Origin of the sequence: Amycolatopsis pittospori, from assembly GCF_013870525.1 — a bacterium.
Lineage (GTDB): Bacteria > Actinomycetota > Actinomycetes > Mycobacteriales > Pseudonocardiaceae > Amycolatopsis > Amycolatopsis pittospori.
Genome location: NZ_JACBXD010000021.1, coordinates 1 through 111530, shown reverse-complemented (window position 1 = coordinate 111530; position 111530 = coordinate 1). Strand labels below are relative to the sequence as shown.

110 protein-coding genes are annotated in these 111530 nt (G+C 68.7%); 42 read left to right on the top strand and 68 right to left on the bottom strand.

What is annotated here, in order from left to right; translation table 11 throughout:
• From H5J31_RS14850 to H5J31_RS14840, 3 genes are all read right to left on the bottom strand, one after another.
• The coding region (locus tag H5J31_RS14850; protein ID WP_181773139.1) for an acyl-CoA dehydrogenase family protein at positions 1–787 on the bottom strand (787 nt) is incomplete at its 3' end.
• A gap of 303 nt (positions 788–1090) precedes the next feature.
• Complete coding sequence (locus H5J31_RS14845; RefSeq protein WP_181773138.1) at positions 1091–3016, bottom strand: glycosyltransferase; 1926 nt, start codon at positions 3014–3016, stop codon at positions 1091–1093.
• A 26-nt stretch (positions 3017–3042) separates the two neighbouring features.
• Positions 3043–3513: a GtrA family protein gene (locus tag H5J31_RS14840; protein WP_181773137.1), complete on the bottom strand. Its 471-nt coding sequence runs from the start codon at positions 3511–3513 to the stop codon at positions 3043–3045.
• 101 nt (positions 3514–3614) lie between these two features.
• On the opposite strand from H5J31_RS14840, the gene H5J31_RS14835 reads away from it, so the two are divergent.
• The 7 genes from H5J31_RS14835 to H5J31_RS14805 all read left to right on the top strand — a co-directional run bounded on the left by H5J31_RS14835 (position 3615) and on the right by H5J31_RS14805 (position 9987).
• On the top strand, positions 3615–4985 hold the full coding sequence (locus H5J31_RS14835) for an FAD-binding oxidoreductase (protein WP_328701487.1): 1371 nt from the start codon (positions 3615–3617) through the stop codon (positions 4983–4985).
• Entirely contained in the window at positions 4982–5737 is a 756-nt protein-coding gene (locus H5J31_RS14830; RefSeq protein WP_181773136.1) for a decaprenylphospho-beta-D-erythro-pentofuranosid-2-ulose 2-reductase, read from the top strand. Before H5J31_RS14835 ends, H5J31_RS14830 begins: the two co-directional genes overlap by 4 nt.
• 85 nt (positions 5738–5822) lie before the next feature.
• Positions 5823–6314, top strand: a complete 492-nt coding sequence (locus H5J31_RS14825; protein WP_181773135.1) for a YbaB/EbfC family nucleoid-associated protein — start codon at positions 5823–5825, stop codon at positions 6312–6314.
• Positions 6311–7801, top strand: coding sequence for a WXG100 family type VII secretion target (locus tag H5J31_RS14820; protein WP_181773134.1), 1491 nt, complete (start codon positions 6311–6313; stop codon positions 7799–7801). Before H5J31_RS14825 ends, H5J31_RS14820 begins: the two co-directional genes overlap by 4 nt.
• Complete coding sequence (locus H5J31_RS14815; RefSeq protein ID WP_181773133.1) at positions 7798–8511, top strand: hypothetical protein; 714 nt, start codon at positions 7798–7800, stop codon at positions 8509–8511. Before H5J31_RS14820 ends, H5J31_RS14815 begins: the two co-directional genes overlap by 4 nt.
• Positions 8511–9104: a hypothetical protein gene (locus tag H5J31_RS14810; RefSeq protein ID WP_181773132.1), complete on the top strand. Its 594-nt coding sequence runs from the start codon at positions 8511–8513 to the stop codon at positions 9102–9104. Before H5J31_RS14815 ends, H5J31_RS14810 begins: the two co-directional genes overlap by 1 nt.
• A gap of 85 nt (positions 9105–9189) precedes the next feature.
• Complete coding sequence (locus tag H5J31_RS14805) at positions 9190–9987, top strand: class I SAM-dependent methyltransferase (RefSeq protein WP_181773131.1); 798 nt, start codon at positions 9190–9192, stop codon at positions 9985–9987.
• Here H5J31_RS14805 and H5J31_RS14800 read toward each other — a convergent pair.
• From H5J31_RS14800 to glf, 5 genes are all read right to left on the bottom strand, one after another.
• Positions 9966–11471 (bottom strand): hypothetical protein, encoded by a 1506-nt coding sequence (locus tag H5J31_RS14800; protein WP_181773130.1) that lies wholly within the window; start codon positions 11469–11471, stop codon positions 9966–9968. The genes H5J31_RS14805 and H5J31_RS14800 overlap by 22 nt on opposite strands.
• A gap of 89 nt (positions 11472–11560) precedes the next feature.
• On the bottom strand, positions 11561–12022 hold the full coding sequence (locus tag H5J31_RS14795; protein ID WP_181773129.1) for a hypothetical protein: 462 nt from the start codon (positions 12020–12022) through the stop codon (positions 11561–11563).
• A 97-nt stretch (positions 12023–12119) separates the two neighbouring features.
• The gene (locus tag H5J31_RS14790; protein WP_181773128.1) at positions 12120–13079 is read right to left on the bottom strand and encodes a decaprenyl-phosphate phosphoribosyltransferase; all 960 of its coding nucleotides are present in this window, start codon (positions 13077–13079) and stop codon (positions 12120–12122) included.
• Entirely contained in the window at positions 13076–13591 is a 516-nt protein-coding gene (locus H5J31_RS14785) for a phosphatase PAP2 family protein (RefSeq protein WP_181773127.1), read from the bottom strand. Before H5J31_RS14785 ends, H5J31_RS14790 begins: the two co-directional genes overlap by 4 nt.
• Entirely contained in the window at positions 13584–14810 is a 1227-nt protein-coding gene (gene glf / locus H5J31_RS14780; protein ID WP_181773126.1) for a UDP-galactopyranose mutase, read from the bottom strand. Before glf ends, H5J31_RS14785 begins: the two co-directional genes overlap by 8 nt.
• An 82-nt stretch (positions 14811–14892) precedes the next feature.
• On the opposite strand from glf, the gene H5J31_RS14775 reads away from it, so the two are divergent.
• Positions 14893–16902: a DUF6541 family protein gene (locus tag H5J31_RS14775; protein ID WP_181773125.1), complete on the top strand. Its 2010-nt coding sequence runs from the start codon at positions 14893–14895 to the stop codon at positions 16900–16902.
• Between the two features lie 394 nt (positions 16903–17296).
• Here H5J31_RS14775 and H5J31_RS14770 read toward each other — a convergent pair whose 3' ends face one another.
• Complete coding sequence (locus H5J31_RS14770) at positions 17297–18190, bottom strand: LLM class flavin-dependent oxidoreductase (protein ID WP_181773124.1); 894 nt, start codon at positions 18188–18190, stop codon at positions 17297–17299.
• A gap of 46 nt (positions 18191–18236) precedes the next feature.
• Between H5J31_RS14770 and H5J31_RS14765 the strand changes: the two genes are divergently transcribed.
• A complete protein-coding gene (locus tag H5J31_RS14765) occupies positions 18237–19073 on the top strand; it encodes an HAD family hydrolase (RefSeq protein WP_181773123.1) in 837 nt (278 codons plus the stop codon).
• Positions 19074–19083: 10 nt separating this feature from the next.
• Here the strand turns inward: H5J31_RS14765 and H5J31_RS14760 are convergent, their stop codons facing one another.
• Positions 19084–19818: a lysophospholipid acyltransferase family protein gene (locus tag H5J31_RS14760; RefSeq protein ID WP_181773122.1), complete on the bottom strand. Its 735-nt coding sequence runs from the start codon at positions 19816–19818 to the stop codon at positions 19084–19086.
• A gap of 101 nt (positions 19819–19919) precedes the next feature.
• Between H5J31_RS14760 and H5J31_RS14755 the strand changes: the two genes are divergently transcribed.
• Positions 19920–21170 carry a hypothetical protein gene (locus tag H5J31_RS14755; protein ID WP_181773121.1) on the top strand — a complete coding sequence of 417 codons (1251 nt, stop codon included), beginning with the start codon at positions 19920–19922 and terminating at the stop codon, positions 21168–21170.
• Here the strand turns inward: H5J31_RS14755 and wsfD are convergent.
• The gene (gene wsfD / locus H5J31_RS14750; RefSeq protein WP_181773120.1) at positions 21131–22597 is read right to left on the bottom strand and encodes a glycan biosynthesis hexose transferase WsfD; all 1467 of its coding nucleotides are present in this window, start codon (positions 22595–22597) and stop codon (positions 21131–21133) included. The two genes, H5J31_RS14755 and wsfD, sit on opposite strands and share 40 nt — an antisense overlap.
• A complete protein-coding gene (locus H5J31_RS14745) occupies positions 22594–24207 on the bottom strand; it encodes a hypothetical protein (RefSeq protein WP_181773119.1) in 1614 nt (537 codons plus the stop codon). Before H5J31_RS14745 ends, wsfD begins: the two co-directional genes overlap by 4 nt.
• Before the next feature lie 272 nt (positions 24208–24479).
• On the opposite strand from H5J31_RS14745, the gene H5J31_RS14740 reads away from it, so the two are divergent.
• Positions 24480–26417, top strand: a complete 1938-nt coding sequence (locus H5J31_RS14740) for a DUF6541 family protein (protein WP_181773118.1) — start codon at positions 24480–24482, stop codon at positions 26415–26417.
• A gap of 157 nt (positions 26418–26574) precedes the next feature.
• Here the strand turns inward: H5J31_RS14740 and H5J31_RS14735 are convergent, their stop codons facing one another.
• From H5J31_RS14735 to H5J31_RS14705, 7 genes are all read right to left on the bottom strand, one after another.
• Positions 26575–27540: a lysylphosphatidylglycerol synthase transmembrane domain-containing protein gene (locus tag H5J31_RS14735; protein WP_181773117.1), complete on the bottom strand. Its 966-nt coding sequence runs from the start codon at positions 27538–27540 to the stop codon at positions 26575–26577.
• A gap of 34 nt (positions 27541–27574) precedes the next feature.
• Positions 27575–28816 (bottom strand): acyl-CoA reductase, encoded by a 1242-nt coding sequence (locus H5J31_RS14730; RefSeq protein WP_181773116.1) that lies wholly within the window; start codon positions 28814–28816, stop codon positions 27575–27577.
• Entirely contained in the window at positions 28813–29865 is a 1053-nt protein-coding gene (locus H5J31_RS14725) for a LuxE/PaaK family acyltransferase (RefSeq protein WP_181773115.1), read from the bottom strand. Before H5J31_RS14725 ends, H5J31_RS14730 begins: the two co-directional genes overlap by 4 nt.
• A 157-nt stretch (positions 29866–30022) precedes the next feature.
• Positions 30023–31420, bottom strand: coding sequence for an AMP-binding protein (locus tag H5J31_RS14720; RefSeq protein ID WP_181773114.1), 1398 nt, complete (start codon positions 31418–31420; stop codon positions 30023–30025).
• Positions 31420–32145 carry an SDR family NAD(P)-dependent oxidoreductase gene (locus H5J31_RS14715; RefSeq protein ID WP_181773113.1) on the bottom strand — a complete coding sequence of 242 codons (726 nt, stop codon included), beginning with the start codon at positions 32143–32145 and terminating at the stop codon, positions 31420–31422. The genes H5J31_RS14720 and H5J31_RS14715 overlap by 1 nt, the downstream gene beginning before the upstream one ends.
• The gene (locus H5J31_RS14710; RefSeq protein WP_005149592.1) at positions 32145–32384 is read right to left on the bottom strand and encodes an acyl carrier protein; all 240 of its coding nucleotides are present in this window, start codon (positions 32382–32384) and stop codon (positions 32145–32147) included. Before H5J31_RS14710 ends, H5J31_RS14715 begins: the two co-directional genes overlap by 1 nt.
• A 17-nt stretch (positions 32385–32401) precedes the next feature.
• Positions 32402–33127 carry a UDP-N-acetylglucosamine acyltransferase gene (locus H5J31_RS14705; RefSeq protein WP_181773112.1) on the bottom strand — a complete coding sequence of 242 codons (726 nt, stop codon included), beginning with the start codon at positions 33125–33127 and terminating at the stop codon, positions 32402–32404.
• 158 nt (positions 33128–33285) lie between these two features.
• Between H5J31_RS14705 and H5J31_RS14700 the strand changes: the two genes are divergently transcribed.
• Both H5J31_RS14700 and H5J31_RS14695 read left to right on the top strand, forming a co-directional pair.
• Positions 33286–34392, top strand: a complete 1107-nt coding sequence (locus H5J31_RS14700; protein WP_181773111.1) for a DegT/DnrJ/EryC1/StrS family aminotransferase — start codon at positions 33286–33288, stop codon at positions 34390–34392.
• Positions 34389–35348: a Gfo/Idh/MocA family protein gene (locus tag H5J31_RS14695; RefSeq protein WP_181773110.1), complete on the top strand. Its 960-nt coding sequence runs from the start codon at positions 34389–34391 to the stop codon at positions 35346–35348. Before H5J31_RS14700 ends, H5J31_RS14695 begins: the two co-directional genes overlap by 4 nt.
• Before the next feature lie 69 nt (positions 35349–35417).
• Here the strand turns inward: H5J31_RS14695 and H5J31_RS14690 are convergent, their stop codons facing one another.
• Positions 35418–36167, bottom strand: coding sequence for a hypothetical protein (locus tag H5J31_RS14690; protein ID WP_181773109.1), 750 nt, complete (start codon positions 36165–36167; stop codon positions 35418–35420).
• Complete coding sequence (locus H5J31_RS14685; protein WP_181773108.1) at positions 36164–36673, bottom strand: SigE family RNA polymerase sigma factor; 510 nt, start codon at positions 36671–36673, stop codon at positions 36164–36166. The genes H5J31_RS14690 and H5J31_RS14685 overlap by 4 nt, the downstream gene beginning before the upstream one ends.
• 113 nt (positions 36674–36786) lie before the next feature.
• Here H5J31_RS14685 and H5J31_RS14680 point away from each other — a divergent pair, with 113 nt between their 5' ends.
• Positions 36787–37407 carry a hypothetical protein gene (locus H5J31_RS14680; protein ID WP_181773107.1) on the top strand — a complete coding sequence of 207 codons (621 nt, stop codon included), beginning with the start codon at positions 36787–36789 and terminating at the stop codon, positions 37405–37407.
• 54 nt (positions 37408–37461) lie between these two features.
• Here the strand turns inward: H5J31_RS14680 and H5J31_RS14675 are convergent, their stop codons facing one another.
• The 3 genes from H5J31_RS14675 to H5J31_RS14665 form a co-directional block, all read right to left on the bottom strand.
• On the bottom strand, positions 37462–38061 hold the full coding sequence (locus H5J31_RS14675; RefSeq protein WP_181773106.1) for a copper resistance CopC family protein: 600 nt from the start codon (positions 38059–38061) through the stop codon (positions 37462–37464).
• Between the two features lie 113 nt (positions 38062–38174).
• Positions 38175–39485, bottom strand: a complete 1311-nt coding sequence (locus H5J31_RS14670; RefSeq protein ID WP_181773105.1) for a hypothetical protein — start codon at positions 39483–39485, stop codon at positions 38175–38177.
• Between the two features lie 112 nt (positions 39486–39597).
• Positions 39598–40164, bottom strand: coding sequence for a Uma2 family endonuclease (locus tag H5J31_RS14665; protein ID WP_181773104.1), 567 nt, complete (start codon positions 40162–40164; stop codon positions 39598–39600).
• Positions 40165–40303: 139 nt separating this feature from the next.
• Between H5J31_RS14665 and H5J31_RS14660 the strand changes: the two genes are divergently transcribed.
• Positions 40304–40891, top strand: coding sequence for a hypothetical protein (locus H5J31_RS14660; RefSeq protein ID WP_181773103.1), 588 nt, complete (start codon positions 40304–40306; stop codon positions 40889–40891).
• Here the strand turns inward: H5J31_RS14660 and H5J31_RS14655 are convergent, their stop codons facing one another.
• From H5J31_RS14655 to H5J31_RS14640, 4 genes are read right to left on the bottom strand one after another with little or no spacing between them, the layout of a single operon-like run.
• Entirely contained in the window at positions 40892–41518 is a 627-nt protein-coding gene (locus H5J31_RS14655; RefSeq protein WP_181773102.1) for an acyltransferase, read from the bottom strand.
• The gene (locus H5J31_RS14650; RefSeq protein ID WP_181773101.1) at positions 41505–42701 is read right to left on the bottom strand and encodes a glycosyltransferase family 4 protein; all 1197 of its coding nucleotides are present in this window, start codon (positions 42699–42701) and stop codon (positions 41505–41507) included. The genes H5J31_RS14655 and H5J31_RS14650 overlap by 14 nt, the downstream gene beginning before the upstream one ends.
• 26 nt (positions 42702–42727) lie before the next feature.
• Positions 42728–43660, bottom strand: a complete 933-nt coding sequence (locus H5J31_RS14645) for an NAD-dependent epimerase/dehydratase family protein (RefSeq protein WP_181773100.1) — start codon at positions 43658–43660, stop codon at positions 42728–42730.
• A 7-nt stretch (positions 43661–43667) separates the two neighbouring features.
• Complete coding sequence (locus tag H5J31_RS14640) at positions 43668–44798, bottom strand: DegT/DnrJ/EryC1/StrS family aminotransferase (protein ID WP_181773099.1); 1131 nt, start codon at positions 44796–44798, stop codon at positions 43668–43670.
• A gap of 109 nt (positions 44799–44907) precedes the next feature.
• On the opposite strand from H5J31_RS14640, the gene H5J31_RS14635 reads away from it, so the two are divergent.
• The gene (locus H5J31_RS14635; protein ID WP_181773098.1) at positions 44908–48036 is read left to right on the top strand and encodes a BTAD domain-containing putative transcriptional regulator; all 3129 of its coding nucleotides are present in this window, start codon (positions 44908–44910) and stop codon (positions 48034–48036) included.
• Here the strand turns inward: H5J31_RS14635 and H5J31_RS14630 are convergent.
• Positions 48006–48713: a hypothetical protein gene (locus H5J31_RS14630; RefSeq protein ID WP_181773097.1), complete on the bottom strand. Its 708-nt coding sequence runs from the start codon at positions 48711–48713 to the stop codon at positions 48006–48008. The genes H5J31_RS14635 and H5J31_RS14630 overlap by 31 nt on opposite strands.
• On the bottom strand, positions 48710–48907 hold the full coding sequence (locus H5J31_RS14625; RefSeq protein WP_181773096.1) for a hypothetical protein: 198 nt from the start codon (positions 48905–48907) through the stop codon (positions 48710–48712). The genes H5J31_RS14630 and H5J31_RS14625 overlap by 4 nt, the downstream gene beginning before the upstream one ends.
• A gap of 140 nt (positions 48908–49047) precedes the next feature.
• Here H5J31_RS14625 and H5J31_RS14620 point away from each other — a divergent pair, with 140 nt between their 5' ends.
• A complete protein-coding gene (locus tag H5J31_RS14620; RefSeq protein ID WP_181773095.1) occupies positions 49048–50145 on the top strand; it encodes a C45 family autoproteolytic acyltransferase/hydolase in 1098 nt (365 codons plus the stop codon).
• A complete protein-coding gene (locus tag H5J31_RS14615) occupies positions 50142–51698 on the top strand; it encodes an MFS transporter (RefSeq protein WP_181773094.1) in 1557 nt (518 codons plus the stop codon). The genes H5J31_RS14620 and H5J31_RS14615 overlap by 4 nt, the downstream gene beginning before the upstream one ends.
• Before the next feature lie 57 nt (positions 51699–51755).
• Here the strand turns inward: H5J31_RS14615 and H5J31_RS14610 are convergent, their stop codons facing one another.
• Positions 51756–52247: a nuclear transport factor 2 family protein gene (locus H5J31_RS14610; RefSeq protein WP_181773093.1), complete on the bottom strand. Its 492-nt coding sequence runs from the start codon at positions 52245–52247 to the stop codon at positions 51756–51758.
• On the bottom strand, positions 52244–52855 hold the full coding sequence (locus H5J31_RS14605; RefSeq protein WP_236005072.1) for a TetR/AcrR family transcriptional regulator: 612 nt from the start codon (positions 52853–52855) through the stop codon (positions 52244–52246). Before H5J31_RS14605 ends, H5J31_RS14610 begins: the two co-directional genes overlap by 4 nt.
• 65 nt (positions 52856–52920) lie before the next feature.
• Between H5J31_RS14605 and lhgO the strand changes: the two genes are divergently transcribed.
• The gene (lhgO, locus tag H5J31_RS14600; protein WP_181773092.1) at positions 52921–54105 is read left to right on the top strand and encodes an L-2-hydroxyglutarate oxidase; all 1185 of its coding nucleotides are present in this window, start codon (positions 52921–52923) and stop codon (positions 54103–54105) included.
• On the opposite strand, the gene H5J31_RS14595 is transcribed toward lhgO, so the two are convergent.
• From H5J31_RS14595 to serS, 3 genes are read right to left on the bottom strand one after another with little or no spacing between them, the layout of a single operon-like run.
• Positions 54102–55094, bottom strand: coding sequence for a DUF3558 family protein (locus H5J31_RS14595; RefSeq protein WP_181773091.1), 993 nt, complete (start codon positions 55092–55094; stop codon positions 54102–54104). The genes lhgO and H5J31_RS14595 overlap by 4 nt on opposite strands.
• Positions 55095–55141: 47 nt before the next feature.
• Complete coding sequence (locus H5J31_RS14590) at positions 55142–56152, bottom strand: DUF3558 domain-containing protein (protein WP_181773090.1); 1011 nt, start codon at positions 56150–56152, stop codon at positions 55142–55144.
• A 24-nt stretch (positions 56153–56176) separates the two neighbouring features.
• The gene (gene serS / locus H5J31_RS14585) at positions 56177–57445 is read right to left on the bottom strand and encodes a serine--tRNA ligase (protein ID WP_181773089.1); all 1269 of its coding nucleotides are present in this window, start codon (positions 57443–57445) and stop codon (positions 56177–56179) included.
• A 177-nt stretch (positions 57446–57622) separates the two neighbouring features.
• Between serS and H5J31_RS14580 the strand changes: the two genes are divergently transcribed.
• Complete coding sequence (locus H5J31_RS14580) at positions 57623–58906, top strand: aspartate aminotransferase family protein (protein ID WP_181773088.1); 1284 nt, start codon at positions 57623–57625, stop codon at positions 58904–58906.
• 74 nt (positions 58907–58980) lie between these two features.
• Here H5J31_RS14580 and H5J31_RS14575 read toward each other — a convergent pair whose 3' ends face one another.
• From H5J31_RS14575 to H5J31_RS14560, 4 genes are read right to left on the bottom strand one after another with little or no spacing between them, the layout of a single operon-like run.
• A complete protein-coding gene (locus H5J31_RS14575; RefSeq protein ID WP_181773087.1) occupies positions 58981–59886 on the bottom strand; it encodes a haloalkane dehalogenase in 906 nt (301 codons plus the stop codon).
• A 56-nt stretch (positions 59887–59942) separates the two neighbouring features.
• Positions 59943–60395, bottom strand: a complete 453-nt coding sequence (locus H5J31_RS14570; protein WP_181773086.1) for a DUF350 domain-containing protein — start codon at positions 60393–60395, stop codon at positions 59943–59945.
• A 54-nt stretch (positions 60396–60449) separates the two neighbouring features.
• Positions 60450–61616 (bottom strand): glutathionylspermidine synthase family protein, encoded by a 1167-nt coding sequence (locus H5J31_RS14565; RefSeq protein WP_181773085.1) that lies wholly within the window; start codon positions 61614–61616, stop codon positions 60450–60452.
• Entirely contained in the window at positions 61617–62228 is a 612-nt protein-coding gene (locus tag H5J31_RS14560; RefSeq protein ID WP_236005070.1) for a DUF1190 domain-containing protein, read from the bottom strand.
• 94 nt (positions 62229–62322) lie between these two features.
• Between H5J31_RS14560 and H5J31_RS14555 the strand changes: the two genes are divergently transcribed.
• The 4 genes from H5J31_RS14555 to H5J31_RS14540 all read left to right on the top strand — a co-directional run bounded on the left by H5J31_RS14555 (position 62323) and on the right by H5J31_RS14540 (position 65721).
• Complete coding sequence (locus tag H5J31_RS14555; protein WP_181773084.1) at positions 62323–63321, top strand: septum formation family protein; 999 nt, start codon at positions 62323–62325, stop codon at positions 63319–63321.
• Positions 63322–63325: 4 nt separating this feature from the next.
• Positions 63326–63676: a metallopeptidase family protein gene (locus H5J31_RS14550; protein ID WP_181773083.1), complete on the top strand. Its 351-nt coding sequence runs from the start codon at positions 63326–63328 to the stop codon at positions 63674–63676.
• Between the two features lie 270 nt (positions 63677–63946).
• The gene (locus tag H5J31_RS14545) at positions 63947–65206 is read left to right on the top strand and encodes an MFS transporter (protein WP_181773082.1); all 1260 of its coding nucleotides are present in this window, start codon (positions 63947–63949) and stop codon (positions 65204–65206) included.
• 50 nt (positions 65207–65256) lie between these two features.
• Entirely contained in the window at positions 65257–65721 is a 465-nt protein-coding gene (locus H5J31_RS14540) for a hypothetical protein (RefSeq protein ID WP_181773081.1), read from the top strand.
• Between the two features lie 4 nt (positions 65722–65725).
• On the opposite strand, the gene H5J31_RS14535 is transcribed toward H5J31_RS14540, so the two are convergent.
• The 3 genes from H5J31_RS14535 to pheA all read right to left on the bottom strand — a co-directional run bounded on the left by H5J31_RS14535 (position 65726) and on the right by pheA (position 68048).
• Positions 65726–66379 carry a DUF4232 domain-containing protein gene (locus H5J31_RS14535; RefSeq protein WP_181773080.1) on the bottom strand — a complete coding sequence of 218 codons (654 nt, stop codon included), beginning with the start codon at positions 66377–66379 and terminating at the stop codon, positions 65726–65728.
• A gap of 143 nt (positions 66380–66522) precedes the next feature.
• On the bottom strand, positions 66523–67143 hold the full coding sequence (locus tag H5J31_RS14530; protein ID WP_181773079.1) for a histidine phosphatase family protein: 621 nt from the start codon (positions 67141–67143) through the stop codon (positions 66523–66525).
• Positions 67140–68048: a prephenate dehydratase gene (gene pheA, locus H5J31_RS14525; RefSeq protein ID WP_181773078.1), complete on the bottom strand. Its 909-nt coding sequence runs from the start codon at positions 68046–68048 to the stop codon at positions 67140–67142. Before pheA ends, H5J31_RS14530 begins: the two co-directional genes overlap by 4 nt.
• Positions 68049–68145: 97 nt before the next feature.
• Here pheA and H5J31_RS14520 point away from each other — a divergent pair, with 97 nt between their 5' ends.
• The 3 genes from H5J31_RS14520 to H5J31_RS14510 all read left to right on the top strand — a co-directional run bounded on the left by H5J31_RS14520 (position 68146) and on the right by H5J31_RS14510 (position 70378).
• Positions 68146–68787 (top strand): macro domain-containing protein, encoded by a 642-nt coding sequence (locus H5J31_RS14520; protein WP_181773077.1) that lies wholly within the window; start codon positions 68146–68148, stop codon positions 68785–68787.
• Positions 68788–68945: 158 nt separating this feature from the next.
• Positions 68946–69878, top strand: a complete 933-nt coding sequence (gene coaA, locus H5J31_RS14515) for a type I pantothenate kinase (RefSeq protein WP_181773076.1) — start codon at positions 68946–68948, stop codon at positions 69876–69878.
• A gap of 329 nt (positions 69879–70207) precedes the next feature.
• Positions 70208–70378, top strand: coding sequence for a hypothetical protein (locus tag H5J31_RS14510; protein ID WP_181773075.1), 171 nt, complete (start codon positions 70208–70210; stop codon positions 70376–70378).
• Between the two features lie 89 nt (positions 70379–70467).
• On the opposite strand, the gene H5J31_RS14505 is transcribed toward H5J31_RS14510, so the two are convergent.
• The 5 genes from H5J31_RS14505 to H5J31_RS14485 all read right to left on the bottom strand — a co-directional run bounded on the left by H5J31_RS14505 (position 70468) and on the right by H5J31_RS14485 (position 75229).
• On the bottom strand, positions 70468–70884 hold the full coding sequence (locus H5J31_RS14505) for a type II toxin-antitoxin system VapC family toxin (protein ID WP_181773074.1): 417 nt from the start codon (positions 70882–70884) through the stop codon (positions 70468–70470).
• Positions 70881–71180 (bottom strand): type II toxin-antitoxin system Phd/YefM family antitoxin, encoded by a 300-nt coding sequence (locus H5J31_RS14500; protein WP_207898047.1) that lies wholly within the window; start codon positions 71178–71180, stop codon positions 70881–70883. The genes H5J31_RS14505 and H5J31_RS14500 overlap by 4 nt, the downstream gene beginning before the upstream one ends.
• 71 nt (positions 71181–71251) lie before the next feature.
• On the bottom strand, positions 71252–72808 hold the full coding sequence (locus H5J31_RS14495; RefSeq protein ID WP_181773073.1) for a DUF1841 family protein: 1557 nt from the start codon (positions 72806–72808) through the stop codon (positions 71252–71254).
• Between the two features lie 196 nt (positions 72809–73004).
• Positions 73005–74318 (bottom strand): hypothetical protein, encoded by a 1314-nt coding sequence (locus H5J31_RS14490; RefSeq protein ID WP_181773072.1) that lies wholly within the window; start codon positions 74316–74318, stop codon positions 73005–73007.
• Positions 74319–74341: 23 nt separating this feature from the next.
• The gene (locus H5J31_RS14485; protein WP_181773071.1) at positions 74342–75229 is read right to left on the bottom strand and encodes a nitrate- and nitrite sensing domain-containing protein; all 888 of its coding nucleotides are present in this window, start codon (positions 75227–75229) and stop codon (positions 74342–74344) included.
• Between the two features lie 151 nt (positions 75230–75380).
• On the opposite strand from H5J31_RS14485, the gene H5J31_RS14480 reads away from it, so the two are divergent.
• The 4 genes from H5J31_RS14480 (at position 75381) to H5J31_RS14465 (ending at position 80092) form a co-directional block, all read left to right on the top strand.
• Positions 75381–75698, top strand: a complete 318-nt coding sequence (locus tag H5J31_RS14480; protein WP_181773070.1) for a nucleotide pyrophosphohydrolase — start codon at positions 75381–75383, stop codon at positions 75696–75698.
• Between the two features lie 89 nt (positions 75699–75787).
• Complete coding sequence (locus H5J31_RS14475; protein ID WP_328701484.1) at positions 75788–78295, top strand: M14 family zinc carboxypeptidase; 2508 nt, start codon at positions 75788–75790, stop codon at positions 78293–78295.
• Positions 78296–78319: 24 nt separating this feature from the next.
• Positions 78320–79456: a hypothetical protein gene (locus tag H5J31_RS14470; RefSeq protein WP_181773069.1), complete on the top strand. Its 1137-nt coding sequence runs from the start codon at positions 78320–78322 to the stop codon at positions 79454–79456.
• Between the two features lie 9 nt (positions 79457–79465).
• Positions 79466–80092 carry a response regulator gene (locus H5J31_RS14465; protein ID WP_181773068.1) on the top strand — a complete coding sequence of 209 codons (627 nt, stop codon included), beginning with the start codon at positions 79466–79468 and terminating at the stop codon, positions 80090–80092.
• Between the two features lie 4 nt (positions 80093–80096).
• Here H5J31_RS14465 and H5J31_RS14460 read toward each other — a convergent pair whose 3' ends face one another.
• From H5J31_RS14460 to H5J31_RS14420, 9 genes are all read right to left on the bottom strand, one after another.
• Positions 80097–81362, bottom strand: coding sequence for an HAD family hydrolase (locus H5J31_RS14460; protein WP_181773067.1), 1266 nt, complete (start codon positions 81360–81362; stop codon positions 80097–80099).
• Positions 81363–81404: 42 nt separating this feature from the next.
• Positions 81405–82013 carry a histidine phosphatase family protein gene (locus H5J31_RS14455; protein ID WP_181773066.1) on the bottom strand — a complete coding sequence of 203 codons (609 nt, stop codon included), beginning with the start codon at positions 82011–82013 and terminating at the stop codon, positions 81405–81407.
• A gap of 9 nt (positions 82014–82022) precedes the next feature.
• Positions 82023–82661, bottom strand: a complete 639-nt coding sequence (locus H5J31_RS14450; RefSeq protein WP_181773065.1) for a class F sortase — start codon at positions 82659–82661, stop codon at positions 82023–82025.
• Entirely contained in the window at positions 82658–83302 is a 645-nt protein-coding gene (locus H5J31_RS14445; RefSeq protein WP_181773064.1) for an excalibur calcium-binding domain-containing protein, read from the bottom strand. The genes H5J31_RS14450 and H5J31_RS14445 overlap by 4 nt, the downstream gene beginning before the upstream one ends.
• Before the next feature lie 142 nt (positions 83303–83444).
• Entirely contained in the window at positions 83445–84581 is a 1137-nt protein-coding gene (locus H5J31_RS14440; RefSeq protein ID WP_181773063.1) for a GAF domain-containing sensor histidine kinase, read from the bottom strand.
• Positions 84582–84595: 14 nt separating this feature from the next.
• Positions 84596–87799 carry a thiol reductant ABC exporter subunit CydD gene (cydD, locus tag H5J31_RS14435; protein ID WP_236005069.1) on the bottom strand — a complete coding sequence of 1068 codons (3204 nt, stop codon included), beginning with the start codon at positions 87797–87799 and terminating at the stop codon, positions 84596–84598.
• A gap of 44 nt (positions 87800–87843) precedes the next feature.
• A complete protein-coding gene (gene cydB, locus H5J31_RS14430) occupies positions 87844–88851 on the bottom strand; it encodes a cytochrome d ubiquinol oxidase subunit II (RefSeq protein WP_181773061.1) in 1008 nt (335 codons plus the stop codon).
• Between the two features lie 294 nt (positions 88852–89145).
• Positions 89146–90657, bottom strand: a complete 1512-nt coding sequence (locus H5J31_RS14425; protein ID WP_181773060.1) for a cytochrome ubiquinol oxidase subunit I — start codon at positions 90655–90657, stop codon at positions 89146–89148.
• An 82-nt stretch (positions 90658–90739) separates the two neighbouring features.
• Complete coding sequence (locus H5J31_RS14420) at positions 90740–91693, bottom strand: S41 family peptidase (RefSeq protein WP_181773059.1); 954 nt, start codon at positions 91691–91693, stop codon at positions 90740–90742.
• A gap of 186 nt (positions 91694–91879) precedes the next feature.
• Between H5J31_RS14420 and H5J31_RS14415 the strand changes: the two genes are divergently transcribed.
• Both H5J31_RS14415 and H5J31_RS14410 read left to right on the top strand, forming a co-directional pair.
• Positions 91880–92467 (top strand): TMEM165/GDT1 family protein, encoded by a 588-nt coding sequence (locus H5J31_RS14415; RefSeq protein WP_181773058.1) that lies wholly within the window; start codon positions 91880–91882, stop codon positions 92465–92467.
• Between the two features lie 122 nt (positions 92468–92589).
• A complete protein-coding gene (locus tag H5J31_RS14410) occupies positions 92590–93261 on the top strand; it encodes a DUF998 domain-containing protein (protein WP_181773057.1) in 672 nt (223 codons plus the stop codon).
• Positions 93262–93265: 4 nt separating this feature from the next.
• Here the strand turns inward: H5J31_RS14410 and H5J31_RS14405 are convergent, their stop codons facing one another.
• Together H5J31_RS14405 and H5J31_RS14400 are read right to left on the bottom strand one after the other, a co-directional pair.
• Positions 93266–93904, bottom strand: coding sequence for an IclR family transcriptional regulator (locus H5J31_RS14405; RefSeq protein ID WP_181773056.1), 639 nt, complete (start codon positions 93902–93904; stop codon positions 93266–93268).
• Entirely contained in the window at positions 93901–94755 is an 855-nt protein-coding gene (locus H5J31_RS14400) for a hypothetical protein (RefSeq protein WP_328701488.1), read from the bottom strand. Before H5J31_RS14400 ends, H5J31_RS14405 begins: the two co-directional genes overlap by 4 nt.
• Positions 94756–94840: 85 nt before the next feature.
• Here H5J31_RS14400 and H5J31_RS14395 point away from each other — a divergent pair, with 85 nt between their 5' ends.
• The 3 genes from H5J31_RS14395 to H5J31_RS14385 all read left to right on the top strand — a co-directional run bounded on the left by H5J31_RS14395 (position 94841) and on the right by H5J31_RS14385 (position 98782).
• On the top strand, positions 94841–96013 hold the full coding sequence (locus tag H5J31_RS14395) for a homogentisate 1,2-dioxygenase (protein WP_181773055.1): 1173 nt from the start codon (positions 94841–94843) through the stop codon (positions 96011–96013).
• A gap of 199 nt (positions 96014–96212) precedes the next feature.
• A complete protein-coding gene (locus tag H5J31_RS14390) occupies positions 96213–98030 on the top strand; it encodes a substrate-binding and vWA domain-containing protein (RefSeq protein WP_181773054.1) in 1818 nt (605 codons plus the stop codon).
• A gap of 11 nt (positions 98031–98041) precedes the next feature.
• Complete coding sequence (locus tag H5J31_RS14385; protein WP_181773053.1) at positions 98042–98782, top strand: hypothetical protein; 741 nt, start codon at positions 98042–98044, stop codon at positions 98780–98782.
• Here H5J31_RS14385 and H5J31_RS14380 read toward each other — a convergent pair.
• Positions 98775–99830, bottom strand: coding sequence for a hypothetical protein (locus tag H5J31_RS14380; RefSeq protein WP_181773052.1), 1056 nt, complete (start codon positions 99828–99830; stop codon positions 98775–98777). The two genes, H5J31_RS14385 and H5J31_RS14380, sit on opposite strands and share 8 nt — an antisense overlap.
• A 50-nt stretch (positions 99831–99880) precedes the next feature.
• Positions 99881–100888, bottom strand: a complete 1008-nt coding sequence (locus tag H5J31_RS14375) for a hypothetical protein (RefSeq protein ID WP_181773051.1) — start codon at positions 100886–100888, stop codon at positions 99881–99883.
• Between the two features lie 95 nt (positions 100889–100983).
• Here H5J31_RS14375 and H5J31_RS14370 point away from each other — a divergent pair, with 95 nt between their 5' ends.
• On the top strand, positions 100984–101775 hold the full coding sequence (locus H5J31_RS14370) for a DUF2470 domain-containing protein (protein ID WP_181773050.1): 792 nt from the start codon (positions 100984–100986) through the stop codon (positions 101773–101775).
• On the opposite strand, the gene H5J31_RS14365 is transcribed toward H5J31_RS14370, so the two are convergent.
• Positions 101772–102233, bottom strand: a complete 462-nt coding sequence (locus H5J31_RS14365; protein ID WP_181773049.1) for a PPOX class F420-dependent oxidoreductase — start codon at positions 102231–102233, stop codon at positions 101772–101774. The two genes, H5J31_RS14370 and H5J31_RS14365, sit on opposite strands and share 4 nt — an antisense overlap.
• Positions 102234–102257: 24 nt before the next feature.
• Here H5J31_RS14365 and H5J31_RS14360 point away from each other — a divergent pair, with 24 nt between their 5' ends.
• The 3 genes from H5J31_RS14360 (at position 102258) to H5J31_RS14350 (ending at position 104989) form a co-directional block, all read left to right on the top strand.
• Entirely contained in the window at positions 102258–103055 is a 798-nt protein-coding gene (locus H5J31_RS14360; protein ID WP_181773048.1) for a CPBP family intramembrane glutamic endopeptidase, read from the top strand.
• Between the two features lie 13 nt (positions 103056–103068).
• Positions 103069–104280 (top strand): arginine deiminase, encoded by a 1212-nt coding sequence (locus H5J31_RS14355; RefSeq protein ID WP_181773047.1) that lies wholly within the window; start codon positions 103069–103071, stop codon positions 104278–104280.
• 157 nt (positions 104281–104437) lie between these two features.
• The gene (locus H5J31_RS14350; RefSeq protein ID WP_181773046.1) at positions 104438–104989 is read left to right on the top strand and encodes a ferritin; all 552 of its coding nucleotides are present in this window, start codon (positions 104438–104440) and stop codon (positions 104987–104989) included.
• 81 nt (positions 104990–105070) lie between these two features.
• Here H5J31_RS14350 and H5J31_RS14345 read toward each other — a convergent pair whose 3' ends face one another.
• The 5 genes from H5J31_RS14345 to H5J31_RS14325 all read right to left on the bottom strand — a co-directional run bounded on the left by H5J31_RS14345 (position 105071) and on the right by H5J31_RS14325 (position 108598).
• Complete coding sequence (locus tag H5J31_RS14345) at positions 105071–105910, bottom strand: hypothetical protein (protein ID WP_181773045.1); 840 nt, start codon at positions 105908–105910, stop codon at positions 105071–105073.
• Positions 105911–105915: 5 nt separating this feature from the next.
• Positions 105916–106419, bottom strand: a complete 504-nt coding sequence (locus tag H5J31_RS14340) for a SigE family RNA polymerase sigma factor (RefSeq protein ID WP_181773141.1) — start codon at positions 106417–106419, stop codon at positions 105916–105918.
• Positions 106420–106624: 205 nt separating this feature from the next.
• Positions 106625–106978, bottom strand: a complete 354-nt coding sequence (locus H5J31_RS14335; RefSeq protein WP_181773044.1) for a DUF952 domain-containing protein — start codon at positions 106976–106978, stop codon at positions 106625–106627.
• A gap of 83 nt (positions 106979–107061) precedes the next feature.
• Complete coding sequence (locus H5J31_RS14330; protein ID WP_181773043.1) at positions 107062–107946, bottom strand: DUF5926 family protein; 885 nt, start codon at positions 107944–107946, stop codon at positions 107062–107064.
• An 82-nt stretch (positions 107947–108028) separates the two neighbouring features.
• Entirely contained in the window at positions 108029–108598 is a 570-nt protein-coding gene (locus H5J31_RS14325; RefSeq protein WP_181773042.1) for a hypothetical protein, read from the bottom strand.
• Positions 108599–108958: 360 nt separating this feature from the next.
• Between H5J31_RS14325 and H5J31_RS14320 the strand changes: the two genes are divergently transcribed.
• Positions 108959–109180 (top strand): hypothetical protein, encoded by a 222-nt coding sequence (locus H5J31_RS14320; RefSeq protein WP_181773041.1) that lies wholly within the window; start codon positions 108959–108961, stop codon positions 109178–109180.
• Between the two features lie 51 nt (positions 109181–109231).
• The gene (locus H5J31_RS14315; RefSeq protein WP_181773040.1) at positions 109232–110422 is read left to right on the top strand and encodes a cytochrome P450; all 1191 of its coding nucleotides are present in this window, start codon (positions 109232–109234) and stop codon (positions 110420–110422) included.
• Here H5J31_RS14315 and H5J31_RS14310 read toward each other — a convergent pair.
• A complete protein-coding gene (locus H5J31_RS14310; RefSeq protein WP_181773039.1) occupies positions 110395–110559 on the bottom strand; it encodes a hypothetical protein in 165 nt (54 codons plus the stop codon). The two genes, H5J31_RS14315 and H5J31_RS14310, sit on opposite strands and share 28 nt — an antisense overlap.
• 157 nt (positions 110560–110716) lie before the next feature.
• Positions 110717–111530, bottom strand: an 814-nt coding sequence (locus H5J31_RS14305; protein ID WP_236005068.1) for a DUF4328 domain-containing protein, incomplete at its 5' end; no start/stop codon positions are given.

The following is a 111530-nucleotide window of genomic DNA, read 5'->3' as shown; positions in this document are numbered from 1 at the left end:
TCTCCGCGCGGATCCCGGCGGCGACGTCGGCCCTTCCGAGCTCCTCGATGAGCCGGGCGGCGCGGGCGGCCAGGCCGAGCGGCGCGCAGCCGTTGAGGCGGGAGGGGAAGGTGTTCCCCGCGACGAACTCCGCGTGCGGGGTCTTTCCGTAGACGCGTTCGTCGGCCAGGAAGTAGCGGGTGAAACCAAGGTGCACGGTGGACGTCCCCTGCGCCGCGACGAGGTCGAGTGGCTGGACCTCCAGCTGCTCCCCCGGCACCGGGTCGATGATCGCGCTGACAACAGTGTCGCCGGTGTCGCCGGTGTCGCCGTCTCGGGCGCACAGCTGGAGCAGGTCGATGACGCCCCAGCCGCTGACGAACGGGGCCTCGCCGTCGAGCAGGTAGCCGCCCTCGACGCGCTCCGCACGCAGTCTCGGCGGGGTCGGGATCACCGCGGCGAACGCGGCGCCTGCCTTGAGTTCGCCGCTGAGCAGCGCCGGGAGGTAGCGCTCGCGCAGATCCGCGCGGTCGGTCGTGGCGAGGCCGGCGACCAGGCCGTGATGCTGGACCCAGGTGAACATCGTGCTGAGGCAGCCGCCCGCCAGGATTTCGAGGATCTGGGTGATCGTCGTCAGGTCGAGCCCGGGACCGCCTGCTTCCTTCGGCGCCGCGAGGCCGTAGAAGCCTTCGGCGGCTAACGCGTCGAAGTGGCTCGAAGGGACTTCGCCCTTGAGGTCGACCTCGGCGGCTGCGGGAAAGAGCAAGTCATCGGCGAGGGTGCGGGCTCGGGCGACCAGATCCGTCATGCGAGTAAGGCTACCCTTACTTGACCATCAGGCGACCTAGCGTCGCTAGGAAAGCTAGCGATACTAAAGGTCCCTTGCTCCCCTTTTGCTGCGGCTGAAGTGACCGATGGGGCTGGTGAGGTGACCGGCCGGGGGTCGTGAGTGGCAATTCGGGTTCTAACCCTCATTGCCACTCACGACCCCCTCGCGGCCACTCGCCTCAGTCGGCGAGCACCGGGTCGCCCCATCGAAAACTTCCCCTGAACGCTATGAACGGGTCGTTCCTTGCGAAATTTGCAAGGAACGACCCGTTCATAGCACTGCTCACAGCTCGTAGAGGCGCTTCCAGTTGTCGCGCGACGTGAGCTCGGGCATGGCGCGCTTGTACTGCTCCTGCACCGCCGCGCCCTCCTTGCGAAGCCGCTGGATCGTCTTCGCGCCCTTGCGGGCGAGCTCGAACATCTTCACGCGGTCGTACGAGCGGACCCGCACGCCTTCCTGCGAAGCGTCGGTGACGACGGCGGTGTCGAAGGTCGCGACGTGCCACCAGTGGGCCTCGTCGATCGGGATCGCGCCGAGCGAGTGACGGCTGCGGCCGAGCACCCGGTCGAGGATCCGCTTGATCAGCACCAGCCGCTGCATGCTGGGCCGCGGCGCGCTGTTGATGATGCCGATGTCGTTCGACGCGATGCCCGGGACGTCGGTGGCCTTGTGCCGCTTGGTCTCGGGGTACTCGTCGCGGATCCGGCGGATCTCCTTCATCGCGGCGACGCCGCCGTCACGCAGGACCTCCGGCCCTTCGAGGAAGTCCTCGACGGCCTTGATCAGCGTGGCGGACAGGCCGTACTGCATGCCGAGCAGGTACCGGACCAGCTGCGCGATGAGCACACGCGAGAGCAGGTTCAGGTTGAACGGCGAGTGCAGCGCGGCGGTGATGATCGAGTTCCGCAGGTTGAAGTAGCGGTGCCACTCGTCCCAGTCCTTCCAGTGGAAGTCGGCGTGCCAGACGCCGGCGCCCGGAAGGGTGACCGTGGGGAAGCCGTGCGCGCGGGCGCGGTAGCTGTACTCCGCGTCGTCCCACTGGAAGAAGAACGGCAGCGGGTAGCCCGTGGCCTTGACGACCTCGTAGGGGATCAGGCAGGACCACCAGCCGTTGTACCCGGCGTCGAGGCGGCGTTCCTGACGGTTCGGCTTGAGGGTCTCCTCGTCGACGCCGAGCAGGTCGGCGGTCGAGAGCGAGTGCGTCACCGGCTGGCCGGGCTCCAGCGTGTTCAGCCGGGCGTATTCGGCGCCGACGTGCAGCTGGTTCGGGTGCAGCAGGTTCAGCATCTGCCCGCCGACGATGACCGGGTTGACCGTGCGGTTGGAGAACGCGGTCATCCGGATCACCAGGTCCGGCTCGAGCAGCACGTCGTCGTCCATGAACAGGACGTTCGCGTGCTCGGTCTCGGTGTGCCCGGCGACCTCGAACAGGCCGCGGGTGAAGCCGCCGGCGCCGCCGAGGTTCGGCTGCTTGATGTAGTGCAGCTTGTCGCCGAGGTCCTTCGAGACCTGCTCGAAGCCGTCACGCGACTCGACGAGGTCGGTGCCCTGGTCGGCGACGTAGATCGCGTCGAGCGTCTCCAGCGAGGAGACGTCGGCGGCGAGCGCCTGCAGGTTCGACAGACAGTCGTCGGCGCGGTTCATCGTGCAGATGGTCACCGCGGTCGGGCGGATCTTCTCCGGCGCCTCGACCGTCCAGCGGACGCCCTCGACACGCAGCGACTGGCCACCCTCGGTCTCGAGGTCGAGCCAGAGCGCGCCGCCGTCGTAGAACTTGTCCAGCTTGGCGGTCAGCGTCACCTTTTTCTGCTTCGCGCCCGTGACGACCTCGGCGGCGACGACGCGCGAGTCGCCTTCGATGTCGGAGGCACCGACGGACAGCTGACCGTCACCGGTGACGACGGCCTCGACCGCGACCTCGGTGACGTCGGTCCAGCGCTGCCAGTAGCTCGCGGGGAAGCGCCCGAAATAGGTGTTGCCGGACACCTTCGACGCCGGCTCGATGGCGATGCCCGCGCGCTCGCGCACGGCACTGCCCCACTGGAGCTCGGCGTAGAGGTCCTTGCTGACGATGGGGGCCGGGCCGGCGTAAAGCCCGCGCTGCGCGGTGAGACGGCCCTGCGGGGTGCGTTCCGCGAAGCGGGTGTCGTCGATAGTGCTCACCATGGCGCTCGGGGCCTCTCCGGTGACGGCGGCTTTACCGGGCATGAATCCTCAGTTCTCCTCTGTGCTGGTCAAGACTGGGCGATGGCGCGGGGCTCACGAAAGACGACCCACTTGAGCATGACGAAATTGATCACGGTCGCGGTTGCCTGCGAAACGACCCAGCCGAAGGTCGACTTCCAGGCCGACTCGGGCAGGACGTGCAGCATCGTGCGGTTGACGCCGACGGCGACGAGGAACGTCACGGCGTACAGGAGTACGAAGCTACCGATCTGACGTGCGCCTTCCTGGCGTCCACCGGCGAAGGTGAACTTGCGGTTCAGGAAGAAGGCGGTGGTGGTGCCCACGATGAAACTGAGCGCGCGGGCGATGTCCACCCACGGCGTCGCGTCCATTCCGAGGGCACGGAGCCCCTGGTAGACACCGAAATCGACCAGTGCGCAGAAGCCACCGATGAGGGCGAAGCGGATGAGCTGCCCGAGCAGCCCAGGGGAGGACGGCGCTGCCGCCGTCGAACCGGCTTGCGGGTCGGTCGCCACCACTGCTCTACCTCATAAACTGCTGGGGCTGGTGCCCAAAGTGTAGAAGCGAGCACTTCAGGGTCACGTTCCGGGCAGTGTTCGGCGTGGTTACCCTGGTCGGCGTGACCCAAGCACCCAAGACACAGCGGCAGTCGCTCATGGGCTGGGCAAGGACCTCGCCGAGCATCGCGGACGTCCTGAGCACCCCCGACGTGGAGACCATCGCCCGCGCGGTGACGCAGGCCGGGGAACGCGGGGTCATCGCGCGCGGTCTCGGCCGGTCCTACGGCGACCCCGCGCAGAACGCCGGCGGCCTGGTCGTCGACATGACCGCGCTGGACCGCATCCACTCGATCGACCCGGACTCCGGCATCGTCGACCTCGACGCCGGCGTGAGCCTCGACAAGCTGATGCGCGAGGGCCTCCCCTACGGCCTGTGGGTCCCGGTGCTGCCGGGTACGCGCCAGGTGACGATCGGCGGCGCGATCGCGAACGACATCCACGGCAAGAACCACCACTCGGCGGGCAGCTTCGGCAACCACGTCGTCTCGCTGGACCTGATCACCGCCGACGGGCAGGTGCGCACGATCACCCCGGACGGCCCCGAGTCGGAGCTCTTCTGGGCGACCGTCGCGGGTATCGGCCTGACCGGCATCATCGTCCGCGCCAAGATCCGGATGACGAAGACGGAGACGGCCTACTTCAAGGCCGACATCCAGCGCACGGCGAACCTCGACGAGACCCTGGCGCTGGTCACCGACGGCTCCGAGGACAACTACACCTACTCGTCCGGCTGGTTCGACTCGATCTCCAGGGGCGCGAAACTCGGCCGCGCGGCCTTCCAGCGCGGCTCGCTCGCGAAGCTGGACGAGCTGCCGCCCAAGCTGCGGGCCGACCCGCTCAAGTTCAACCCGGGAACCCTCGCGACCCTGCCGGACGTGTTCCCGAACGGGCTGGCGAACAAGCTGTCGTTCTCCGCGATCGGCGAGCTGTACTACCGCAAGACCGCGAAGAACGCGCGCGACCAGATCCAGAGCCTGACCGCGTTCTACCACCCGCTCGACCTGTTCGGCGAGTGGAACCGCGCCTACGGCTCCAAGGGTTTCCTGCAGTACCAGTTCAGCACTCCGCTGAACGCGCACGAGCCGCTGCGCCGCATCATCCAGAAGGTCGCGGATTCCGGACACGTGTCGTTCCTCAACGTGTTCAAGCAGATGGGCGAGGGCAACGCGGCGCCGCTGTCGTTCCCGCACCCCGGCTGGATGGTCTGCCTCGACTTCCCGATCAAGGACGGCTTGAGCCGGTTCTGCCAGGAACTCGACGAAGACGTGCTCGCCATCGGCGGGCGCCTGTACACGGCGAAGGACTCGCGCACCTCCGCGGAGAACTTCGCGAAGATGTACCCGCGGCTCGAGGAATGGCGCAAGGTCCGCGCTTCCGTTGACCCCGAAGGCGTTTTCGCCTCTGACATGTCCCGAAGGTTGGAACTGTGATCGACGCTGTGGGCAACCCCCAGTCCCTGCTCCTGCTCGGCGGTACCTCCGACATCGCGCTCGCGATCGCGGAGAAGTACCTGGCCGAGCGCCCGCTCCGGGTCGTCCTGGCCGGCCGCCAGTCGCCGCGGCTCGACGCCGCGGCCCAGCGCCTGAAGGACAAGGGCGCCGAGGTGTCCACTGTGGACTTCGACGCGGAGGCCACCGACACCCACCCGGCTGTACTGGACAAGGCCTTCGAGGGTGGCGACATCGACGTCACCGTCGTCGCGTTCGGCCTGCTCGGCGACCAGGAAGAGCTGTGGCAGGACCACGCGAAGGCCGTCGAGGCGGCGACCGTGAACTACACGGCCGCGGTGTCCGTCGGCGTCGCGCTGTCGAACAAGCTCAAGACGCAGGGGCACGGCAAGGTCATCGCGCTGTCGTCGGTGGCCGGTGAGCGCGTCCGCCGCTCGAACTTCGTCTACGGCTCCTCCAAGGCCGGTTTCGACGGCTTCTACCTCGGCCTCGGCGAGGCCCTGGCGGAGTTCGGCGTGCAGATCACCGTCGTCCGCTCGGGCCAGGTCCGGACCAAGATGACCGAAGGCCTCAAGGACGCCCCGCTGACGGTGGACGCCGCACAGGTCGCCGAGACCTCGGTCGCCGCCTCGCGCGCGGGCAAGGAACTGGTGTGGTCGCCCGCGCCGTTCCGCCTGGTCATGTCGGCCCTGCGGCACATCCCCCGGCCGATCTTCCGGAAACTGCCGATCTAGGGAACGGCGTCGCTGCTCCGTTCGTCTCAACCCGTGCACGGACGGGGAGGGGGTCTCCCCTTCGTTCACGGGTTGAGAGGAATCGATGGCTGACCAGGAAGCCAAGCTCGACGCGGCCATCCGGTCGTTTCAAGAGCAGGCCGCCAAGGCCGCGGAGCTGAAGGACAAGATCGCCGGATTGCGCGGATCCGCGCGCAACGCCGACGGTTCGGTGACGGTGACCGTCGCCCCGTCGGGCGCGCTGCTGGGACTCCAGCTGTCTCCCAGGGCGATGAACCGCTCGCACACCGCGCTGCAGCAGGAGATCCTGACCGCGATCAGGGAAGCCACGCAGCAGGCGGCGGCCGCGATGCAGCAGGCCGTCCAGCCGATCCTCGGCGACCGCGCGGAACAGTTCAAAGAGGCGTTCAACGCCCATGTCGAGCCGCTCGGGCCGAGCGCTCCCCCGCCCGCGGAATCCCTCGCCGGGCCGGCCTCTCCTGTTCAGCAGCAGCCCGTCCGCACCCAGCGTCCGGCTCGTCCGGCACCCACCGAGGACGACGACTTCGGCGGCCCGATCCTGCGGAGGGACTCATGACCGGCTTCGGTGTACAGACGGAAGCGCTCACCGCGCACGCGACAGGGTCCAAAGAGGCGTCGGGGAACTTCGGCAGCCTCGCGAGCCTGCTGGAGCAGGCCAGGGTCTCGGACGACTGCTTCGGCCCGCTCGGTGAGCTGATGGCGTTCAAGTACTTCGAAGGTCTGCAGGAATGCCAGGACCTCGCCGAGCAGGCGAAGTCCTTCATGGACCAGATCGCCGACAAGACCACCACCGCGGCGAAGACCTATGTCGACCACAACCAGGGCACCGCCGAGGTCATCACCGGCCTCGGCGCCGGCCTGGACGACGGCGGCAGCGGGCCCGGCAGCCTGAGTGACGTCAACAGCGCGGGCGATTCGAACCGCAAGGGATTCTGGGAGCAGAACGGCGGCTACGGCAGCTCGTGGATCAGCACGTCCTCCGAGGTGTCCAGGGCGAGCAGCCCGCCGGACGTCGCGATCGCGGCCGTGCACGCGCGGATGGAACAGCTGCAGCTCGTGACGAGCCCCGGCCAGTCCTTTTTGGACAACGGACTCGGCTTCCTGATCGGGATCGTGATCAGCCCGCTGGTCGAACTGGTGCTGGAGCCGGCGATCGGCGATCCCGAGCAGATGCGCAGCACCGCCAAGGGCTGGGAGCAGACCGCGAAGTGGCTCGACGGCGTCGCCGAGCACGAGCAGAAGCGGGCGGAAGCGACCAAGGAACCCTGGAAGGGCGACGCCGGTGAGGCGTTCCGCAGCCAGATGACCGAGTTCTCGGGCGGCGCCAAGGCGTTCGCGAACGACGTCCGCGGGCTGCAGCAGATCCTGGAGATCGCCGCCGACCTGTTCGACGCGTTCGTCGAGATCGTCATCGACATCATCGGAGAACTGGTGATGGGCCTGATCATCGAGTGGCTGGCCGCGCTGGCCGCCTCGTGGATCACGGCGGGCGCCTCGGTCGGCGCGGCGGGTGCGGCCACGGCCGGCCAGGTCGCGGTGACCGGCGGACGGCTCGGGATGAAGGTCAAGCAGCTGCTCGGCAAGCTCAAGCCGCTGATCGAGAAGCTCGAAGACATCCTGAAGATGCTCCGTAACGGTCCGCTGAAGAAGGTCGTCGAGCGCGCCGAGGGCCTGCGCGACGGCAACTGGCTCCAGAAGCGGCTCGCCGACCAGATCGACAAGAACCCGCTGGCCAAGATCGTCACGAAGGCCAACCCCACGACCGGGGCCTCCAAGACCGCCAACAGGTTCGCCGACCGGTTCGGCGTCGGCGGCGAGGGCTCGGACGCGCTCACCACGAACCTCACCGAGGCCGGGCTGCGCGCGATGGGCATGAGCGGGACGACCAGCGTCGGCAAGGCCGCCTTCCGCGGCAGTGCCGGTAACCTGGCCGAACTGGGCGTCGAGCAGGGCGTCAAGGCGGGCTACAACGAATCGCAGGATTCGTCGTCCGAGGAAGAGCGCCGTGCGGCGACCGACAGAGGGTTCACGATCGAAGAATGAATCTCGGCTACCCGCTCGGGGCGGCGTCGCAGGCCCTGCCCTCGCTGCACCCGGGCGAACGGTTGCTGTGGGCCGCGTACGGCCGGACGTTGAACTACGACGTACGCGGCCTCGACCCGTGGGGTGTGCCGAAGAAGAGCGTACTGGGCAAACTCGGCTCGGGTGCGGCGAACTTCGCGGGGGACATGGTCGGCGCGGCGCTGGGCGGGGGTGACGACAGCGGCGCGTCGAATCCGCCGTCGCCGCAGGTCATCGTGTTCGGTGAGCAGGGCGGCTTGGCGCATACGACGGTGCGGGACCTGTCCACCAGCGGCTCACTGTCGCGGCTCTGGGCGCTGACCAGCGCGCGGCTGCTGGTGCTGGAGAAGGTCGTCACGCCGGAGCCGGAGAAGGCCGCCGAGAAGTCGTTCATGTCGAAGGCGATCGGCTTCGGCAAGGGCGTGGTCAAGACCGGCAAGGAGATCGCCGCGATCATGACCACGAAGACGTACGGCGAGAACGCCGAGGGCGTCCCGATCGCGCGGCACGAGATGGTCCCCTGCGCCGAGATCCCGCGCGAGCGGATCGGCGGTTTCGCGGTGGCGGAGCGCGGCAAGAAACGGGTTCCCTGCCTTCGCGCGTCCTTTGTGGACGGATCAGGGATGGATTTCCTGTTCGACTGCGACGATCCCCGGCAGTTCGCCTGGCTCTACTCGGTGACGGTGAGCTGATGGAGAACACTCTTCCCATGGCGACGTCCGTCGACGAGATCGTCGAGCGGGAACTGCACCAGTACTGGCTCGCTCCCGGCGAGCGCCTGATCATCGGCTGCCCGCCCGCGCACGGTTACGTGGGCCTGTTGCTGGACGGAAAGCTCTCGCTGTCCTACGAGGCGGCTCGGGAAACCCCTGCGGTGACCGGGAAAACGCGGTGGCCACTCCCCGCTCCGGACGTACTCGAAGCCGACTGGACCGACGACCCGACGATCGCCTACTGGATCATCGCGCGGTCGGCGGAGCAGACCGCGGTGCGGATCGCGGACCACCTGGCCGGTGGTCGCGGCGAGGCACGGCTGACGCTGTCCGACCGGCGGCTGGCCCTCGTGTACCCGGCGCGGATGCTGGAGGGCGAGGATCCCGCCCAGCCGTTCCGGACCTTCGACGAGATGCCGTCGAGCGTGGTGCGTTCGGTGGGCGCGGTCTACCTGGGGCGGAGCTTCCCCGCACGGCCGGTGCTGCAGTTCGTCTTCGCGGATGGCTCCGTGGTCTTCCAACGGGACATGCTGGCCGTCACCAAAGCCGCCCGGGCGGACTCGCGCCGCTGACCCCGGCCGCATTTCGTCCTCTGGTTGCGGTAGTTGCACGCGCAAGGACCGCAACCAGAGGACTAAATGCGGGACACTGGAGGCCATGGGGAGAAAGCGGCTCGACACGCATCAGGGCAGGCACCTCTTCGGCCAGGATCCCGAGTCCTACGACGCCGGGCGCCCCGACTACCCGGACCGCGTCTACGAGATCCTCGCCACCCACTGCGGCCTCGGCCCCGGTGCCCGGGTCGTCGAGATCGGACCGGCGACCGGCCTGGTCACCGCCCGGCTGCTCGCGCACCAGGCCACGGTCACCGCCGTCGAACCCAGCGCTCCCCTGGCCGACTTCCTCCGCGTCGCGCACCCGACGGAAGCCCTCGAAGTCGTCACCGCCCCGTTCGAAGACGCCGAACTCCCCGACGATGCCTACGACCTCGCGGTGGCGGCCACGTCCTTCCACTGGGTCGAGCCCGACGTCGGCGCCGCGAAGCTGCGTCGGATCGTCAAACCGGGCGGGCAGATCGCGCTCTGGTGGATGATGTTCGAGGATCCGGCCCGGCCGCACGAGTTCGACACGGCCGCCGAGGAGATCCTCGGGATGTCACCGGGGACCGTGATGGATCCGGGCGGGCCGCCGTTCCAGCTGGACGTGGACGCCCATCGCGAGTACCTGACCGCCGCGGGGTTCACCGGCTTCGCCAGCGAAGTGATCCGCTCCGAGACACGGATGGACGCCGCCCGGCTGCGCACGTTGTACGCCTCGATGGCGCTCGTGCTCAGTCATCCGCCGGAAGAGCGCGTGCGCCTGCTCGACGCCATCGAGAACCTGGTCCACGACCGCTTCGGCGGTGAGGTCGTCCGCCCGTTCGTGACGGGGTTCTACCGCGCGGGCACCAGGTAGAGCTTCTGCGTGCCCATCCACGGTGAGCTGATCGTCCAGCTGGCCAGCGCGTTCGGCGGTGGTGCCTTCCGGGTGGTGGCCAGCACCAGATCCGGGGTCGCGGGCGGGACGCTGTGGTCGAAGAACCGGAAGTTCGCTTCCAGCAACGCCTTGCCGAGGTCACCGCTGCGGCTCTTCGTCTCGGTGATCGCCGGATCCACCGAGCCGCGGTCGGAGAACTGGTCGACGATGTCGCAATCGCAGGCATAGGCGAGCGCGCCGACCTCACCGGCGCTTTCCACCTTGCGTCCCTTGGTCAGTTCGGCCAGTTGCGAGCCGATCTCGCGGTACTCGTCGGACGCGGCGTGGTTGCTGGTGATCGGCGCGAACCGGCGCGGCAGTTCCGGCGTCGCGTACGAGACGACGCTCGCGAGCAGGAACGCGCCGGCGAGGATCCCCGCCCCGAGGCGGGCCCGGCCGGGCACCGCGCAGGCAGCGGCGGCGAGGAAGATCGTCGCACCGATGATGCTCGGCGCGTAGTACCAGTGATACGGCGGGACGTTCAGCCAGCAATACGCCAGATAGTGCGTCGCACCGGCGATCGCCAGCGTCGCGAACGGCGCCAGCCGCTTCGCGCGGTCCGAGCCGCGCCGGTAGTGGAATGTCCACAGTAGACCAGCGAGGCCGCCGATCACGAGTGGCAGAAACGAAAGTGTCGCCGCCTCGGGGAAATTGCGCCAGTACAGCAGCGGCCCGTTGGTGAAACTGAACGGTCCCCAAGAACGCTGCATGATCTTGATGACCAGGGTGTCCGGCACCGCCGAGCCCAGCACCAGCCAGCTGAACAGGAACCACGGCAGCATCACCGCGAGCGCGGCGAACGTCATCCGCCAGATGCCCACCCAGAACTCGCGGCGCGCGAGGAACAGCACGAACGCGATCAGCAGCAGGTCGATCCGGATCAGCGCGATCAGGCCGATCACCGCACCCGCGGCGGCGGGACGGCGTTCGTGCAGGAACACCATCAGCCAGACGACGGCGGCCGCGCCGAGGGCGACCTCGAGGCCGACCGAGGAGATCAGCAGCGGGTTCACCAGCATCAGGCCGAGGGCGAGCGGGGCGAACCCGGCGGGGAGGCCGGTCGCGGCGCCGATGCGCCGCAGGCCGAGGACGAGGGCCACCTGACTCGCGACGAAGACGATCCCGGCGGCGAAGACGGCGTCTCGGACGATGAACGTGACGAGACCCAGCGCGAGGACGTTCAGCGGCGACGTCGCGGTGTTGGCGGTGCCGTCCTCGATCAGGCCCCAATGGCCGTGGAAGGCGAGGTTCTTCGCATACGACAGCGTGATGTACGTGTCGTCGATCAAATGCCCGCTGACCAGCACGAACACCAGTGCCGACACCACCGCCGCCCCGGCGGGAAGCACCCAGGGGCGGGCGAGGACGGCGGCCACCGGCAGCGCACCGGGGGCCTTGGGCAGTTCAGCGGAGGCGCTTCGCATCACGAATACCGTACACGGTCCCGTGATGATTCCGTTATCTACCGTCCGTGGGACCCGTCACGCCCGGCGGTCCCACGGACGGATGATGCTCAGTTACCGCCGTTACGCGGACCGCGTTCGCCGGGGCCGTCACGGAAGTCGCGATGCGGGCCATGCCCGTCCGGGCCGCGGTACTCGCGGGAGAAACCGGGCCGGTCGCCGTGCCTGCCGCCGTCACGGGACGCGAGTCCGACGGCGGTGCCGATGATCCCGCCGCCGAGGACGAACCCGAGGACGCCGACCGCGACCAGCTGAGTGGCCCTGGCCGCGGCGAACCGGCGGAAACCGCCCTTCCTGGGCGGCTGAACGGCCGCAGGAGGCACGGCCGCGGCCGGAGACGGTCCGGTGGGCGGCGGTGCCGTTGAGGATCGAGGCGGCCCCGCGGGTGCGGCGGCCGGGGTTTCAGCGGTGGTCTCGGCGGGCTTCTCGGTCTTCGCGGCCTCGTCCGCACTCACCGCGGGCTGTTCGACCGTCTTGTCGTCGTCACCGGACGGCCGCTGCGGGTCGCTCATCTTTCGCTCCTAGGTCGATGGGAGCGGGTATGTCACCCGCCCCCATCACCGAGGATGCGTGCGCAACCTGTGGATGCGCTGTGCTGAAGCTGTCTAATCAGAGATAGAACGACAGGAACAACGTGACGACCCAGCTTGCGCCGAGTACCTGGAGCACGCGGTCCTTGAGCGCGATCTCCTCCGGCTCGCCCGCGTTGCCGCCGTCGACGTCGACGGCGTAGCGCAGGACGGCCACCACGAACGGCACCATCGAGACGACCGCCCAGACCGAGTCGTGCTCGACCTGGCGGATCTCGAAGGCCCACAGGCAGTACGACATGATCAGGATCGCCGCGGACGTCGCCCACACGAACCGCAGGTAGCTCGCCGAGTACTTCTTCAGCGAAGACCGGATCTTCGCCCCAGTCCGTTCGAAGAGCATGATCTCGGCGTAGCGCTTACCGGCCACCATGAACAGCGAACCGAACGCCGTGACCAGCAGGAACCACTGCGAAAGTGCGATACCGGCGGCCACACCACCGGCGATCGACCGCATCAGGAAGCCCGAGCCGACGATGGCCAGGTCGACCACCGGCTGGTGCTTGAGCCCGAAGCAGTAGCCGAGCTGGACGGCCTCGTAGACCGCCAGCACGACCGCGAGCTGCCAGCTGGCGAGGAACGAGATGCCGAGGCCGGCGGCGAAGAAGAAGCCCGCCGCGACGAAGGCCACCGGGACCGGCACGATCCCGGCCGCGATCGGCCGGTTCCGCTTGGTCGGGTGGGCCTTGTCCGCCTCGACGTCGATCGCGTCGTTGATGAGATAGACCGAGGAGGCCACCAGCGAGAACGCCGCGAAGGCGATCACCGCGGCGATCAGCAGGCCGGTCCGGTCCGTCGACTTGGAGAAAGCGAAGAACGGTGCGGCGAACACCAGCACGTTCTTCACCCACTGGCGCGGGCGTGCCGTCTTGATGATGCCGCCGACGAGACCGCCGGCGACCTTCTTCGGTTCGGCGGCCTCGGCCACGGGATCTACGTCGTCAGGCTTGGAATCGGCCTTCTCGGTCGTTTCGCTCATCGTCGCTTCAGCTTCCTACGTATCAAGCCGCCGACTATGCCCCCAAGGGCCGCTCCGGCCAGAACGTCGGTCGGGTAGTGGACACCGAGCACGAGCCGGGAGGCCAGCATCGGCGGTACCAGGGCCGGGACCAGGTTACGCCCGGTCAATCCGGAGTAGAGCACCGCCGCCGCCGTAGTGGAGGTCGCGTGCGACGACGGGAAGCTCAGCTTGCTCGGCGTCGAGACCAGGACCTCGACGCTTCCGTGGTCCGGTCGCGGCCGCCTGACCACGCGCTTCACCGCGATCGACGCGGCGTGCGCGCCGACGACGCCGGCCGCCGCGATCAGCCAGTCCTTGCGGCGCTTCTTGTCGACCGCGGCCCCGACGAGGCCCAGCGCGAACCACCCCGCGCTGTGCTCGCCGAAGTGCGAAAGACCCCGTGCCGCCTTGACGGTGACGTCACTCTTCAGGACGCCCTGTGCCTTCGCGAGAACCGCCACCTCGCCCGTGGGTGCGCCCTTCTCAAGCATCGAGGGACCCATCGAGAGGCGCGCCATCGGTCAGGTGCGGCGCGATCTTGTTGTCGAACGCGGACAGCGCCGAGCCGATGGCCATGTGCATGTCGAGGTACTTGTAGGTGCCCAGGCGTCCACCGAAGAGGACGTTGCGCTCCTTGGCCTCTTTCTTGGCCAGCTCGCGGTAGGCCTCGAGCTTCTCGCGGTTGTCCGGGGTGTTGATCGGGTAGTACGGCTCGTCGGTCTCACCGGCGAAGCGGGAGTACTCGCGGAACACGACCGTCTTGTCGTTCGGGTAGTGCTTGCGCTCCGGGTGGAAGTGCCGGAACTCGATGATCCGGGTGTAGGGCACTTCTTCGTCGTTGTAGTTGACGACCGAGGTTCCCTGGAAGTCACCGGTCTCGACGACCTCGGACTCGAAGTCCACCGTGCGCCAGGTGAACCGGCCCTCGGAGTAGCCGAAGTAGCGGTCCAGCGGCCCGGTGTAGACGGTCGGGGTGCCGGCGGGGATGTGCTCGCGGACGTCGAAGTAGTCGACGTTCAGCCGCACCTCGATGTTCTCGTGCTCGGCCATCTTCTCGAGCCACGCGGTGTAGCCGTCGACCGGCAGACCCTCGTAGGTGTCGTTGAAGTACCGGTTGTCGAAGGTGTAGCGGACCGGGAGCCGGGTGATGATGTCGGCGCCGAGGTTCTTCGGGTCGTTCTCCCACTGCTTGGCCGTGTAGCCGCGGATGAACGCCTCGTACAGCGGGCGGCCGACCAGCGAGATCGCCTTCTCTTCGAGGTTCTGCGCGTTCGCGGTCTCGAACTCCGACGACTGCTTGGCGATCAGTTCACGGGCCTCGTCCGGCGTGTGCGACTTCCCGAAGAACTCGTTGATCAGGCCGAGGTTCATCGGGAAGGAGTAGACCTGCTCCTTGACCTTGGCGAAGACCCGGTGCTGGTAGCCGGTGAACTCGGTGAAGCGGTTGACGTACTCCCACACGCGCTTGTTCGAGGTGTGGAACAGGTGCGCACCATAGCGGTGCACCTCGATCCCGGTCTCGGGCTCGGCTTCGGAGTAGGCGTTGCCACCGAGGTGGTGGCGCCGCTCCAGCACGAGGACCTTCTTGCCGAGCTCGGCCGCGGCCCGTTCGGCCACGGTCAGCCCGAAGAAACCGGACCCGACCACGATGAGGTCGTAGCCGGTGAAATCGGCTTCAGTAATCTTGTCGGGGTTCGTGTGCGCGCTCACGGGCATCGAGGGTACGCAGGTCACCTCCGTGCCCTGCACCGAGCACCGGTTTTCACCTTCGACAGACACATTTTAGGAAGCAGTGCCTACTCCGGACACCTTTTGGTCGTACTTCGGTGCGACCGTCACCTACCTGGCAGTGCTGGCGATCCCCGGCGGGCTCGTCGGCCGGGCCTCCGGCCTGCGCGGCTGGGCCCTGGCAGGGCTGGCCCCGCTGCTGTCGTACACGGTAACCGGACTGGCCGGTCCGTGGCTGGCACTCGCCGGTGTGTCGTACAACCCGCTGACCGTGGCAGGCGTCACGGCCGTGCTCGCCGGCATCGGCTTCGGTCTGCGAAAGCTCGGGCAGAGCCGCGGCTGGATCAAGTCGGACGCCGAAGAGCCGCCGACGAAGTGGCACCCTCGCGCGCACTACGCCGTCGCGGCGTGTGTGGCGCTCGCCGTCGGGATCTCGATCCTCGTGGTGCTCTCGGCCCGCGGCGGGACGACGGCGGTGTTCCAGCGCTGGGACACCGTGTTCCACGCGAACGGCATCCGCTACATCGCCGAGAGCGGCGACGGCTCGCTGACCGGCATGGGCACCATCAACTGGTACCCGGACGGCTCGTTCTATCCGAACGCGTATCACCTGGTCGGCTCGCTCGTGTACTCGATTTCGGGTACGACGATCCCGGTCACGCTGAACGCCATCACGATGCCGGTCGCCGGGATCTTCGCGCTGGCGATGGTCGCGCTGATCCGCCAGCTCGGCGGGCGCGCGGTGTTCGCGGGCTGCACGGCCCTGGTGGCCGCCGCGGCGACCACGGGCGCGTACGAGTCGGTGTCCAGCGGGCTGCTGCCGTTCGCGCTGGGGATCGTGCTGACGCCGCTGGCCGTGGTCGCGCTGGCCCGCTTCCTCGCGCGGCCGGGCCTCGACACCGGCTACGTGCTCGCGCTGACCGCCGTCGGACTGCTCGCGGCGCACTCGTCCGCACTGTTCGGCGCGCTGCTGTTCGCCTTCCCGCTGGTCGTGCAGCGCTGGTACCGCGCGCTGCGGCACAAACCGCTCGACGGCGTCCCCGAAGGCCGCGGCGGACTGCGGATCATCGGCGGCGACGTCGTCAAGATGGTGCCGGTGATGCTGGCGAGCGGACTGCTCGCGGCCCCGCACATCCTCGGTGCGCTGAAATTCACTTCGGGTTCATATCCGTACTACGCCTGGGGCTCGGAACTGCCGGTGGTGAAGTCGCTGGGCCTGCTGGTGACCTTCCGGCAGGTGCTGAGCGCGCCGCAGGTGTGGCTGACGGTGCTGCTGGCCATCGGCGTCCTGAGCCTGTTCCGGCTCGGACGGATGCGCTGGATCGGACTCGCCGCGCTCGGCTTCTCGGCACTGTTCGTGCTGGTCGCCTCGTTCGGCGCCGAACCGTGGGTGGTCTCGCTGTCACGGCCGTGGTGGAACGACCGGTACCGGCTGATGGCGCTCGCCGCGATCCCGCTGTGCCTGCTCGCCGGGCACGGGATGGCCGAACTGCAGCGCTGGTTCGCGAAATGGGCGAGCGGCCGCTCCTGGGTGAAGAACCGGCCCGCCCTGCCCGCGCGGCTCGGGCTGGCGACCGCGGTGTTCGTCGTGGCCGCGTCGGCCGTGCTGACCAAGGGCTTCTACACCGAGTCGAACGCGCACGCGGTGTCGTTCCTCTACTACAACGGCCCCGAAGGCGAGGTCACCCCGCCGGTCAGCGCCGACGAACTCGCCGCGATGAACGAACTCACCAAAATGAACATCGGGCCGAACGAGAAGGTGCTCAACGAGCGCTTCGACGGGACGGCCTGGCTGTACGCCATCACCGGCATCCACCCGGTCGCCGGACACTACGACCCGGGCGTACCGCCACCGGACGCGAAATACCTGGCGCTGCACTTCCGCGACTACGACACGGACCCCGAGGTGCAGGCAGCGGTGCAGCGACTGGGCATCAAGCACGTGCTGATCGGGAGTACCCCGATCAAGATCGGCGAACCGCCGGCGCCGGGGCTGCGGGATCTGGACGGGCTGAACTTCCTGCGGAAGGACTTCAGCAACCCGGGCGCGACGATCTACACCCTGACTCGCTAGCGGCGCTGACTGCGCTGACTCGCTTCTCGCGTTCCGCCGCGTGCTATGAACGGCTCGTTACTTGCAAATTTTGCAAGTAACGAGCCGTTCAGGAGGTCGTGAGGCCAGCTGTTTCGCGTGTCCGGAGGGACGGCACGCGTGATCAGACGGACGGCAGGCGTGATCAGACGGACGACACGCGTGATCCGGCGGACGGCACGAGGCCGAAAGATAAAGGCTCGCGTGGTCGCGGACTGCCCCTGCCGCGACCACGCGAGCCTTAGTCCCCCATTCACCCCCGGGGTGACCCATGAGGGGCAGCCGCCTGGCGGCCACACCCACTCGCTGTACTCATCTCTCAGACGACTGTTAGGCGGAACCGGTTTACCCGTCGCCTCAACGTCACCCGATCGGCCTAAGAGTTTCTTCCCTGGAGTACCGGTAGTACGTCGCGGGCGACTTCTTCGAGCGTCGATTCACGGCCGACGTAGTAGTCGCCGGAGCGTGGCCAGTGGGTGACGATGTCGGTGAAGCCGAGTTCACCGGCCCGGCCCGCCGCGTCGGTGAACGCGCCGACGCTGGAGAGTGAGAAGACCGGGGCCGAGTCGAGGCTCAGGAACCGCTGCACGCTCGCCTTGTCGCGGCCGACGGCCTCGACGCGCTCGTCGAAGGTCTTCACGAGTTCCGCGACGCCCTTCCACCATTCGTCCTGGGTCTCGGCCTTGATGCCGGTGGTGGCCCAGCCGGCGCCGAAGCGCGCGGCGAGCGTCATCGTGCGCGGGCCGTTCGCGGCGACCAGGAACGGCAGTCGCGGCCGCTGCACGCAGCCGGGCTGGTTCCGGGCGCCCTTGGCCCGGTAGTACTCGCCCTCGAAATCGAAGCGGTCGGTCATCAGGAGGCCGTCCAGCGCCTCGACGAACTCGGCGAAGCGGTCCGTGCGCTCTTTCGTCGACAGCTCCGGGCCGTCGAGGACGGCGGCGTCGTAGTGGGACTGCGGGACGCCGGCGCCCACGCCGAGGATGAAGCGGCCGTCGGAGATGTCGTCGAGGGTGGTCAGCTCACGTGTGAACGGCACGGGATGCCGCGCGACGGGCGAGGCCACGAAGGTGCCCAGCCTGATTCGCGACGTCACCATGGCGGCGGCCGTCAACGTCGGCATCGCACTGAACCACGGGCCGTCGACGAGAGTCCGCCAGCCGAGGTGGTCGTACGTCCAAGCGTGGTCGAAGCCGTACTCCTCGGCGGCCCGCCATTTCGGCTCGGCCGCCCACCAACGATCTTCCGGAAGGATCACGATGCCTACGCGCACACCCCGGAAGGTAGCGGTGCCCGGCGACACTTCGCCCGATGGGCGGATGTTCGGGGACAATGTCACGGTGGAGAAACCCCTTCTGATCGCGTCCGACGTCGACGGCACCCTGCTCGGCCCGTTGGAGGCCCTGTCCCAGCGCACGATCGACGTCGTCCGGCGCGTCACCGAGGACGGGATCCCCTTCGTGCTGGTCAGCGGCCGTCCGCCGCGCTGGATCGCCCCGATCGCGACCCCGCTGAACCTGACCGGATACGCCGTCTGCGCGAACGGCGCGGTGCTCTACGAGATCGGGACCGACCGGATCGTGGCGGTCCACGGGCTGCTGGAACCCACGCTGCTGCATGACACCGTGAGTGCTCTTGATCACGCCCTTCCCGGCTGCCGGTACGCCGCGGAGCGGGTCGGCGAGACCGCGCGGGACCCGCACACGCGCAACTTCGTGATCGAGCCGGACTACCACAACCCCTGGGGCAACCACGAGGGCGCGGAGGCGCCGAGGGCCGAGGTGCTCGGGCATCCGGCGATCAAACTGCTGATCAGCAGGCGTGGGATGAGCTCCGACGAGATGGCTCGGGCGGCGCGCGAGGTGCTCGACGGCTCCGTCGACATCACCTACTCGACGAACACCGGCCTGATCGAGGTCGCCGCGCACGGCATCACCAAGGCGACCGGGCTGGCCGAGGTCGCCGAGCGGCTCGGAGTCCCGGGCGAGCGGGTGATCGCGTTCGGGGACATGCCCAACGACGTCGAGATGCTCGACTGGGCAGGGCATGGCGTCGCGATGGCGAACGGTCACCGCTACGTCCTGGACGTCGCCGACGAGGTGACCGCGCCGAACTCCGAGGACGGCGTCGCGCAGGTTCTCGAGCGCTGGTTCTAGCCGTCAGGCGTCAGCGGCGCTCGCGGTCGAGCCGGGCGGCCTCTTCCGGCGTCGGCGCGGTGCCGCCGAGGTGCGCGGGCAGCCACCAGCGCTCGTCGTCGGAGGACGGCTTCTCGGGATAGTCCGCCTGGACCCGCTCGACCAACGCGGACATCCGCACGCGAAGGTCCTTCGAGAGGACCTCGGCGTCTTCTTCGGCCTTCGGGTGCATCGGCTCGCCCACGAGGATCGAGATCGGGACGTGGCGTTTGGTGAGGTCCTTCGGGTGGCCCTTGGTCCACAGCCGCTGCGTGCCCCACAGCGCCATGGGCACGACCGGGACGCCCGCTTCGGCGGCCATCCGGACGGCACCGGACTTGATGTCCTTGACGGTGAACGAACGGCTGATCGTGGCTTCGGGAAACACCCCGACGACCTCGCCGGCCTTCAGGCGCTCGACGGCTTCCTGGTACGACGCGAGGCCCGCGCCACGGTCGACGGAGATGTGGTGCATCCCGCGCATGAGCGGACCGGCGATGCGATTGCTGAAGATCTCCTTCTTCGCCATGAACCTGACCAGGCGTTTCGCCGGTTGGGCGCCGAGTCCGCAGAAGATGAAGTCGAGATAACTCACGTGGTTGCAGGCGATGACCGCCCCACCCTCGGCGGGGATGTGCTCGGTGCCCTCCACCCGGATGCGGTTGTCCAGCACCCGGAACATCAGCTTCGCCGCCATGATGACGGGCGGGTAAACGAGCTCAGCCATTCGTTCAGGTTACGCTACCGTAGGGTAACCGACCTACGGTCGCGTAGCTCACATCGAGGTATCCGCGGCATCATCCCAGGTCAGTGCACTAATCTGCGGTGGTGACGCACGAAACCTCCGAAATCGTCCTCATGCCGAGAGGAAGACCCGGCGCTCAGCGCTTCTGGGCCTATCTCGCGCTGGGTACGATTTCCCTGATCAATCTGATCTCCTTCATGCCCAAGTTCCCCAAGCCGCACGAGCAGGCCTGGGGGGACGCGGTGAACTACTACCGCATGTCGGAGCAGACCGGCGCGGCCGTGGAGAACCCGTTCGCGCTGCGGATGTTGAGCCCCTGGATCGTTCACCGGGGCAATCTCTTGACCGGGCTTTCGCTCGATGTCCTCTGGGTCGCCTTCACCTTCGTGGTCACTCTCGCGACGATCCTCGTCTTCTTCGAATTCCTGCGCTCGTACCTGAAGCTGCAGTTGTTCACCTCGATGCTCGCGTCGATCGCACTGGCCTGCACGTTCTGGTACGCGCCGTACGCGTTCAGCAACCCGTACCTGGTGGATCCGCTCAACAACCTGCTCTACCTGCTCGCGATCTGGTTCATCCTCAAGCGCAAGCTGATCCCGTTCGCGATCGTCATCGTCCTCGGCGCGATCAACAAGGAGACCACGCTCCTGCTGGCGCCGCTGTACCCGCTGATCGCGTGGACGCGCGGCCGATCCTTCCGCGATCGCGATGTCCTGGGGGGCATCGGCGTGTTCGTGGTCGCCGTCGGTATCTACATCGGCTACCGGCTCTGGGCGCAGAACCTCATCGGCGGCGACTACGGCTTCGGCGCGGGCCAGTCCAACAGTGGTCTGCTCGACAACATCCGGTTCGCCCTCAACGCGAGCAAGGGCGCCGGCCAGGTCGAACTGTTCAACACCTTCCACTTCTTCTGGCTGATCTTCGGCTACGGCCTCTACCAGCAGTACCGCCGCTATGGCCTGCGCTCGGAACTGCTGATCTCCAGTGTCTGGCTGTTCGCGTGCTGCCTGGCCGGGCGCCTGGTCGCCACGGACACCCCGCGGGTGTTCGTGATGATGGCCCCGCTGATCGTCGCGATCACCGCGTTCGTCCTCGACCAGCAGCGAAGCGAGGGACGGCGGCTCTGGGTCGGCGCGCTGTTCTTCCTCTACGTGGCGATGAACCTGCGGTTCGTCGGCGGCGCGGCGGTGTTCTGGGTCGACGCCGTCGCACTCCTGATCTTCGCGGGGCTGGTGTCGTACCCGACGACACCCCGCTGGTCACGGAACACGGGCTTCACCGGTTTCCGGCCGCATCAGGGGACTTTGGACACCCGCGACGTCGGCTCGTCCTGAGCCGCGAAGGTCACCGGCGCCAGGACGACGGCGAGCAGCGTGCAGTACAGCGCGATCGCCTGGTGCTTGACGTTCTCCAGGCCGTCACCCAGCGCCGCCAGCGCGAACTGCCCGGCGGCGACGGCGAGCAAGAAGCCCAGCGCGACGCCCACCGCGTCGCGACGGGTCTTCCAGCCACGCCAGGCGATCAGCGCCCATAGCGGCAGCAACGCGAAGAAACCCAGTGGTGCCAGCAGGTTCGTCAACGTCGACGCGACCGGGACGCGGTATTCCTGCGCCTCCGGGCCGAAGCCGGCCGACTGGTCGAAGCTCCCCAGGTAGGGCGGCCGCGCGGTGAGCAGGTCGCCCGCCGCGCGGTGCAGGATCCCGATGGTGCGCAAGGGATGCGCGGCGAAGTACTCGACGACGTTGCGCCTGCTGATCTGCTCGCGGTACTTCGGGTACTCGGGATCCATCGTGGCAGGCTTCGGATGCCACCAGCCGTTGCCCGCGTACTGGGCGAACGAGGCGGGCAGACCGAGTGCCGCGAGGTCTCCCCGGGTGTCGTGCCGACCGTCCACAATGGTCAGGAAAATCGTGTTGAACATGTTGATCTCGCGCGAATCGTCGCCCGGGCGTGCGGCGAGTGAGCCGTCGGGCAGCTTCGCCGGTTCGACGGTCTGCTGCGCGTACGCGGTCCCTCCGGCGAGCGCGCCGATCACGAAGACCACGGGAAGCCACCGCTTCAGCCCGCGGATCCCGGCCGGGCGGACGAGCACCACGGCGAGCGCGAGCAACGGCAGGATCATCAGCGTCTGCACCTTGGCGTTGACGGCGATGACGCCGCCGAAGACCAGGACCACCAAGCCCGCGTAGCGCCACCAACCCGGCCGCGCGGCCACCAGCAGGCCGCCGAGGGCGAGCAGCAGCCCGAGGAACGCGGCGCCTTCGCCGAGCACGGACGCGAAGTAACCGAAGAACGCGGAGTCCGCGACGACCAGCAGAAGCCCCGCGGTCGCGAGTACGCGAACGCGGCGCGAGTACGGCAGCCCGACGACGATCAACGCGACCGCGGCGGCGGCGAGCACGCTCATGACCACGCCGAGCACGATCAGGCTGAGCGTCGATTCCAGGCCGAGCAGGCCGCCGAGGGACCGTGCGATCCGCGCGAACCAGCTCTGACTCAGGAGATAGGTCGCGTCGCATTCGCCCGCCGGAGCGGTGTACTCCAGGCGCGCGAACTGCTCCGGCTTGCCCTTCCACGGGATGCCCGCGCCGCACAGCACGCGAAAGCCGTCACCGTTGTCGGACATCCCGATCGGCCGCGGCACGAGGAACCGGACGAGGAGCACGGTGAGCGCGGCGGCGAATACGCCGAGGCCGAACAGGCGCGCAGGTGCTTCAGGCGCTGCCGGTCGGCTCAGGGGGACGCGTTCGTCGACACTCACGAAGGGCACGGTACGTGGCGGAAATCGGGTGAACGGTCCAGGGCCGACGTGACCGACCGTTCGACGTCCGCTCGCAGGAACACGGTGAGCCACGACGAAGTGCCTTCGCGCAGGAAGCTCGCGGCGCGGTATCTCAAGGCGTACGCCGAGTCGATCACACAGGACTGCGTCGCCGCGTAGCCGCTGTCGGTGATGACGGCGAGCGTCGGACGCCTTCGGGAGACGACGGCCTCGCCGATCTCCTCGGTCTGACCACGGACGCCGACGATCTGCAGCTGCGTCCCGGCGTGATACGACAGCACACCGGGTGCGGAGGTACTCACGATCGAACCGGGCGGCAGGTAGGCGTCGAGCCAGCGGCCGATCTCCTCCATCTGCGCGCCGTGGTCGTGCCAGGCGCGCACGCGGGTCAGCATCTCGGGACTGAACACCGAGACCAGCACCGCGAGCCCGGACAGCGTCATCGCGGCGGCGGGCATCAGCCGCTGCACCTGCGGCCTCGGCCGCGGACTCGGCTTCGTGGCCACGGTGAGCACGCCGTAGACCGACACCGCCGCGACCGAAAGCAGCGGCGGGATCGGCGCGAGCAGACGCCACGCCGGACCGGCGTCGCCGCCGAAGAAGACCACGAAACCGGTGAGTCCGACGGTGGTGACGAGCATCAGCCAGGTCAGCGAACGGGCCTCGGACTCGTGCGGCGACCCGCCGGTGCCGCGGCGCAGCGACAACGCCACCGCCGCGACCAGGCCGAGCAGCAGGAACCCCTGGTGCACCACCGAGAACCCGGACAGGTACTGCCAGCCGCGGTCGATCCGCGCGCCGACATCGACGTCGAAGGGAATGAGGACCGACGACGGGAGGACGTGGTCGTAATAGGTCACCCGCCACGCCGTCCACGGCGCGGCGAAGACGAGGGCGCCGAGCAGCCAGCCCGCCGGCGACCACCAGGTGTACCGGCCGCGCAGCGCGGCGATGAGCAGCCAGAGCCCGACGAGCACAGCGAGCAGCATCCCCGCCGGACGCGTCATCATCGCGAAGGAGACGAGCACCCCGGCGACGACCGGGCGCCGGGCCGCGAGCGAGGCGAAGACGCCGAACATGAGCAGCACGAACAACGGCGTCTCGGTTCCGGACCCGCCGTACGCGGCGAGGCCGCCGGCGCCCGCGACGAGCACCGCAGCGGCCACGCCGTAGGCCGGACGCGGCTCACCGGCCGCGCGGGCGACCACCCGGTTGACCGTGACGTACGCGAGCAGGACGGCACCGAGCGTGGCGAGGAGGCCGAGCACGATCGCGGACGTCTCGATATCGGCACCGAAAGCGGCCTTCGGCAACGCGATCGCGATCATCCAGAGGAAATTCGCGTAGCCCTCGACCCGTTCCCCGGTGTTGAACACCGGGCCATTGCCGTCGGCGATGTTCAACGCGTAACGGAAAGTGATGTAGGCGTCTTCGGCGATGGTCGAGAACAACAGCTGGTGTATCAGTGAGAAACCGAGAGTCAGCGAAAGCGCGACGGCACGCCAGTTCCTGTCCGCGCCGATCTTGGGCCAGGCCAAGAGAACGAAGGCGGCGACCAAGAACCAGGCGCCGACGACCGCGACCACCACCTGATCCCCACCCTTCCGGGCCGAGCCTCTCCCCTGGCGAAAAGACTACGGTCAAGTATCGATCACCGCGCCAAGGTGTTTCTTTTGGCGCAGTTAGTTGACACGAATGGGTGAGTAATGAGCGCCCTGAGTAGACGATGTTGCGCCGTTTTCCCCGTCGGGATGTGACCTGTTCGTGTAACGGTCGCAGCCGGTTAATCTGGCTTCCCATTCGTTCCGCACCCCGGGGGTTCTGTGCGGATTTCCCACCCCCGAGGATGCTCGTGCCGCTCGTGCCCACTGAGACCTCCGCGCTGACCGACGTCGTCACGGTCTGTGTCGCACTGCTCGTCATCGGACTTCCCGGACTGCTCACCGGTCTCGCCGCCGGGCTGCGTGGCTGGGTCCTCGCCGGTATGGCTCCGCTGCTGAGCTACGCCATCGGCGGTCTCGCCGGGCCCTGGTCGGCCGCGCTCGGAATCCCGTTCAACCCCGTGACCTACGCGGTGGCGACGGCCTTGTTCGCCGGAGTCGCGTACGGCCTGCGACGGCTCACCCTGCGCCGGTGGCCGCCCCCGCCGGAGGAACCACTGTGGGGCCGGACGGGACACCTGGCCGTCGGGGTGTGCGTACTGCTCGCGGGCGCCATCGGGATGTACGCGGTGGTGCGCGGGATGGGCAGGCTCGACGCCATCCCGCAGGGTTTCGACGCGGTGTATCACGCGAACGGCGTCCGGGAGCTCGCCGAGACCGGGGACGGCAGCCTGTTCGGTACCGGCGAGGTCAACTGGTACGGCGACGCGCCGCCGGTGTTCTATCCCAACGCGTATCACCTGCTCGCGTCCGTGGTGTACCTGCTCAGCCCCGCGAGCATCCCTCTGACACTGGACGTGAACACCGCGCTGCTGCCCGTACTGCTCGCGTTGTCGCTGGTCACGATGGTGCGCGTGTTCCGGGGCCGCGCGGTGTTCGCGGGCGCGGTCGCGCTCGTCTCCATCGCACCGGTGATGGGACTGTACGAATCGATGAGCAGGGGACCTTTGCTCCCGTTTCTGCTCGGACTCGCACTGACACCGCTGGCCGCCGTCGCGGTGAAGCGATACCTCGACCGCCCCGCACCCGATACCGGCTTCGTGCTGCTGATCGGCGCCGTCGGGCTGCTGTGCGTGCATTCGTCGGCGTTGTTCGGCGCGATCCTGTTCGCCGGCCCGCTACTGCTGCAACGGTGGATCGCGCCGGGCGAGCGGTGGCGGCGGATCGGGCGGGACCTGCGCGCGCTGGCGATCGTCGGCGTCGTCGCGAGCGTGGTCGCGGGGCTGCAGTTGTTCGGCGCGATCGGGCTCGCGAACGGCGAGGTGCCCTACCGCAGCTGGCCGGTCGAATGGCGGGCGACGACGGCACTCGGCGCGCTGCTGGGCTTCCAGCACTACGAGCCGTATCCGCAGCTCTGGCTGTCGGCGGCGCTGCTCGCGGGTTTCATCTTCTTCGCGCGGGCGGGTGCGCTGCGCTGGATCGGCGTGACCGCGCTGATCACGGGACTGGCGTACATCGTGGTGACGTCGTCGGAACAGCCGATCGTGCTGGCGCTGTCCCGGCCGTGGTGGAACGACCCGTACCGGTTCATGTCGATGGCGGCGATCCCGCTGTCCATCATCGCGGCGCACGGTCTCGCCGAGACGCAGGCCTGGCTCCGGGACACCGTGGTGCACCGGAAGGTGCCGGCGCTCGTCGTCGCTGTGGTGGTGTTCGGCGGCTTCGCGTTCCTGAGCAACGGGTTCTACGCGCGCTCGAACGCGGAGAAGATCGCACCCGGATACGCGAACACGCCCGGCACCAACACGCACAAACTGCCGGTGAGCCCCGACGAGGTCGTGGCCATGGAGAAGCTGGCCGAGTTCGCCGCGCCCGGTGAGCGCGCGCTGAACGACCGGCTGGACGGAACGGTGTGGACGTACGCGGTTTCCGGCGTCCGCACGGTTTCCGGGCATTTCGACGAGACACTTTCGCCGTCGGACGCGCGGCTGCTGGAGTTGCACTTCCGCGAGTACCCGTCGAATCCCGACGTGCGGGCGGCGACGCGACGGCTGAACGTGCGATGGGTGATCCTCGGCCAGTACGGCTATCCGCCGGGCGCCCCGCGTCAGGCCGGACTGCGCGACCTGGAGGGTCTGAACTTCGTCACCGAGGTCTACCGGAACGCCGATGCCGTCGTCTACCGGCTGAACCCCTGACGCGTTTAGTCCTCTGGATGCGGTAGTTGCGCGTGCATCCATCGCGAGTAGGTGCCGAATCGCGGGGGCTGGAGGACGGCGCGCGTGATCCAGTGGACGACACGCGTGACTGAGCGGACGGTATGCGTGATTGGACGGACGGCACGCCGCGAAGGGGTCAGCGGGCGGCGAGGCGTGCGGAGAGGGCGGCGGCGCCGGCGGTGATCAGGTCGGCGACGGTGAACATGACGCGCGAAGCGATGGCGAAGGCCGTCGCCTGGCCGACGGTGAGACCGGACGCGGTCAGCACGGCGACCTGCGCGACCTCGCGGACACCGACCCCGCTGGGCAGGATGAACGCGAACGTCCCGACGGTCATCGCGACGGCCATCGCGCCGACACAAAGGACGAAACCGCTGAAGCCGGGCGTGCCGACGGAGTTCGCCAGCAGCCACAGGTGCACACCCTGCAACGCCCACGCGGCGGTCGACGAGCCGAACACCTTGCCGACGACCGACCAGCTCAGCCGGTGGTCCAGCGGCGGGCGGCGCAGGATCCGCAGCACCAGCGACGTGCCCCAGGTGAGCACGCGCGGGTGCAGCATCGCCAGCCCGACCGGGATGAGCACGAACAGCCACATCGCCCGCGGGCTGTTGCTGAACACGGCGGGCGCCGCGAGCAGCGAGACGACCAGCGCGGACACCACGCCGACGCCGAGCTGGATCAGCGAACCGGTGAAGATCCGGGCCCTCGCGAGCCCCGCCTTGCGCCCCAGCTCCATCTGCAGCAGGTACGCCCACACCGAACCCGGCACGTACTTGCCGAGCGAGCCGACGAGGCAGATCTGCGCGCCCCGGGCGTAGCCGATCGGCTTGCCGAGGTCGTCGACCATGACCTGCCAGCCGTAGGTCGACACCATGATCGCGGCGATCAGCGCGAGCAGGCTCAACGTGGAGGATTCCCAGGCGACGTCGGACAACGTCCGCCAGAATTCACCCCAATTGGCGACGAGTGTCTTCGCCGCGAAACCGACGACGGCGATGATGGCGATCCAGCGGACGACGTCGAGGATCTTCGCTTTGGTGGATTTCGGCTGCTTTACCGCAACCGGAGACTCCTCCTCGGGCGTTTCGACTGTCGTCACTGAACCTCCTCGCAAAGAACTCTGTCTCCGCAGGTCAGACCTGTACGGTCACCAGACGGCTGAACTCGGTCAGCAGATCGTAGCCGTCCCAAATCGCGGAGAACGTCAGGGCCGATCCGAACGGAACGACACGGTCGACACCGCGGCCCGCCAATTCCGTCACGAATTCGGTCAATTCTTCTTTGGTGAAGCCGAATTGACCGACGGTTTGATCTTTGCGGAGCACGATCGGCACGAGGTCGGAAAGCGTGTCGACACGCGCGTTGGCGAACGTGCCCGCGCCGAGCCACTCGCGCGGCAGGATCGCGGGATCGGTCAGTTCGAGCGTCGCGAGGCCGTTGCCCTGGAATTCGATGCCGTCGACGAGCCCGTCGACGGCGGCGCCGTACGCCGAAACCCGCTTCTGGACGGCCATCGCGGGCTCGGTGACGTGCTGTTTCGTCGCCAGCACCTCGGCGAGCAGCGTCCGGAACTCCTGCCCGGCTTCGCGAGCGCCTGCTTCGTCACCGACCCAGAACACCGCGCGCGGCGACGAGCAGGCGGCCTGGTCGAACCAGTAGGAGTCGTTGTAGAAGCCTTCGGCGGCACCGCGGCGCTCGGCCTCGGAGGCGTTCTGCCAGCCGCGCACCGACGCGACCGCGAACGACGAGCGGTCCGGGAAGGTCAGGTCGCGCGCGTGCGGTGCCAGCGGGTACTTGCGCAGCGCCGCGACCGAGGCGTCACCGCCCCAGATGACCCGCAGGTCCGCGGCGACCGAGAGCGCGCCACTGATCGCGTCGCTGCGGTCGTAGGTGACCATGCGCTGCGTCGCGGTGATCGCGGCCGCGGTGTCGGCGTCCACTTCGGACAGTGCGGCGTTCAGCGCCTCCAGCACCGTCTCGGCCGCACCGGCCGAACGCGACGACACCCGGACGACGTTGTGGTTGCCCGCGAGCGCGGAAAGTGCCCACGAGTACACGAAGATCGTGTCGACGTTGGCGGGCGGGACGTGGAAGACGAGGCCGCGCGGGAACCGCAGCGCTTCGCCGGAAGTCTCCAAAGTGGACAGAGCCTTGGCGATTTCACCCTTACGCAGGAAGAAACCGAGCGACGCCAGTTCCGGGAATCGCCGGGCCGTCGCGGGCGCGAGAAGTTTGCGCGCGAACTTCGTCAGGAACTCGACGACACGCGGGTCACCGACGCGCAGCCGTCCGCCGACGGGCTCGGCCCGCAGCTCTTCGACGAGCTTGTCGACCTCGATGGCGTCCGAAAGCGGAAAACGCTGGTTGAGGGTCATGCCGCCGCTCCCTGGAAGGTGTCCGAGCAACCGCGGGCTTCGGCCTTGGGCAGCCTGCCCATGACCGAGAAATGCTTGCCCGGCCAGTCCCCGTCGTCGATCCCGTTGTAGACGCCCAGATCCTCGGTGAGCAGGACGTGGCCCGGGTACGAGTGCGGCAGCGTGCTGACGACCTCGATCACCCCCGGCTCGCCGACCGGCTGCTCTTCCCAGGTCTCCGGGTTCCGGATCACGACGTCGGCGAAATCGGGGCAGTACAAAGAGTTCCCGGACGGTCCTTCGAGGAACACGGTGCCGATCTGCTCGATCATCCCGTAGTAGTTGTGGATCTGGGTGAGTCCGGTGTCCTCTTTGAAGCGACGGCGGAACTCGGTGTTGTCGACCGCGCGGTCGATCAGCTTCTTCCAGCCACCGGAGTGGATCAGGATCCCGTTCGAGAGGTCCAGTTCGTGCTCACGCGCGACCTCGTAGAGGTATTGCCACACCATGAAGGTGAAGCCGAAGATCAGGAACGGCTTGTCGCCGTAGGTCGCGAGGAACTGCTTGACCGCTTCGACGTCCGGCTGGTCGTTCTCGTCGAGCACGTAGGTGTGCTTGCGGCCGAAGTTCGCCATGCCCAGCACACCCGCGCCGCGCGCGGAGAACGAGCGGCGGTTCTTGATGATGCCGATGGTGTCGACCATCAGCATCGGCAGCCGCTCGCCGCCGAGGACCTCCTGCAGCGTCGCGCCGAGCTGCTTGGTCTGCGCGCCGGCGGCGGCCTTGTCCAGGTAGATCCGCGACGCGCCCGCGCCGGTGGTGCCCGAGGACGTCAGCGTCTTGAAGACCTCCGACTCGGGGATGCTCCGCAGGTCGTGCGTCTTGAACATCCGCACCGGCAGCCACGGCAGATCCGCGATCGAGGCGAACGACGCGTCCCGGGCGATGCCGAGCGACGAGAGGATCCGGTCGTACCCCTCGGAGTTCTCGCGGTGGTGCGCGGTCAGTTCGGCGAGCTGCGGAAGCAAGTGCTTCTCGCGCTCGGCCTGAGACAGCGTAAAGACGCTCATACTGTTTCCTCCGCGAGTTTGCGCGCAACCGCGATCGTGTCGACAGGGCTTGACATGGCCTTACCCGTCACCTGCCCGACAAAGACGCCCTGCCACCCCGATAGCGGGGCCTGACGGCCAACGCGCGCTCTGCGGTCGGCTCGTGTGCCGCGGCTACTCATACCTGGGCCTCCAGCGACCGGTAGTCGATCTTGCCGCTGGCCAGCAGCGGCACGGTGTCGATGGGGCGGACGTCGAAACCGCTCGTGTGCAGGTGGAGCCGCTCGGACAGCGCCTTGGCGGCGTCCTTGCAGATGTCCTTGTCGGCCCCTTCGGCGAACAGGACGACCTTGTCCCCGGCCGGGACGGCGGCCACGACGTCGATCCCCACCGAAGCAGAACGCACGGCGTGCTCGAGATCATCCAGGCTGACCCGGTTCCCGAAGACCTTGCCGATCCGCTTGAGCCGTCCGGTGATGTAGAGGAACCCGTCCTCGTCGAGGTAACCGAGGTCGCCGGTGGGCAGCACGCCGCCCCATTCGTCGCCCGCGGCCAGCCCGGCCTCGTCGTCGGCGTAACCCATCATCACGTTGGGCCCGCGGTAGACGACCTCGCCGACGATCTTCGGATGCTTGGTCTCGGAGCCGTCCTCGCGCCGGATGGCGAACGAGCCGCCGGGCAACGCGGGCCCGGCCGAACCGAGCTTCTCCGCGAGCCGTTCCGCCGGGACGGTGGTCATCCGCGGCGCGGCCTCGGTCTGCCCGTACATGACGAACATACGGCCGCCGACCGCGCGGATCTTGTCGTTGAACTGGGCGACGAGGTCGTCGCGGAGCTTGCCACCCGCCTGGGTCAGCGTGCGCAGCGTCGGGTACTTCGCCGGGTCGAACTTGAGGCGCCGCAGCATCTCGTAGTGGTACGGCACGCCGGCGAGCGACGTCGCCTTGTGCTCGTTGACCGCGTCCCAGAACCCGCGTCCGAGCACGCCGGACGGCTCGATGACGACGGTCGCGCCGCGGACGAGGTGCGAGTTCAGCACGGACAGGCCGTAGCTGTAGTGCAGCGGGAGGCTGGTCGGCGCGACCTCGTCACGGTCGATGCCGAGCACTTCGGCGATCGCGTCGGCGTTGGCGAACACCGCGCCACGCGACAGCCGGACCAATTTGGGGTTGCCGGTGGATCCGCTGGTCGGCAGCAGGATCGCCAGGTGGGGATGCGGCTCGATACCTTCAACGGACTCGCGGACCCAGTGGCCGTCGGAGACTCCATAACCCTCAGGCGCGGGCGCGTCCGGCGCGGACAGCACGGCCGACGGCCGGAACCGCTCGATGAGCCCGGCCAGGACGTCGGCGTCCAGCGCCGGGTCGATCAGCGCGATCGCCCGGCCCGCTTCGAAAGCGCCGAGGTAGTTCAGCACGCTGTCGAGGTCCACCGACATCCGCGCGAACAACGCGCCCGGCGGCAGCAGCGACAACGCCGTCCCCACGCGGGTGACCTCGGTGTCGAGTTCCTCGCCCGCGAGCGTCTTGCCGCTCGTGACGTCGATGAGTCGTGCACCCACACCCAAAAGGGTCATCAGAGAACTAATCCTCCATCGATGCCCAGCACCTGCCCGGTGATGAACGAAGCGTCATCACTGACGAGGAACCGGATCGCGTTCGCCACGTCCTCGGGCGTCCCGAGCCGTCCGAGCGGCGTCTTGCCGATATTCTCGGCCTTGGCGTCGTCGGTCAGGCCCGAGGTCAGGTCGGTGTCGATGACACCGGGCGCCACGGCGTTGACCCGGATCCCGGAGCGGCCGAGTTCCTTCGCGGCCGAACGCGCGATGTTCGCCACCGCCGCCTTCGAGGCCGCGTACACCGTCTGACCGGCGCTTCCGTGCTCGCCGACGATCGAGGCGAGCACCACGATCGCACCGGTTTTCTTCCGCATCATCGCCCGGGCCGCGGCCTGGACGGTGTGCAGCGTGCCGGCGACGTTCGTGCTCAGCGTGGTGTCGACCAGTTCCTCGCGGATCATGCCGAGGAGCGCGTCCTCCATGATCCCGGCGTTGGCGACCACGATGTCCAGCTTGCCGTGCTCCTTGGCCACGCCGCGGACCAGCGTCGACACGGCCTTGGCGTCGGTGACGTCCAGCGCGAGACCGCTCGCGGCCCCCGCCGCGGCCGCCGCTTCCTTGGCCTTGGCCTCGTCGCGGCCGGTCAGCACCACGGTGGCGCCCGCCTCGGCGAGCGCCCGCGCGGTGGCCAGCCCGATCCCTCGGGTGCCCCCGGTGACCAGGGCGACCTTGCCTTCGAGCATCACTTGGACTGGAGGTCGGTCACCATGTCGACGGCGACCTTGAAGCTGGACATGTCGATCACCTGGTCGGTGTCGAATTCCACATCGAACTCGTCCTCGATGGCCGCGACCAGCGCCATGTGCCCCACCGAGTCCCAGGCCTCGATGTCGCGGTACTTCAGGTTCTCGACATCGACCTCGCCGTCGAGGTCCAGCGCCTCGACGAAGACCTCACGCAGCTTGCCGGCGACTTCCGCCATCGTTGAACTCCTAGTACTCACTCGCGCGGACGGGCGTCCCACGCCTTCACCAAGGTAGAGAGGTCGCCGGGCAGCCGGTCGGCCAGCCCGTCCTCAGGGAGACCGCCCTTACCCTTCAGCCACGGTCCCAGTGCCTCGATGGTGGCCTCGTCCAGCCCGCGACGGGACAGCCCGACGGTATTGACGCCTGTCACCCGTGCGGGGTTGCCGACGGCGATGGTGAACGCGCCCACCTCCTTGCGGACCGCGGAGCTCATCCCGACCATCGCGCCGGGGCCGATCACGACCCGCTGGTGCAGGATCGCGCCCATGCCCAGGTTCGCGCCAGACCAGATGTGGCAGTGGCCACCGGTGATGACGTTCGAGGCGACGGTGACGGCGTCCTCGACCAGGCAGTCGTGCGCAATGTGGGAGCCGCGGAGGAAATAGCCGCCGTCGCCGATGGTGGTCGTGCGCCAGGTGCCCTGGTGGACGCTGACGTACTCGCGGATCCGGTTGCGGCTGCCGATGACGACGCCGTGGCCGTCGTGATCGGGATCACCGGTCGGCGCGGCTTCCCAGGCCGCGGGGTGCTCGCGGCCGCGGTCCTCACCCGGGGTCCCGATGGTCACGTGCGGGCCGATCCAGTTGCCGTCGCCGATGCGGGCGGGCCCCACGATGACCGTGAACGGCCCGATGACGTTGTCGTCGCCGAGCTCGACACCCTCGCCGATGATCGCGGTCGGGTGGATGCGGTTCACCACGTGAGATCCGTTCGTTGTGGCTGGGAGACAGCCTGGGGTAATGGGCGCTTCGGCGGTCCCGGTAACGTGTGGCCCGCGCCAGAGAGGGCGGCCGGACGCAGAACCGGCGGCTCACTGTACCGGACGCACCAGAACGCCCAGTCGAGAGAGACTTGCAGATGATCCCCATTACCGTGGTCGACGTCCGTGACGCGGAGGACCTCGTCGTCGAGGTGCTGCGATCCGGCGCCATCGCACAGGGACCGATGGTCAAGCGCTTCGAGGACGCGTTCGCGACCGTTTCCGGCACGAAGCACGCGATCGCCGTCAACAACGGCACCACCGCGCTGGTCGCCGCGCTCCAGGCGCTCGACCTCAAGCCGGGCGACGAGGTCGTCACCTCGCCGTTCACCTTCGTGGCGACGCTGAACGCGATCCTGGAAGCCGGCGCGACCGTCCGCTTCGCCGACATCCGGCGCGACGACTTCGCGATCGACCCGGACGCCGTCGCCGCCGCGGTCACCGACCGCACCAAGGTCCTCATGCCGGTGCACCTCTACGGGCAGACCGCGGACATGGGCAAGCTCGCGCCGCTGGCCGCCGAGCACGGTCTCCAGGTCATCGAGGACTCCGCGCAGGCGGTCGGGGCGTCGTTCGAGGGCAAGCAGGCGGGGTCCTTCGGGATCGGCTGCTTCTCCTTGTACGCCACCAAGAACATCACCACCGCCGAGGGCGGCGTCATCACCACGGATGACGACAAGCTGGCCGACGCGCTGCGCGTCCTGCGCAACCAGGGCATGCGTGCCCGCTACCAGTACGAGGTCGCCGGGCACAACTACCGGATGACCGATCTGCACGCCGCCGTCGGCATCCCGCAGCTGGAGAAGCTGGACCAGCTCACCGCCGCCCGCCAGTCCAACGCGAAGCGCCTTTCCGAAGGCCTCGCCGGCACCCCGGGTCTCGACATCCCGCAGGTCCTCCCGGGCCGCGAACACGTGTGGCACCAGTACACCGTGCTGGTCGGCCCGCACGCGTTCCTCTCGCGTGACGAGCTCGCCGCCGCGCTCACCGAACGCGGCATCGGCAACGGGATCTACTACCCGAAGATCGTCTTCGACTACGACTGCTACCGGAACAACCCGCTGATCCCCGACGCGAAGGTCGAGGACTTCCCGGTGGCCGCTTCCGTCGCCGCTCAGGCGCTTTCCCTGCCTGTGCACCCGCACCTTTCCGAGTCCGACCTGGACACCATCATCGAAACGGTTCGTGAGGTGCTCGGCGCATGACCACGCACAAGATCGCCCTCATCGGTACGGGGAACATGGGCTCGCTGCACGCCCGTGTGCTCGCGGCGAACGAGAACGTGGACCTCGTCCGCGTGATCGACCCGCGCGAAGAGGCCGGCCGCAAGGTCGCCGAACGCTACGAAACCCAGTGGACGCCCGAAATCGGCTCACTGTCCGATGTGGACGCTGTTGTGCTCGCTTCGGCCACCGAGGCGCATTACGAGCTGGCGCAGGAGGTTCTGGGCCAGGGCAAGCCGATGCTGGTCGAGAAGCCGGTCTGCAACAGCCTCGAATTCTCCCAGGAGATCGTCGGGCTGTCGGCGAAGAAGGACGTCCCGCTGATGTGCGGGCTCCTGGAGCGCTACAACCCGGCCGTGATGACCGCGCGGGCGCTGGTGAACGAGCCGATCCACCTGATGGCCCGCCGCCACGGCCCGTACGCGCCGCGCATCAAGACCGGTGTCGCCTGGGACCTGCTGGTGCACGACGTCGACCTGGCGATCCAGTTCTTCGGCGGCGCGACCCCGGCGCGGGTCGCCTCCGGCGCCGGCTACTTCCACCCGAACTCGGTCGAGGGCGCCGAAGACACCATCGAGACGGTGCTTTCGTTCGAGACCGGACTCGCCACGGTTTCCGCGTCCCGCCTGGGACAGCGCAAGGTCCGTTCGCTCTGGGTGTCCGAATTGGACCGTATGATCGAGATCGACCTGCTCCGCCGCGACGTCACCATCTACCGGCACGTCTCGCACGACTCGGTCACCCCGGACGGCCTCGGCTACCGGCAGCAGACCGTCATCGAGATCCCGGAACTGGTCACCGCCCGCGAGCCATTGGCCACCCAGCTGGACCGGTTCCTCGAACTGCTCGAAGGCAAGATCGACGCCGGCACCGAGCGCGACCTGATCCTCCCGTCGCACACCGTCGTCGACCAGGTCCTCACCCAGGCCGCCGCCTGATTCCTCGCGTTCAGTCCTCTGAATGCGGTACTTGCACACGCAAGGACCGCATCCAGAGGACTAAACGCGCTATTTGGTGAGGCGCTGGCCCTTGGCGTCGTAGGCGACGAGCGGGGTCAGGACGTCCGAGGACTCCACTTGGGCCTGGTCGAACCAGAAGATCACGACCGACGGGTCCACACTCCAAGGGACGGCCTTCGCCTCGACCGGCTTGCCGCGGACGGTGCTGGTGATCCGCACCGCCGGACCGGCGAAGTAGCCGAAAACCGGGATGAAGGTGTTCTGGACCCGCTCGCCCCCGTCGGTGGCGTGGAAGCCGAACGACCGGTCCGAGCCCTTGTACTCGTTGGTGGCCAGTAGCCCGTCGTAGGTGCCGTCGGCGTTGCGGTAGCCGACCTTCAGGCCGAACTCGACGCCCGGCTGCGTCGGCTGGTCGATCGCGAACGCGTAGAGCACCATCTCCCGGTCGCCGTCACCCTTGACGCCCAGGGGGATCACGTCGCCCAGCGGCGCCAGCTCCGAGTACGGCGGTGCGGTGGCGACCGGGGCGGGCGGGACCGGTGACGCCGTCGAGGACGACGGCGCGCTCGCGGCGGGCGGGAGGACCTCGGGCTGCCGCGCGGGCTCCCGCAGCGCGACCGCGCCGACGATGACCAGCACCGTCACCACGGTGGCGGCGACACCGCCCGCTCCGGTCGTCAGACGGCGACGCCGCCGGATGCGCCTGCCCTTGGCCATGATCGCGCCGATGTCGGGCGCCGAGAACTCCTCGGCAGGCTCTTCGCGCAGTGCCGAGCGCAGTGTCTCGATGTCGGTCATCGTCCCAGTCCGCCGATCAGTTCCGTTCCGTCCTCCGCGGTGATCCGCAGTTTGGTCAGGGCGCGGGAGTTGGTGCTCTTCACGGTGCCCACGGAGACACCCAGCTCGCCCGCCACGTCGGACTCCTTCAGATCGAAGAAGTGCCTGAGCACGACGACGGCCCGCTCCCGGTCTGTGAGCGTACGCAACGCGTCAAGCAGCCATTTCCGCTGGACAACGGCCCCGGCGACGTCCAAGCCGCTCGGTCGCTCGGGGATCTCCTCGGTCGCGTTCTCGCGGATCGGGCGCCGCCAGCCGTCGATGATGTGGTTCACCAGGACCTGCCGCGCGTAGGCGTAGGCGTCCTTCCGGCGCACCCGCGACCAGGCCGCGTACGTCTTGGCGAGCGCCGTCTGCGCGGCGTCCTCAGCCTGATGCCGGTCGCTGGTCAGCAGGTAGGCGGCATGCTGCAGACGGGTCGACGAGTTCCGGACGAACTCGACGAACTCGTCATCGCCGCGAGCCACCTTGATTCCCACATTTCTTCGACGGTTGGCCGGTCGAAAGGTTGCCTCAACCTTTTCGACCACTTCCACGTAGAGATCTCCGAATGATCTTCGACCACTGGGAGGCACTGCAAATGAAATCACCCGGGAAGCGGACGCTGCTGGTCGGCGGCGGGCTCACGGCCGCCGGGCTCGCGGTCGCGCTGTCGAGCACACTGACCGCCGGTGCGACCCCCGCTCCTGCCCCTGTACCCGCCCCGGCCGCGCAGGTCGTGGCGGCCGCCGCTCCGGCGCGGTCGGCCGAGGAGCCGGACAACACGCCGTGGGGCGACATCATCGGCACCGGCGTCCAGAGCGGCGCCGGTGAACTGGTGTTCTACGGCGTCAAGGTCGACGTCGAGCAGCTTCCGGAGACGACGTTCGGGATCACGGCGGGGCACCGGTCGGCGAACGGCAAGGTGAACGCGGCCATCACGACCAACGAGTTCCAGGGCTCCGACAAGTCGCCCGGCTTCCACGCGGTGTCCGGTGGGCTGAACGGCGTCCCGTCCTTCGGGTACTACGCCGGTCCGGCCGCGAAGATCACCGCGAAGGTGAACGGCAAGGCCGTCACCGCGCACCAGGCCGCGTGGAGCGTGGACCCGAACATCGTCGTGTTCTGGTTCGACTCGGACGCCGACCCGCTCCACCTGGCCGCCTTCGACGCCTCCGGCAAGAAGCTGCCCAAGGGCAACACCGACGTCGGCCACGGCTGACGGTCCGTGAAGGCCTCCTTCCCGACTTTCAGGGTTGGGAAGGAGGCCTTCACGTCAGGATTCGTCGCCCGGGCCGGACTTGCGGCGCGTGAAGCGGAGCGCCACGACGACTCCGGCGAGGACCACGGCGACCGCCAGCACGATCCACACCCAGGTCGGCAGCAGGCCTTCGGGCGTGGCCTCGTCGGCCTGCGGGGCAGGCGTGGCGCTGGTCGCCGGTTGCTGCGAAGCGGACGCCGCGCTGCTGGAGGACGCCGGCGGCGCACTCGAAGCCGGCGGTGCCACGGGAGCGCTGAGGTTGAACTTCACCGTTCCGCTGGACTCGTGCGAATCCGCGAAGGTCACCTTGTAGCGCAGGGTGTACTCACCCACGGGCCCGACGGCCTGGACCGGCGCGGTGACGACGGTGCCCGCGACCTCGGCGCGTCCGACGGTCCACTTCGCGTTCTCGGGCCCGGTGATCTGGATCGGGTCCGCGGCGAGAGTGACCGGGCCGGAAAAGGTCAGCTTGACCTGTGTCGGCGGCGTCGCCAGCGAAGCACCCTTCGCGGGGTCGCTGCTCTTCAACTCCGAGTGGGCCATGGCCGGGGTCGCGGCACCCACCAGCGCCAACCCGGAGACCAGCAGCGACGCACCGAACCGCTTGAACCTCATCTGGACATACCCTCCACTATCGCCTGGCACGACAGTAGTCGGTCACCCGCGCCTCGCGGTTCCCCTCAGGACGAAGGCGGAACTCTTCGGGCTGGACAAGTCCCGCACGACAATCAGTAACCCCCGTCCGGTAGCTGGCCGAAGTAGTCGTCGTTCAGGTCGGTCTCCAGCCCCGTGCTGCCGCCGACCGGCCCGGTCAGCCCGCCTTTGGTCTTGATCCGGCGCTTGCCGTCCTCACCACGTTCGACGCCCACCCCGTACTGCCCACCGATCCCCGCCGAGATCTCGGGCTTGGCCTTGACCAGCAGCGGCCCCAGCGGCACCTCCATCTCCGGCCCGGTGACCTTCGCGCCGAGCAAGGCTTCGAGGTCGATCTGCGGGCCCTCCTTGGTGATGGTCAGCTCCAGCTTGCCGTCGATGCCGAACGAGTACTCCCCCTGGATCAGGCCGTCCAAGGCACTCCATTTCCCCTTGTCCGCGTAGGCATATCCCCCGACGGAGAAGACCCGTCCCTTCCGGTTCGGCCCCTCCGCTTCGAAGTCCGCGCCGGGCCCGGTCGATTCCACTTTCAGCAGGCGGCCGATGGCCTCCTGGATGGGCTTGGTGATACGGGACGCGTAGTCCCACACCAGCTCACAGCCGTCGTTGTCCTGCTTGCAGCCTGGACTGATCCAGTTGTCGTCGTCGCCCCAGGGGGTGCCGCCATCGCCGCCCGCCGGTGCCTTCAGACTCGCCAGGCGTGTGGTGGGCACCGAGTTCGCGGGGACGGAACGAGCTCGGACGTTCGAGCGCCGCTCCGCCTTGGAAGGCTTCTTGCCCCGCTTCTCGGCCTTGTCTTCGTCGCGGTCTTCGCGGGAGTGCTCGGACTTTCGGTCCTTGGCCTTTTCTCGGCGATCCTTTTTGGACTCTCGATCGTCGTCATCGTCACGGTCATCCTTTTTGGACTTCCGGCCGTCGTCACCGTCGCCGTGGTTCTTCTCGCGGTCGTCCCGCTCGTCGGTGGCGCGTTCCTTCTTGGACTTGTGGTCCTTCTCGTCGTGATCGTCGTTGTCACGGGGCTGGGCCGACTGTTTCTTCGGTACGGCCTTCTGCGGCTTGGTCTGCTTCGGCGCGGCCTTCTTGGGCTCGGCCTGCTTCAGCTGCTTACCCTTCTCCTGCAGGCTGCCCTTCTCCGGCGGCTTGATGATCTGCGGAATGCGCTGCTTCGTCGATGGCGCGAGGCCGAGCGGACGGTCCCCCGTCTGCCCCTTGTCGCCGCCGCCCCCGCCACCGCATCCCGCCGTACTCGCCTTGCACGCGTCAGCACCGGGGCTCTCTTTCGCGTTCGCGACGGCCGCGCCCGTCAACCCGAAGAAGACGGCGAACGCCGCGCCGGTGGTCACCTGCCCGAGAACGCGCGGCACGCTGGAAACCCTGCTCGTCATCCGACCGCCCTCGTCCGTGGCCGCGGAGAGACCACGACCTGGACGATCACCGTGCGCCAGAGGGGTTCAGTGCCGGTTCATCGGCGGTACAACGCCGATCGAACGGCTGTGATCAGGGACGCCGGGTGGTGAGCGCGTCGAGATCGAAGGTGAGCGCCGAGCCCTCGAATTCGAGGTCGATCTTGCCGGTGTGCTCGCCGAAGTTCTCGTACTCGCCATCCACCAAGCGGTAGGTGATCATGCTGACGGGAGCATCGAGGTCGACGATCCAATAGTGCTCGATGCCGACTTCGGCGTACTCGGAGAACTTGGTGACCCGGTCGGTGCGGACGGTCCCTTCGGACAGGACTTCGATCACGAGCCGCGCGTCCTCGGCAGACGCCCTCGCGGGGTTCTCGTCGGCCACCAGCGCGGAGGTCACCAGCACATCGGGCACGCGGACTGTCAAAGGAGCGAGGGTGACGACCATTTCGGCCTCGCCCATCGCGCTCAAGTCCGGGGACGTCTGTTCGTCGAGCCAGTACGTCAGGCGATTGACCGCACGCTGGTGAAAGTACAACGGACGCGGCGACACGAGGAGGGCCCCTTCAACGACTTCGACCCGATGCTCCGGGGTTTCCGGCAGACCGGCCCAGTCGTCGAGGGTCAGGAGGCGGTGAGGCCATTGCACGACACTCATCGAACTCCTCCTTCGCCCGTGATCACCAGACCATCTTCCCATGGTTTCCTCGAAACGGTATCACTACACACCGTAGTGAATGGGGTGCGCCGCAGAGTTGCCGCTACGCAAGTTTTCCCAGGTCAGGTAGATTATCGCCATGAGAAGAACCTGGGGGTTCCTGGCTGTCGGCCTGCTCTTTTCGGTCACCGCCTGCACTGTCACGATCACGGTTCCCGCCCGCTCGCCGGAGCCGGCCCCGTACGAGACCACCCTTCCCTCGACCCCGCTGCCCGCCTCACCGGCCGTGGTCCTCGACGCGTGCCCGTTCCTCGCGGTCGACGAGCTCGCCTGGATCACCGGCCTGTCCACCGAGATCAGGCCGCTCGAACAGGAAGCACACGTGGACGGGCCCCAGGAAGACCGGTACGGCTGCCTCTACGAAAACTCCGCTCAATCGTCCGCTCTCGCGCCGCATCTGCAGATCGTGGTTCCGCCGAAGGGCGGTGCCACCGTCATCGCGGTCGTGGACGACACGGCGAAGGCCGGCTGCCGCGAACCGATCACCGCCATCGCCGGGGTCGGAGACAAGGCGGTCTACTGCGAGTCGGCCAAGGACCCGGCCAAGGTGATCGTGACCGTCGGCAAGCTCAGTCATGGAGAGGCCCGGCTCGCCGTCCTCGACATCGTCAAGATACGGCCCGACGCCTATGAAACGGTCGCGAAACTGCTCGCCGAACGCCTCTAGCTACTCCGTGAAGTCACCCGCGGGTGCGCCCCAAGATCCAGGGGCGTCCCCGCGCTCTTCCGCCAAAGCACGCCGGCGCGCGTTCTCGCCGCGCACACGCTCCACTTCGGACTGGATGTACTCGTCGTCGTAGCGCTGGAAGACACGCGCGGGGTTGCCCGCCACCAGGGTGCGCGGCGGGACGTCCTTGGCCACCACGGAATTCGGCTGCACGGTGGCGAAATCGCCGATCGTCACGCCCGCCATGATCACCACGAGGCCGCCGATGAAGCAGCCTTTGCCGATCTTCACCGGTTTGCGTTCGATGAGGTCGCTGCCGGAATGGTTCTGCAGCGTCATGTTCGCGAGCCAGCTGGAATGCGTGAAGATCAGCGTGTTCAGGCCGATGCTGGTGTGCTCGCCGATCTCCAGCCCGCCGCTCGCGTCGAGCGCGGCGCCTTCGCCGATCCAGCAGTGTTCGCCGATCGTCAGGTTCTCCGGGCTGATGATCTTGACGCGTTCGCGGACCCTCGTCGACTCGGGCAGTCCGTAGAAACGAGCGCGCTCGGCGTCGTTCATGTACTGCGAGACGAGTTCCGTCAGGATCTGCGGGCGCAGGCGGTTGCTGCGCTCGTCATCGAAGAACATCGGCCTCGGTCACCAGTTTCTCGAAGGTGCGCAGGTGTTCCTCGGCGACGACGTCGAGGCCGAAGTTGGCCCGGACCATCGCGCTTTCCCGCTGTGCCACCGAAGCCCGCTTCTGGGGGTCGTCCAGCAGCTCGATGACGGTGTTCGCGACGGCTTCACTGTCGTCCGGACGCACCAGCAGGATGTTCTCGCCGTTGCGCAGTTCGATCCCGGGGTAGTTGTCCTCGGTGACCGACGCGATGGTGGCGGTGCCCGAGAGCATCGCCTCCAGCGACGCGGTGCCGCAGCCGCCGTTGAGGTCGTGGGTGACGATGTCGGCAGCGGCGAAGTACGCGGGGACGTCGGCCTTCGGCACGGCGCCGGTGACGATGATGGCGTCGGCGACGCCGAGTTCTTCGGCCCGCTTCAGGAAGACGTCGTGGTACACGCGGCCGACGACGACCACCTTCACGTCGGGGTGCTTGTCCAAAATGGACGGAAGCGCCTCGACCAGCGGGAGCCGGTTGCGCAGCGGGATCACATGCCCGAGCGAGACGATCACCGGACCGTCGCCCAGGTCGTGTTCCGCGCGGACGTCCTTCGTCAAAGGCTTGTCGAAGTTCCCGGTGTCGACGGCGATCGGGAAGTAGTCCGAGTTGTCGTCGCTGGTGCCGTAGCGCTCGACGCAGTAGTCGACCCCGAGCTTGTCGAGGATGACGTACCGCGGCTTGAGATACCGCAGGATCGGGTTCACCAGCACGGTGTCCAGGAGCCGGAAGACCCCGCCGTACAGCTTGTTGTCGCTGATCAGCAGGGTGTGGATGGTCAGCAGCATCGGCAGCTTCCGCCGCCGCGCGTACAGGCCGGCCAGCCACGACAGGTCGAAGAACTGCCCGTGGAGATGGATCGCGTCCGGCTTGAACTCGTCCAGCAGTTTCCACAGCCGCCGCCAGTTCCCCGGCCGCAACGAGGCGAAGCTCATGTCGAAGTCGATCGACAGGCCCAGCTGCGGCATCTTCACCGCGGGCAGGCGGACGACGCGGTAGCCGTCCTTCGTCTCGTCGGCCGGGGCGTCGGCGTAGGCCGCGGTGATCGCGAGCACCTCGTGCCCGCGCGCCGCGTACTGCTCGGCCAGGGACGCCGCCATGTGCGCGCTTCCGCCCACCCTCGGCGGGAAGAAGTTGTTGACGACAGCGATGCGCATGGGGCGGCTCTCCCCCGGCCCGGCGGTCATCCCTCCGAAGCCTTAACCAGTTCGTACATGCCCTCTTCCACGGAGATCTTCGGCTCCCAGCCGAGGACCTCGCGGGCGCGGGTGATGTCCGCCGCGCGACGGGAAACGAGCACGTCGCGCTCGTTGAACAGCGGCTCGACGTTGACGCCGACGGCGTCGATGAGGATCTTCGCCAGCGTCGCGATCGAGGTGTCGATCCCGGTGCCGATGTTGATCGGCACGTTCGCCTGATCCGACTCCAGCGCCGCGACGACGGCGCGGGCGAGGTCGGTGACGTGCACGAAGTCCATCGACTGGTCGCCGCGGCCGTCGATGACCGGCGGCTGGCCGGCGCGCAGGCGCTGGATGAAGTGGTTGATCACCGACGTGTAGTAGGCCTCGATCTTCTGGCCCGGGCCGTACACGTTGAAGAACCGCAGCGCGTTCCAGGACAGACCCTTGGTGCGCTCGTAGAAGCCGAGCATGTCCTCGCCGGCCCGCTTCGAGATGCAGTACGGCGTGAGCGGTTTGAGCTCGTCGTCCTCGTGCATCGGCAGCCGCTTCGGGTCGCCGTAGACGGACGCGGTCGACGCGAACACGATCCGCTCGACACCCTCGTCCGCCGCGGCGGCGAAGACGTTGTGGTTACCGACCATGTTGATGTCGATGGACTCGTGCGGGTCCGCGACCGACTTGTTGATCGACACGGTGGCGAAGTGGATCACGTGCGTGCAGCCGCGCATGGCTTCGCGCACGGCGCCGCCGTAGCGCACGTCCTTCTCGACGAGTTCGACCTTGCCGGTGGCGACGAACTCGTTCACCCTGGCGCGGTCGCCCCGCGTCATGTTGTCGAGGATGCGGACGGTGTAGCCGCCGTCGATCAGCATCGGGATGACGTGCGCGGCGATGAAACCGCCGCCCCCGGTGAAGAGGACCTTCTTGTCGGGCATTTCTCTCCTAGCTCGGCAGTGCGGCGCTGACGGTCTCGATGACCCGGTCGACCTGGGCCTCGGTGAGGTTGGCGTGCATCGGGATGGCGAGGTGACGGGCGAAGAGGTCCGCCGAAACCGGCAAGGTCTGCGTCTTGCCGTAGATGGGCTGGAGGTGCGAGGCGTAGGTGCCGAAGTTGCACTGCACGCCCTGCTCGCGGATCCGCAGCGCGAGCGCGTCGCGGTCGATCTCCGGGGCCGTGGTGAGGATGTAGGCCTGCCACGGGTGTTCGCGGTCCGGCAGTTCCACCGGGACATCCAGGCCGGGCAGGTTCTCGAAGGCCTCGTGGTAGCGCTTGGCCACCGAACGGCGGGCCGAGAGCAGATCCGGGAGCCGGTCCAGCTGGACGTTCATGATCGCGGCCTGCACGTCCGAAAGCCGGAAGTTGTAGCCCAGCTCGTGGAACTCCGGGATCGGCAGCGCGCCGGAACCCTCGCGGGTGATGGCGGGCTCGATGCCGTAGGTGTGCAGCTTGCGCGCGTGCGCGATGAGGTCTTCGCGGTCCGAGACCAGCGCGCCGCCTTCGCCCGCGGTGATGCCCTTGCGGCCGTGGAAGGAGAACGCGGCCAGGTCGGCGAGGCTGCCGGCCGGGCGGGTCTTGTAGGTCGCGCCCGCGGCGCAGGCGGCGTCTTCGAAGAGCCACAGGCCGTGCTTGTCGGCGATCGCGCGGTACTCGTCGAAGTCACCGGGCTGTCCGGCGACGTCGACGGCGAGGATGCCGACGGTGCGCGGGGTGATCAGGGCTTCGATCGACGCGGGGTCGGCGCTCCACACGTCCGGGCGAATGTCGGCGAACACCGGCGTCGCGCCCGCCTGGAGCACGGCGTGGCCGGTGGCGGGGAACGTGTAGTCGCCGACGATGACCTCGTCGCCCGGCTTCACACCGAGCACACGCAGCCCGAGGAAGAGTGCCGACCCACAGTTGCTGGTGGTCAGGGCGTGCGCGGTACCGACGGTCTTCGCGAAGCGTTCCTCGAAACGACGGCACGCGGGGCCGGCGCCGGCCAGCCAGCCGGACCGGAACACCTCCGCCACGGCGGCGAGTTCTTCGTCGCCGACGGTCGGCTGACCGAGGACCACAGGTTCCTGCGTAGACATACCTCTCCCATTGCGTGGGGACCGGCCGAAGTGTATAGACGCGATTCGACGGATCTCGGGCGGGCTGGATCCGCCCAGGTCAACGCGCGAACACCGATATGGTGCCCTCATGCGATTCGGCGTTCTGGGGGCGACGGAGGTGCGCCGTGAGGACGGCACCCTCGTCCCGGTCGGCGGGCCCAGGGTCCGGACGCTGTTCGCGTTGCTCGCGCTGGAGGCGGGCCGGATCGTCCCGGCCGAGCGGCTCATCGACGGCCTTTACGGCGAACAGGTCCCGGAAGGCGTGGCGAACGCGCTGCAATCGCAGGTCTCGCGGCTGCGCGGCGCGCTGAAGGATCTCGCGCCGGTCGAGTTCAGCCCAGCGGGTTACCGGCTGGCCGTGGATCGCGAAGACGTCGATGTACACCGCTTCGAGCGGCTCGCGGCCGAGGGCCGCCGCGCTCTCGCGTCGGGAGACGCCACGAAGGCGGCGGAGCTGCTTCGCGAGGCTCTCGGGCTCTGGCGAGGTCCGGCGTTCGCGGACATCACCGACGCGCCGTTCCGGGATCCGCAGGTCACCAGGCTCGACGAGCTGAAGACGTCCGCGATCGAGGACCTCGCCGAAGCCGGCCTCAAGCTGGGACGGCACGAAGACGTCCTCGCCGAGCTTCGCGAGGTCATCGCCGGCCAGCCGCTACGGGAACGGCCGCGCGCGCTGCTGATCCGCGCGCTGCACGCGGCGGGACGTCAGTCCGACGCCCTCACCGCGTTCGAGGACGCCCGCCGCGTCCTCGCCGACGAACTGGGTGCCGATCCGGGGCCGGAGCTCGCGGCGGCGCATCTGGCCGTGCTGCGCGGCGAGACGACGTCTCCGAGCACGCCGGTGAACCTCCCTGCGCAGCTGACCAGCTTCATCGGCCGCGAGGGCGACCTTCGGCATGTGCTCGGCGAGCTGGACCGCTCCCGACTGGTGACGCTGACCGGCCCCGGCGGGGCGGGCAAGACCCGGCTGGCCATCGAGGCCGCCGCCGAGGTGAGTCTCCCGGTGGTCTTCGTCGAACTCGCGCCCTACACCGAGGATTCCGACGTCGCCCAGGCCGTGCTGACCGCGCTCGGCCTGCGGACGGTCCCGCTCGGCGCGACCACCGCCCCGGTGGAGAACGCGCCGCTGGAGCGGCTGATCGACGCGCTGGCCGACAGGGCGGTGCTGCTGGTGCTCGACAACTGCGAGCATCTGGTCGACGCCGCCGCGAAGCTGGCCGCCCGGCTGCTCGCCGCGGCCGCGGCGCTGCGCGTGCTCACCACCAGCCGCGAACCGCTCGGCATCACCGGCGAAGTCGTCTCCCCCGTGCCGAGGCTGGCCGTTCCGCCGCCGGGGACGCCGCCCGCCCGATCGCTGGAGTTCGCCGCGGTGCGGCTGTTCTCCGACCGCGCGCGGGCCACCGACCCGGGATTCGCCGTCGACGACGCCACGGCGGGCGACGTCCAGCGCATCTGCGCCGCGCTCGACGGGCTGCCGCTGGCCATCGAACTGGCGGCGGCACGCGTGCGGACGCTGCCGGTCGGCGAGATCGCGACCCGGTTGGACGACCGCTTCGGCCTGCTTTCCCGCGGTAGCCGCGTCGCCGAGGCCCGGCACCGCACGCTGCGCGGTGTCGTCGAATGGAGCTGGGATCTGCTCGACGAGGACGAACGGCGGCTCGGCAGGCGGTTGACCGTGTTCGCGGGCGGGACGACCCTCGCCGACGCCGGCGAGGTCTGCGACATACCGGACGCCGGGGAGCTCCTTCCGTCCCTTGTGGACAGATCGCTGGTCGAACGGACCGGCGACCGGTACCGGATGCTCGAAACCATCCGCGCGTTCTTCGCCGAAAAACTCGCCGAAGCGGGCGAAGCAGACCGCTTGCGGCGCGCGCACGCCGAACACTTCCTGGAGCTCGCGGAGCGGGCCGACCCGCTCGTCCGCACCGGCGACCAGCTGATCTGGCTGGACCGCCTCGACGCCGCGTACGAAGACCTGCTGGCCGCGCTGCGCTGGGCGGCCGAGACCGACGCCCGGATCGCGCTGCGGCTTTCGTCGGCGCTGGTGACGTACTGGTGGATGCGCGGGCGCCGGTTCGAAGGGGCGACGCTGAGCCTGGAAGTGGTCAAACGGCTCGACACCCGGCCACCGGACGGGCTCGAAGAGGAATACCAGCTCTGCGTGCTCAACGCCGCTTCCGGACTACGCGGTCACGAAGCCCTCGCCCGGCACTACCCGGCCGTGGACGACCTCGTGCGGGAATTGGCCAAGGCGCCCCGGAACCCGGCACTGCTGCTGTTGATGGGGGTCGTGACCGGTCCGCCGGGTGACGACGACGCGCTCATCCTGCGCAGCCAGGCCCTGCTGGCGAACAGCGACGCGTGGAGTCTGGCGCTCGCGCCGACCGGTTACGGCCTCCGCGCGCTGATGCAGGGCGATCTCGAAACGGCCGAAGGCTTCCTGCGCGAGGGAGCGGACGCGTTCCGGGAACTCGGGGAACGGTGGGGGCTCTCGATGGCGCTCGATCATCTTTCGCAGGTTCTGACCTGGACCGACCGGCAGGCCGAAGCCCTCGAAACGATGAACGAAGCGCTACTGCTGATGCGGGAACTCGGTGCGTCCGACGACAACGCGGATCTGCTGTGCCGTCGCGGCGGCAGCAAGCTGCTCCACGGCGACGCGGCTGGTGCGCGGGCGGATTTCGAACTCGCCATCGAGATCGCGCGCCGCGCCGGGATGCCGGAAAGCCGGGCGACCGGCTACATCGGGCTCGCGTTCCTCGCCCGGCACGAGGGCGATCTGGGCACCGCCCGCGCGCTGAGCGAACACGCGCTCGCGGAATGCCCTGGCGGCTCGTTCGCGGCCGAAGGGGTCCGAGCCGGTGCGCAGATCTCGCTCGGCTGGGTCGCCGCCGCCGAGGGCCACGCCGACGAAGCCGAGGAACTGCACCGGCAGGCGCTGACGTCCGCGGATCAGTGGAACGACAGCACCACCGTGGCCTGCGCCGTCGAAGGCCTCGCCGGGGTCGCGCTGCTCCGGGACGACCCGGAGCGGGCGGCGGTCCTGATCGGTGCGGCGGTGACCGTGCGGGGCACCCCGTTCGCCGTCGATCTGGACGCCGCCCTGCTCCGCTCGAGCGTGCGGGAGCGGCTCGGGGACGGGTTCGACCGGGCCTACCGCAGGGGGCTCGGTCTGCGCGGTGCCGCTCAACTGGCGGGGTTGCCCAGCGAGTCGTGAGCGGACCGCGTCAGCTGGATCCCTCGCGGCGCGAACCGGCCGACGGCATCGACCAGCAGGCGCGGGTCGAGTTCGCTGTCCTGCACGGCGACGTACAGCGGCGCGGCGTTGACCGGGATCGCCCCCAGCCGGGTCATCCCGGGACCGACCGGGTCGGTGGTGAGACGGGTGACGTCGCGCCAGGGGACGACCGTCCGCTCGACCCGCACGCCCACCGCGTCCAGTTCGAAGAGCACCCACTGCTGGTCGTGCAGCGACCTCACGTAAGCGAGGGCGCCGCAGCAGACGGCGATCAGGACGATGCGCAGCGCACCGGGTGCCTCGATCGAACCGAGCACGGCGGCGATCGCGAAGAAGACCACCAGGATCCCGGTCAGCTTCGCGGCGCCGACGAGGCCCGCGTTGGGCTTGTGCACCCGGAAGCGCACGGTGCGCATCAGGTGTTTGGTGAGCGCCCCGCCACCGATGGCGGCGGCCAGCGCGATCATCGTCACCACCAGCGACCCCGGGGAGAAGTCCACGAGGGCGTTGTAGCCGGCGATGAGGGCCACGAAGCCGCCCGCCACGGTCAGCATCAGCGCGCCCTTGCCCTTGCGGATGTCCCGTTCGCGCTGTTCGAGCGCGGCCTGGTCGGGAGCGGCCGGGAAGGCGCCGTAGCCGCCGTCGATGTTCCTCATCGGGCATCACGCCGCTCACGCTGGCGGCGGTCGAGGACGTAGAGGACGCCGCCGGCGATGGCGCTCAGCGCGGCGTAGCCCAGGTCTTCGAGGCCGTCCTCGGGGTAGCCGGTGGAGAACTCGACCATCCCCAAAGCGATGAAGAGAACGCAGAACACGCCCCCGGCGATCATGTACACCTTGTTGCCGATCATGGTTTCCCTCGCTCGTCGTTGCTGTGTGAAGTGACTTTCGCGCGGGGCACATGACAATCCGATGACAGCGCTGCCAGGACGGTCAGGACGGTCAGCCGTTGGTGCGTGCGTCGTCAGCGCTCGCGGACAGGCTCCCCGCCATGACCTACATCGCGGGATCTCCCGAAGACTTCCTCGCCGTGCGGCATCTGACGCTGCGCGGCTCGCAGGCCGAGATCGGCCACGCGCTCGCCGCCGAAACACGGGCGCGTTCCGACTGGTCGCCGCCGTCGATCGATCCGATCGTGGCCAGGGCGCGGCGCACCTGGTTCGACCGGAACTGGCCTCAGTACGCCGAGCGCACGGCCGGTTTCGCGCAGGCGTACGGACTCCCGTACGACGCGGCGGTCGCCTTCGACAACGCCTCGGCGCTGCCCGCCGGATCCGGTTGTTCGGCGTTGTGGAACGGCAGCACCCTCGGCCGGAACTACGACTTCTTCACGCTGAGCTGGTCGCAGCTCGGCGCGGTGATGGCGGGGGCGGAACCGGTCGACGACGGCACGGTTCCGATGGCGTCGCGGCCTTACGTGCTGACCACGATCCCCGACGACGGCATCGCCTCGACGTCGCTCACGATGTCCACAGTGGACGGTGCGATGGAGGGGGTCAACGAGGCCGGGCTCGTCGTCGCGTTGCTGATGGCCGACATCGAAGCGGCTTCGCCGCTGGAGGACGACCCCGGTCCGCAGGCGGGGCTCTCCGTACCGCAGGTGTGCCGCTACCTGCTCGACAAATGCGAGAACGTCGAGGAGGCCAAGGAGGCGCTGATGCTCGCCAAGCAGTACTCGCACGGCGCGCCCTGCCATTACATCGTCGCCGACGCCTCCGGCCGCGGTTTCGTCTACGAGCGCGGCGCGCACGACATCGAGTACTTCGTCGAGGTCGCCGACGGGCCGTTGTGCGTCACGAACCACCCGCTGCACCGGTATCCGGACATCGACGCGCTGCCCGAGGACACGCCGGAGACCATGCTCACCTACCAGCGGCTGCGCACCATCACCAAGGAAGCGGGCACCGGACCGCGCGAGGCGCTCGACGCGGTGTCCGTCGCGATCGAGCCGGGCGCGCCGTGGCGGACGTTGTGGCGCAGCGTCTTCGACCCGGCGGCGCGCACCATGAGCACGCGGTTCTACCTCGGTGACGCCGAGGACGGGACGGCGCGGCACTCGCCCGAACTCACCTTCGGCGTTTCGAGGTGAACATCGGCAGAGGACGCAAGGCCGGCACGCTCGTGGTCTGCGTCCTGGCCCAGCTGCTGATCGCGATCGACCTGACGGTGCTGCATCTGGTGCTGCCGACGCTGTCCGAACAGATGCATCCGTCGACCACGGAAATGCTGTGGATCGCCGACGCCTACGGGTTCGCGCTCGCCGGGCTGCTGATCACGATGGGCAACATCGGCGACCGCGTCGGGCGGAAGAAACTGCTGCTGATCGGAGCGGCCCTGTTCGGCGTCGCGTCGGTGATCACGGCGTACGCGCCGACGGCGGAACTCCTGATCGCCGCCCGCGCGCTGCTCGGGATCGCCGCCGCGACCCTGATGCCGTCGACGTTGTCGATCATCCGGAACGTGTTCACCGGTAAGGAACGTGCGGCGGCGATCGGGATTTCGGGCGGGCTGACGATCCTCGGCTTCGGACTCGGGCCGCTCGTCGGCGGTGTCCTGCTCGACCATTTCTGGTGGGGCTCGGTGTTCCTGGTGAACGTGCCGGTGGTGATCGCGATGGTGATCGCGGGCGCGCTGATCCTGCCCGAGTCGAAGAATCCGGCGCCCGGCCGGATCGACGTGCCCAGTGTGCTGCTCTCCGTCGTCGGCATGGTCGGGATCGTTTACACGATCAAGGAGGTCGCGTACAAGGGCTGGGCCCATGGGGACATCGCCGTCGCGGCGGTGCTCGGACTCGGCTGTCTGCTGGCGTTCCTCCTGCGCCAGCCGCGGCTCGCCGAACCGCTGATGGACCTGAAACTGTTCACGCAGCGGGCGTTCTCGGCGACCGTCGGCACGACGATCGTGGCGATGTTCGCGCAGCTCGCGGTGTCCGTGCTGTTCGCGCAGTATCTGCAACTGGTGGCGGGCTGGTCGCCGCTGAAATCCGGCCTCGCCGGACTGCCCGGGATGGGGGGCGCGATCCTCGGCGGTGTGCTGGCGCCGCTGGGGATCAAGGTGTTCGGCCGGGCGGTCACGATCGCGCTGGGATGCGGACTGTCGGCCACCGGCTTCGCGCTGTACTCGGGTATCGGCGTGACGATCGTGTACACGGACCTGTTGTTCGCGATGATCGTCTTCGGTGTCGGGCTGGCGCTGATCCTCGCCGTCGCGACGGACACAGTGCTCGGCGTGGTCCCGAAGGCCCGCGCGGGCGCGGCGTCGGCGATCTCCGAAACGGCGACCGAACTCGGCGGGGCGCTGGGGATCGCGGTTCTCGGCAGCGTGCTCGGCGCGCTGTACCGGAGCGAACTCGTCGTCCCGGACGGCGTCCCGCCCGAAGCCGCCGGAACGATCGCGGACACGCTCGGCGGCGCGGTCCAGGTCGCGGCCCAGTTGCCGCCCGCGCAGGGTGCGGTGGTGCTGGACAGCGCGAAACTGGCGTTCGTCGACGGGCTTCAGCTGACGATGCTGTGCTCGGCGGGGCTGATGGCGGTGCTGGCGATCAGTGCGCTGTTCACGCTGCGAGGGGTGCCGAAGATTCTTGAGGACCCCGAAAGAGACACAGCCGACTCCGCCGCTTCGCCTGCCTCCGCGCCGGTGTGAAGTGCACGAAGGCCCCCATCCTTGCGCCTAGGTACAGGATGGGGGCCTTCACTTACTTCAGAGGCGGGGCCCGGCGAGCGGGACGGCGTGTTTGTCGCCGGACCGCACCATGGCCAGCAGGGGTTTCGCGGCGACGGCCAGGAGCCGGGCCGCGAAGGTGCGGCCGTTGCGACGGGCGATATCCGGGCCGAAGGCGTCCATCAGCGCGACGAGTCCGGGAAGCGGCCGCACGAAGAGCGTCGCTTCGGCGATGAGCCCGTCTTCGTTGAGCTTCAGCACCGTCGCCTCTTCGATCTCTTCGCCGCCGATGCGCGCGGTGTAGACGACGACGCGCGTCGAGTCGTCACCGGTGTCGGTGTGGAACCGGACGTCGCGCAGATGCGAGTAGGCCACTTCCAGCAGCGGCCCGAGTTCCGCGTGCCCGGTGAACCGGACCCGGCTGGTCAGCGGCGAATGGACGACGGCGTCCGGCGCGAAGGCGCTCAGCGCGAGTTCGACGTCGCGCGTCTCGGCGGCGCGGCGGTAGCGCTCGGTGGTCGGCATACTCATAAGTCCTCCTGGATCAGGTTCCCCAGACCGCGCCACAGCAGATCCGTCGTGAGCGCGACGACCTGCTCTCGCGGGATGTCACGGTTGCTCCACCACCAGGTGGCGATGGCGTTCAGCGCGCTTTTCGCGGCTTCGGCGAGGGCTTCGTTCGCGCGTTCGCGCGGCAGGTCCGCGGTCAGCTTCAGACCGGGGACCTGCGCGAAAACGCCGGTCAGCTGCCCGGTGGCCCTGGCCTGACCGCGCCGGTGGACTTCGGCGACGTCGGGATCCGACGGCGTCTCGGCGAAGATCATCCGCCAGCCGCGTTCGTTCGTCTCCATCCAGGCGAAGATCGCGGCGACCCGGGCACGCAGCAGCTCCTCGGCGGTGTCCGACGGCGGCAGCGCGTCCCAGCCGGCCAGCAGACTGTCCACTTCGGACTCAAGCAGCCCGGCGTACAGCCGCGCCTTGGACGGGAAGTGGTCGTAGAGGACAGGCGTGCTGATCCCGGCCGCCGTCGCGACCTCGCGCATCCCGGCCCCGTCGTACCCGGAGGCGGCGAACACCCCCGCGGCCGCGGCCAGGATCCGCTCCCGGCGTTCGTCTCGGCTCAGCCTCTTACCTGACATCGGTCAGGTACGCTACCACCTAACCTGACGACTGTCAGGTAGCGCTCCGGGTAACCTGGTCGATCGTGCGCACTGTCGTGGTAATCGGGGGCGGGATCGTCGGTCTCGCCGTGGCCTGGGAGCTGACCAAACGAGGCCTGGACGTCACGGTGCTCGAAAAGGAGGACCGCTGGGCGGCCCATCAGACCGGGCACAACTCGAACGTCGTGCACGCGGGGCTCTACTACAAGCCGGGATCCTTCAAGGCCAGGATGTCCACCGCGGGCAACCGGTCCATTGTGGACTTCGCACGGCAGTACGGGGTGCCGGTGGAGGTCTGCGGCAAACTCGTCGTCGCCACCTCCGAAGCCGAACTCCCCGCGCTGAGGGTGCTCGCCGAGCGGGCCGAAGCGAACGGCGTCCCGGCGAAGCTGATCACCCCGAGCGAAGCCCGCGAGTACGAACCCGAGGTCTCCTGCGTCGCCGCGCTGCGCGTTGAATCCACCGGCATCATCGACTTCCCCGCGGTCTGCACCGCACTGGTGCGCCTGCTCGACGAATCCGACGCCGACCTCCGCCTGAACGCGCCGGCACTGGGGATCCGCGCGGCCCGCGACGGCGGCGTCGAGGTGGCGACCGGCGACGACGTCGTCCAGGCGGACGCCCTCGTCAACTGCGCGGGCCTGCACGCGGACCGCGTCGCCCGGCTCGCCGGGCTCACCCCGAGCGCGCGGATCGTGCCGTTCCGCGGCGAGTACTACGAACTGAAACCCGAACGCCGCCATCTGGTGCGCGGCCTGATCTACCCGGTCCCGGACGCGTCGCTGCCGTTCCTCGGCGTGCACCTGACCCGCATGCTCGACGGCAGCGTGCACGCCGGCCCCAACGCGGTGCTCGCGCTGCGCCGTGAGGGCTACACCTGGCGTGACGTCTCCGCGAAGGACCTCGCCGAGGTCGCCCGGTTCCCCGGCGTCTGGCGGCTCGCGCGCAAGTACGCGTACCCGACCGGGCTCGACGAGGTCCGCCGCTCGTTCTCCCGCCGCCGTTTCGCCGAGAGCCTCGCCCGGCTCGTCCCCGCCGTCACCGAGGACGACATCGTGCGGCACGGCTCCGGCGTCCGGGCACAGGCGCTGCGCCCGGACGGCGCGCTCGTCGACGACTTCCTGATCGAAACCGCGCGAAACCAGGTGCACGTCCTCAACGCGCCCTCACCGGCGGCGACCAGCGCGCTGGAGATCGCCAAGTACATCGCCGACGAGGTGTCCGCCTAGGCGGCGGGCGCGTTCGCGGTCACGAGCGGCATCACGGCCTGAGGGATCTCGCAGGCCTTCGCCTTGTCGGTGAGGTCACCGGTGTCGAGCTTGATCGCCGAGGTCGGGGTGACCGGGTAGAGCGCGACGCAGAGAGGGCTGTCCGGAGCCGAGTAGACGATCCACTTCTTGCCGTTCACCATCTGCTCGGCGGGAGTGCCGTCGAGGCCTGGAACGTCCTCGGTCTTGGTCGCCGTGTAGACCCAGAGGTCGAGTGCCTTCTTGCCGTCCTCGCCGTCGGTGTCGTCCCACTGGCAGCCGTTCTTCGGGTCGTTGGACGAACCGTTCATCGGCCGGGCGGCGGCGAGTTTGAACTGGGCGGCCTGGTCGGGCTTCAGCAGCGTGCACGGGTCGACACTCACCAGCGGCCCGGACGGCTCGATCGGCTTCTGGCCCGGGGGCGCGGTGATCTGCGGATCCTGCTGCCCGCCGGGCAGATGCGAGGCGACCGCGGGGAGCGCGGCCTTCGCCAGGTCGCACGCCTTGCTGTCGTCGTCGCCCGGGGCGTCGCTGGAGACCTCGATGAACGTCTTCGCGTCGAGTTCGGTGGACAGCGAGCAGTAACTCGGGCCGAGGACGGTCGCGTACCGCGTCCAGGTGAACCCGCCGACGCCGAACTTCTCGCCCGGCAGAGCACCGGCGTAGTAGTCCTCCGCCGACAGGTCCTTGCTCTGCGAGACCTCCAGCGCGACACCGGCCGGCGCGTCCTCCAGTTCCTGGAACCGGCAGACCCCGGGGATCTTCTGCTGGGGCTTCGCCGGACGCTCCTTGCCCGGGAAGGTGACGCCGAGGGCGTCCGCCTGCTGCTGCGACAGCAATTTGCACGGCTCGGCCTTCGTGATCACCGGTCCCTGTCCGGGCACCGGCGCCGCCGAACCGCCGATCGTCGACGTGCAGCCGCCGAGCACCAGCGCCGCCAGCCCGATCGCGAGCGAATTCCGAAACCGCATGCGTCCCCTCCTCATCGGCTCGCACACTACTTGTGCGCGGCCGCCGTTCACGAACCGGCGGGCAGCGCCGCGCTCACCATCGGGAGCGCGGCCCGCAGCAGGTCACAGGCCTTCTTCTCGTCGTCCCAGTGGCCGCTGGAGACCTTCACCGTGGACGAACCGGTGATCGGCAGCGCGGCCGTGCAGTACTTCATGGACGCCTTGAACCGGACCGTCCACTTGCGACCGGCGAGGTCGAGTTCCTCCGGGGCGCCTTCGAGACCGGGGACGTCCGCGACGGCCGTCGCCAGGTAGAGCGCCACGTTCAGCGGACGCTGGCCCTGCTCGCCGTCCGAGTCCTTCCACTCGCAGCCTTTGTCCTCGGGACTGGCCATCTTGGACTGCTCGACGGGCTCGCCCGCGCCGATGGCGAGCTTCGCTGCCTCGTCCGGCTTGAGCAGCGAGCACGGGTCCACGTTCAGCAGCGGACCGGCGGCCTCGGGTTTCTTCTGCCCGGGTGGCGCGGTGATCTTCGGATTCCGCTCGCCGCCGGGCAGCCTCGACGCGATCGCCGGGGCGGCCGCGAGCGCGAGGTCGCACGCCGTCGACTCGGCGGCACCCGCCTGCGCCTCACCCCCGATTTCGACGAACGACGCCGGTCCGAGTTCGGTGCTGAGAGAGCAGGCGGTCGGGCCGAGGGGGGACACGTACCGCGTCCAGGTGAAGCCGCCGATGCCGAACTTCTCCCCCGGCAGGGCACCCGCGTAGAACTCGCTCAGCGGGATGTCGACGCTCCATGTGATCGAAAGGGGCACGCCGCGCGGCGAATCGTCCCGTTCGGTCAGCATGCACATCGGCGGGAGCAGCTGGGCCTTGTTGCCCTTGGTCTCGATGCCGGGCAGCTTCAGCGCCAGCGCGTCCGCGTGTTCGGGAGTGAGCAACGAGCACGGCGCCGCCTTGGTGAGCACCGGCCCTCGGCCGGGCACCGGCGACGCCGTACCCGCGATCGTCTGCGCGCATCCGCCGAGCATGAGGACCGCCGCGAAGATCGCGGTGATCGGCTTGCTGCGGCGATTCATGCGGGGTCCTCCTCGACGCGGACCCTACTTCGATGTCGGCGTGAGCACCTCGGTTCCGCCGAGGAAGGGGCGGAGCGCTTCGGGCACCCGGACGGAGCCGTCTTCGAGCTGGTGGTTCTCCAGGATCGCGACGATCCACCGGGTGGTGGCGAGCGTCCCGTTCAGCGTGGCGACGGTCTGCGGGCGGCCGTCGTCGTCGCGGTAGCGGATGCCGAGGCGGCGGGCCTGGAACGTCGTGCAGTTCGACGTCGAGGTCAGCTCGCGGTAGGCCTCCTGCGACGGCACCCACGCCTCGCAGTCGAACTTCCGGTACGCCGAGGTGCCGAGGTCACCGGTGGCGGTGTCGATCACCCGGTACGGGACCTCGATCTTGGCGAGCATCTGCTCTTCCCAGTCCAGCAGGCGCGCGTGCTCGGTCTCGGCGTCCTCGGGACGCGTGTAGACGAACATCTCGACCTTGTCGAACTGGTGGACACGGATGATGCCGCGAGTGTCCTTGCCGTACGAACCGGCCTCACGGCGGTAGCAGGACGACCAGCCCGCGTAGCGCTTCGGGCCCTTGCCGAGGTCGAGGATCTCGTCGGCGTGATAGCCGGCAAGGGGGACCTCGGAGGTACCGACGAGGTACAGGTCGTCGTCGCGCAGCCGGTAGACCTCCGACGAGTGCGCGCCGAGGAAACCGGTGCCCGCCATGATCTCCGGCCGCACCAGGGTCGGCGTGATCATCGGGGTGAAGCCGTTCGCGGTCGCCTGCGCGATGGCCATGTTCAGCAGGCCGAGCTGCAGCTGGGCGCCGATGCCGGTGAGGAAGTAGAACCGCGAGCCCGAGACCTTCGCGCCACGCTCCATGTCGAGCGCGCCGAGGCCCTCGCAGAGTTCGAGGTGGTCCTTCGGCGTGAAGTCGAACTTCTTCGGGTCGCCGACGTGCTTGAGCACGACGTAGTCGTCCTCGCCGCCTTCGGGCGCGTCGGGGTGGACGAGGTTCGGCACCACTCGGTGCAGCTGGTCGAACTCCTCCGATGCCTCGGTCTGCTCGACCTCGGCGGCCTTCACCTGCGCGGCGAGGTCCTTCGCCTTGGCGAGCAGCGCGGCCCGCTCGTCGCCCTGCGCCTTCGGGACGAGTTTGCCCAGCGACTTCTGCTCGGCGCGCAGCGTGTTGGCGGCGGCGATCGAAGACCGGCGGCGGGAGTCGAGGGAGAGCAGCTTGTCGACCACTCCTTCGTCCTCGCCACGGGCGCGCTGCGAAGCGCGCACGACGTCCGGGTCATCGCGCAGAGTCCTGGGGTCAATCACGAGAACTGAGGGTAGTCCGTGGCCTTCGCGCACTTCGAGGCAGTTTCCCGGTAGCCCTCCCGTACACACTGTGCGGGCCGTCGCGGATAACCCGACAGTCTGATCGTTGTCGCCCGTTTCGGGCCCTACCCATACTGAGCCCGGCCCCGGATTCCCTGCTGCGGACGGAGAAACCCGATGACCGATGCGGACCTGCTGGCGCGGCACAAGGCGGTACTCCCGTCGTGGCTCGCGCTCTATTACGACGAGCCGATCGAGATCGTGCACGCGCAGGACCGCCGGGTCATCGACTCGACAGGGCGCAGCTACCTCGACTTCTTCGCCGGCATCCTGACGAACTCGATGGGCTACGACGTCTCGGCGATCAGTGACGCCGTGCGCAAGCAACTCGACACCGGGATCCTGCACACCTCGACGCTGTACCTGATCCGCTCGCAGGTCGAATTGGCCGAGCGCATCGCGAAGCTCTCCGGCATCCCGGACGCGAAGGTGTTCTTCACCAACTCCGGGACCGAGGCCAACGACACCGCGCTGATGCTCGCCACCCAGTACCGGCGCAGCAACCAGGTGCTGGCGATGCGGAACTCGTACCACGGGCGCTCGTTCGCGACGGTCGGCATCACGGGCAACCGCGGCTGGTCGGCGTCGTCGCTCAGCCCGGTGAAGGTGAGCTACGTCCACGGCGGCTACCGATATCGGAGCCCCTTCCGGGCGCTTTCGGACACGGAGTACATCGACGCCTGCGTCGCGGACCTGGTCGACGTGCTGGAGACGGGCACTTCGGGCGACGTCGCCTGCATGATCGCCGAGCCGATCCAGGGCGTCGGCGGCTTCAGCTCACCGCCGGACGGCCTGTTCAAGGCGATGAAGGAGGTCCTCGACCAGTACGGGATCTTGTTCATCTCCGACGAGGTCCAGACCGGCTGGGGCCGGACCGGGGAACACTACTGGGGGATCCAGGCGCACGACGTCGTCCCCGACGCGATGACCTTCGCGAAGGGCCTCGGCAACGGTCTCGCGATCGGTGGTCTCGTGGCGCGCGGCGACCTCGTCGACTGCCTCACCGCGAACTCGATCTCGACCTTCGGCGGCAACCCGGTCGCCATGGCAGGCGCGGCCGCGGTCCTCGACCACATCGCCGACCACGACCTCCAGGCCAACGCGCTCGCCCGCGGCAACGAACTCCTCACCGGCCTGCGCGCGGCCGGGAATCCCCTGATCGGGGACGTCCGCGGCAAGGGCCTGATGATCGGCGTCGAACTGGTGAAACCGGGCGGCATGGAACCGGACACCCAGGCGGCGGCGCGGATGATGGAGGAGACCAAGGCACGCGGGCTGCTGATCGGCAAGGGCGGGCTGCACGGCAACGTCCTGCGGATCGCTCCGCCGATGACGCTCACGGCCGACGAGGCCGCCGAGGGGCTCGGGATCATCGTGGACTCGCTGTCCGCGATCTCCTGACGGCCCCGTACCCCGTGCAATGAACGGCTCGTTACTTGCAAAATTTGCAAGTAACGAGCCGTTCATTGCACGGGCTAGGAGTTTACGAAGCGCGCGATGACCTCGCCGAGGCGGGCCCCGGCGTCCTCCTGGAGGAAGTGACCGGCGCCGGTGATGGTCGGATGCTCGAGTTCACGGGCGCCGCGCATCGAGCCCCGCAGTTCGAGGCCCCAGGGCGCGGTGATCGGGTCGCCGTCGGAGAACGAGACCAGGAACGGCTTGTTCAGTTCCGCGAGCACCTTCAGCGCGGCCCGGTTGGCGGCCGAGGCCGGGTCTTCCGGCGTGATCGGCACCAGCGACGGCATCGCGCGCGGCGCGGCCTTGTACATCTCGTTCGGGAAGGGCGCGTCGTAGGCGGCGCGGACCTCTTCCGACAACTTGGTCTGGCAACCCGACTGTACGAAGCGGCCGATGTCGAGGACCTGGGCCTCTTCGACGGTCTCGCGGAACTTGTGCCAGATCTCGGGCATGTCCGTGTCGCCGGCGGGAAGGCCGGTGTTGGCCGCGACGACGCGGGCGAAGCGGTCGGGGTTCTCGGCGACCAGCCGCAGGCCGATCAAACCGCCCCAGTCCTGGCCGACCAGCGTCACTTCACGAAGGTCGAGGACGTCGAAGGCGAACGCGCGCATCCACTCGACGTGCCGCTGGTAGGTGTGGTCCACCATGTCGCCGGGCTTGTCGGAACGGCCGAAGCCGACCAGGTCGGGCGCGATCGCGCGCAGTCCGGCGTCGGCGAGCACCGGGATGACCTTGCGATAGAGATAGGACCAGGTGGGCTCGCCGTGCAGCAGGAGAACGGGCGGCCCATCCTCGGGTCCGGCCTCCACGTAACCCACTCTGATCACGCCGCCGTGAAGGTCGACGAGCTCCGCGTAGCGCGGTTCGAAGTCGAAGTCGGGCAGGTCCGAGAACCGGTCGTCCGGTGTCCTCAAAAGGCGCACGACTCCCACGGTAGTGGGAATCGTGCGCCGATGCCGGTTTCAGAAGGTCCGAAAGATCACGAAATGCCGACGGCCACGACCAGGCCGAGGGCGAGGTGCGCGGCCGCGACGACGACGCTGACCGGGGCGAACTTGTCGCTCTCGATGGTCGAACGGACGTCGATGCGGGTCGCCCACTCCAGCAGCCGGACGGCCAGCACCTGGACCACGATGCCGAGCAGGCCGTAGACCAGCGAGGTGATCAGGCCCTCGGTGAGGTCGCTGGCGGAGTTCGCGATCGCCACGACGACGATGAACGCCATCGACAGCAGCCCCGACGCGGTGACGATCACCGCGTTCGGCAGGCCACGGGTGACCAGCTGGGACAGCTTGCCGGGCGTGGTCCAGTCGATCGCCCAGAAGCCGGCGAACATCAGCAGCAGGCCGACGACGCCGTACAGCAGGATCGCGCCGATCCCTCGCACGAGGTCGGAGCCGAACGTGTCGGACAGCGCAAGGGTGGTGGTCACAGGGGTTCTCCAGAGGTACGGGTCGAGAATGTCAGGTTTGTGCGGTTGCTTCTATCACGTCTCGCGGATGCGGTGCGGGACGAATGCCGCACCGTCGTCCGTAACGAGACCCGCGGTCTCGCGGATACCGAGACCGGCGGCGTGGTCCCCGACGATCCACGCGCCCAGCGCGGGCCGGTAACCCTGGAACTCCGGAAGCGGGTCGAACGCCTGGTAGACGTACCCTTCGGCGCCGTAGACGCCGTCGGTCTGCGTCTCGTACCCGGTGGCGACGATCTGCACGTTCGCGCCCTCGCGGCCGAGTTTCGGCTTGCGGACGTATTCCGTCAGCAGGCCGGGGTCGTCGGCGAAGGCGGGCAGCAGGTTCGGGTGCCCCGGGTAGTTCTCCCACAGGATCGCGAGCAGCGTCTTGTTGGAGAGGATCATCTTCCACAGCGGCTCGACCCACAGCGTGCGCGGCATGGTCTCGACGGCGAAGCGGCCGAACTCCTCGTCGACCACCCATTCCCACGGGTAGAGCTTCACCACGGTCGCCATCTGCGCCTCTTCGAGGTCGACGAACCGCTTGAGCACCGGGTCCCAGCCGATCTCCTCGATCGACAGGCCGACGGTGTCGAGTCCGGCTTCGGCCGCGGTCTCCTGCAGGTAGGCCGTCGTCACGTGGTCCTCACCGGACGGATCCGCGGACGACCAGGTGAAGTGCAGCTCGTTCGACGGCAGCTTTTCGGCGAGTTCGCCCCAACGCTCGACCAGCTTCTCGTGAATCGAGTTCCACTGGTCGTCGTCCGGGAAGACCGAGGTCTTCCAATGCCACTGCAGCACCGCGGCCTCGAGCAGCGAGGTCGGGGTGTCGGCGTTGTACTCCAGCAGCTTCGCCGGGCTCTTGCCGTCGTAGCGCAGATCGAACCGGCCGTAGACGTGCGGATCCTGCCGCTTCCACGACTCGGCGATATGCGGCCAGACCCACTCGGGGATACCGAAGCGGTGGTACTGCTCGGTGGTCACCACGTTGTCGACGGCTTCGAGGCACATCGAGTGCAGCAGTTCGACGTCCGCCTCGACGGACAGGATCTCGTCCATGTCGAAGACGTAGTGGACCGACTCGTCCCAGTACGGCCTGGACTTGCCGGAGCCGTCACGGGCGGGGGTGCCGAAGACGAGGCCCTGCTCTTCGACGATGTTCTGCCAGTCCCGCCGGGGCGGCTTGGAATCCCGATACAACTACGAGCCCCCGCTCTTGCCGGTACCGCCGGAGGTACCGCTCTTGCCACTGATGCCGAATCCGCCGCGCTGGACGGACTTGCCCGATTTGGTGCTGACATTGGCGCCGGAGGGGGCGGTGTAGGAGCCGCCGGACACCCGCTGCCCGATCGCGCCGGAGCCGCCGTAGTTGTAGCGGTAGCTGTTGTAGCCGCCGCCACCGATCGGAATGAAGAAGAATCCGCCGGACGAGTAACCGCCGTGTGACCGGACGTAGTTCTCGTCGCAGTTCTCGTCCTTGTCGACGATCTCGGTGTCCTTGGTGGTGCAGACCGCCGTCACGTTATCCGGCTTCGCGACGGTGTAGAAAGTCGCGACCAAGCCGACGAGGCCGACGGTCACGCCGGTGCCGATCAGCAGCTTCTTCTTGGTCGAAGACTTCTTCTCGGCGGCGCGAGCCTGTTCGGCCTGGAGCGCCTCTTGGCGTTCCTGCTCCGCCACTGCCTGCTGCCGCGCGCGCTGCTCGGCCAAAGACGGCTGCCGCGCCTGCGTGCTGCCATCCTGAAAGCGCATGGTGCCGCGCTTGGGCGGCTCCTGGGGCGGCTGCGCCCCCTGGTTGTCATCCTGCGTCATCGAAGCTCCGTAATCGCCCGCCGGCCCGAACCCGTGTCCAACACTAACCACCCGGTACGCGCACCTTACGTGCGGCGCGGGCATCATGGAGTGGATGTCTCAACAGGCCGAGCGGTTCCGTGATCCGCGAAACGCGCTGAGCACCCTGCGCACCCGGCTCGTCATGGCCGGTGTGTTCGTGGGCGCGATCATCGCGCTTTCGCTGAGTGTCGCGTTCTCCTGGAACGTGGGCCCGGAGGGCGGTTCGGGCGGTGGCGCCCCCAAGTTGTCGGCAGCCGCCACCGAAGCCTTCCAATCTCCCCCGGGCACCTGTCTGACCTGGAACAACCCGGACGCCACCGACGCACGCCGCGTGGCGTGCGCGGAGTCCCATCTGTTCGAGGTCACCAGCATCGTCGACATCGGCGCGCAGTACCCGGCGGGCGCGCCGAGCCCGAACCTGGACCAGTGGCAGGAGATCTCCCGGTCGCGCTGCACCGTGGACGTCAAGCCGTACCTGGGCCGCACGCTGGATCCCTACGGCAGGCTGAGCATGAACCTGCTCCGGCCGACTCCCGCGCAGTGGGAGGACGGCGACCGGCAGCTGAGGTGCGGTCTGCAGTGGGCGGGTCCCGGCGGCAAGCTGCAGCCGACCACCGGTGCGGCGAAGGAGCAGAACCAGTCCGCGGTGTGGGAGCCGGGCACCTGTCTCGCGCTGCTCAACGCCAGCTACGGCGACCCGGTCGACTGCGCCCAGCCGCATTCGTACGAGATCATCGCGACCCTGGACCTCAAGACGAAGTTCAAGGAGTCCTACCCGTCGCAGGAGCAACAGAACACCTGGTTGGACACCGAATGCTCGACGGCCGCGCAGGAGTACACCGGCAACGCGGACCTGGCGGCGAAGAAGGTCATCCTCGGCTGGGACGTCCGGGAGCAGGAGAGCTGGGACGCCGGGTCGACGCTGGTGAACTGCAAGGTGGCGGCGACCCTGGCCGACGGCAAGGGGCTCGCGCCGATCACCGGGAGCGTCAAGGTCGGCAGCGGCGAGGCCCCGCCCCCGAGCGGCGGCCAGTCGCAGGCACCCCCGTCTTCGACCAAGACCGGCGGGTGAGTCCGTGCCCGTCGAGATGACCCGGCAGCGCTTCGAGGAGCTGGTGTCGGAGGCCTTGGACGAGCTGCCCGGCGAATTCGCCGACGCCATGGACAACGTCGTGGTGCTCGTGGAGGAGTTCAACGAGGAGTCGCCCACGATCCTCGGGCTCTACCACGGTGTCGCGCTGACCGAACGGACCCACGAGTACGGCGGGGTACTGCCGGACCGGATCTCGATCTACCGGCGGCCGTTGCTGCAGATGTGCGACACCGAGGAAGACGTCGTCGAAGAGGTGCTGGTCACGGTGGTCCACGAGATCGGCCACCACTTCGGCATCGACGACGCGCGCCTGCACGAACTCGGCTGGGGCTGAGCCGCCCTCAGGCGCGAGTCGCGGTGGTCCTGAGCCCGGCGCACTCGATCGACCAGGCAGCGGGCGGCAAGTGATAGCAAAGGTCCCTTGCTCTCTCCCGGCGGATTCCGCGCCGCCGGGGGAACGGTCGGTGATTTTTGTGCGTCGAGCACCATGGGGAATCCGGATTCTTAACTGGCCGTAACAAGCCCGCCACTTTGGGCGACAACCCCGCTAAACTTTTCGACACGTTGTCGTCGGCCGGCGCCGGCGAATGCCTGGGGAGGCGTCATGGCCGGAGCACCGGTGCGTGGGCGAGGCGACCGGCGATTGCGCTGGTTGCTCGCGTCCAGTGCGGCGTCGAATCTCGGCGACGGGATCGGCAAGGTCGCGTTTCCCCTGCTCGCCGTGACCCTCACTCGCGATCCGCTGCTCATCGCCGGGCTCTCGGCGACCCAGTTCCTCCCGTGGCTTCTGTTCGCGCTCCCGGCGGGCGCGCTGCTGGACCGCATCGACCGGCGCCGCGCGATGATCGTCGCGAACGCCGCCCGCGCGGTGGTGGTCGGCGCGATGGCCGTCCTGGTCGCGGCCGACGGGGTGACGATCTGGGTGGTCTACGTCGCCGCCCTGCTCATCGGCACCGCGGAGACGGTCGCCGACAGCGCCGCGAACGTGCTGATCCCGGCGGTCGCCGGCAAGGGTTCGCTCGACAGCGCGAACAGCAAGCTCCAGGCCTGCGAGATCGTCGGGCAGACCTTCCTCGGCGGGCCGGTCGGCAGTGCCACCTTCGCGCTCTTCGCGGCCTTCCCGTTCCTGCTCAACTCGGTGGGGTTCGCGATCGCGGCGGTCGTGCTGATCGGACTCGCGGGAAGCTACCGGCCGAAAGCCGCCGAAGGCGCACCCGCAGACCTTCGCGCGGAGTTGGCGGAGGGCTTCGCCTGGCTGAAGCACAACCGTCTGGTGTTGCGCCTGGTCGCCGTCGCCGGGCTGATCGGTCTGGTCAGCGAGCTCGCGCAGGCGCAGTTGGTGCTCTACGCGGTCGAACACCTGCAGCTGTCCGAAGCGGCCTTCGGGCTCTTCGCGCTGGTCGGCGGCGTCGGCGGTTTGCTGGGCGCGGCCGTCGCCCCACGCCTGGTGAAGGTGTCGAGCCGTCGCGCGGTGCTCCTCGGCGGGACGGCCTGCAGCGGCGCCGCGTTCGCCGGAATGGGCCTGACGGCCTCGCCGGTGGCCGGCGCGACGCTGTTCGGCCTGTTCGCGGCGGCCATCGTCGCGGTCAACATCGTGCTGGGGACGGTGCGGCACACGATCGTCCCCGGCGAACTGCTCGGCCGGGTCCTCGGCGTCTGGCGCACCGTCGTCTGGGGCTCGATCCCGGTCGGGGCCCTGCTCGGCGGGGTCCTCACCCACGCACTCGGCTCCCCGGCCCGGACGTTCCTGACGTCCGGGCTCCTGCTGTTCGGCGTCGCCGCCTTCGCGTTCGTCTCGTTACGGCCGGGCGCGCTCGATGACGAATCGGCCACGGCCTTGCGGGTACTGCACCAAGACCGGTGAAAAACGAGGCCTTTGGTGCTGAAATGGCACATCACCCTCGGAGGTCCGCGATGCAGACAGCGCAGTCGGAATCGCAGTCGGGGTCGAAGTCCGAGCCGGACTCCGACAGAGAACCGGCCCAGCCTTCACGACGCCCACAAGTGGTCACCGCGGTCGCGGGCTTCGTGATCGGCGCCGGCGTCCTCGGCATGCTGTGGGCGCTCTCGGGCGTCAACGCGGGCGCGCTCGAAGACGCGCAGGACGCCTGCCAGGCACTGGCCAGGGTCGGCACGATCCCGGACACCACCGACTCGGCGCCCGAGGAACGGACCGTCCCGGTGCTGGCCCCCGAGGTCCTGCACCGGATGACGGCCGCCCGCGAACTCTCCGCCGCGGCGGCCGCCGCCAACGACACCTACCGGCCACTCGCCGAGCACATCGACGGCGTCAGCCGGATGGTGTTCAGCCTGCACTTCAACCAGATCGCCGGACAGCGGCATCTGGCGCAGGCCGAACAGCTCTGCACCCAGCTGTAGCCCGTCACGCTCCCTTGTGGACCGTCTTGACGGTCAGCTGGTTGCCGGGGATCTTCCCCGCGCAGCCGAGCCCCTGCACCGCCACGAAGTTCGACGCGGTCTCCTGCGGCAGGTACACCCGCAGCCCTCGGGTCTCGGTGGGCTTGCAGGCCGCCTCGTCGTAGTTGCGGACGTTCACGAAACCCAGGTCGGCGGACGCGCTCTCGCCGTTGTTCAGCTGGACCGGCTCGCCCTTGGAACCGTCGCGGAACGCGGCTTCACCGACCTGGTGACCGTCAGCGCCGGTCACGTAGGAGACACCGGGGAAGCCCTGGATGGTGCACGCGTGCCCGCTCGCGTTGGTGATGACGAGCTTCCGGTACACCGTCCCGGCAGCCGCGTCACCGTTCGCGATGGAGAGCTTCACGTCTCCCGCCTTGCACAGCCCGTCGTTCTTCGGCGCCGGGGCGGGCGCCTGAGCGGGCTGCGAGGCCGGTGCCGGACTCGACGAACTCGCGCTGGGCGCGGCCGAGGTGTCGGGCGCCGAACTGGACGGCGACGCGGACGAACTCTGCGCGACCGGCGTGCTTTCCGATCCGCACGCACCGAGCAGCAGGATCCCGGCGGTGCCCGCGATGAGACCGCCGATGGAGATCATCTTCGAACGAACCATGGTCATTCGCCTCCGTGTAGCCGGGTGACCCACCGATCAGTAGACGTGTTGTCCGCCGTGGGGGTTGCGCTCCCCCGGTTAATTCCCCACAAGGTGTTAATTGATCTCGTGGGGTGTATTCCCCGGAGGAGGGGAGGCAAACGTCCGGCTCAGCGCGTTACGGGGGCTCCCGCCCAGGTGAGACAGGTCCAGCCGGAGTCGGTCGCGGTGAGCTCGACGATGCCGGTGTTCGGGATGAGGCCCTGGTTCGCGACCTCGGCGTCGACGTTCCCGGCGAGCCACTCACCGCCGAGCCGGATCGCGCCACCGTGACTGACGAGGACGACCGTGCCGTCGGGGTCGGCCTGCTCGTGCTTCGCGCGAAGACGGGCGACCGCGTCGAGCATCCGGCCGCGGACCTGCGCGCCGGTCTCGCCGCCGGGGATCGGCGGGTCGAGCTCGCCGAGCGTCCACCGGCGGACGACGCTCATGTAGGTCGTGACCGAGTCCTTGTCGGTATTGCCTTCGAGGTCACCCGCGGCGACCTCGTGCACCCCGTCGAGGACCTGGACGTCAAGCCCGAGCTTGGCGGCGAGCGGTGCGGCGGTCTGCTGGGCGCGGACGGCCTGCGAGGCGTAGACCGCGACGATCGGCTCGCCGTCGAGCCGCGTCGCGAGGTCCTGAGCCTGCTCGCGGCCCAGTTCGGTGAGCGGCGGGCCGGGCAACGCGGTGTCGAGCGCGCCGCGCACGTTGCCCTCGGTCTGACCGTGGCGGACGAGAAGGAGTTTCACGCCTGCGCTCCCTTCCGGACCGACTCGACCCACGCGATCGCGTCGGTGAAGTCCTCGTTGGCGGCACCCGGTTCGAGTTCGGTCCTGCCACCGTCCGCACGCGGATGCGAACCGAGGAACCGCACGTTGCGGCACCGGCGGCGCAAGGCTGCCAGCACGTCGCCGATCCGAGGCTCGGCCACATGCCCCTCGAAGTCGATGAAGAAGCGGTACTCGCCGAAGTTGTTCCTGGTCGGGCGGGCGTCCAACTTGGTCAGGTTGATCCCTCGGACGGCCAGTTCGGTGAGCAGTTCGGCCAGCGTGCCGGTGCGGTTCGCGGCGGCGGCGACGATCGAGGTGCGGTCGGCACCGGTCGGCTCCGGCAGCTCACCGGGGGCGCGGACCAGCAGGAACCGTGTCTTGGCGTCGCGGACGTCGGCGACCTCGGTGGCCAGCACGTCGAGCGGATAGTGCTCGACGGCGACCGGCGCGGTGACGGCGGCGTCGAACTCGCCCGCGTCGACCGCGACGGCGGCCGCGGCGGTGGACGACGTCGCGACCGGATGGGCGCCGGGAAGGTTCGCCTCCACCCAATGGCGGACCTGCGCGAGCGCGTGCGGGTGGCTGGCGACGGTGCGGATCTCGGTGGTGCCCGGCCGGGTCAGCACGCTGAAGTGGACCGGCAGCAGCACCTCGGCCACCGCGACGAGCGGCTCGGCGTCGCTCAGGCTGTCGAGGGTGGCGGTGACCGCGCCCTCGACGGAGTTCTCGATCGGCACGCAGGCCGCGTCGGCCTCGCCGGAGCGGACCGCGGCCAGTGCCGCCGGGATCGTCTCCGCGGGGATCAGCTCCTCGCCGGGGGCGAGCCGGCGCGCGGCCTGTTCGGTGAAGGTTCCCTGGGGGCCGAAGTAGGCGATCCGTGACACCCCGCCAGATTACGCACGCCGCGGGTGGCGACTTTCACTCGGACAGCCGGTACGCAAACCGGTTACGCCGGGTGCCATTTTTTGCCATGCTAAGGGCGTGACCGCCGAACCGGGCACGCACACCGGCCACGAGGATGTCGGCTCCTCTCCCGTTCCCATGCCGGACCATCCCACTCCGGAGCTGGTGCTGTGCGCCGTCGATGACCTGCTCGCGCAAGCCTGGACCACCGTCGCGGACACTGTGGACGGACGGATCTTCGTGCACCGCGGGTCGGTGCTCGACGTCGTCGCCCAGGCCGTCGTCAGCCCCGCCAACTCCTACGGCTGGATGCGCGGCGGCATCGACGCCGTCTACGCCCGCGCGTATCCCGACGTCGAGCAGAACGTGCGCAGCGCGGTACTCGCCTACCACGGCGGGGAACTCCCGATCGGGGAATCGGTGATCGTGCCCACCGGCGAGGCCGAACCCGCCTGGATGATCAGTGCCCCGACGATGCGGGAACCCGGCGAACGCCTTCCCCGCGACACCGTGCACCCGTACCTCGCCGCCCGGGCCGTGTTCCGGAAGTGGCGTGACGGCAGGCTCGACCAGGGCAGGGTCCGCGACCTGGTGCACACGATCGCGATGCCCGGACTCGGCACCGGCGTCGGCGGGGTCGCCCCCGCCACCTGCGCACGACAGGTCGCCGCAGCCTGGGACGAGGTCTTCACACCCGGCCGCCCCCGTCACGGACGGTAACCACCCGAAGCGGGCTACATCACATCACAGCGCGTTCACGAGCCGTAAGCCCTACCGTTAAAGCGGCTTCATCCGGTTCGAGGCACGTTTCCCCGCCGAGAACTCGTCAACACGGTTTTTGTACGGCGCCAGCGCAGGCGACGGGCGAGGAGTGTGCGATGCCGCGGGTCCGTGAGCTCAGCCCCTATGTGGAGCTGCACCGTGAGCAATGGCGCGAACTGCGCAGGTCGACCCCCCTGCCGCTGACGGCCGCCGAACTGCTGCGGTTGCGCGGTCTCGGTGAGCAGGTCGACCTGGCCGAGGTCGCCGAGGTCTACCTGCCGCTTTCGCGGTTGATCAATCTCCAGGTCGCCGCCAGGCAACGGTTGTATGAAGCCACCACCACCTTCCTCGGTGAAGACAGTCGGGGCACCAAGGTGCCCTACATCATCGGGATCGCCGGAAGCGTCGCCGTCGGCAAGTCGACCACCGCGCGCATCCTGCGCACACTGCTCGCCCGCTGGCCGGATCACCCCAGGGTCGACCTGGTGACCACCGACGGATTCCTCTACCCGCGGGCGGAACTGGTCCGTCGCGGCATCATGCATCGCAAGGGTTTCCCGGAGAGCTACGACCGGCGGGCCCTGCTGCGGTTCGTCACCGAGGTGAAATCCGGGGCGGAACGGGTCAGCGCGCCGGTGTACTCGCACCTCGCCTACGACATCCTTCCCGACGAGGAACAGGTCGTTCAGCAACCCGACATCCTGATCCTCGAAGGACTGAACGTCCTCCAGCCCGGCCCCCGGCTCACCGTCTCCGATCTGTTCGACTTCTCGATCTACGTGGATGCGCCGACGACCGACATCGAGCGCTGGTACATCGAGCGCTTCCTCAAACTGCGGCACACCGCCTTCGCGGACCCTGCGTCACATTTCCACCACTTCGCCGGCCTGCCGGACGACGAGGCCAGGGCCGAGGCGCGCCACCTGTGGCGCACGATCAACGAGCCGAACCTGATGGAGAACATCAAGCCGACGCGGCCGCGGGCGACCCTCGTCCTCCGCAAGGACGCCGACCACGCCATCAACCGGGTTCGGCTGCGCAAGCTCTGAGCCCGGACTCTGTGTAACCGGACGAGCACGGAATCCCTACTCACGGCGAACGTTCACGACGGCTTCCGAGATCATTTCGCCGGAAGCCGATCACACGGGCGTTTTCCGGCCGTTCCCTCACAAGCACCAGCCTTCGCACCACGGGCGAGCCGTTCGCGCCCACTGGTCGCACTATGCGACAGCCGGCCGGATTTCCTCGGCCGATCGGCCGATCCACGCTCAGTACGTGTAACCGGTTGGCCGATACCGGCTACAGCCCCCCGAGGCGACCCTTGTGACAGAGGCCCGAGAGGTCTCGAAAAGGACCTTGAGCAGGGAGGAGGCTCACGATGTTCTCGATGATCCTGACCTGGGTCGGCTCGATTCTCGGACTCGCGCTCTTGGTGGCCATGGCCGCCGGCACCTTCTTCGTCGACTTCGACGACGCCCGAGGGGACCGTCGCCGGAAGAAGCCGGAAGTCACGGAAAGCAAGGGGACCACCGCGGCCCCGATGGGTTGATCTTCACCGGCTGACACCTGCCGGTACTCACCGGCCGCCTTACTCCACGGACCGCGACGATCAAGACGTCCGGACGCCTTGGTCCTTCCTCAGTCGAACGGGTTGTGCACCTGCGCGCCCAGCCCGGCCATATCGACGACGTTCCTCGTGACCAGGGTCAATTCGTGGATCCGGGCGGTCGCGGCGATCAGCCCGTCGATGGACGGCACTTTCCTCGGCGCGCACTGCCTGCCCCATTCGGCCGCGATGTCGGCGGTCACCGGAAGGATCCGATCCGAGAACTGCGCGGTGAGCCCGCCCAGCCAGTCGGCGAGCGCGTCCGCCCGTTCCCGGTCCCGATCTCCTCGATGCCTGAGTTTGTGGATGCCCCTCTCGATCTCTCCCACGGTCAGCACGCTCAGGTAGAGCCTGCTCGACGACACTCCACCCCACCACCGGGCGAAACCCGGGTTCCGCGTGCGGCGACGGGCCTCGGACACGATGTTCGTGTCCAGCAGAAAACTCACCCGCTCACCTCCGTGACCTCTCTCGGCAGGTCCTCCGCACGCTCGGCGGCGATCTCCTCGAGGACGTCGGCCAGCGCCTCCCCGTGCTCGGAGTGGTACTGCTCGCCGGAGAGCACGAGTTTGAAATCGGCGGCCTCACCGCCTCCGGTCAGCCTGCGGTAGTCCGCGATGTCCAGCACCACGGCCACCTCCTCCCCGTGTTTGGTGACGAACTGCGGCCCCTCGGCCGTGGCCCGGCGCAGCAACTCGCTCAGCCGCTGCTTGGCGTCCTGCACTTGCCAGGTCGGTGCTTCCATCTAGACAGACTAGACAGAACTGTGCGGGTTGGCAAGGGCCGGGCAGGTTCGTGACCGGTGGGAAAGTGCCGTCAGGCGAGTTCGCCGAGCGCCTTCCGGTAGTCGTCGACGTCGTAGTCCATCTCGTGCTCGCCGGCTTCGCTCAGCTGTCCGGACAGTGCGTCGATCAGCCGGTCGAAGATCACGTCGCGCTCCTGACCGGCGTCGCTCAGCCGCCGCACGGCCTGCCAGACCTCGGCGGGCTCGTCGGCCCAGAGCTGATCGACGATCGTGGTCTTGAGCGCGAGCCGCAGCCTCGGCTCGCCGTCGAAGGTGTCCTCGGCGAGCGCCTCGTGGTACTCGGGGTGCTCGCCGATCACCAGCAGGCGGCGCTGTTCGGGGTCTGCGGGCTCGAGTTCCAGCTCCTCCTCGCCGATCTCCGTGTAGACCGTGGGCACGGCGAACATGCGGCGTTCGAGAGCCTCCGCGAGTTCGGCCGGGTCCTCGATGCCTTCGGAGCCGTCGAAGTAGACGTCGAGCGCGGAGTCCTCTTCCTGCGCGAACTCCTCCAGGAACTCCGTCGCGCTCTCCAGCAGCGCCACGCGGGCGGCTTCGGGCAGCCCGGCGCGGTCGGCGGCCCAGGTGACCCAGCCGAGCAGCGCGGGCTCCAGCGCGTCCTCGTACGCCTCGTCGACCTCGAATTCGCCGTCGAGCAGCGACTCGAGGAATCGGGCGAGCTTCTCGGGACCGACCCGCAGCGGGCTGCCCGGCTCGGTCTCGCAGCCGTAGTCGACGAGCAGCCGCGCGTAGAAGCGCGTCGCTTCGGTGTCCTCGACGAGCCCGGAAGAGATGAAGTCGGCGACGACCTCTTCGCGGACCTGCTCCGGCCACTCGGTGACCTCGGGCGAAGGCTCGGCGGCGGGCAGCGTCCGGATCCACCCCATCGCGAGCGCGTGGAACCGCGCGTAGTCCTCGCTGACGTCGGGCTCTTCGACCTCGTCCGTCGCGGCCAGTCCGTCCGCGAGCAACTGGTGGGCACGCTCGGGCAGGACCCGCTCCAGTGTGACCAGATCCGGGTCGTCGGCGGCCTGCTGCCGCATCTCGCCCAGCACGTCGTGCGGCTTGTCGACCACGACGACGTCGCGGATCCGGCCGCCCTCGGTGAAGTCGACCAACGCGAGCAGGCCGTGCTCGACCCCGCCGCGGGAGAAGACGCAGAGAAGGGAGGACTCGTCGCCGAAGACGTCACCGGTCCGCCAGCAGTCGCCGACGGTCACCGCGGCCAGATCCGCCGCCCACTCCGGCTCCGGGATACCCCGGCCCAGCACGGTGCCCAGCGCCGCGGCTGCGGCCTCGCGCTCTTCATCGGTCTCGGCGAACGCCCGCAACCCGGCGAGCAACGCGGCCGCGGCGGGCGTGATCTTCCGCTCGGCGAACGCGATGAGCTCCAGCCCCAGCGGCGTTTCGTCCTCTTCGACCTCGATCTCCCACCACTGCCCGAGCACCTCGGAGGTCAGCAGCTCGACGTCGATCACCTCGGGTTCGGCACCGAGGGTGGAGAAGTCCCGCAGGACGTCCTTGAAAAGGCCCGTCACACTCGGAGTGGAGGGCTGGGCTGCCTTCTTACGGGCACGACTCACGGGACTCATGACGACATGTTTTCACGCGAGCCGGAACCGCCTCGTCGCGGTGGTCCTGGGCGCGAAACACGGTGTCCCGGTCGCAGGGAGGGCGCGGGCGGACACCGGTTCAGGACCACCGCGACTCGGACGGCCGGGATACTGATCGACCTTCTTCGCCGGGTTTCCTCGGTTCACTTCGAATAACGACCGACGATGTCGACGGTTACGCCCGGACTTGTTTCGGAATCGCGATTCTCGCCGCCTTGACCTCGGCGATCAGCCGCGTCTTCCGTTTGTGTATTTCCACCAATGTGCCCAGGTACGAGCTGAATTCTTCAGCCGTACCGGCCTTTTTGTGCACCGTGCGCAGTTTGCGCAGCTGACGGGCCGCCTCGCGGTAGGAGTTCGGATCCTTATGCGTGATCAATTCTTCGACATGGTCCCGATATATGGGAATGGTCTCCGCCGGATGGGCTACCGAACGCGAATCGGCGAGTTCCACACGAACGGCCAATGAGGCTTCGAAACGGACGGCGGCCCGCCACGCCTCGTCGGGACGGGCCTCGCCGAGCAGCGCGCGGACGAGTTCGTCGGCGGCGTCGGTACTTTCGGCGGCGAGTTCGCGAAGCCGGGCGAGCGCGGTCTTCCGCTGGGCGACCCAGCGTCCGGCGTCCAGCGACTCCTCGCGCAGCGCGAGGTAGGTCGCGCAGCCGGGATTGTCGTCGAATTCCTTGCGTGACAACGAAACCGGTTCCTCTTGGACAGGAGCCGGCTCCTCTTTCTTGTCGTGCGTGAGCGCCCGCGCGGCGTGCGCGATGGCCTCGCTGTGCCGTCCGGCGGCGCGCAGCACGCGCACGATCTTGAGGCTGACGTCGACTCGCGGCGGCTTCGCGGCGAGGATCGCGACGAGCGCGTCGACGTCGCCGGACACCTCCGCCAGTTCCTCGCGCAACCGGTCGGCCGTCTCGCGCTTCACCCCGGCCGGATTCTCCGCGAGCACACTGTCCACAGTAGACTTTATTCGCGCGATCCCCTTGTCCCCCAAAGCGGAGGCGAAGTCTGCGAGCTCGATGACCGGCCAGCCCGGCCCGTCGAACTCGACTTCGAGGATCCAGTCGGCAAGGCTCTCCGGGTCCGGTGGGCGCGCGACACAGGCACGCGCGTACAGCTCGACGGCGCGATCCAACCGGTCCGCGACCTCGCCCGAAGCGTCGTCGATCTGCTCCAGCATTTCGCTGATGTCGTCCACGGTCCGGCGGGCGAGCGGGGCCAGATCGGCCCGGCTTCCAGCGTCGAGAAGCCGCTGAAGCGTGTCGAGGACGGAGCCGACCTTCGCGGCGTATTCGACGTTGCCCGCCATGACTGCGGTGTCGAGCAGACGGTGCGCCTCGGCGACGTCACTCCCCTGGGTGACGAAGCGGCTCTCCAGGATCTGCCGTAACGCAGGGTCACGCTCGGCCTGGGCGTGCAGCAGGTCCGCCAGCGTCTCCGCGTCCAAGGTGCGCAGGTAGGGGCGCAGATCCGTCGTGGAACTCACCCGGACAAGTCTGCCCGAAGGGTTCACCGACGCGTGTGGGCCAACAGCGTGCTCTTTTCGGCGTAGTCGTTCACAAGGTGTGACCAGTCCAAAGGCTCCCGGCGAGCCGACCGCGACAGCGTTTCGAGGCGCGAAGGGCAGCGGACGATCGGTACCGGGAGGCGCCGCGCGATCAGCATCACGATCGCCATCACCAGCCACGCGAGCACGGAGATCGCCGTGGCCGCGGCCAGTGCGCCGCTCAGTACCCGGCGGCCGGCGTCGATCGCGAGCTGCGCCGAGTACTCGATCTGCCGCGTCGCGAGGTCGCCCAATGCGCGGCCGACGACGCCGGCCGCGGCGCGCCACGCGTCCTGGGTGACCGGGGGCGGGGTGGCGGCGCTCAACGCGGTTTCGACCGCACCGAACCGGCTCCAGTCCTCGCTGCCGACGAGATCCCGGTAGACCCGGCGGCTACTTTCCGTCAGGTTTCCGGCGATGGCGTCGAGCCGGGAATGGTAGGCGCCGACGGCCGCCGCGTACTCTCGCCGCCCTTCGTCGTCGATCCCGGCGACCGCGAGGGAATCACTGCGGTCCATCCCCTCGACGACGGTGAGCAGTTCGACCGCGATCGTCTGCTGGTAGCCGACTTCGGCGTCCGGAGCGGCACGCGCGATCTCGCGCAGGGACGAGAGCGAGGTGTCGATACGGTCGGCGTACGCGGTGTAGGTGGCCGCACGGCTGCCCGGCGCCTCCAACGCGGCCGTCCGCTCCTGCCGGAGCGCCGCGATGCTCCGGCTCGCTTCGGCCATGGTGACCGCGCCGCCCTCGGCGTCGTCACGGATCTGAATGGCCTGGTGGACGAGGAACCCGCCGATGAACAACGCGACGAGCACGAGGGCCGCGCACGGTACGAACGCGATGGAGAGCATGCGAGAGCGAATGCTTCGCTGGTACGTCAAGGCTTTCCTTCCGGATCGGTCTCCCGACGTCCAGCGACGCTATGCAAGTTGCAAATTGCACGTCAACGTTCGTCCGCCATACGGCCGTTAGCGCACCGTGACGATCTGGTAGGCACGGCACGTGACTCTCGACGACCTCAACCAGCGCCTCCGCGACTTCGCCGCGGCCCGGTCCTGGGAACCGTTCCACACCCCGAAAAACCTGGTCATGGCATTGTCCGGCGAAGTCGGCGAGCTGACTTCGCTGTTCCAATGGCTCACTCCGGAGGAGTCGGCGAAGTGGCGTTCCGACCCCGAACTGGCGCACAACGTCGTCGACGAAATCGCCGACGTGACGCTGTATCTCCTTCAGCTGGCGAACAGCCTCGGCGTCGACCTCGTCGAGGCCGCCAACGCGAAGATCGACCGGAACGAGCACCGCTTCCCGGCGCCCGATTAGCCGCCTTTCGGGTCTTGTGACGTCTTTGGCGAGCCGAAACACTGTGCCGACGTCCCTGGAGGTGGCACTTGTCGCGTTCGGCTCGCACCGTGGTCCTGGCCTTGATGCTTTCCCTGAGCGCGGTCGCCGCGCCCGCCTACGCGGCGCCACCACCGACGGCCCCGACGGCGCCGCACCGGGATCCCGGCAACGGTCCGGAGCGCAACGACGTCGCCGCGACCGACCCGCCGATGAGCGCCGCGCGGGCCGCGGCCGGCGAGAACGTCGCGGGCGACCACTCCGGCTATCCGCGCAAGACCAAGCTGCGTGTGTACCCGGAGAACACGGCCGACAAGTCGATCAAGCTCGGGCTCGCGCCGTACCACTCGATCGCGCCGAAGCTGAACGCGCTGCAGGCGCGGAGCAATCGGATCTCGGTCGAGATCGCCGGGCAGTCCGGGCTGGGCCGTGACCTCTATCTGGTGACGCTGACGGCGCCGGAGAGTCCTTTCGAGACGCGACGGCAGGACGCGTGGCGGTCGCAGATCGAGAACGACCCGGCCCGCGCCGCGCGTGACCCGTTCCTGCGCCACGGCTACAAGGCGCCGGTGTGGATCAACAACAACATCCACGGCAACGAATGGGAAGGGACCGACGGCGCGCTGCGCGTCATCGAGAAGCTGGCGACGTCGAACGATCCCAAGACGGCCGACCTGCTGAAGCGCAATCGCTTCTACTTCAACGTGACGGCCAATCCGGACGGTCGCGTCGCCGGTACACGGCAGACGTCGCTGGGCTTCGACCCCAACCGCGACTTCGTCACCGCGTCGCAGCCGGAAGTGAAGGCCATGCGCGGGATCGCCATCGGCAAGCAGCCGCTGATGATGCTGGACGAACACGGCTACGTCGAGAACACGCTCATCGAGCCGACCACGCCGCCGCACGGCCAGAACTACGACTTCGACCTCTACATCAAGCACGGATACGCCAACGGTCTCGGCATGGAGCAGGCGGTCAAGGCGCTCGGGAGGCCGGAGACGGCGAAGCCGGAGATCCCCTTCCGCGACTACGACCCGGGCAGCTGGGACGGCTGGGCGCCGATCTACACCGCCCAGTACGCGATGTACCACGGCGCGGTGTCCTTCACGATCGAGATCCCGATGCGGGTCAACAACGCGGACTACGAAACGCAGCCGGTGCCGGAGCTCCAGCGGCGTTCGGTGATCAACACCGAGGTCGTCGAGGCCACCATCGGCAGCACACTGAACTACGTCGACCGCAATCGCGGCGAGCTGATCGCGAATCAGATCGAGATGTTCCGCCGCGGCACCGCGGGCGAGGCGCAGCGCGAGATCCCCGACGGCTTCGTCCCCGGGTTCGGCCCGGAAGACCGCTACCGCACCGAATTCCCGCGCGCGTACGTCATCCCCGCCGGTGACGGCCAGCGATCGGCCGTCGCGGCTTCGCGGCTCGTCGATCACCTGGTGGCCAACGACGTCCGTGTCCGCCAGGCGGATCGCGCGTTCTCGCTGGCCGGGCGCCGGTATCCGGCCGGTTCGTACCTGGTGGACATGCACCAGCCGAAACGCGGCCTGGCGAACGTGATGCTTGAGCAGGGCAGCGACATCTCGTCGAAGGTGCCGGTCATGTACGACATCTCCGGCTGGAGCCACCGTCTGCTGTGGGGCGCGTCGGTCGACATCGTCAAGCAGAGCAGGCTCGACGTCCGCACGCACGACGTCGCCGCCGCGTCGCCCACCGGCGGCATCGACGCCGCGCCCGGCCGCGACCTCGCGCTGAAGCTCGTCGACGGCAAGGACGTCAGCGCCGCCAACGACCTGCTGAACCGCGGCTTCGCCCTGGGACGCGCGGCCGACGGCTCGGTCGTCGTCCCCGCGTCGGCGCGCCCGGCCGCCGCCGAGGTGGCCGACCGCTACGGCGTCCGGTTCACCGAAGCGCGGGGAACGTCGACGCCGTTGAGCCGTAAGACGATCGCGGGCGCTGTCGGACCGGACGAGCTGAAGGCGTTGCGCGACATGGGCTTCGACGTCCGGCCGGTTTCGGCGGCGGTGCTCAACGCGGGCTTCGACTGGTCCCGTGTGGACCTGTTGTTCGTGTCATCGGGCCTTCGCTACACCGACCTCACCCCAGCCGCGAGGGATGCGTTGCGTGCCTTCCTCGCTCGTGGCGGCGTAGTGACCCGAGGTGCGACAGGCGCGCGTTTCAACACTGACGCGGGACTTCTCGAAGCGCGTCCGGTCGCGGGCTGGGAGGACGGCAACGGCGTCGTCTCGGTCGTCAACGGAACCGGTCCGGTCGGGACCGGCGCCCTGCCGGACTCGTTCGTCTACGGCCCGTTCTGGTTCGCCGATCTCGGCTCCTCGGTCAACGTCGAGCAGCGCTACGCGAGCGGGAATCCGTTGGTCGCGGGGCATTGGCGGACGCGTGAGGACGGCACCGGCGGACCGCTGCAGGCGGCGGGCCAGGCGGCCGTCGTCTCCGGTACCTCGGGGCTCGGCGGACGGGTCGTGCTGTTCGGCACCGAGCCGCTGTTCCGCGATCACCCGAAGGGCTTGTATACGCAGGTGGCCAAGGCGGTTTACTGGGCCGCCTCCTGAGCGGACGTTCTACGCTTTGCGGTCATGTCCCCTGTTTCCCGTGGCCGGAAGACGAAGAAAGCCAAGAAGAACAAGAAGCAAGCGACGAAACCGAAGTCTCCGCTCGCCACCGAACCGGTGCCCCTCCCGGACTGGTTCGAAGAGGGCATCGAGGAGGTCTTGCGCGACGTCGGTGGTCTCATGGCCTGCGAGACGGCTCGCGATCTCGAGCAGGCGACCTGTGAATTACTCGGGTCCACACTGAAGCGCGCCATCGACGACGAGAACCACGGCCTCGACTTCGACCTGTTCTTCGCCGCCCTGGTCGCCGAGATGGCCGCCAAGGCGAAGGCCGAGCCGACGGAGTCTCTGTGGCGGCTGTTTCACGGCCTGCTCGCGATCGCGGCGCCCGGCGTGGTGGCCATGCTGCGGTCCACGATCGCCCGCATCGAGTCCGAGAGTCTGTCGGAATGGCCACGGTCCCTCGCGAACATCGAGGCGACCGGTGACGTCCGGGAGATGCGCGACGTCTACGGCACCCGCCTCGCGGTCATCGCGACGTACACCTACCCCGGTGTGTACCTCTTCGACGTCGATCTGTCCGGAATCCCGGTCCTGGCGGGCGGCAGTGTCCACGACGACGTCGGGCAAGCCGTCGAAGCGTGGCGGACGAAGCTCGGCGACGAAGCCGGTGACGCGGAGCCGAAGGCGGTGACCGACACCGGACGACTGACCGGCCTGGTCAGCTGCGACTTCGATGTCATCGGCTTCGAGTCAGGCGACGCATTGGACAACTGGTATCGAGCGCAGCGTCGCTTCGAGGATCTCGATACAGCGCTGAAGAAGCGGAACCTCCCGCTCCCGCCGCACCAGGTGTTCTTCGGCGACGCAGATCCGGCAGAAATGGCCACCCCGTTCGCCGCGTGGCACATCGAGCGCTTCGGCAACGAGCCGGATCCCGAACTCGTGGAAGATCTGGCGTCCGAATGGATGGACGGCCTGGTTCCGGACACCCGGTTCTGCGCCTCCCCCGGCCGGATCGGCTACTACCAGGAAGTGATCGGCGACTGGCGGGATCCCGCGGCGCTCGCCCTGTTACCGAAGTGGGCGCGCTGGCTGGGCGAGCGGGCCGACCTGCCGTCTCCCCTGCTGGAGCGGGTGGTCGCCAAGGCGACGAAGTAACGTGGGGGTATGCCGATCCAGGTGCTGCTCATCGACGACCACGAGGTGGTGAGGCGCGGTCTGCGCGACCTCCTCACCGACGAGCCCGACATCGAGGTCGTCGCCGAGGCGAGCGGGGTCGACGAGGCCCTGGCCGTGGCGATGCACGTCGAACCGGACGTCGCCGTGGTCGACGTGCGGCTCGGCGACGGGGACGGCATCTCGCTCTGCCGCGAACTGCGGTCGAAGCCGAATCCGCCGCAGTGCCTGATGCTGACCGCGTTCGACGACGAGGAGGCCATGGTCGGCGCGATCATGGCGGGCGCCGCCGGGTACCTGCTGAAACAGGTCCGCGGGCAGGACGTCGTCAACGCGGTCCGCGAGGTGGCGGCGGGCCGGTCGCTGCTCGACCCGCTGTCGACTGCGCGGGTGCTGGACAAACTGCGGCATCCGCCCGAGGACGAACTCGGCTCCCTCACCGAACGCGAGCGCGAGGTGCTGGACCTGATCGGGCAGGGCATGTCGAACCGCGAGATCGCGGAACGCCTGTTCCTCGCCGAGAAGACGGTGAAGAACTACGTGACGTCCGTCCTCGCGAAACTGGGTATGCAGCGGCGCACGCAGGCCGCGGCGTGGATCGCACGCCGCGACCGCTAGCGCCTCAGGGGTGCACGGTGTCCTTCTGATCCGGGATGACCGTGCCGTCGTCGCGAAGCACCGGGCCATGCGTGCCGTCGGCGTTCTCGTACGCCGTCGTCGAGCACGGGTAGGTGCGGTTCAACGCCGGGAAGGGCTCGATGAACATCGGGTTGACCGCCCATTTGCCGTCCGCGTTGTCGTAGGCGCGGCACATCAGCTCGTCCTTGTTGCGGTTGAGCGTGACGCGGACCCCGGTGGCGTCGCGCAGCATGGTGACGTCGGTGGTCGCGTCGCCGCCGGCGAGCGCCTGCCGTTTGGCCGCCGGTGCCGCCTCCATCGCCTTCGCGCCGCGGATCCCGAGGATCCGCTCGTTGATGAAGCAGCGTTTGCCGTCGATGTAGGTCATGATCTCGTCGGCGCCGTCGGCGTGCCCGCCGCAGCCTTCGAGGTGCCCGTTGATCCGGCCGTTCGTGGTCTGCGAGTAGATCCCGAGGGTGCGGCTCGGCGGGATGCCGACCGCGGAACCCCAGACGTCCGCGAACTCCTTGGGCGAGGCCGAAACGACCCAGGTGGAGAAGCCCGCCTTGGTCAGCGTCGCGATCAGGTCCTTGATCTGCGGGTAGTAGCGGATCCACGCGACCTGGGTGCTCGATCCGACCTTCTGGGTCGCGCCGATCGGCGCCAGCAGCGCCGCCGCCCTGGCCTGCCGGGCGATCGCGCGGACCTCGTCGGGACGGTAGCCCGCGTTGATCTGCGCGACCCAGGCGTAGGCCGCTTCCATGTACCGCTTGTCGTTCCCGGCGAAGACCTCCTCACCAGTGCTCGTCTTCGCGTTCTTCCGCACGGAGAGGAGCTCGTCGGCGCAGGCGATGTTCTTGCTGGTCGGAAGCGGTTTCCCGGCCGGGGTCGCGGTACCGCACGCCTTGCTCAGCGCGTTCGCGCCGGCGGCGGTCATGAACCGGCTGGTCGTCCGCCAGTCCTTGTTCCGCGGCTGCAGGACCTTGTCGTGCGCGATCATCCAGAACACGGTCTGATCGGAGATGTCGTTCTTGATGACGGTGTTGTCCCAGTCGAACACCGCCACCGGCCGCTCGCCGTGCTTCGCGCCGCAGCTGCCGCGTTCGTCGATGACCTTCTGGATCTTCGCGGCGTTGTCGCCGTACCAGTCGTCGGCCAGCCGTAGCTGCGGGCAGCGCGACTCGGTCGAGGCCATCGACGTCGCGGGCAGGGCGATCGGAACGACCGCCACCGCGGCGGCAAGGGCCACGGCTCGCAGGAACCTCGGCATGTCATCTCCCCACATCATCGTCGACAGTTCGGGGAGATCCTGTCATTTTCCGGCGAGGGTCACGACCTGCCGGTTGTGAAAGTAGTCGTCCTCACGGAGCACCGTGATGCTGCCGGGTGAACCGCGGAAGTCGACGTAACCGGCTGCTTCCAGCGGCATCCGGATCCATGCCGCGACGACGAACGTGAGCGCGCCGCCGTGCGTCACGACGATCTGGTGTTCGCAGCGGCTTCGCAGGATCGAATCCATCGCCGCGTAGACCCGCGCGCCCATCGCACCCTTGGTTTCGGCGCCGGGGATCCCCTCGTCGTGCCCCAGCCGCTCGCCGGTCGCGGGCGGCGGGACGAACCGCTGGTCCAGCCATTCCTGCGGCTTGCCCCCGGCCTCGCCGTACGACTTCTCGCGCAGCCGTCGATCCAGCACCGGCTCGACGCCGAGCCGTTCGCCGATGACCTCCGCCGTCCGCGCGGTGCGGCGCAGATCCGAGGAGTACAGCTCGACGTCCGACGGCACCTTCGCGTGGAGAGAAGCCGCGATGGCGACGGCGGCCAGCTCGCCTTCGGGGGTGAGTTCGGAATCGAACCATCCGCCCACGAGGTGATCGACGTGGTGCGTGGCCTGCGGATGCGTGACGACGTAGACGGTGCGCATCCCTCGAATCTAGGCGCGGGTCAGCTTCGCGTAGGCGATGACGTTGTCGAGGTAGTTGCCGGTCGAGGAGTCGAAGTCGCCGCCACAGGTGATCAGGCGGAGTTCCGGCCCGGTCGTGTCGCCGTAGACCTTCTCCGTCGGGAAGGACGCCTTCGCATGCCGCTCGACGGCGTACACGGTGAACACCGCGGTCACGCCGTCCTTGCGATGGACGATGGCCTCGTCACCGGTCTTGAGTTCCTTGAGGCGGACGAAGATCCCGGGGACCTTCTTGTAGTCGACGTGTCCCGCGAGCACGGCGGGCCCGATCTCGCCGGGCGCCGGGCCACCGGTGAACCAGCCGGTGGTGATCGCGTCGTCCGGCACCTGCAGGCTGCCGTCGCCCGCCAGGCCGAGGTCGACGATCTCGCCGGTGCGCACCCCGATCGCGGGGATTTCGAGCGTCCCCGGTTTCGCCGGCCCGAGCGGAGCGGCCGCGGCGGACGAGGGGACCACCGCGGCCGAAGAAACCGTGGTGGGCCGGGCGGACGGCGCCGCCTGACCCGCCGACGGACCGGCGCAAGCGGTCAGCGCGACCGCGAGCACCACCCCGATGAGAGTGCCGATGACCAGCGGGAACGGCCACCGGCGCCAAGAAGCCTCGGTCATCGCTCGGCACGCCGCCGGAGGACGAGGGTCAAACCGGCCGCCGCCCCGGCCAACAGGGCCGTGCCGGTCAGCGCGACCGCGCCGACCTCCAGCAGTCCGCCGTTGGCTTCGGTGGTTTCGCCGCCACCGGTCGCGACGCCGCCGACGGGCTTGACCTTCACCTGGCCGGATCCCGAAGGCTCACCGAAGTGGGACTCGCAGGCATAACCGTCGTTGTCACCGTCGAGCCTGTGCGGGTCACTCGCGTTCCTCTTGAGCTCGGCCTGCGCGGCGGCCTGAGAGGGGAAATCGGCACAGTCCTTGTCGACGAAGCGCGCACTGCTCGGCACCGGTTTCGTTTCCGTGGTGATGGGCGGAAGAGTGGGAGTGATCGTTTTCGTCGGGGTCGTCGTCGGGACCGTTCCGCGCTTCGGCAGCGTTTCACAGGCGACTCCGTCGTCATCATCATCGAGGTTATGCGGATCGGATCGGTCTTGATCGAGAACCGCCTGGGCGTCTTCCTGGTACTTGAAGTCACGCTTGCAGTTCAGATCGGCGATCGCGGGCGCTTCGGACAGCGCGAACGCGACGGAAGCGGGGCCGAACAAGGAGAATCCGGCGAGGATCACGGCCGTGCCGAGGGCGCGACGAACCGAGGACATGGGAAGTCCTTTCGATGGGAATTCGCGCTCCGAGCGCGTTAGATGCACTAGATGTCGCGCACCGGCCGCATTCGTTACGGATTAATCGGAAAACGAGAAACGTCACTCTAACGAGCGACGGTGCTGGTGAATTTCACACGAATCAATCGAGTGGGACGTCGAAAGCGACCAAAGTCCCCAGGCTCGGCGACGAATTGATCGAGAACCGCCCACCGGAGGTCGTCGCGCGTTCGTCGAGGTGGCGGAGACCGCGTTTGGCGACGCCCTGCGGGACGCCGGATCCGTTGTCCCGCACGCGAAGTTTGACACCCTCGACGTCGCGGCTGAGCGTCACGCGGGTCTCGCTCGCTCCCGAGTGTCTGACCACATTGGACAGTGCTTCGCGGAGCGCGGCACGGATGTGGTCCGCCTGTTCGGCGGGGATGTCGGCCAGTTCTCCGGAAAGTTCGAGGGTCGGCGGGTAGCCCAGGAGTTCGCCCGCGATGCGCACCTCGCCTCGCGCGGATTCGGCGAGGTCGGTGGCGGTGACCGTCTCGTTGGCGGGTTCCGGGCTGCGCAGCGCGCGCACGGTGCCGCGGATCTCTTCGATGGTCTGGTCGAGCTGGTCGATCGCCTCGGACAGCCGGACGCCGTCGGCCTGGGCGAAGCGTTTCCGCATGTTCTTGCGGACGCGGTCGAGCTGCATCCCGGCGCCGTACAGGCGTTGCACGATGACGTCGTGCAGTTCGCGCGCGATGCGTTCGCGCTCTTGGTAGAGCGTCACGCGATGCCGGGCGTTGGCGCCTTCGGCCAAGGCGAGGACGACACCGGCCTGCGCCGCGAAGGCGGTGAGCACCTCGACAGTGCTTTCGGAGAACGGATCCCCGCCGTGACGGCGATACACGGTCAGCGCGCCGAGAACGCGCCCGCCCGCTCCGAACGCCGAAGCCGCGAAGGGGCCGAAGCCCTGCAGTTCCGTCGGCACGAACCGAGCCGTCCGTGGGTCGACGGTGAAGTCCTCGCTGACCACCGGCTTACCGCCCCGGGCGACCTGCCCGGCGGCGGAATCAGCGGAAAAGGCCAGCCCTCGCAGACCTTGTGTGGTGGCCCCGTGCGCGGCCTCGACGACCACCTGGCCGTCGTCCGAGCGCACCATGACGAGACCGAGGTCGGCCTCGGCCAGTTCGACGGCGCGGGCGACGACGGTCTCCAGCACGTCACCCGGGTCGTCCCCGGACAGGGCGGTGCCGGTGATCTCGGTGGCGGCGGACAAGGCGCGCGCGGCAAGTGTGGGATCCATGAGCGCTACCGACATTAGCCCGCTCCGGCCCGTGTTCGCGCTGTGACGCGACCCTCTCGTACCTCCAGGACGACGTCGGCGTCGGCGGCCTCGGCGGCGTTGTGGGTGACGTGCAAGACGGTCTTCCCCGCCAGCGCCTCGCCGAGGCGTTCGCGGATGGTGCGAGCGCGGGCTTCGTCGAGGTGCGCGGTCGGCTCGTCGAGCAGGACGAGATCGGCCTCGGCGGCACCGAGCATGGCGCGCGCGAGCGCGACCCGCTGCGCCTGCCCGCCGGACAGTCCGGCGCCCGCGCTGTCGAGCATCGTGGAGATCTCGACGTCCTCGAGAACGGCCTGGTACAAGGCTTTCCTCAGGTCCGCCTCGGACGCGGCCGGTTTGGCGAGGCGCAGGTTTTCGGCGACCGTGGTGGACACCAGCATCGGCTCCTGCGGCGCCCAGACGACGTTTTCCGGGACGTCGATGGTGCCCTTGCCGGGTTTCAGGAAGCCGAGCAAGGCCGCGACGAGCGTCGACTTCCCGGCGCCGCTCGGGCCGACGACGGCGACGTGTGTGCCGGGCGCGATGTCGAGGTCGACGCCCGTGAGGACCGGGTGTTCCGTACCGGGCCAGCCGAGGTCGGCGTTCCGGATCCGCACCCCGCCGGTGTTATGAACGGACCGTTCATAACGGTCTTTGTGAGGAACGGTCCGTTCATCACACGCGGCGAGGCGGAGGCGGGCCTGGCGCAGGGTGTCCCAGTGCTGTGCGGCAGGCGGAAGAAGGGAGAGGACCTCCGCCAACGCGAGCGGGACCAGCGCGACCACCGGCGCGAGGACCGGGTTCAGCGCTCCGGCGGCGACGGCGCTCATGGCGAACCCGGTGCTCACGACGGTGGCCGCACCTGTCGCCAGGATGATCAGGGCGTCGGCCGCACCGGCGCCGAAGGCCTGTCGCCGCGCTTCGGCGGTCAAGGCGGTATCGGTCGCGGCGATGCGGCGACGTCGCTCCTTGTCGGCGCCGAACGCGATCAGCTCGGCGGCGGCCTCGAACAGGCTCAGCACCTGCGCCGACACCGAACGCCGTCCGGCGGCCAGCGCACTCGTCGCGCGGCGTTCCGCTCGCAGCGCGAGCAGCGGCGCGAACGCGCTCACCACCACGGCCGCGGCCAGCACGAGCCCGGCTTCGGGTAGCACGGCGGCCTGGACCGCGACGGCACCCACGGCCACCAGGAAGACCACGATCAGGGGCGTGACGACCCGGGGCAGCAGATCGCGCACCGTGTCGGTGTCCCCGACCAGCCGCCGCTGTTCCTCACCGGCCCGAAGCGCCCGCGCCGGCCCGAGCCGCACCAGCGACTCCCACAGGCGGACCCGCAGGCTTCCGGCGATCCGGAACGCGGCGTCGTGCGTGACCAGCCGTTCGAGGTACCGCAGCCCCGCACGGCCGAGGCCGAACGTCCGCACGCCGACGATCATCACCGTCAGGGTCAGGATCGGCGGCTGCTGCGAGGCCTTGGCGATCAGCCAGCCGGACGTCGCGGTCAGCGCGACCCCGGCGAGCAGGGCGGCGGCACCGAGCAGGGCGCCACCGAAGAACCGGCGGTGCAGCAGCCCGCGCCAGGCCAGCGGCCTGGACGTCGGCTGCTCGTCCGTCATGACGGCTCGCCCGGCCGATCCGGTCGACATGTCGACACCGGAAGTACGTTCGTGTGCGGCGATGATCGCGGCCGCACCGTTGTCGACGGCCTTCCGGATCGCGGCCATGACGAGTCCGGCGCTGGCTTCGTCGAGGTGGGCCGTGGGCTCGTCGAGCAGGAGCAGCCACGCTCCCGACCGGACCCGCACCAGCGCCCGCGCGACCGCGACACGCTGCCGTTGTCCCCGCGACAGCTTCGAAACCGGACGCCCGGCCAGACCGGCCAGGCCGAGTTCGTCGAGGACGTCGTCGGCGCCGACCTCCTCGCGGACCGTTCCCCCGCCGAACACGGGCGACTGCGGCACCCACGCGACGTTCTCGCGCCAGCGGTCGAGATCGGCGTCGGCGAGGCTGGTGCCGCCGATTCGGATCGACCCGTCATGCGCCTGTACGAAGCCGAGCAAGGCGGCGAGAGTCGTCGACTTGCCGCCGCCACTGGGCGCGCGCAGCCAGCTCAGTTCGCCCGGCCGGACCGCGAAGGTCTCGCCGTCGGGCGCGAATCCGCCCCTCCGGGCGACACGGAGTCCTTCGACGCGGACCTCACCCTTGGCCGGTGTCTCGGAACCGTTGGCGGGCAAGGGTTCCGCGAGTACGTCCGCGACGCGGCGGACGGCCTCGACGCCGTCTTCGCTGGCGTGGAACGCGGCGCCGACCGCGCGCAGCGGTTGGTAGCACTCCGGTGCCAGGATGAGCACGCCGAGCCCGATGGCCAGCGGCAGTTCGCCGGACACCAGCCGGACGCCGATGACGACCGCCACCAACGCGACCGAAAGCGTCGCGATCAGTTCCAGGGCGAACGCCGACGCGAACGCGACCTTCAGGGTCTTCAGCGTCGCGCGGCGGTGGCGCTCGGAGATCTTCCGGACCGTCGTGGCCTGCGCCTCGGCGCGGCGGAACGCGCTGAGCACCGGCAGCGCGCGGACGAGTTCGAGCAGATGGCCCGACATCCGGTGTTCGGCGTCGGCGGCTTCCGCGACGCGTTCCGCCGTGTGCTTGCCGATCAGGATGGCGAACAGCGGCACCAGCGGCACGGTGATCACGATGAGCGCGGCCGAAGGCCAGTCCGCGAACAGGATCGCGGCGCCGGCGGCGAGCGGCACGATCGCGGCGGTCACCAGCGCCGGCAGGTACTGGGTGAAGTAGGCGTCGAGCGCGTCGAGACCCTTGGTGGTCAACGACGTCAGCTCGCCGTGGCCGCGACGGGCGATCCATTCCGGGCCGAGTTTCAAGGCGTGATCGAGAGCCTTGGCGCGCAGTTCCTCTTTCGCGCGGGCCGCTGCCCGGGCGGAGACGACCCGCACCGCCCAGCCGGTCCACGCGCGCCCTGCGACCAGCGCGAGCAGCACGGCCAGCTGAGCGGTGCGGTCCCCCGGCGCTCCGCGGACGACCGCGGAGAGGACGTCGGCCAGCAGGAACGCTTGTCCCACCAGCAATACGGCGTTGACGAAGGACAGCAGGCCGCTGAGGATCAACGCCCGGCGCGCCGCCGCCGAAAGCGGGGCGAGCGCGCCGAGCGGACCCTTCCCCGGTCGCGCTGGGTCCATTGTAGACTCCGTGGCGGAAAGGGTTTCGCGGCCGGGAAGTTCGGTCATGGCACGTGTACCGGCGGGATGTGCCGGGTGCCGATGCGTTTGCGGAACACCCAGTACGTCCAGCCCTGGTAGATCAGCACCGCGGGCGCGCCGAACAGCGCGACCCAGGTCATCACGGTCAGGGTGTACGGGCTCGACGCCTCGCCGGCGATGGTCAGCGTGTTCGCCGGGTCCAAAGTGGACGGGAGGACGTTCGGGTAGAGCGCGACGAAGATCGCGACCGCCGAGGCGGCGATGACCCCGCCGAGCGCGGCGAACGCCTGCCCTTCCCGGCCCGCGTGGATCCGGAACCAGGCGAGGGTCGCGGCGACGACGGCGACGCCGATCAGCAGCAGCGTCCACAGGTCGCCCGAGCGCAGCTGGACGACGATGAGGAACGCGAGCAGCGGCAGCAGCGCGAACGGGAGCAGGCGCGTGGCCAGCTTCCGCGCCCGATGACGGAGGTCGCCTTCGGTCTTGAGCGCGAGGAACGCGGCACCGTGGACCAGCGAGAACCCGACGACCGCGACCGCGCCGAGCAGCGTTTCGAGACTGAGCGCGGCGAACGCGCCGCCGACACGGTTGCCGTCGGCGTCCAGCGGCAGGCCGAGGACGGTGGTCGCGAGGAGCAGCCCGACCCCGAACGGCGGGATCCACGAACCGAGGACGATGACGCGGTCCCAGTTGCGGCGCCAGCGGTCGGTGTCGACCTTGCCGCGGTACTCGAACGCGACGCCGCGGCCGATGAGGGCGAGCAGGACGACCAGGAGCGGCAGGTACGCGGCCGAGAACAGCGACGCGTACCAACCGGGGAACGCGGCGAACATCGCGCCGCCCGCGACGATCAGCCAGACCTCGTTGCCGTCCCAGACCGGGCCGATCGTGTTGACCATGACGCGGCGTTCGGTGTTGTCCTTCGCGAGGACCGGCATGAGCATGCCGACGCCGAAGTCGAAGCCCTCGAGGAAGAGATACCCGAGCCAGAAGAGGGCGATGACGCAGAACCAGATCGTTTCGAGGGTCATCGGACGCTCCCGGTCGCTTGGGGCCGGTGCTCTGCTACTCGGCGCTCCCGGACGTTGCGAAAGCCACTTTGGCAACCTTGAACGTTGCGAAAGTGGCTTTCGCAACCCGCCCGTACCACGCAGAGGCGACCGGATCGGCCTCCCCGCACCCGGTAGCCCTGAGTTATCCACAACCGGCCAAGTTGTCCACAGATTGGCTGTGGGTAACCCTCCCGAGCGATACCCCCGATACGCTGGGTGCGGGGCCGTCCCCCGGGAAGGGCGGGGGGCTGGGCTGGTGACGTCGAGAGGCGATCAGTAGGCGAAAGCGAGTGCCTCGTCATCGCTGTCACCGCCTTCCTGGTCGTCGTTCTTGCTGGTAGAGGATGGTTTCGTAGGTGGCATGACGGCGTCGACGCCACCGCGGACGTACTTGCGCACGAGGTAGACCTCCACGACGCCGAGCACCGCGTAAACGGTCGTCAGAGCGATCAGCGACGTCCACACCTCGCCTGTGGACAACTTCGAGACCGCCTGGGCGGTGAACATCCACACTCCGTCGACACCGGTGGGGTTCGGCACCACCACGAACGGCTGACGGCCCATCTCGGTGAAGATCCAGCCGGCGCTGTTGGCGATGAACGGCGTCGCGATCCCGCCGAGCACGAGCCACGGGAACCATCGCTGCCCGGGGATCCGTCCGCGCCGTGTCAGCCACAGCGCGAGGAGCCCGATCCCGGCCGAAATCGCACCGAAGCCGATCATCGCCCGGAAACCCCAGTAGGTCACCGGCAGGTTGGGCACGTAGTCGATCGGCTTGCCCGCGAGCGAACCGAGCTGCGGGTCGTCCGGGTAGTTCGTCCCGTATTTCGCCTGGTACTCGGTCACCAGGTTCTCGACGCCCTTGACCTCGGTCGAGAAATCGTTGTGCGCCAAGAACGACAGCAGCGCGGGCACGGTGAACGTCTTGACGTCCTCGCAGTTCGCGCCCCGGACGTCCCCGATCGCGATGATCGAGAAGCTCGCCGGTTTCTCCGTATGGCACAACGCTTCCGCCGACGCCATCTTCATCGGCTGCTGCTCGAACATCAGCTTGCCCTGGACGTCACCGGTGATCGCCAGCACCGCGAACGACACCACGCCGACCCAGCCGCCGAGCCGCAGCGAAGAACGCCACACCGCGCGGTGCTCGTCGTCCTCGGAACGCTTGCGCCACAACTGCCAGCCGGCCACGCCGACCAGGAACGCCGCCGCCACCGAGAAGGCACCCGCGATCGTATGCGGGATCGCGGCGAGCGCGGTGTTGTTCGTCAGCACCGCCCAGATCGAGTTCATCGTCGGCTTCCCGTCGACGAACTCGACCCCGACCGGATGCTGCATCCACGAGTTCGCGGCCAGGATGAAGTACGCGGACGCCACGGTCGCCAGGGAGTACGCCCAGGCGCACGCCAGGTGGACCCTCTTCGGCAGCTTGTCCCAGCCGAAGATCCACAGCCCCAGGAAGGTGGACTCGACGAAGAACGCGACGAGCCCTTCCATCGCCAGAGGCGCGCCGAACACGTCTCCGACGAACCGCGAGTACGCGCTCCAGTTCATCCCGAACTGGAACTCCTGCACGATTCCGGTGACGACGCCCATCGCGAAGTTGACCAGCAGGAGTTTCCCCCAGAACTTGGTCATCTTCAGATAGCGGCGGTCACCTGTCCGGACCCACGCCGTCTGCATCCCGGCGACCAGGACCGAAAGCCCGATGGTCAGCGGGACCATCAGGAAGTGATAGACGGTGGTTATGCCGAACTGCCACCGAGCGAGATCGAGAACCTCCACGCCTCAAGCCTGCTCAACCCGAGGTGGGCCCGCCAGTTCAAGTGGTCCCGATCTCGCCGGGACGTAGGTCCCTCGCCCGGGCTCAGCCGAGGTCGGCGAGCGCGAGCCGCGCCTCGTCGGCGATCTGCCGCCGCACGCCCGAATCCCCCAGTGTCAGCACGTGTTCCAGGGCCAACGCGTAAGCGGTGCCGAACGCGTCCTCGACGGCTACAGGGATATCCGGCCGCACGCCGACGCCTTCCCAGTTGGTCCCCGTGACCGGGTTCACGGCCCGTCCGCCCGGGACGGTGACATCCAGATGGGTGTCCACTTTGAACTGCTTACGCGGATTCGCGCCGCCGCCGGTCACCGCGCCGACCGTCTTCGCCCGCCCCAGCTGCTGGAGCGAATAGCTCAGGTCCTCGGCGCCGGAGAAGGTCGTCGGGCCGGTCAGTACCCACACCGGCTTGTCCGCCCCGAACTTGCGTCCCGGCACGTGCGGCAGTGTCCAGAACTGGTTGGTCACGTCGCCGTCGCGCAGATAGATACTGTTGTAGTGGGTCGGCTCGCCGACCAGGTAGCTGATCAGCATGGCCACCGCCGTCGGGTCGCCGCCCCGGTTCTCCCGGACGTCGATCAGCAACGCGTCCGCGGTCGCGAGCAGCGTCATCGCCGCCGCCAAGACCTCCCCGGAGATGTCCGGCCCGTAGAGCAGCTTCGTCTCCAGGTAGCCGACGTTCCCGGACAGCCGTCGCGCCGACGCGATGCCGAAGCCGTTCAGTTCGGCCTCGCGCCGGTACACCTCGGGATCGAAGGACTCGCCGTCCACCTCGGGCAGCGGGTCGATGTGGAACCGCAGCCGCAGGTGTTTGTCCCCGTTGACCGATTGCAGGTCCCGGGTCACCGCTTCGGCGAGCGCCTTGTCGTCGAGCCCGGCGTACGCGCCTTCGCCCAGCCTCGCCTGCAAGAACACCGCCAGTTTCTCGGCGACGTCAGGGAAGACGTAGTGGTCTCGCAACCGCCTGCACACGTCGTCGATCCGCGCTCTCTCGTCCATGTCCGCACGCTATCAGTGGAACGGAAGAAAAGAATTCGGTTTGCCGAAACCTCCTTTCCGCCCCGCCAAGAAATACAATTCGCCCGGACCTGCCGCCCGATTCGGAAAAGCCATCAGCTTGCCCTTTTCTGAATCACCCCTTTATCGTTGCAGTGAAAGGGGTGAAGAATCATCATGTCAGGTTCGATGTTGGCTCTGATCAGTGCGTTCGGCCTGGTCCTCGCCGTGGAACTGCCGGACAAGACGCTCGTCGCCACCCTCGTTCTCACCACCCGTTTCCGCGCCTGGCCGGTATTCGTCGGGGTCACCGCGGCGTTCGCCGTGCAATGCGCGATCGCCGCCACATTCGGCAGCGTGCTCACTTTGCTGCCGGAAGCGCTGGTCACCACGATCGTCGCCGTGATGTTCGGTATCGGTGCGTACATGCTCCTTCGCGAAGGGTTCAGCCCCACCAAGGACGGCGGCGAGGACGCGTCGCGTTCCGGACCCGGCCCCGCGACCTTCTTCCGCTCCGCGTTGACCTCGTTCGGCGTGCTGTTCGCCGCCGAGTGGGGCGACGCCTCCCAGCTCGCGACGGCCAGCCTCACGGCGCGCTTCGGCAACCCGTTCGCGGTCGCTCTCGGCTCCTTCGTCGCACTGGTCGCCGTCGCCGGGCTCGCCGTCTTCATCGGCGCGAAGGTCCGTAGCCGGATCCGCCCCAAGCTCATCCAGCGCGTGGCCGGGTTCGTCTTCGCCGGTTTCTCCCTGTTCGCACTGGCCCAGCTGGCCTTCTGAGGCGCACGGGGTTTTCACAGGTTCGCCAGGTAACCTTTCGGGAACGAAAACGTGTGGGCAAGGTGAACACTCACCTTGCCCACTGCTTTGACTCGCCCCCGACGAGCCTGGAGTAGCCGGTCGTGACCTCCCCGAAGATCCTCGCCGCCCGTGCCGTCTCCCCCGTGCACGGCAGGCTCGCGGTCTTCGGCATGGCCGTCGCCGTCGCGATCTCGATCGACCTGCACCTACGGCTGTCCAGTCAGGTCAGCCCGATCTGGCAGACGCTGTCCGAGTACGTCTACGGCTACCTCTCGCCCGGTTCGACCGCCGCCCCGCTGTTCGGCGCGATGTGCCTGGCACTGGGGCTCGGTTCGCTGGCCCTGCTCGGCGGGATCGCGAAGGCGCACCACAGCGGCTACGGGTCGGTGCTCGTCCTGCTCGGCGTGTGGTGCGCGGGGCTGTTCGTCCTCGCGCTCGTCCCCGTCGACCCCGAGGGCGAGGCCCGTTCGCTGGCCGGGCAGATCCACAACTACGCCGCGCTGACGGCGTTCCTCGCGCTTCCCGCCGCCGCCTGGGTGCTGACCCGCCCAGGCCGCGCGCGCTGCCCGTGGGAGCCGCGCCGCACGACGATCCGGCGGCTTTCGATCGCCAGTTTCGCCGCCGTCGTGATCGTGCTCGGCGGGTTCGTCTGGACGATGCTCACGGGTCCCTCGCATCAGGAGGTCACGCTCGGCCTGTTCGAGCGGCTGCTGTTCGCGGTCGACCTCACGCTGCTGGCGACCATGGTGCGCCCGCTGCTCAGCAACCGCTGAGGCGCTACTCCGGCTGCTTGAGCACTTCGGCCAGGCGCTGAGCCGCTCCGACGACCGCGGGCCCCACGACGGAGGCGTCCAGCGGCTCCAGGGACACGACGCCGAGGCTGGCGCGCAGCCCCGGCACGCCCCGCACGGGCGCGGCGACCCCGGACGCGCCCGCCTCGAGTTCGCCGGTGGAGGTCACCCAGCCGTCGCCGCCAGGGCGCAGCGTCATCGCCTTACCCGCCGCGCCGGCGGACAACGGATGGCGCGTGCCGACGCGGTAGGCGACGTGGAAGCTCGTCCACGAAGGTTCGACGACCGCGACGGCCTGCGCCTGGTCCCCCTGGACGACGGACAGATGCGCCGTCGCGCCGACCTTCTCCGCGAGCTCGCGCAGGACCGGCCGGGCCGCCTCCCGCAACTGAGGGAGGACCTGCCCCGCGAGCCGGAGCAGGCCGACACCGAGCCGTACCTTGTTCCCGTCGCGCCAGACGAGCCCCCGTTCGGACAGCGGGACGAGCAGCCGGTAGACGGCGGCCCGGCTCGCGCCGATGGCCACGGCGAGTTCGGAGATCGTCGCCGCTTCGCCACCGGCGTCCGCCACCGCTTGCAGCAGCGCCAGCCCTCGATCCAGGGTCAGCGACCCTTCGCGGGTCACAAGAGCTCTAGCTCCCCGAGATCGGCGACGGGTTCGTCGAACGAGGCTGCGGCGTAGGACGCGAAGAGCCCTCGGACCGCCTTCGCGGCCTGTTCGGACATCCCCTTGGCCTCGGCGGCGAGTGCGGCGCTGTCGGTCGACTCGAGCGCGGCGCGCACGTCACCGCCCGAAAGACACCGCGCGGACGCGACGATGAGGTTCAGGAACCCGTGATGGGTGAAGCCGGAGATCTCGTCGGTGTGCCGGACGGCGCGGTGCAGGCTGTTCGTCGCCTTGAACGACGCCCCCGTCGAGCCGCTGACCACCGAGAGGAAGTCGGCGACCTCGTCGACGCTCGGGAAGTTCTCGCCCGCCTTGCCGCCGCAGCGGATCTTCGGCCAGCTGCCGTGCTCGATCACCTTCCGCACGCCGTCCAGCCAGCCGACGCCGCGCCGCGGCTCGACCACCCGGATGACGTCTTCCGGCACGAATTCGGAGACCCGCTCCAGCCAGACCTCGTCGACGTCCGACGGCGCCGGCATCTCCACCATCCGCAGCGCGAGGATCTCGCTGCGCGACTCGACGATCGAGATCGCCTTCGGGACCCCGCCGAGACCGGTGTCGATGATCAGCGACAGCGGCAGCGGTTCCTTCGGCTTGATCTTGATGAGTTCGGTGATGAGCTCGGGCAGCCTGGACGCCTGGCACAGGAACACACCGAGGACGCCGGAGTGTTCACCGGCCCTCGACGCGAAGTGCGCACGCAGCGCTTCGGGCATGGACGCCTCACCGGGCGGGAACAACGCCGAGTCGTCGACGAGCCGCGCGAACAGGGGAGGGATTCCTCGGGGGCCGGGTGGCGTGAGTTCCACAGCGCTTGACACGACTGACACGCTAGTAGCGTACGACATCAGGACAAAATCGTTCGCACAACGGACACGTTCCGGGGAGATTCCGATGCCTTACTACCGGCAGGTAGGCGAGATCCCGCACAAGCGCCACACGGCGTTCCGCAAGCCCGACGGGGGCCTGTACGCCGAGGAACTGATGGGTGTCGAGGGCTTCTCGGCGGACTCGGCCCTGCTGTACCACCGCGGCCTGCCCACCGCGATCGTCGACGCCGTCGCGATCGAGGACGAGCGCGGCCCGATCACCCCGAACCACCCGCTCAAGCCCCGCGCCTTCAAGACCCACGACCTCAAGTTCGGCGACGCCGACGCGGTCACCGATCGCCGCCGGCTGTTCGGCAACGCCGACGTCACCATCGGCTTCGTCCACGCGACGCGTCCTTCGCCGCTGTACCGCAACGCGGCGGGCGACGAGCTCTTCTACGTCCAGGGCGGCAGCGCGACCGTCGAGACGATCTACGGCTCCCTGGAGATCGGCGACGGCGACTACCTCGTCATCCCGACGTCGTGCACCTATCGCGTGCTCCCGCACGACGACGGTGTCAAACTGCTGACCATCGAGGCCCGCGGCCACATCGGCCCGCCGAAGCGCTACCTGTCGGCGAAGGGCCAGTTCCTGGAGCACTCGCCGTACTGCGAGCGCGACATCCGCGGCCCGTCGGAGCCGCTGGTCGTCGACGGCACCGACGTCGAGGTCCTCGTGCGGCACCGTGCGGGTCTGACGCGCTACACCTACGCGACCCACCCGTTCGACGTCGTCGGCTGGGACGGCTGCCTGTACCCGTGGGTGTTCAACATCGACGACTTCGAACCGATCACCGGCCGCGTGCACCAGCCGCCGCCCGTGCACCAGACGTTCGAAGGCCCCAACTTCGTGGTCTGCTCGTTCTGCCCGCGCAAGGTCGACTACCACCCCGAGTCGATCCCGGTGCCGTACAACCACGCGAACGTCGACTCCGACGAGCTGATGTTCTACGTCCGCGGCAACTACGAGGCGCGGAAGGGCTCCGGGATCGAGGTCGGCTCGCTCTCGCTGCACCCGTCCGGCTTCACCCACGGGCCGCAGCCCGGCGCGGCGGAGGCTTCGATCGGGGCCCAGTTCTTCGACGAGACCGCGGTCATGGTGGACACCTTCGCGCCGCTGGACCTCGGTGAGGCCGCGGACGCTTCCGAGGACCACCGCTACGCGTGGACCTGGTCCGGCCGGGGCCCGGGCGCCTAGCGACAGCGCATTCAGTCCTCTGGATGTGCTGTTCAACGGCAGGCGCGAACAGGCGCCCACGCATTCAGAGGACTGAATGCGGCAGGTTGGCGGGAGAAGTACCGCCACCCCCGCAACGGTTCGGCAACGCGGCACCGAAGCGGCCCCGGGCGAGGTCGAACCTCCGGATAATCGGTGTTCCCACCGCTGGAGGTTCTCCATGGTCGTGAATCCCGGTCAGTCCCGCGGGGGCCGCAAGGTCCTGGCGTTCGTGGCGGCGGCGGTGGTCGCCGTCGGGTTGATCATCGGGTTGCGCGCGATCACCAGCGACTCCGGCGAAGAGGCCGCGGAAGCGAAATGCACCACCGGCGACGCCGTCAAGCTGCAGGTCTCGTCGTCTCCGGAGAAGGCCGGCGTGGTCACGGAGATCGCGAAGGGCTACAGCGGCCGCACGGTGGCCGGACGCTGCGTCGACGTCATGGTGCAGTCGAAGTCCTCCGGGACCGCGATGCAGGCGCTGTCGCGCGGCTGGAACGAGGCGGTGGACGGGCCACGGCCGGACGTCTGGACGCCCGCCGCGTCCGGCTGGGTGAACCTGTTGCGCCAGAACCTCACCGGCACCGACCATCCCGCGCTGGTGCCCGAGGGCGACGCGGAATCGGTCGCGAACGCTCCCTTGGTCGTCGCGATGCCGAAACCGATGGCCGAGGCACTCGGCTGGCCGGGTAAGGGCATCGGCTGGAAGGATCTCGCCGCGCTCGCCACGGATCCGCAGGGCTGGGCGAAGTACGGCCATCCGGAGTGGGGCAAGTTCCGGCTGGGCAAGACGAATCCCAACATCTCGACGTCCGGCCTGAACGCGACGATCGGCGCCTACTACGCGGCGACAGGGACGTCTTCGGACCTCACCGCGGCCGCACTCGCGAAGCCGGAGGCCCGGACGTTCGTGCAGAACGTCGAGCAGGCCATCGTCCACTACGGCGACAACACCCTGACGTTCCTGACGAACCTGCAGAAGGCCGACGATCGCGGCGCGGCGCTGTCGTACATCTCCGCGGTGACGGTCGAGGAGAACTCCCTCGTCGGCTACAACCAGGGCAATCCCACGAACGATCCGGAGAAGCGCGGGCAGCACGCGCCGCCGAAGGTGCCGCTCGTCGGCATCTATCCCAGCGACGGCACGCTCAACTCCGATCACCCGTTCACCGTGCTGAACTGGGCGGACGACGTCCACAAGCAGGTCGCGGCGGACTTCCTCGCGCACCTTCGCGGCGCCGAAGCGCAACAGAAGTTCTCCGACATCGGTTTCCGCACGTTCGACGGGAAACCCGGTTCACAGACCATTTCGGAGAACGGTGCCCAGCCCGACGTGAAGCTCAACCTCATTCGCCCGCCGAGCCCTCCGGTGCTGACCGAGGTGCTGAAGTCGTGGAAGGACCTGCGGAAGAAGGCGAACGTGCTGCTGGTCGTCGACGTCTCCGGCTCGATGGGCGACGGCGTCAGCGGGACCGGCAAGAACAAGATGGACCTCGCGAAACAGGCCGCCGTGGCGTCGTTGCCGCAGTTCAGCGACGCGGACAAGGTCGGGCTGTGGATGTTCTCGACGAAACTCGACGGCGAGAAGGACTTCGTCGAACTACGGCCGGTGACGCCGATCGGCGGTGAGCCGGGAAGGCAGGAGCTGGCGTCGCGGCTGAACGGGCTGACCCCGCAGAACGGGACCGGGCTCTACGACTCCTCGCTCGCGGCCTACGAATTCATGAAGCAGCGGCTGGATCCGAACGCGATCAACGCCGTCGTCGTGCTCACGGACGGCCGGAACGAGGATCCCGGCGGCATCGATCTGACCAACCTCGTCGGGCAGTTGCGGACCGAGGGCGGCGGTGAGGCGGTGCGGATGTTCACCATCGCCTACGGCTCCGACGCCGACCTGGACATTCTCAAGGAGATCGCCGAGACCACGCAGGGCGTCGGGTACGACTCGTCCAAACCGGACTCGATCGACCAGGTCTTCACCGCCGTGATCTCGAATTTCTGAGATCCTCGACCATGCGCTTCGTCCGTGAGCTAGCCGAACCGTGGGGACTGCTCCTCGCGGCGACGTCGGCGGGTGCGGCCTGGGCCGTGCAACTGCCGACGGTCGCCGCGCTGGGCGTCGGCGTGACCGTGCTCGCCGCACGCGCCGGGATCGCCGCCGTGTCCAGGCCGAAACCGGAGGCCGAACCGGAGGAGAAACCGCCACCGGACGTCGAACCGGGCTCACCCGAGGCGGACTGGTTGCGTCGGGCGGAGGCCGCGGCCGGCGGTTTCCAGTCGATCTCCGATTCGCTCGCCGCCGGCCCCCTCGCTGACCGGGTGGCCGACATGGAACCGATCGTGCGGGAAACCGTCGACACCCTCCGGCGGCTGGCCGGCCGCACCTCGGCCACCGGAAAGGCTCTGGCGCGCGTGGACGCGGGCGCGGTGGCGGCGGAGAAGGCCCGGCTGCGAAAGGAACTCAAGACCGCGGACGACGACATCCGCGGGGATCTCCTGCAGTCCCTGGAGTCCGTTCAGGCGCAGGAAGACGTGCACACCCGGCTTTCGAGCGCGCAGCGGAAACTCTTGGCACAGCTACGATCCGGCGCGCTCGGCCTCGACGGTCTGGTCGCCAGGGCGGCCGAATTGTCGGCCGCCACCGGCGATTCGCTGATCGACACCCGCACGATCGGCGAGCTGAGCGAACAACTCGAAGGGATCCGGCGGGGCGTCGTCGAGACCGAAGAGGCGACGCGGCGCTCCCTCACCTGAACTTGACGCGGCCCAGGACGGCGTGGCCTGGGATACCGGCGAACGTGGTCGCGCCGCGGACAGGTTCGCCGATCACCCAAAGGCTTTGCGTGGCCCAGATGTTCGCGGCGAGCGCGGGGTCCACTCTGGACAGAACGACGTCGCTCCACCAGCCGTTCGGCCAGTGAACCCGGCACGCGAGGGTCGCCAGGCCCGAGACACCCAGGAGGGGCGGCGCGTGGGGAACGGCCACCATCTCGGTCCATTTCCCGCGCGGCAACGGCTTCAGCATCCCCTTGGCCGCTTCGATTCCCAGCACCGAGACGACGACCGCGTAGGTGAACCAAACGAGGATCCCCGTGCCGCCCTTGGACACGTCTTCGATCATCACGAGGACCTGGCCCACCGCGAGCGAGGCGAGGACGACCATCGCGATCGCGAAGAGGGACAACATCCCCCGGACGATCCGCTGCCGGTGCGCGATCAGCACGACGTCCTCCTCGGGAGGAGCGAGCCGCTGCTCGATCACGTCCTGCCGCACCGCGTCCGCGGGCAGATCCGGTACCACCTTCACCCGATGCGGCCAGAGCACCCCGGGCAGTTGCAGGAACCGGCGCCCCTTTTCGTCGGGTCCCAGAAGCCAGACCCGCCGCTGTGCCCTGAGCTGAAGCCGGGCGGCCTTCGGCAGTCTTACCGCGGCCCACGTGGAATCGGGCAGCTTGAAGTACGCCTTCGCGTGGAGGAAGAACAGGCCTTCCGGGGGCAAGGACACTTCGGCGAAAGACGCGTTTCGTGCCAGTTCGGTCAGCGCCTTCCACGGGGTGGACCGGCTGAATCCCCAGGCCGCCGCGGAGGTCCCGAGAAGCAGGAACAGCGCCGCGGGGACGACACCGAGCCCCCCGCTCAAATAGGCCGCGGGAACCCCCGGCGCGGCCAGTGGCGCGAGAATCCAGAACGCGCGAGCCCCGCGCATCGCCCCCAGTACCGAACCGAAAACAGGCATCGCGACCGCGGGCTGGTCCCGAAGCGGCTCCAGAACGCGGACAGGCGAAATTCCCGAATCGTGCATGACTCCCCCAAGCCCCGGTTGCCCGTAGATCGACCGGCCTCGTGGATTCGTTACCGACCGAACCTGACCGGCCCGAAAACCGCATGACCAGGCACTCCGGCCTTCGCGGCCTTCCCGGCCACCGGCACACCGAGCACCCACAGCCGTCCGGTCGCGGCGATGTTCGCGGCCAGCGACGGGTCCGAGCCGCCGGCGGTCACGGTGACCTGACGGCCGTCGGGCAGGACCGTCCGGCCCTTCACGGTGACCATGCCGATGAAGTTGACCGACGCCGGCCCGGATACGACGGCCAGTTCGGTCCACTGTGGCTCGGGCGACGGCCGGGTCATCACGAGCGCGGTGACGGCGAGCCCGATCGTCGCCAGTACGCAAAGGACCGCCAAGACCTGCGCGTTCACCGCGAGGAGGCCGTCACGCTCCGGGAGGTCGATCGCGACCCAGATCGAGAAGGCGGCCACGACCAGTGCGAGGCCGGCGCTCAGCAGGTAGTACGACGCCATCAGCCGTCGCTGCAGGGAAAGGAGCCGTCCGGGCGACACCGGCTCGACCGCGAACGGTTTCGATCCCTTCACCGGCGCCTTCCGGAACGCGCCGCGTCTCGGCACGAGGACTCCCGGCAGCAGGACGGACGGCCCCAGCACCCACAGCCGTCGCTGCGCCGCGAGTTGCGCGCGCACCGGGGCGGGCAACCGGACGACCAGCCACCGCCCGTCCAGCGGAACGCTTACCCGCGAACCGGCGACGACAGCGCCGTCAAGCCCGCTCACCAGGCGAAACGGGTTGTCGACGAGCTTTCGCAGCGCCAGGGATCCGGCAATCGTGAGGTGGCCGTAGAAGCCCGAAACCGGTGTCATGAAGACGAGGAGGAAGAGCGGGACCGCGATCCCGTACCGCCCGTTGACCAGCAGGACCACCCCCAGCACGACGAGCAGTCCGGCGGCGAAGGCCACCGTGCCCGCGGTCGTGGCCGAACGGTCGAGCAGCGGAACCAGACCCGGCATGTTCTTCGCCGGAATCCCTTCGGGTGGTTCGAGCCCCCGGATTCTGTGGTCTTCCACCTGGTCAACCTATAGCCGTCAGGTGAGACGTGAGCCAGGATACTTCCGCCGGACGCCTAAATCAGGTTAGGCTCACCTAACTTAGGAGGTGAGCCGTGACCACACCGACGTCCCTTCGCCGCCCGCCGGCGCCGAACCCCGCGGAACGCGCGAAGACGATCGCCACCCGCAACGGGCCGGCGACGCTGATGCCGACAGCGGAGCAGCGTGAACAGCCAGGGCAGTACGGCCGCGTCGTCCCCGTGCTGCACCACGTGCACACGAGCGGCAGCGTCAGCATCCTGCTGCCGGACGAGCACCACCTGGTCGAACGCTCGCACGAGGCCCAGCGCGGCGAGCTCGCGGTGATGGTCGAGCTGACCGACCAGGCGCCGGTCGCCCTGCGCGAGCCCATCCGCGGGCTGCTGTGGATCACCGGCTGGCTCCGCCCGCTCTCCGACGTCTCCGCCCGCGCCCGCGCGGTTTCCATCGCCGAGACCCGGCCGGACGAGCGGCTGCTCGACGTCGGGCACGGCCTGACCCTGCTGCGGCTGACGCCGGCGTCGCTGGTGCTCGCGGACGCCGAGGGCACGCATTCGCTCCGGCCGCATATGTTCAGCGCCGCACCACCGGACCCCTTCCACGACTACGAGGCCCAATGGCTGCGGCATCTGGAGTCCGACCACGCGGACGTCGTCCAGCAGCTCGCCAAGCATGTGCCGGGTGAACTGCGCGGCGGGCGGATCCGGCCGCTGGGGCTGGACCGCTACGGCCTGCGGCTGCGGGTCGAGGCCGACTCCGGCGACCACGACGTCCGGCTCGCGTTCTCACGTCCGGTCGAAGGCCCACAGCAGCTGGCGGGCGAGATCCGCAGGCTGATCGGCTGCCCGTTCTTTTCGGAGGGTTAAGCGAGTTCGGCGGGGAAGCCGCCCTTGGCGATCGGGCCCCAGGATTCGATGGTGACGCGGATGATGCTCTTGCCCTGCTTCACCATCGCTTCGCGGTACTCGTCCCAGTCGGGGTGCTCGCCCGAGATCGCGCGGAAGTAGTCGACCAGCGGTTCGACGGAGTCGGGGAGGTCGAGCACCTCGGCGGTGCCGTTCAGCTGCACCCACTGGTCGTTCCACTCGTCGGAAAGGACGCAGGCGGACACCTTCGGCTCGCGACGCACGTTGACGACCTTCGCGCGCTTCGGGTACGTGGAGATGACCAGCCGGCCTTCGCCGTCGACCCCGCAGGTCACCGGGGACAGCTGGGGGCCGCCGTCGGCTTTCGTGGTCATCAGGATGGCGCGGTGGCGGGTGGACAGGAACTCGACGAGCGCGGCACGGTCGACGGTTTCGTTGGTCGCGATGCTCCTTGGCATGGCTTTGACGGTAGCGTGCGGCCGATGAGCTGGCTGCGTCCCGAACGCCCGGCGCTGCCGGAATTCGTAGAAGACCCGGCGCGCCGCCGCGCGATCGTCATCGAACTGGTCGTCGTCTTCGGGATCACCCTCGGCCTGTCCGGGCTGCGCAGCCTGTTGTCCCTTGTGGACTCGCTGCTGCAGCCGGTCCCGCTGGCGCAGCAGCAGGCCCAGCTCAACGTTCCCCAGGCGACGCTGAGCCTCGTCGACATGCTCAAGCAGCTCCTGAGCGCGGGCCAGCTGGTCGGCTGGGGCGCGCTCGGGCTGTATCTGCTGTGGCGCGGTGGCATGAAGCTCGCGCGGATCGGGCTGGATCGGAGTCGTCCGGGCCGCGATATCGGCCACGGCGTCCTGCTCGCCGCCGTAATCGGGATTCCGGGGCTGGGGCTGTACTTCCTCTCCTACAGCCTCGGTTTCAGCCTGTCGGTGCAACCGTCCACTTTGGGCGAAACCTGGTGGCGGCCGATCACGCTGACGTTGTCGGCCTTCGGCAACGCGTTCGCCGAAGAGGTACTCGTCGTCGCCTACCTGCTGACCCGGCTGCGGCAGCTCGGACTGCGCGAGAACACGGCGCTCGTCGCCTCGTCGGTGTTGCGCGGTTCGTATCACCTCTATCAGGGTTTCGGCGGTTTCGTCGGCAACGTCGTGATGGGCCTGGTGTTCGGCAGGCTGTGGCAGAAGACGAACCGGCTGTGGCCGCTGATCGCCGCGCACACCGCGTTGGACTTCGTGTCTTTCGTCGGATACGCCCTGCTCAAGGGGCGAGTTTCCTGGCTCCCCTAGCTAGGGTGAACTGGTGATTGACGAGACGACTCCACCCCGAGTTGACAGCGAAGTCGGCCCCCTGCGTGCGGTGCTCCTGCACAGGCCCGGCAACGAGCTCAAAAGGCTCACGCCTCGCAACAACGACCAGCTCCTGTTCGATTCCATCCCCTGGGTGGACCGCGCGCAGGACGAGCACGACGCGTTCGCCGAGGTGCTGCGCGGCCGCGGCGTCGAGGTGCTGCTGCTGGCCGACGCGCTGCGCACGGCGCTCGCGGACACCCGCGCCCACGCCGCCGGAGTGCACGCCGCGGTGGACGAGCGACGGCTCGGGATCGACCTGGCCGATTCGCTGCGTTCCCATCTGTCGAGCGTCTCCCCCGAGGTGCTGGCCGAGGCCCTGATGGCCGGGATGACCTTCGAGGAACTGCCCGCCGCCGAGGGCGTCTCGCTGGTCCGGCTGATGAACCACCCGAACGACTTCGCCGTCGACCCGCTGCCGAACCTGCTGTTCACGCGCGATTCGTCGGCGTGGATCGGCAACCGGGTCGCGGTCTCCTCGCTCACCATGCCCGCGCGGGTCCGCGAGACCGCGGTACTGGACCTGATCTACGCCTACCACCCGTGGTTCCGGCACGCGGCGCGCGCGTACGGCGCGCATTCGGCGCCGATCGAGGGCGGCGACGTCATGCTGCTTTCGCCGGGGGTCCTGGCCATCGGCGTCGGCGAGCGGACCACCGCGGCGGGCGCCGAATCGCTGGCGCGGTCGGTGTTCGCCGACGGGATCGCGCACACCGTGCTCGCCGTGCCGATCGAGCAGACTCGCGCGACCATGCATCTCGACACCGTCTGCACGATGGTCGCGGCCGACGCCGTCGTCATGTACCCGCTTTCCCGCGATTCGCTGACCGCATTCACCATGCGTCCCACCGACGACGGTTCCATGAAGGTGGAAGGCCCCGCGCCATTCCTCACCGCGGCCGCCGAAGCAATGGGAATCGACCGGCTCCGGGTGATCGACACCGGACTCGACCCGGTGACCGCGGAACGCGAGCAATGGGACGACGGGAACAACACCCTCGCTTTGGCGCCGGGCGTCGTCGTCGGCTATGAACGCAATGTGGAAACCAACGCACGACTGGAGGAGGCGGGCATCGAGGTGCTGGCCATCACCGGTTCCGAGCTGGGCTCCGGCCGCGGCGGGCCGCGCTGCATGTCGTGCCCGATCCGGCGCGAAAGCATCTGAAACAGAAATTAAGTAAGCCTTCCCTAATCAGCGTTCAATCGATTAGGGAAGGCTTACTTAATTGAGGCGAACCTAGTATTGGGAATGGTAACCTAATAGGGGGTAGATCACCAGGTAAAAGTGGAAATCGAATAGGCCATGACGTATCTTTGAACGCATGGCCCTCACCAAGAAGCAACCGCGCTCGAAGTTCTACGAACTGCTGCAGGCGCAGATCCACAACGAGTTCAACGCCTCCCAGCAGTACATCGCGCTGGCGGTCTGGTTCGACGCCGAGGACCTGCCGCAGCTCGCGAAGCACTTCTACAAGCAGTCCGTCGAGGAGCGTAACCACGCGATGGCGCTCATCCAGTACATGCTGGACACCGACCACCACGTGGAGATCCCCGGCACGGGCGACGTCCGCAACACCTTCTCCGACGTCACCGAGCTCATCGAGCTCGCGCTGCAGCAGGAGAAGGAGGTCGCGACCGACATCCAGCAGCTGGCCAAGGCCGCCCGCGCCGAAGAGGACTACATCGGCGAGCAGTTCACGCAGTGGTTCCTCAAGGAGCAGGTCGAAGAGATCTCCCAGATGTCCACGCTGCTCAACATCGTCAAGCGCGCGAATGGCAACCTGTTCGAGGTGGAGAACCACCTGCACCGCGAGTCCATCGGGGACGGCGGCGCCGACTCGGGGATGCCTCCGGTCGCGGGCGGCGCGCTCTGACTCACTGACGCTCTCCCACCACAGGGAAAACCCGGGCTCTCCCCCTTGGAGCAGCCCGGGTTTTCCGTCTGTGCGGACCGCCTAGCTGAACTGGCAGTCCTGGTTGATGCTGGTCAGCAGGATGCTGACGACCACACCGTCGTTGGACACGAAGATCCGGTACGAGCTCACCGCGCCAGCCGGGGAGACGTACGAACCGCCGTCCTTGGTGCTGCCCGGGTACGCCGTGAGGATGTCCGACTCGGTCGAGCCGACGCCGATCCCCTCCGGGGTGTGCACCGTGCCCGCCGGGTTGATGACCGTGACTCCGTCGGCCTCGGTCAGCGACACCGACGTCGGCCCCGGAACACCGGAGCCCTCCGCGTAGCCGTAGATGCAGCTTCCGCGGACCTCTCGCGCCCGAAGCGGGCTGACGGCGGCCTCAGCGTCGGCTTCGCTCATCCCGAGCCGAAGCTTGCCGAAGCCACTCGATGTCAGCAGCGAACCCGTCGTCACCTTCCCCTGCGCCGGAGGCTTCGTGGCCGCAGTGGTCTTCGGCGGCTTGACGGGCCCGTCGGGGGCCGTCGACGGAGGCGGCTGAGGCGGCGGGGCCGGCTGCGACACCGACGAGGGCGGAGGCGGCACCTCGCTCCCGGTCCCCGCCGGCGCCTGGCTGCTCGCGGACTGCCCCAGGCTGAGCTGATCGCCGGGGAAGGCCGCTCCGTTGTCCTTGTCGTGGATCGAGAAGACGGTGAGCCCACCGCCCAGGATGACCACCGCGGCGGCCATCCCGGTCGTCGTCTGCATCATCTGGCGGCGACGGCGTCGACGCTTCGCGCCCGCCACGATCGTCTCGGGATTCAGCGCGGACTGCACGCCGAGCCGATCATCGGAGAACAGATCGCGCAGTTTCTGCTGCACGTCCTCGTCGGACATATTCATCCCGCTTACCTCCCTTCGCTCTTGGGCTCGAACAGCGCGAGCTTCGTACGCAGCGAGTTGATCGCCTTGCTCGCCTGGCTCTTCACGGTGCCCTGGCTGATGCCGAGCGAGTCCGCGATCTCCGCTTCCGACAGCCCTTCGTAGTAACGCAGCACCATCACCGCACGTTGCCTCGGCGGCAGCGCGCGTAACGCCTGCCACAACGGCTCGTGCTCGAACGGGTCGGCAGGACTGTACGGCTGCGTGTCCGGCAGGTCGGCGACCAGGTTCTCCCGTTTGGTCCGGCGCCACCGGCTGACATGCGCGTTGGCCATCGAACGGCGGATGTAGGCCATCGGGTCGCCGGTCTTGTGCTGGACGTACGACCAGCGGGAGCCGATCTTCTCCAGCACCGTCTGGACCAGGTCGGCGGCGTCGTGCGGATTGCCGGTGAGGGCGTGCCCGTACCTCAGGAGACCCGGCAGGCTGGCCTGCACGAAGTCGCCGAAGTCGGTGATTTCGCCCGGCACGTCACTCCCTCGGGTCTCGCCGGACACCCAGACATCCGTCCCCGAGATGACCGTCGCGGCAGCGGTCACCGTATCGCCTCCTCCCGGACTCGCTCGGCCAGGCACATCTGGCTCGCCTCTCCCGAAACGCATGGCCGCCCCCGCAGGTTGTCTCTTGCCGCGAACTAGTTCGAGAGACGCCCGTATGGATGAGGAGTTGCCTGCCTCAACGTCTCGACAGGGAGTCGGGAATTCTGAACGAACCGTCCCCCCGAACAGGGAATTCGTGTACGGCCACCACGGCGTTACGGGGTATCGGTCCGTACACGTGGGGGAACTGGATACCGGCCGGATGCGGCGGGTCGCCGTCCTCCCAGACGACGGGCGCGCCGACCAGCGCCGGGTCGATCTCCAGCAGCACGAGATCGGTGCGACCGGGGAAGACGGCGTTGGCCGGGATATGCGCGGTACCCGGGTCGGAACAGTGGATGAAGCCGTCGGCGTCGAGCGACGGGGCCGTGTAGACGCCGCCTTCGGGCACCTCGGCCCAGTCGGCCTGCCCGCAGATATGAAGGATCACGCGACCATCCTCGCGCGTTTCGTCCTCTGAATGCGGTAGTTGCGTGCGCAACCACCGCATTCAGAGGACGAAATGCGAAGAGATCAGCGGATGGTGAGCTGGCGGCCGATCAGGCCGTCACGCGAGCGGCGCTCGGCGGCGTTGAGCGGCTCGGCGTCGAGGGACTTCAGCGCGGCATCGAGACGCACGCCGAGCTGGTCCTTCGCGTCGGCCCACTCGCGGGCGTGCGCTTCGGGGTCGAGGTCCCACACCGGCACGAGCAGCCCGTGCGCGCGGAACGAACCGGCGTAGCGGGAGCCCTCACCGAGGCTCAGCTCACCGGCCGCCGACAGCCGCGCAAGCGCTTGCAGCAGCAGGTTCTCCGGCTCGGGGCGGACCCAGCGCAGGTGCGCCTTCTCGCCGGCGAGCACCCAGTACGCGCCCGCGCCGAGACGCTCGGTCGGCATGATGGCCGCGTTCGCGCGCTCGAGGGACAGCGCGACGTCGCCGCTCGCGTCGGCGTCCTCGGGCAGCCACCAGGCGAAGTCGTTGTAGAGCGTGGCGTCGAGTTCGACGCTGGTGTCGAGCAGGTCCTGCAGGCGGGCCTTCTCGTCGGCGGTGGGCGGCGTCGTCGTGTCCGGTACGGCCAGGACGTCACCCTCCTTGGCCTCCAGCACCCACTGCAGCGACCGGCCGAGGTCCCGGCTGATGTCCGAGGACCGGGTCTGTACCTGCATCCCGACGTAGCGCTCGCCGTCGGAACGGACGAACGCGGCGGCCGCCATCGGCAGCACGGTGCCGAGGGTGACCTTCTCGCCGGAGCCGGCCAGCGTGAGCGAAGCCGTCGCCGAAGGGACGAACTCGCGCAGCGCGATCAGCTCGGTCTCCGCCGCAAGACCTTCGAAGGGCTGGCCGACGAAGACGTCGCGCACCTTCGGCTTGCGATCCGAGGTCGTCTTGGGACCCTTCTTGCGCGAACCTTTGCCCACTTCAGCCTCCTCAAGCTCGGTTCGAAACGCTATCGCGGGAAGGACGCGAGGCTCGTACGCCCCCCGCCCTTCCCGCGTGCGATCAGGACCGGGAGGCCGGACGACGCCGCAGCAGCACCGCGCCACCGGCGCCCGCCACACCCGCTCCCGCCAGCCCCGCGATCAGCCAACCGGCCGAAGAGGGCTCGTCGACCGGCCCGCCGCCGGTCTGCGGCGCGCCGGCGGGAACCTTCGAGACCTGCTTCGTCGGCTCCTTCTTGACGGGCTCCTTCTTCGCCGCCGGGACGACCTTCACCGTCGCCGAGGGCTCACGGGTGTCGCACAGCATGACGAACAGGTGGTCACCGGGCTTCACACTCGGCTGGACCTTGTAGGTCACCTTCACGTCGGTGCCGCCGTCCCGCTTGGCCGACTTGTCGGCGACCTGCTTGAAGCCCTCCGGCGGGATGATCGAGAAGCCGTGCGGGGTGACGCAGCGGCCCTGCGCGGTGACCGTGCCACCGGCTTCGACGCTCTTCGGCGACACCCAGAACTTGGTGCCCTTCGGCTTCTCCGGCGCTTCGACCGGTGCTTCGGTGGCGAAAGCGGTCGCGGGCAGCAACGCGAGCGCGGCAGCGGTCAGACCGACGAAAAAGGCATGACGAATACGCATGGAAATACCCCATTCAAAGTACGAATTACCCCAGTGAGAAACATTTCCGGGCTCGAAGGCCACGGAATCCCCTTGCCGTCCCGCGCTTCCGCGTTCCGACATCCCTAGAGACGTCAGGCCGTGCCCGAGGTTCAGCGGGGTCGGTAACGAAAACATCGCGGATGACACCCGTCGTTCCGCGAAGTCGACCGGATAGGCCGGTTTCTGCGGCCGTTCGTGTACCACGGAAACGTGACTGAAAACGGTTGTCATCATCCGGATGATCGAACCGCGGGTGATCAGCCTGCCGTTTCCCCTGCCCCGCACCGAATACTCGATCAAGACGCCAGCCGGCGTCGTAGTGCGGAGAAGGGATCTCAGATGAGCACCTCGAAGCGCCGGGCAGCGCTGGCCGCGTTCCCCGTGGCACTCGGGCTGATGCTGGCCGGGCCCGCGGCGGGGACGGCCTCGGCCGCGCCGCAGTCCGAGAAGACCGACCACGCCCGGCACTGCCTGCTGCTGTGCGTCGGCCACCACCATCACCACGGGCACGTCCACGTCCACGGTCTCGGCCTGCACCTGGGTCTCTGGCTGCACCTCTAGCCCCCTGCCGCGCCGGGGCGATCCCCCGGCGCGGCGGGCTACTCTCGGAACGTGTTCGACCTTCGCGATCCCGCCTTCCTCGCCGATCCTTATCCCGCCTTCGCGGCCCTTCGCGAAACCGGCGAAGTACACCGGCACGAAGGGCTCGGCATCGCCGTAGCCGTTTCGCACGCCGCGTCGGCCGCCGTCCTGCGGCACCGCGGGCTCGGCCGGATCTGGCAGGACGCGCTACCGGTGGAGCGGTTCGCGTCGTTCAACCTGCTGCACCGCAACTCACTGCTGGAGAACGAGCCGCCCGCCCACACGCGGCTGCGACGCGTGATCGCGGGCGCGTTCGGGCGCGGGCACGTCCAGCGGCTGCGGCCGATGGTCGCCGAACTCGCCGACGGCATGGTCGACAAGCTGGCCGCCGAGATCGCCGAGACCGGCTCCGCGGACCTGCTGGAACACCTCGCGCAACCGCTGCCTGTCGCGGTCATCGCGGAACTGCTCGGCGTCCCGATCGAAGACGGTCCGCGCATGGTCACCCTGTCGAACCACATCGTGAAGATGTACGAGTACGGCCTCGCCGAAGACAAGCGCGACGCCGCCGAAGAGGCCGCAGCGGAGTTCGTCGAGTACCTGCGCGACGTGGCGAAGCACCGCGCGAGCGCTCCGGGCGACGACATCATCAGCGACCTGCTCCGCAGCGAACTCACCGAAGACGAACTGGTCGCGACCGCCGTCCTGCTGCTGATGGCCGGGCACGAGGCGACGGTGAACGTCATCGGGAACGGCGTCAACGCCCTGCTGACCCACCGCGACCAGTGGGAACGACTGCTGACGTCCCCCGATCTGCTGGACCCGTGCGTCGAGGAGCTGATCCGCTTCGACTCCCCGCTGCAGCTGTTCGAGCGGACCGCGATCGCCGACGTCGAGATCGCCGGCTTCCAGGTGGCCGAGGGCGAGAAGATCGGCGCGCTGCTCGGCGCCGCCGCCCGGGACCCGAAGGTCTTCGACCGGCCCGACACCCTCGACATCGGCCGCACGCCGAACGCGCACCTCGGCTTCGGTATGGGCATCCACTACTGCGTCGGCGCCCCGCTCGCACGAGTGGAGATCGCGGCCGCGCTCAACGCCCTGACCAAGAAGCTGCCGGACCTGAAACTCGCCGAAACACCCGAACGACGGCCTGAGTTCGTGATCCGCGGCCTGCGCTCGCTCCGGGTCACCACTCAGGGGTACTCGACCACGACCTCGTAAAGGGCGGCGTTGGGCGTGGCCACCTCCGCGGCGCGCTCGGTCGACGCCCTGAACACCTGGTTCCTCCCCGCCGCCTCCCAGTCTTCCCGGCTGTCGTAGTGCGTGACGTTGACGAGCTGGAACCGCGAGTCCGGCAACAGCGCGCCAGTCTTGAACTTCGAGCGAGGTGGAGGTCAAGGGTGACCCGACTCACACCGCAGTCGTGACGGTTCTTTCGCGTGATCCCAGGGACGACACGCGTGACTGGATGGACGGCACGCGTGTTCAGCTGGAGATCGCCGGCAGCGGGCAGGTTCAGCGCACCGAAGAAGCGGGCCGATCACGACGTTCCGGATCCGGGGCACCGTCCACCTTCAGCACGCGAAGCAGACGAAGCCGCTTCTCCGCCACAGGCGACAGCAGGCCGGACATGCGCTTCACGAGCAGCGCGGTCATCACCGCCAGTCCCGCGGCGGCCAGGTCGGTGAGCGCGACCAGGAGGACGCCGTCGGCCAGTGCTTGGACGCCGTCACGGAACCGCCAGACGATGACGAGGACGAGCAGCAGCCAGTTCAGCACCCAGACGCCCCACCAGCCCAGCACGAGCCGTGACGGCTTCGGCCTGGTCTCCCGCGAACGGCGCAGGACGGCGTGTTCGAGTTCGGCGACGATCGGCAGTACCAGGATCAGGTTCACGACCGGCACCAGCGTGAACACCAGCACCTGCCACAGCCGCCTCGGCGGCGCCTCACCGGAGGCCTCCGCGGCGGCGTGACGAGCCACCAGCAGCCACCACACGGTGAGTCCCGACGGCAGCAGCGAAAGGATCGTCGTGAGCAGGCCCGCGGTGATCACGAAGGTGTCGGACACCGAAACGACGGAGGTCGACAACGCGGAGTCGCGGCTCTGCACGAGCAGGACGTAGCGCCAGATCTCGGCGGCCGAAGCGACGAGCGCGAGGGCGGCGAAGGTCCACAGGACCGGCAGGACGCTGCGCGTGATCACCCGCAGCCGCTCCCCCGGCGTGACCTCGCCGGACGCCGTCCCGGGGACCGCGGTCGGGCGGCGCCAGACCAGGTTCGGGAAACCCCATCGCGGCGGGACCGGATACGACGGCGGGCCGGAGTAG

What these genes read in the sequence shown, in the direction of transcription:
- H5J31_RS14645 (WP_181773100.1), bottom strand. Translation starts at nt 43,660, where the DNA reads ATGCCCGACAAGAAGGTCCTCTTCACCGGGGGCGGCGGTTTCATCGCC.
- H5J31_RS14655 (WP_181773102.1), bottom strand. Translation starts at nt 41,518, where the DNA reads ATGTTCTTCGATGACGAGCGCAGCAACCGCCTGCGCCCGCAGATCCTG.
- H5J31_RS14485 (WP_181773071.1), bottom strand. Translation starts at nt 75,229, where the DNA reads ATGCTCTCCATCGCGTTCGTACCGTGCGCGGCCCTCGTGCTCGTCGCG.
- H5J31_RS14590 (WP_181773090.1), bottom strand. Translation starts at nt 56,152, where the DNA reads ATGAATCGCCGCAGCAAGCCGATCACCGCGATCTTCGCGGCGGTCCTC.
- H5J31_RS14640 (WP_181773099.1), bottom strand. Translation starts at nt 44,798, where the DNA reads ATGTCTACGCAGGAACCTGTGGTCCTCGGTCAGCCGACCGTCGGCGAC.
- H5J31_RS14795 (WP_181773129.1), bottom strand. Translation starts at nt 12,022, where the DNA reads ATGAGCGACCCGCAGCGGCCGTCCGGTGACGACGACAAGACGGTCGAA.
- H5J31_RS14665 (WP_181773104.1), bottom strand. Translation starts at nt 40,164, where the DNA reads ATGAGTGTCGTGCAATGGCCTCACCGCCTCCTGACCCTCGACGACTGG.
- H5J31_RS14710 (WP_005149592.1), bottom strand. Translation starts at nt 32,384, where the DNA reads ATGGCGGAAGTCGCCGGCAAGCTGCGTGAGGTCTTCGTCGAGGCGCTG.
- H5J31_RS14420 (WP_181773059.1), bottom strand. Translation starts at nt 91,693, where the DNA reads ATGGACGAGAGAGCGCGGATCGACGACGTGTGCAGGCGGTTGCGAGAC.
- H5J31_RS14595 (WP_181773091.1), bottom strand. Translation starts at nt 55,094, where the DNA reads ATGCGGTTTCGGAATTCGCTCGCGATCGGGCTGGCGGCGCTGGTGCTC.
- H5J31_RS14450 (WP_181773065.1), bottom strand. Translation starts at nt 82,661, where the DNA reads ATGACCGAGGCTTCTTGGCGCCGGTGGCCGTTCCCGCTGGTCATCGGC.
- H5J31_RS14320 (WP_181773041.1), top strand. Translation starts at nt 108,959, where the DNA reads ATGAGCACCTCGAAGCGCCGGGCAGCGCTGGCCGCGTTCCCCGTGGCA.
- H5J31_RS14385 (WP_181773053.1), top strand. Translation starts at nt 98,042, where the DNA reads ATGCGCTTCGTCCGTGAGCTAGCCGAACCGTGGGGACTGCTCCTCGCG.
- H5J31_RS14695 (WP_181773110.1), top strand. Translation starts at nt 34,389, where the DNA reads ATGACCACGCACAAGATCGCCCTCATCGGTACGGGGAACATGGGCTCG.
- H5J31_RS14650 (WP_181773101.1), bottom strand. Translation starts at nt 42,701, where the DNA reads ATGCGCATCGCTGTCGTCAACAACTTCTTCCCGCCGAGGGTGGGCGGA.
- H5J31_RS14825 (WP_181773135.1), top strand. Translation starts at nt 5,823, where the DNA reads ATGGCTGACCAGGAAGCCAAGCTCGACGCGGCCATCCGGTCGTTTCAA.
- H5J31_RS14605 (WP_236005072.1), bottom strand. Translation starts at nt 52,855, where the DNA reads ATGTCAGGTAAGAGGCTGAGCCGAGACGAACGCCGGGAGCGGATCCTG.
- H5J31_RS14800 (WP_181773130.1), bottom strand. Translation starts at nt 11,471, where the DNA reads ATGCGAAGCGCCTCCGCTGAACTGCCCAAGGCCCCCGGTGCGCTGCCG.
- H5J31_RS14500 (WP_207898047.1), bottom strand. Translation starts at nt 71,180, where the DNA reads ATGGAAGCACCGACCTGGCAAGTGCAGGACGCCAAGCAGCGGCTGAGC.
- H5J31_RS14560 (WP_236005070.1), bottom strand. Translation starts at nt 62,228, where the DNA reads ATGACGCAGGATGACAACCAGGGGGCGCAGCCGCCCCAGGAGCCGCCC.
- H5J31_RS14675 (WP_181773106.1), bottom strand. Translation starts at nt 38,061, where the DNA reads ATGAGGTTCAAGCGGTTCGGTGCGTCGCTGCTGGTCTCCGGGTTGGCG.
- H5J31_RS14390 (WP_181773054.1), top strand. Translation starts at nt 96,213, where the DNA reads ATGGTCGTGAATCCCGGTCAGTCCCGCGGGGGCCGCAAGGTCCTGGCG.
- H5J31_RS14470 (WP_181773069.1), top strand. Translation starts at nt 78,320, where the DNA reads ATGTCCCCTGTTTCCCGTGGCCGGAAGACGAAGAAAGCCAAGAAGAAC.
- H5J31_RS14465 (WP_181773068.1), top strand. Translation starts at nt 79,466, where the DNA reads ATGCCGATCCAGGTGCTGCTCATCGACGACCACGAGGTGGTGAGGCGC.
- H5J31_RS14720 (WP_181773114.1), bottom strand. Translation starts at nt 31,420, where the DNA reads ATGACCCTTTTGGGTGTGGGTGCACGACTCATCGACGTCACGAGCGGC.
- H5J31_RS14660 (WP_181773103.1), top strand. Translation starts at nt 40,304, where the DNA reads ATGAGAAGAACCTGGGGGTTCCTGGCTGTCGGCCTGCTCTTTTCGGTC.
- H5J31_RS14325 (WP_181773042.1), bottom strand. Translation starts at nt 108,598, where the DNA reads ATGCGTATTCGTCATGCCTTTTTCGTCGGTCTGACCGCTGCCGCGCTC.
- H5J31_RS14620 (WP_181773095.1), top strand. Translation starts at nt 49,048, where the DNA reads ATGACCTACATCGCGGGATCTCCCGAAGACTTCCTCGCCGTGCGGCAT.
- H5J31_RS14610 (WP_181773093.1), bottom strand. Translation starts at nt 52,247, where the DNA reads ATGAGTATGCCGACCACCGAGCGCTACCGCCGCGCCGCCGAGACGCGC.
- H5J31_RS14820 (WP_181773134.1), top strand. Translation starts at nt 6,311, where the DNA reads ATGACCGGCTTCGGTGTACAGACGGAAGCGCTCACCGCGCACGCGACA.
- H5J31_RS14815 (WP_181773133.1), top strand. Translation starts at nt 7,798, where the DNA reads ATGAATCTCGGCTACCCGCTCGGGGCGGCGTCGCAGGCCCTGCCCTCG.
- H5J31_RS14415 (WP_181773058.1), top strand. Translation starts at nt 91,880, where the DNA reads ATGTTGGCTCTGATCAGTGCGTTCGGCCTGGTCCTCGCCGTGGAACTG.
- H5J31_RS14680 (WP_181773107.1), top strand. Translation starts at nt 36,787, where the DNA reads ATGAAATCACCCGGGAAGCGGACGCTGCTGGTCGGCGGCGGGCTCACG.
- cydD (WP_236005069.1), bottom strand. Translation starts at nt 87,799, where the DNA reads ATGGACCCAGCGCGACCGGGGAAGGGTCCGCTCGGCGCGCTCGCCCCG.
- H5J31_RS14535 (WP_181773080.1), bottom strand. Translation starts at nt 66,379, where the DNA reads ATGACCATGGTTCGTTCGAAGATGATCTCCATCGGCGGTCTCATCGCG.
- H5J31_RS14540 (WP_181773081.1), top strand. Translation starts at nt 65,257, where the DNA reads ATGCAGACAGCGCAGTCGGAATCGCAGTCGGGGTCGAAGTCCGAGCCG.
- H5J31_RS14790 (WP_181773128.1), bottom strand. Translation starts at nt 13,079, where the DNA reads ATGAGCGAAACGACCGAGAAGGCCGATTCCAAGCCTGACGACGTAGAT.
- H5J31_RS14460 (WP_181773067.1), bottom strand. Translation starts at nt 81,362, where the DNA reads ATGCCGAGGTTCCTGCGAGCCGTGGCCCTTGCCGCCGCGGTGGCGGTC.
- H5J31_RS14360 (WP_181773048.1), top strand. Translation starts at nt 102,258, where the DNA reads ATGAGCTGGCTGCGTCCCGAACGCCCGGCGCTGCCGGAATTCGTAGAA.
- H5J31_RS14545 (WP_181773082.1), top strand. Translation starts at nt 63,947, where the DNA reads ATGGCCGGAGCACCGGTGCGTGGGCGAGGCGACCGGCGATTGCGCTGG.
- H5J31_RS14730 (WP_181773116.1), bottom strand. Translation starts at nt 28,816, where the DNA reads ATGACCCTCAACCAGCGTTTTCCGCTTTCGGACGCCATCGAGGTCGAC.
- cydB (WP_181773061.1), bottom strand. Translation starts at nt 88,851, where the DNA reads ATGACCCTCGAAACGATCTGGTTCTGCGTCATCGCCCTCTTCTGGCTC.
- H5J31_RS14630 (WP_181773097.1), bottom strand. Translation starts at nt 48,713, where the DNA reads ATGAGGAACATCGACGGCGGCTACGGCGCCTTCCCGGCCGCTCCCGAC.
- coaA (WP_181773076.1), top strand. Translation starts at nt 68,946, where the DNA reads ATGCCGCGGGTCCGTGAGCTCAGCCCCTATGTGGAGCTGCACCGTGAG.
- H5J31_RS14395 (WP_181773055.1), top strand. Translation starts at nt 94,841, where the DNA reads ATGCCTTACTACCGGCAGGTAGGCGAGATCCCGCACAAGCGCCACACG.
- H5J31_RS14455 (WP_181773066.1), bottom strand. Translation starts at nt 82,013, where the DNA reads ATGCGCACCGTCTACGTCGTCACGCATCCGCAGGCCACGCACCACGTC.
- H5J31_RS14345 (WP_181773045.1), bottom strand. Translation starts at nt 105,910, where the DNA reads ATGAATATGTCCGACGAGGACGTGCAGCAGAAACTGCGCGATCTGTTC.
- H5J31_RS14445 (WP_181773064.1), bottom strand. Translation starts at nt 83,302, where the DNA reads ATGTCCTCGGTTCGTCGCGCCCTCGGCACGGCCGTGATCCTCGCCGGA.
- H5J31_RS14700 (WP_181773111.1), top strand. Translation starts at nt 33,286, where the DNA reads ATGATCCCCATTACCGTGGTCGACGTCCGTGACGCGGAGGACCTCGTC.
- H5J31_RS14495 (WP_181773073.1), bottom strand. Translation starts at nt 72,808, where the DNA reads ATGAGTCCCGTGAGTCGTGCCCGTAAGAAGGCAGCCCAGCCCTCCACT.
- H5J31_RS14380 (WP_181773052.1), bottom strand. Translation starts at nt 99,830, where the DNA reads ATGCACGATTCGGGAATTTCGCCTGTCCGCGTTCTGGAGCCGCTTCGG.
- H5J31_RS14810 (WP_181773132.1), top strand. Translation starts at nt 8,511, where the DNA reads ATGGAGAACACTCTTCCCATGGCGACGTCCGTCGACGAGATCGTCGAG.
- H5J31_RS14350 (WP_181773046.1), top strand. Translation starts at nt 104,438, where the DNA reads ATGGCCCTCACCAAGAAGCAACCGCGCTCGAAGTTCTACGAACTGCTG.
- H5J31_RS14365 (WP_181773049.1), bottom strand. Translation starts at nt 102,233, where the DNA reads ATGCCAAGGAGCATCGCGACCAACGAAACCGTCGACCGTGCCGCGCTC.
- H5J31_RS14690 (WP_181773109.1), bottom strand. Translation starts at nt 36,167, where the DNA reads ATGACCGACATCGAGACACTGCGCTCGGCACTGCGCGAAGAGCCTGCC.
- H5J31_RS14725 (WP_181773115.1), bottom strand. Translation starts at nt 29,865, where the DNA reads ATGAGCGTCTTTACGCTGTCTCAGGCCGAGCGCGAGAAGCACTTGCTT.
- H5J31_RS14785 (WP_181773127.1), bottom strand. Translation starts at nt 13,591, where the DNA reads ATGCTTGAGAAGGGCGCACCCACGGGCGAGGTGGCGGTTCTCGCGAAG.
- H5J31_RS14625 (WP_181773096.1), bottom strand. Translation starts at nt 48,907, where the DNA reads ATGATCGGCAACAAGGTGTACATGATCGCCGGGGGCGTGTTCTGCGTT.
- H5J31_RS14845 (WP_181773138.1), bottom strand. Translation starts at nt 3,016, where the DNA reads ATGCCCGGTAAAGCCGCCGTCACCGGAGAGGCCCCGAGCGCCATGGTG.
- H5J31_RS14765 (WP_181773123.1), top strand. Translation starts at nt 18,237, where the DNA reads ATGTTCGGGGACAATGTCACGGTGGAGAAACCCCTTCTGATCGCGTCC.
- H5J31_RS14510 (WP_181773075.1), top strand. Translation starts at nt 70,208, where the DNA reads ATGTTCTCGATGATCCTGACCTGGGTCGGCTCGATTCTCGGACTCGCG.
- H5J31_RS14635 (WP_181773098.1), top strand. Translation starts at nt 44,908, where the DNA reads ATGCGATTCGGCGTTCTGGGGGCGACGGAGGTGCGCCGTGAGGACGGC.
- H5J31_RS14760 (WP_181773122.1), bottom strand. Translation starts at nt 19,818, where the DNA reads ATGGCTGAGCTCGTTTACCCGCCCGTCATCATGGCGGCGAAGCTGATG.
- H5J31_RS14580 (WP_181773088.1), top strand. Translation starts at nt 57,623, where the DNA reads ATGACCGATGCGGACCTGCTGGCGCGGCACAAGGCGGTACTCCCGTCG.
- H5J31_RS14670 (WP_181773105.1), bottom strand. Translation starts at nt 39,485, where the DNA reads ATGACGAGCAGGGTTTCCAGCGTGCCGCGCGTTCTCGGGCAGGTGACC.
- H5J31_RS14440 (WP_181773063.1), bottom strand. Translation starts at nt 84,581, where the DNA reads ATGGATCCCACACTTGCCGCGCGCGCCTTGTCCGCCGCCACCGAGATC.
- H5J31_RS14715 (WP_181773113.1), bottom strand. Translation starts at nt 32,145, where the DNA reads ATGCTCGAAGGCAAGGTCGCCCTGGTCACCGGGGGCACCCGAGGGATC.
- H5J31_RS14555 (WP_181773084.1), top strand. Translation starts at nt 62,323, where the DNA reads ATGTCTCAACAGGCCGAGCGGTTCCGTGATCCGCGAAACGCGCTGAGC.
- H5J31_RS14805 (WP_181773131.1), top strand. Translation starts at nt 9,190, where the DNA reads ATGGGGAGAAAGCGGCTCGACACGCATCAGGGCAGGCACCTCTTCGGC.